The organism is Oceanobacillus sp. M60 (assembly GCF_053839645.1).
Window position 1 is genome coordinate 691,241 of record NZ_JBSSNH010000001.1, and the last position, 115,343, is coordinate 806,583.

General features: G+C 38.2%; 116 protein-coding genes and 2 riboswitches (2 of these 118 running past the window's edge). Of the genes, 33 read left to right on the forward strand and 83 right to left on the reverse strand.

The window, feature by feature from the left end; genetic code table 11:
* Positions 1–366 carry the 3' portion of a MerR family transcriptional regulator gene (locus tag ACW0TQ_RS03370; protein ID WP_193062627.1) on the forward strand. Its footprint begins 357 nt before the window's first position, so 366 of the gene's 723 nt are visible here — the last part of the coding sequence; the start codon falls outside the window, past its left edge; its stop codon occupies positions 364–366.
* Between the two features lie 104 nt (positions 367–470).
* Here the strand turns inward: ACW0TQ_RS03370 and ACW0TQ_RS03375 are convergent, their stop codons facing one another.
* The 17 genes from ACW0TQ_RS03375 to ACW0TQ_RS03455 all read right to left on the reverse strand — a co-directional run bounded on the left by ACW0TQ_RS03375 (position 471) and on the right by ACW0TQ_RS03455 (position 15,830).
* Complete coding sequence (locus ACW0TQ_RS03375) at positions 471–644, reverse strand: type II toxin-antitoxin system RelE/ParE family toxin (protein WP_084612888.1); 174 nt, start codon at positions 642–644, stop codon at positions 471–473.
* Positions 645–817: 173 nt separating this feature from the next.
* Positions 818–1,672, reverse strand: a complete 855-nt coding sequence (locus tag ACW0TQ_RS03380) for a hypothetical protein (RefSeq protein ID WP_193062624.1) — start codon at positions 1,670–1,672, stop codon at positions 818–820.
* Between the two features lie 123 nt (positions 1,673–1,795).
* Complete coding sequence (locus ACW0TQ_RS03385; RefSeq protein WP_413465439.1) at positions 1,796–2,710, reverse strand: superoxide dismutase; 915 nt, start codon at positions 2,708–2,710, stop codon at positions 1,796–1,798.
* A 300-nt stretch (positions 2,711–3,010) separates the two neighbouring features.
* On the reverse strand, positions 3,011–3,691 hold the full coding sequence (locus tag ACW0TQ_RS03390) for a GntR family transcriptional regulator (protein ID WP_226894739.1): 681 nt from the start codon (positions 3,689–3,691) through the stop codon (positions 3,011–3,013).
* Positions 3,692–4,013: 322 nt separating this feature from the next.
* Positions 4,014–4,919, reverse strand: coding sequence for a methylisocitrate lyase (gene prpB, locus ACW0TQ_RS03395; RefSeq protein WP_042531342.1), 906 nt, complete (start codon positions 4,917–4,919; stop codon positions 4,014–4,016).
* Between the two features lie 20 nt (positions 4,920–4,939).
* Positions 4,940–6,082, reverse strand: coding sequence for a PrpF domain-containing protein (locus tag ACW0TQ_RS03400; RefSeq protein ID WP_042531340.1), 1,143 nt, complete (start codon positions 6,080–6,082; stop codon positions 4,940–4,942).
* Between the two features lie 16 nt (positions 6,083–6,098).
* Positions 6,099–6,599, reverse strand: a complete 501-nt coding sequence (locus ACW0TQ_RS03405) for an AbrB family transcriptional regulator (RefSeq protein ID WP_042531338.1) — start codon at positions 6,597–6,599, stop codon at positions 6,099–6,101.
* Entirely contained in the window at positions 6,596–7,099 is a 504-nt protein-coding gene (locus ACW0TQ_RS03410) for an AbrB family transcriptional regulator (RefSeq protein WP_341172438.1), read from the reverse strand. Before ACW0TQ_RS03410 ends, ACW0TQ_RS03405 begins: the two co-directional genes overlap by 4 nt.
* Before the next feature lie 17 nt (positions 7,100–7,116).
* A complete protein-coding gene (locus tag ACW0TQ_RS03415; protein ID WP_042531335.1) occupies positions 7,117–8,616 on the reverse strand; it encodes a tripartite tricarboxylate transporter permease in 1,500 nt (499 codons plus the stop codon).
* A complete protein-coding gene (locus tag ACW0TQ_RS03420) occupies positions 8,617–9,117 on the reverse strand; it encodes a tripartite tricarboxylate transporter TctB family protein (protein ID WP_052484958.1) in 501 nt (166 codons plus the stop codon).
* A 129-nt stretch (positions 9,118–9,246) separates the two neighbouring features.
* Positions 9,247–10,266, reverse strand: coding sequence for a tripartite tricarboxylate transporter substrate binding protein (locus ACW0TQ_RS03425; protein ID WP_455725342.1), 1,020 nt, complete (start codon positions 10,264–10,266; stop codon positions 9,247–9,249).
* 414 nt (positions 10,267–10,680) lie between these two features.
* Entirely contained in the window at positions 10,681–11,013 is a 333-nt protein-coding gene (locus ACW0TQ_RS03430; RefSeq protein WP_455725343.1) for a hypothetical protein, read from the reverse strand.
* Positions 11,014–11,182: 169 nt separating this feature from the next.
* Positions 11,183–11,671 (reverse strand): PTS sugar transporter subunit IIA, encoded by a 489-nt coding sequence (locus ACW0TQ_RS03435; RefSeq protein WP_042531333.1) that lies wholly within the window; start codon positions 11,669–11,671, stop codon positions 11,183–11,185.
* Positions 11,672–11,758: 87 nt separating this feature from the next.
* A complete protein-coding gene (locus ACW0TQ_RS03440; protein WP_042531331.1) occupies positions 11,759–12,154 on the reverse strand; it encodes an NUDIX hydrolase in 396 nt (131 codons plus the stop codon).
* 182 nt (positions 12,155–12,336) lie between these two features.
* Entirely contained in the window at positions 12,337–13,455 is a 1,119-nt protein-coding gene (locus ACW0TQ_RS03445; protein ID WP_341172434.1) for a Ger(x)C family spore germination protein, read from the reverse strand.
* Entirely contained in the window at positions 13,445–14,518 is a 1,074-nt protein-coding gene (locus ACW0TQ_RS03450) for a GerAB/ArcD/ProY family transporter (RefSeq protein ID WP_341172433.1), read from the reverse strand. The genes ACW0TQ_RS03445 and ACW0TQ_RS03450 overlap by 11 nt, the downstream gene beginning before the upstream one ends.
* Entirely contained in the window at positions 14,505–15,830 is a 1,326-nt protein-coding gene (locus ACW0TQ_RS03455; RefSeq protein ID WP_341172432.1) for a spore germination protein, read from the reverse strand. Before ACW0TQ_RS03455 ends, ACW0TQ_RS03450 begins: the two co-directional genes overlap by 14 nt.
* Positions 15,831–16,066: 236 nt before the next feature.
* Between ACW0TQ_RS03455 and ACW0TQ_RS03460 the strand changes: the two genes are divergently transcribed.
* Positions 16,067–16,726 carry a hypothetical protein gene (locus tag ACW0TQ_RS03460; RefSeq protein ID WP_042531323.1) on the forward strand — a complete coding sequence of 220 codons (660 nt, stop codon included), beginning with the start codon at positions 16,067–16,069 and terminating at the stop codon, positions 16,724–16,726.
* Positions 16,727–16,890: 164 nt separating this feature from the next.
* Here the strand turns inward: ACW0TQ_RS03460 and ACW0TQ_RS03465 are convergent, their stop codons facing one another.
* Positions 16,891–17,439 carry a histidine phosphatase family protein gene (locus tag ACW0TQ_RS03465; RefSeq protein ID WP_042531321.1) on the reverse strand — a complete coding sequence of 183 codons (549 nt, stop codon included), beginning with the start codon at positions 17,437–17,439 and terminating at the stop codon, positions 16,891–16,893.
* Positions 17,440–17,573: 134 nt separating this feature from the next.
* Here ACW0TQ_RS03465 and ACW0TQ_RS03470 point away from each other — a divergent pair, with 134 nt between their 5' ends.
* From ACW0TQ_RS03470 to ACW0TQ_RS03485, 4 genes are all read left to right on the forward strand, one after another.
* Positions 17,574–17,792 carry a hypothetical protein gene (locus ACW0TQ_RS03470; protein WP_193062616.1) on the forward strand — a complete coding sequence of 73 codons (219 nt, stop codon included), beginning with the start codon at positions 17,574–17,576 and terminating at the stop codon, positions 17,790–17,792.
* Between the two features lie 163 nt (positions 17,793–17,955).
* The gene (locus ACW0TQ_RS03475) at positions 17,956–18,333 is read left to right on the forward strand and encodes a group-specific protein (RefSeq protein WP_193062614.1); all 378 of its coding nucleotides are present in this window, start codon (positions 17,956–17,958) and stop codon (positions 18,331–18,333) included.
* Positions 18,314–18,853 (forward strand): RNA polymerase sigma factor, encoded by a 540-nt coding sequence (locus ACW0TQ_RS03480; protein WP_379542435.1) that lies wholly within the window; start codon positions 18,314–18,316, stop codon positions 18,851–18,853. The genes ACW0TQ_RS03475 and ACW0TQ_RS03480 overlap by 20 nt, the downstream gene beginning before the upstream one ends.
* Positions 18,840–19,091, forward strand: coding sequence for a hypothetical protein (locus ACW0TQ_RS03485; protein WP_042531315.1), 252 nt, complete (start codon positions 18,840–18,842; stop codon positions 19,089–19,091). Before ACW0TQ_RS03480 ends, ACW0TQ_RS03485 begins: the two co-directional genes overlap by 14 nt.
* Before the next feature lie 858 nt (positions 19,092–19,949).
* Here the strand turns inward: ACW0TQ_RS03485 and ACW0TQ_RS03490 are convergent.
* The 9 genes from ACW0TQ_RS03490 to ACW0TQ_RS03530 form a co-directional block, all read right to left on the reverse strand.
* The gene (locus ACW0TQ_RS03490) at positions 19,950–20,846 is read right to left on the reverse strand and encodes an Rpn family recombination-promoting nuclease/putative transposase (protein ID WP_052484954.1); all 897 of its coding nucleotides are present in this window, start codon (positions 20,844–20,846) and stop codon (positions 19,950–19,952) included.
* A 189-nt stretch (positions 20,847–21,035) separates the two neighbouring features.
* A complete protein-coding gene (locus tag ACW0TQ_RS03495; protein ID WP_139089045.1) occupies positions 21,036–21,239 on the reverse strand; it encodes a hypothetical protein in 204 nt (67 codons plus the stop codon).
* 119 nt (positions 21,240–21,358) lie between these two features.
* Entirely contained in the window at positions 21,359–23,497 is a 2,139-nt protein-coding gene (locus tag ACW0TQ_RS03500; RefSeq protein ID WP_455725344.1) for a DEAD/DEAH box helicase, read from the reverse strand.
* 369 nt (positions 23,498–23,866) lie between these two features.
* Positions 23,867–24,052, reverse strand: coding sequence for a hypothetical protein (locus ACW0TQ_RS03505; RefSeq protein ID WP_042531312.1), 186 nt, complete (start codon positions 24,050–24,052; stop codon positions 23,867–23,869).
* Positions 24,053–24,314: 262 nt separating this feature from the next.
* Positions 24,315–25,592 (reverse strand): MFS transporter, encoded by a 1,278-nt coding sequence (locus tag ACW0TQ_RS03510; RefSeq protein WP_212928570.1) that lies wholly within the window; start codon positions 25,590–25,592, stop codon positions 24,315–24,317.
* Positions 25,593–25,776: 184 nt separating this feature from the next.
* Positions 25,777–26,997: an MFS transporter gene (locus tag ACW0TQ_RS03515; protein ID WP_212928571.1), complete on the reverse strand. Its 1,221-nt coding sequence runs from the start codon at positions 26,995–26,997 to the stop codon at positions 25,777–25,779.
* A gap of 149 nt (positions 26,998–27,146) precedes the next feature.
* Positions 27,147–28,022 carry a shikimate dehydrogenase gene (locus ACW0TQ_RS03520; RefSeq protein ID WP_455725345.1) on the reverse strand — a complete coding sequence of 292 codons (876 nt, stop codon included), beginning with the start codon at positions 28,020–28,022 and terminating at the stop codon, positions 27,147–27,149.
* Positions 28,023–28,190: 168 nt separating this feature from the next.
* Positions 28,191–28,955 carry a type I 3-dehydroquinate dehydratase gene (aroD, locus tag ACW0TQ_RS03525; RefSeq protein WP_193062607.1) on the reverse strand — a complete coding sequence of 255 codons (765 nt, stop codon included), beginning with the start codon at positions 28,953–28,955 and terminating at the stop codon, positions 28,191–28,193.
* Between the two features lie 36 nt (positions 28,956–28,991).
* On the reverse strand, positions 28,992–31,022 hold the full coding sequence (locus ACW0TQ_RS03530) for an oxidoreductase (RefSeq protein ID WP_455725346.1): 2,031 nt from the start codon (positions 31,020–31,022) through the stop codon (positions 28,992–28,994).
* 216 nt (positions 31,023–31,238) lie between these two features.
* Here ACW0TQ_RS03530 and ACW0TQ_RS03535 point away from each other — a divergent pair, with 216 nt between their 5' ends.
* On the forward strand, positions 31,239–32,153 hold the full coding sequence (locus ACW0TQ_RS03535; RefSeq protein ID WP_042531299.1) for a LysR family transcriptional regulator: 915 nt from the start codon (positions 31,239–31,241) through the stop codon (positions 32,151–32,153).
* 72 nt (positions 32,154–32,225) lie between these two features.
* Here ACW0TQ_RS03535 and ACW0TQ_RS03540 read toward each other — a convergent pair whose 3' ends face one another.
* The 6 genes from ACW0TQ_RS03540 to ACW0TQ_RS03565 all read right to left on the reverse strand — a co-directional run bounded on the left by ACW0TQ_RS03540 (position 32,226) and on the right by ACW0TQ_RS03565 (position 38,524).
* A complete protein-coding gene (locus tag ACW0TQ_RS03540) occupies positions 32,226–32,762 on the reverse strand; it encodes a CueP family metal-binding protein (protein WP_042531297.1) in 537 nt (178 codons plus the stop codon).
* A 403-nt stretch (positions 32,763–33,165) separates the two neighbouring features.
* The gene (locus ACW0TQ_RS03545; protein WP_289584687.1) at positions 33,166–33,660 is read right to left on the reverse strand and encodes a phosphoribosylanthranilate isomerase; all 495 of its coding nucleotides are present in this window, start codon (positions 33,658–33,660) and stop codon (positions 33,166–33,168) included.
* A 30-nt stretch (positions 33,661–33,690) separates the two neighbouring features.
* Positions 33,691–34,443 carry an HAD-IIB family hydrolase gene (locus ACW0TQ_RS03550; RefSeq protein ID WP_289584686.1) on the reverse strand — a complete coding sequence of 251 codons (753 nt, stop codon included), beginning with the start codon at positions 34,441–34,443 and terminating at the stop codon, positions 33,691–33,693.
* Between the two features lie 168 nt (positions 34,444–34,611).
* The gene (locus ACW0TQ_RS03555) at positions 34,612–35,901 is read right to left on the reverse strand and encodes a GntP family permease (protein WP_332094562.1); all 1,290 of its coding nucleotides are present in this window, start codon (positions 35,899–35,901) and stop codon (positions 34,612–34,614) included.
* A gap of 152 nt (positions 35,902–36,053) precedes the next feature.
* Positions 36,054–37,562 carry a CoA-acylating methylmalonate-semialdehyde dehydrogenase gene (locus ACW0TQ_RS03560; protein WP_455725347.1) on the reverse strand — a complete coding sequence of 503 codons (1,509 nt, stop codon included), beginning with the start codon at positions 37,560–37,562 and terminating at the stop codon, positions 36,054–36,056.
* Between the two features lie 65 nt (positions 37,563–37,627).
* Positions 37,628–38,524: an NAD(P)-dependent oxidoreductase gene (locus tag ACW0TQ_RS03565; protein WP_042531287.1), complete on the reverse strand. Its 897-nt coding sequence runs from the start codon at positions 38,522–38,524 to the stop codon at positions 37,628–37,630.
* 239 nt (positions 38,525–38,763) lie between these two features.
* Between ACW0TQ_RS03565 and ACW0TQ_RS03570 the strand changes: the two genes are divergently transcribed.
* Positions 38,764–39,369, forward strand: a complete 606-nt coding sequence (locus ACW0TQ_RS03570) for a TetR/AcrR family transcriptional regulator (RefSeq protein WP_042531286.1) — start codon at positions 38,764–38,766, stop codon at positions 39,367–39,369.
* 525 nt (positions 39,370–39,894) lie between these two features.
* The gene (locus tag ACW0TQ_RS03575) at positions 39,895–40,695 is read left to right on the forward strand and encodes a YwqG family protein (protein ID WP_341172426.1); all 801 of its coding nucleotides are present in this window, start codon (positions 39,895–39,897) and stop codon (positions 40,693–40,695) included.
* A 101-nt stretch (positions 40,696–40,796) separates the two neighbouring features.
* On the opposite strand, the gene ACW0TQ_RS03580 is transcribed toward ACW0TQ_RS03575, so the two are convergent.
* Complete coding sequence (locus tag ACW0TQ_RS03580; RefSeq protein WP_455725348.1) at positions 40,797–43,001, reverse strand: Z1 domain-containing protein; 2,205 nt, start codon at positions 42,999–43,001, stop codon at positions 40,797–40,799.
* A 426-nt stretch (positions 43,002–43,427) separates the two neighbouring features.
* On the opposite strand from ACW0TQ_RS03580, the gene ACW0TQ_RS03585 reads away from it, so the two are divergent.
* The 5 genes from ACW0TQ_RS03585 (at position 43,428) to ACW0TQ_RS03605 (ending at position 49,636) form a co-directional block, all read left to right on the forward strand.
* Entirely contained in the window at positions 43,428–44,753 is a 1,326-nt protein-coding gene (locus ACW0TQ_RS03585; protein WP_455725349.1) for a tetratricopeptide repeat protein, read from the forward strand.
* 281 nt (positions 44,754–45,034) lie between these two features.
* Positions 45,035–45,724, forward strand: coding sequence for a GntR family transcriptional regulator (locus tag ACW0TQ_RS03590; RefSeq protein ID WP_256705571.1), 690 nt, complete (start codon positions 45,035–45,037; stop codon positions 45,722–45,724).
* 149 nt (positions 45,725–45,873) lie between these two features.
* Positions 45,874–46,950, forward strand: coding sequence for a tartrate dehydrogenase (locus ACW0TQ_RS03595; RefSeq protein ID WP_193062588.1), 1,077 nt, complete (start codon positions 45,874–45,876; stop codon positions 46,948–46,950).
* Between the two features lie 229 nt (positions 46,951–47,179).
* Positions 47,180–48,307, forward strand: a complete 1,128-nt coding sequence (locus ACW0TQ_RS03600; RefSeq protein WP_368901306.1) for a glycerate kinase — start codon at positions 47,180–47,182, stop codon at positions 48,305–48,307.
* A gap of 54 nt (positions 48,308–48,361) precedes the next feature.
* On the forward strand, positions 48,362–49,636 hold the full coding sequence (locus ACW0TQ_RS03605) for an SLC13 family permease (RefSeq protein ID WP_193062585.1): 1,275 nt from the start codon (positions 48,362–48,364) through the stop codon (positions 49,634–49,636).
* A gap of 213 nt (positions 49,637–49,849) precedes the next feature.
* Here ACW0TQ_RS03605 and ACW0TQ_RS03610 read toward each other — a convergent pair whose 3' ends face one another.
* Together ACW0TQ_RS03610 and ACW0TQ_RS03615 are read right to left on the reverse strand one after the other, a co-directional pair.
* Positions 49,850–51,232, reverse strand: a complete 1,383-nt coding sequence (locus ACW0TQ_RS03610; protein ID WP_455725350.1) for a sodium/glutamate symporter — start codon at positions 51,230–51,232, stop codon at positions 49,850–49,852.
* A gap of 25 nt (positions 51,233–51,257) precedes the next feature.
* Positions 51,258–52,424, reverse strand: coding sequence for an alanine dehydrogenase (locus ACW0TQ_RS03615; RefSeq protein WP_193062583.1), 1,167 nt, complete (start codon positions 52,422–52,424; stop codon positions 51,258–51,260).
* A 212-nt stretch (positions 52,425–52,636) separates the two neighbouring features.
* Between ACW0TQ_RS03615 and ACW0TQ_RS03620 the strand changes: the two genes are divergently transcribed.
* The 4 genes from ACW0TQ_RS03620 (at position 52,637) to ACW0TQ_RS03635 (ending at position 56,223) form a co-directional block, all read left to right on the forward strand.
* Positions 52,637–53,068 carry a MarR family winged helix-turn-helix transcriptional regulator gene (locus ACW0TQ_RS03620; RefSeq protein WP_244882355.1) on the forward strand — a complete coding sequence of 144 codons (432 nt, stop codon included), beginning with the start codon at positions 52,637–52,639 and terminating at the stop codon, positions 53,066–53,068.
* A 3-nt stretch (positions 53,069–53,071) separates the two neighbouring features.
* Positions 53,072–54,094 (forward strand): hypothetical protein, encoded by a 1,023-nt coding sequence (locus ACW0TQ_RS03625; RefSeq protein WP_042531268.1) that lies wholly within the window; start codon positions 53,072–53,074, stop codon positions 54,092–54,094.
* Positions 54,095–54,343: 249 nt separating this feature from the next.
* Positions 54,344–55,198, forward strand: coding sequence for an aldo/keto reductase (locus tag ACW0TQ_RS03630; protein ID WP_042531266.1), 855 nt, complete (start codon positions 54,344–54,346; stop codon positions 55,196–55,198).
* A 341-nt stretch (positions 55,199–55,539) separates the two neighbouring features.
* Entirely contained in the window at positions 55,540–56,223 is a 684-nt protein-coding gene (locus tag ACW0TQ_RS03635) for a YjjG family noncanonical pyrimidine nucleotidase (protein WP_042531264.1), read from the forward strand.
* A gap of 56 nt (positions 56,224–56,279) precedes the next feature.
* On the opposite strand, the gene ACW0TQ_RS03640 is transcribed toward ACW0TQ_RS03635, so the two are convergent.
* From ACW0TQ_RS03640 to ribD, 6 genes are all read right to left on the reverse strand, one after another.
* On the reverse strand, positions 56,280–57,218 hold the full coding sequence (locus ACW0TQ_RS03640; protein WP_042531262.1) for a ring-cleaving dioxygenase: 939 nt from the start codon (positions 57,216–57,218) through the stop codon (positions 56,280–56,282).
* Positions 57,219–57,277: 59 nt separating this feature from the next.
* Entirely contained in the window at positions 57,278–57,715 is a 438-nt protein-coding gene (locus ACW0TQ_RS03645) for a MarR family winged helix-turn-helix transcriptional regulator (RefSeq protein WP_042531260.1), read from the reverse strand.
* A 136-nt stretch (positions 57,716–57,851) separates the two neighbouring features.
* The gene (ribH, locus tag ACW0TQ_RS03650) at positions 57,852–58,319 is read right to left on the reverse strand and encodes a 6,7-dimethyl-8-ribityllumazine synthase (RefSeq protein ID WP_042531258.1); all 468 of its coding nucleotides are present in this window, start codon (positions 58,317–58,319) and stop codon (positions 57,852–57,854) included.
* Between the two features lie 2 nt (positions 58,320–58,321).
* Complete coding sequence (locus ACW0TQ_RS03655) at positions 58,322–59,518, reverse strand: bifunctional 3,4-dihydroxy-2-butanone-4-phosphate synthase/GTP cyclohydrolase II (RefSeq protein WP_042531256.1); 1,197 nt, start codon at positions 59,516–59,518, stop codon at positions 58,322–58,324.
* Positions 59,519–59,531: 13 nt separating this feature from the next.
* The gene (locus ACW0TQ_RS03660; RefSeq protein WP_212928578.1) at positions 59,532–60,158 is read right to left on the reverse strand and encodes a riboflavin synthase; all 627 of its coding nucleotides are present in this window, start codon (positions 60,156–60,158) and stop codon (positions 59,532–59,534) included.
* Positions 60,091–61,218, reverse strand: coding sequence for a bifunctional diaminohydroxyphosphoribosylaminopyrimidine deaminase/5-amino-6-(5-phosphoribosylamino)uracil reductase RibD (gene ribD, locus ACW0TQ_RS03665; protein ID WP_341172420.1), 1,128 nt, complete (start codon positions 61,216–61,218; stop codon positions 60,091–60,093). Before ribD ends, ACW0TQ_RS03660 begins: the two co-directional genes overlap by 68 nt.
* A gap of 138 nt (positions 61,219–61,356) precedes the next feature.
* A riboswitch (FMN riboswitch) is annotated at positions 61,357–61,494 on the reverse strand.
* Between the two features lie 581 nt (positions 61,495–62,075).
* On the opposite strand from ribD, the gene ACW0TQ_RS03670 reads away from it, so the two are divergent.
* A complete protein-coding gene (locus ACW0TQ_RS03670) occupies positions 62,076–63,482 on the forward strand; it encodes a sodium/glutamate symporter (RefSeq protein ID WP_042531249.1) in 1,407 nt (468 codons plus the stop codon).
* Positions 63,483–63,504: 22 nt separating this feature from the next.
* On the opposite strand, the gene ACW0TQ_RS03675 is transcribed toward ACW0TQ_RS03670, so the two are convergent.
* Positions 63,505–63,654: a hypothetical protein gene (locus ACW0TQ_RS03675; protein ID WP_193062554.1), complete on the reverse strand. Its 150-nt coding sequence runs from the start codon at positions 63,652–63,654 to the stop codon at positions 63,505–63,507.
* 389 nt (positions 63,655–64,043) lie between these two features.
* Here ACW0TQ_RS03675 and ACW0TQ_RS03680 point away from each other — a divergent pair, with 389 nt between their 5' ends.
* Together ACW0TQ_RS03680 and ACW0TQ_RS03685 are read left to right on the forward strand one after the other, a co-directional pair.
* Entirely contained in the window at positions 64,044–65,582 is a 1,539-nt protein-coding gene (locus ACW0TQ_RS03680) for a BCCT family transporter (protein ID WP_042531247.1), read from the forward strand.
* 216 nt (positions 65,583–65,798) lie between these two features.
* Entirely contained in the window at positions 65,799–65,957 is a 159-nt protein-coding gene (locus ACW0TQ_RS03685) for a VOC family protein (protein ID WP_379542437.1), read from the forward strand.
* 30 nt (positions 65,958–65,987) lie between these two features.
* Here the strand turns inward: ACW0TQ_RS03685 and aroA are convergent, their stop codons facing one another.
* Entirely contained in the window at positions 65,988–67,325 is a 1,338-nt protein-coding gene (aroA, locus tag ACW0TQ_RS03690; protein WP_455725351.1) for a 3-phosphoshikimate 1-carboxyvinyltransferase, read from the reverse strand.
* A 76-nt stretch (positions 67,326–67,401) separates the two neighbouring features.
* On the opposite strand from aroA, the gene ACW0TQ_RS03695 reads away from it, so the two are divergent.
* On the forward strand, positions 67,402–68,322 hold the full coding sequence (locus tag ACW0TQ_RS03695; RefSeq protein WP_332094569.1) for a LysR family transcriptional regulator: 921 nt from the start codon (positions 67,402–67,404) through the stop codon (positions 68,320–68,322).
* Positions 68,323–68,384: 62 nt separating this feature from the next.
* Here ACW0TQ_RS03695 and ACW0TQ_RS03700 read toward each other — a convergent pair whose 3' ends face one another.
* The 5 genes from ACW0TQ_RS03700 to ACW0TQ_RS03720 all read right to left on the reverse strand — a co-directional run bounded on the left by ACW0TQ_RS03700 (position 68,385) and on the right by ACW0TQ_RS03720 (position 72,146).
* Positions 68,385–69,227 (reverse strand): DUF4037 domain-containing protein, encoded by an 843-nt coding sequence (locus ACW0TQ_RS03700; protein ID WP_193062550.1) that lies wholly within the window; start codon positions 69,225–69,227, stop codon positions 68,385–68,387.
* A gap of 318 nt (positions 69,228–69,545) precedes the next feature.
* Complete coding sequence (locus ACW0TQ_RS03705; RefSeq protein ID WP_455725352.1) at positions 69,546–70,163, reverse strand: hypothetical protein; 618 nt, start codon at positions 70,161–70,163, stop codon at positions 69,546–69,548.
* A 24-nt stretch (positions 70,164–70,187) separates the two neighbouring features.
* The gene (locus ACW0TQ_RS03710; protein ID WP_455725353.1) at positions 70,188–70,598 is read right to left on the reverse strand and encodes a hypothetical protein; all 411 of its coding nucleotides are present in this window, start codon (positions 70,596–70,598) and stop codon (positions 70,188–70,190) included.
* A 31-nt stretch (positions 70,599–70,629) separates the two neighbouring features.
* The gene (locus tag ACW0TQ_RS03715; RefSeq protein WP_368901297.1) at positions 70,630–71,118 is read right to left on the reverse strand and encodes a DinB family protein; all 489 of its coding nucleotides are present in this window, start codon (positions 71,116–71,118) and stop codon (positions 70,630–70,632) included.
* Between the two features lie 83 nt (positions 71,119–71,201).
* A complete protein-coding gene (locus ACW0TQ_RS03720) occupies positions 71,202–72,146 on the reverse strand; it encodes a helix-turn-helix transcriptional regulator (protein WP_455725354.1) in 945 nt (314 codons plus the stop codon).
* A gap of 256 nt (positions 72,147–72,402) precedes the next feature.
* Here ACW0TQ_RS03720 and ACW0TQ_RS03725 point away from each other — a divergent pair, with 256 nt between their 5' ends.
* Both ACW0TQ_RS03725 and ACW0TQ_RS03730 read left to right on the forward strand, forming a co-directional pair.
* Positions 72,403–72,957, forward strand: coding sequence for a nucleotidyltransferase family protein (locus ACW0TQ_RS03725; protein WP_256705559.1), 555 nt, complete (start codon positions 72,403–72,405; stop codon positions 72,955–72,957).
* A gap of 135 nt (positions 72,958–73,092) precedes the next feature.
* Positions 73,093–74,601, forward strand: coding sequence for an alkaline phosphatase (locus ACW0TQ_RS03730; RefSeq protein ID WP_256705558.1), 1,509 nt, complete (start codon positions 73,093–73,095; stop codon positions 74,599–74,601).
* Between the two features lie 125 nt (positions 74,602–74,726).
* Here the strand turns inward: ACW0TQ_RS03730 and ACW0TQ_RS03735 are convergent, their stop codons facing one another.
* The 12 genes from ACW0TQ_RS03735 to wrbA form a co-directional block, all read right to left on the reverse strand.
* On the reverse strand, positions 74,727–75,068 hold the full coding sequence (locus ACW0TQ_RS03735; RefSeq protein ID WP_193062539.1) for a VOC family protein: 342 nt from the start codon (positions 75,066–75,068) through the stop codon (positions 74,727–74,729).
* An 84-nt stretch (positions 75,069–75,152) separates the two neighbouring features.
* Positions 75,153–75,611, reverse strand: coding sequence for a DUF3995 domain-containing protein (locus tag ACW0TQ_RS03740; RefSeq protein WP_226894734.1), 459 nt, complete (start codon positions 75,609–75,611; stop codon positions 75,153–75,155).
* Between the two features lie 106 nt (positions 75,612–75,717).
* Positions 75,718–76,287: a DUF4256 domain-containing protein gene (locus tag ACW0TQ_RS03745; RefSeq protein ID WP_042531235.1), complete on the reverse strand. Its 570-nt coding sequence runs from the start codon at positions 76,285–76,287 to the stop codon at positions 75,718–75,720.
* Positions 76,288–76,413: 126 nt separating this feature from the next.
* On the reverse strand, positions 76,414–76,944 hold the full coding sequence (locus tag ACW0TQ_RS03750; protein ID WP_042531233.1) for a hypothetical protein: 531 nt from the start codon (positions 76,942–76,944) through the stop codon (positions 76,414–76,416).
* A gap of 219 nt (positions 76,945–77,163) precedes the next feature.
* Positions 77,164–78,186, reverse strand: coding sequence for a ThiF family adenylyltransferase (locus ACW0TQ_RS03755; protein WP_455725355.1), 1,023 nt, complete (start codon positions 78,184–78,186; stop codon positions 77,164–77,166).
* The gene (locus ACW0TQ_RS03760; protein WP_042531229.1) at positions 78,176–78,946 is read right to left on the reverse strand and encodes a thiazole synthase; all 771 of its coding nucleotides are present in this window, start codon (positions 78,944–78,946) and stop codon (positions 78,176–78,178) included. Before ACW0TQ_RS03760 ends, ACW0TQ_RS03755 begins: the two co-directional genes overlap by 11 nt.
* Before the next feature lie 4 nt (positions 78,947–78,950).
* The gene (thiS, locus tag ACW0TQ_RS03765) at positions 78,951–79,154 is read right to left on the reverse strand and encodes a sulfur carrier protein ThiS (protein WP_042531226.1); all 204 of its coding nucleotides are present in this window, start codon (positions 79,152–79,154) and stop codon (positions 78,951–78,953) included.
* Positions 79,151–80,287: a glycine oxidase ThiO gene (gene thiO, locus ACW0TQ_RS03770; protein ID WP_042531224.1), complete on the reverse strand. Its 1,137-nt coding sequence runs from the start codon at positions 80,285–80,287 to the stop codon at positions 79,151–79,153. The genes thiS and thiO overlap by 4 nt, the downstream gene beginning before the upstream one ends.
* A gap of 14 nt (positions 80,288–80,301) precedes the next feature.
* Positions 80,302–81,030 carry a thiamine phosphate synthase gene (locus tag ACW0TQ_RS03775; protein ID WP_226894733.1) on the reverse strand — a complete coding sequence of 243 codons (729 nt, stop codon included), beginning with the start codon at positions 81,028–81,030 and terminating at the stop codon, positions 80,302–80,304.
* Positions 81,026–81,121: riboswitch (TPP riboswitch) on the reverse strand. Its footprint overlaps the gene before it by 5 nt.
* 119 nt (positions 81,122–81,240) lie before the next feature.
* Complete coding sequence (locus tag ACW0TQ_RS03780) at positions 81,241–82,302, reverse strand: suppressor of fused domain protein (protein WP_042531222.1); 1,062 nt, start codon at positions 82,300–82,302, stop codon at positions 81,241–81,243.
* Between the two features lie 54 nt (positions 82,303–82,356).
* On the reverse strand, positions 82,357–82,923 hold the full coding sequence (locus tag ACW0TQ_RS03785) for a class I SAM-dependent methyltransferase (RefSeq protein ID WP_244882350.1): 567 nt from the start codon (positions 82,921–82,923) through the stop codon (positions 82,357–82,359).
* A gap of 388 nt (positions 82,924–83,311) precedes the next feature.
* Complete coding sequence (gene wrbA, locus ACW0TQ_RS03790; protein WP_042535902.1) at positions 83,312–83,923, reverse strand: NAD(P)H:quinone oxidoreductase type IV; 612 nt, start codon at positions 83,921–83,923, stop codon at positions 83,312–83,314.
* Between the two features lie 481 nt (positions 83,924–84,404).
* Here wrbA and ACW0TQ_RS03795 point away from each other — a divergent pair, with 481 nt between their 5' ends.
* The gene (locus ACW0TQ_RS03795; RefSeq protein WP_042531220.1) at positions 84,405–84,644 is read left to right on the forward strand and encodes a hypothetical protein; all 240 of its coding nucleotides are present in this window, start codon (positions 84,405–84,407) and stop codon (positions 84,642–84,644) included.
* Between the two features lie 24 nt (positions 84,645–84,668).
* The gene (locus ACW0TQ_RS03800) at positions 84,669–84,821 is read left to right on the forward strand and encodes a small acid-soluble spore protein P (protein WP_040979436.1); all 153 of its coding nucleotides are present in this window, start codon (positions 84,669–84,671) and stop codon (positions 84,819–84,821) included.
* Positions 84,822–85,003: 182 nt separating this feature from the next.
* Here ACW0TQ_RS03800 and ACW0TQ_RS03805 read toward each other — a convergent pair whose 3' ends face one another.
* From ACW0TQ_RS03805 to ACW0TQ_RS03825, 5 genes are all read right to left on the reverse strand, one after another.
* A complete protein-coding gene (locus ACW0TQ_RS03805) occupies positions 85,004–85,957 on the reverse strand; it encodes an SDR family oxidoreductase (protein WP_042531218.1) in 954 nt (317 codons plus the stop codon).
* 409 nt (positions 85,958–86,366) lie between these two features.
* Complete coding sequence (locus ACW0TQ_RS03810) at positions 86,367–86,885, reverse strand: TetR/AcrR family transcriptional regulator (RefSeq protein WP_455725365.1); 519 nt, start codon at positions 86,883–86,885, stop codon at positions 86,367–86,369.
* 303 nt (positions 86,886–87,188) lie between these two features.
* Entirely contained in the window at positions 87,189–87,908 is a 720-nt protein-coding gene (locus ACW0TQ_RS03815) for an EcsC family protein (protein WP_455725356.1), read from the reverse strand.
* Positions 87,909–88,080: 172 nt separating this feature from the next.
* The gene (locus ACW0TQ_RS03820; protein ID WP_341172410.1) at positions 88,081–88,626 is read right to left on the reverse strand and encodes a GNAT family N-acetyltransferase; all 546 of its coding nucleotides are present in this window, start codon (positions 88,624–88,626) and stop codon (positions 88,081–88,083) included.
* Between the two features lie 28 nt (positions 88,627–88,654).
* On the reverse strand, positions 88,655–89,167 hold the full coding sequence (locus ACW0TQ_RS03825) for a GNAT family N-acetyltransferase (protein ID WP_193062531.1): 513 nt from the start codon (positions 89,165–89,167) through the stop codon (positions 88,655–88,657).
* 235 nt (positions 89,168–89,402) lie between these two features.
* Between ACW0TQ_RS03825 and ACW0TQ_RS03830 the strand changes: the two genes are divergently transcribed.
* Positions 89,403–89,849 (forward strand): SRPBCC family protein, encoded by a 447-nt coding sequence (locus ACW0TQ_RS03830; protein WP_289584670.1) that lies wholly within the window; start codon positions 89,403–89,405, stop codon positions 89,847–89,849.
* Between the two features lie 93 nt (positions 89,850–89,942).
* Here the strand turns inward: ACW0TQ_RS03830 and ACW0TQ_RS03835 are convergent, their stop codons facing one another.
* The 3 genes from ACW0TQ_RS03835 to ACW0TQ_RS03845 form a co-directional block, all read right to left on the reverse strand.
* A complete protein-coding gene (locus ACW0TQ_RS03835; protein ID WP_042531205.1) occupies positions 89,943–90,275 on the reverse strand; it encodes an ArsR/SmtB family transcription factor in 333 nt (110 codons plus the stop codon).
* Entirely contained in the window at positions 90,276–90,695 is a 420-nt protein-coding gene (locus ACW0TQ_RS03840) for an SRPBCC family protein (RefSeq protein WP_042531203.1), read from the reverse strand. It lies immediately after the preceding gene.
* Positions 90,696–90,920: 225 nt separating this feature from the next.
* On the reverse strand, positions 90,921–91,340 hold the full coding sequence (locus tag ACW0TQ_RS03845; protein WP_042531201.1) for a nucleoside 2-deoxyribosyltransferase: 420 nt from the start codon (positions 91,338–91,340) through the stop codon (positions 90,921–90,923).
* A gap of 230 nt (positions 91,341–91,570) precedes the next feature.
* Here ACW0TQ_RS03845 and ACW0TQ_RS03850 point away from each other — a divergent pair, with 230 nt between their 5' ends.
* Positions 91,571–92,359: a class I SAM-dependent methyltransferase gene (locus ACW0TQ_RS03850; RefSeq protein WP_042531199.1), complete on the forward strand. Its 789-nt coding sequence runs from the start codon at positions 91,571–91,573 to the stop codon at positions 92,357–92,359.
* An 88-nt stretch (positions 92,360–92,447) separates the two neighbouring features.
* On the opposite strand, the gene ACW0TQ_RS03855 is transcribed toward ACW0TQ_RS03850, so the two are convergent.
* The 3 genes from ACW0TQ_RS03855 to ACW0TQ_RS03865 all read right to left on the reverse strand — a co-directional run bounded on the left by ACW0TQ_RS03855 (position 92,448) and on the right by ACW0TQ_RS03865 (position 97,159).
* Positions 92,448–93,731 (reverse strand): histidine--tRNA ligase, encoded by a 1,284-nt coding sequence (locus tag ACW0TQ_RS03855; protein ID WP_289584668.1) that lies wholly within the window; start codon positions 93,729–93,731, stop codon positions 92,448–92,450.
* 287 nt (positions 93,732–94,018) lie between these two features.
* Positions 94,019–94,885, reverse strand: coding sequence for a DMT family transporter (locus ACW0TQ_RS03860; protein WP_042531196.1), 867 nt, complete (start codon positions 94,883–94,885; stop codon positions 94,019–94,021).
* Between the two features lie 792 nt (positions 94,886–95,677).
* Positions 95,678–97,159 (reverse strand): peptide MFS transporter, encoded by a 1,482-nt coding sequence (locus tag ACW0TQ_RS03865; protein WP_193062501.1) that lies wholly within the window; start codon positions 97,157–97,159, stop codon positions 95,678–95,680.
* A 646-nt stretch (positions 97,160–97,805) separates the two neighbouring features.
* Here ACW0TQ_RS03865 and ACW0TQ_RS03870 point away from each other — a divergent pair.
* Positions 97,806–99,026: an RNA polymerase factor sigma-54 gene (locus ACW0TQ_RS03870; protein ID WP_289584664.1), complete on the forward strand. Its 1,221-nt coding sequence runs from the start codon at positions 97,806–97,808 to the stop codon at positions 99,024–99,026.
* A 24-nt stretch (positions 99,027–99,050) separates the two neighbouring features.
* Here ACW0TQ_RS03870 and ACW0TQ_RS03875 read toward each other — a convergent pair whose 3' ends face one another.
* The 5 genes from ACW0TQ_RS03875 to ACW0TQ_RS03895 are packed head-to-tail and all read right to left on the reverse strand — an operon-like array spanning position 99,051 to position 104,285.
* Positions 99,051–99,932, reverse strand: coding sequence for a dihydrodipicolinate synthase family protein (locus ACW0TQ_RS03875; RefSeq protein ID WP_042531189.1), 882 nt, complete (start codon positions 99,930–99,932; stop codon positions 99,051–99,053).
* Entirely contained in the window at positions 99,916–101,337 is a 1,422-nt protein-coding gene (gene nhaC / locus ACW0TQ_RS03880; protein ID WP_042531187.1) for a Na+/H+ antiporter NhaC, read from the reverse strand. The genes ACW0TQ_RS03875 and nhaC overlap by 17 nt, the downstream gene beginning before the upstream one ends.
* Positions 101,338–101,355: 18 nt before the next feature.
* Positions 101,356–102,093 (reverse strand): hypothetical protein, encoded by a 738-nt coding sequence (locus ACW0TQ_RS03885; RefSeq protein WP_193062485.1) that lies wholly within the window; start codon positions 102,091–102,093, stop codon positions 101,356–101,358.
* Between the two features lie 12 nt (positions 102,094–102,105).
* On the reverse strand, positions 102,106–103,110 hold the full coding sequence (locus ACW0TQ_RS03890) for a proline racemase family protein (protein WP_193062483.1): 1,005 nt from the start codon (positions 103,108–103,110) through the stop codon (positions 102,106–102,108).
* Complete coding sequence (locus tag ACW0TQ_RS03895) at positions 103,107–104,285, reverse strand: NAD(P)/FAD-dependent oxidoreductase (protein ID WP_332094606.1); 1,179 nt, start codon at positions 104,283–104,285, stop codon at positions 103,107–103,109. The genes ACW0TQ_RS03890 and ACW0TQ_RS03895 overlap by 4 nt, the downstream gene beginning before the upstream one ends.
* 141 nt (positions 104,286–104,426) lie before the next feature.
* Between ACW0TQ_RS03895 and ACW0TQ_RS03900 the strand changes: the two genes are divergently transcribed.
* The 3 genes from ACW0TQ_RS03900 (at position 104,427) to ACW0TQ_RS03910 (ending at position 107,622) form a co-directional block, all read left to right on the forward strand.
* On the forward strand, positions 104,427–105,794 hold the full coding sequence (locus ACW0TQ_RS03900; RefSeq protein ID WP_193062479.1) for a sigma-54 interaction domain-containing protein: 1,368 nt from the start codon (positions 104,427–104,429) through the stop codon (positions 105,792–105,794).
* Positions 105,795–106,118: 324 nt separating this feature from the next.
* Positions 106,119–106,457, forward strand: a complete 339-nt coding sequence (locus ACW0TQ_RS03905) for a (2Fe-2S)-binding protein (RefSeq protein WP_042531174.1) — start codon at positions 106,119–106,121, stop codon at positions 106,455–106,457.
* A complete protein-coding gene (locus ACW0TQ_RS03910) occupies positions 106,444–107,622 on the forward strand; it encodes an NAD(P)/FAD-dependent oxidoreductase (RefSeq protein ID WP_455725357.1) in 1,179 nt (392 codons plus the stop codon). The genes ACW0TQ_RS03905 and ACW0TQ_RS03910 overlap by 14 nt, the downstream gene beginning before the upstream one ends.
* Before the next feature lie 36 nt (positions 107,623–107,658).
* On the opposite strand, the gene ACW0TQ_RS03915 is transcribed toward ACW0TQ_RS03910, so the two are convergent.
* A complete protein-coding gene (locus ACW0TQ_RS03915) occupies positions 107,659–108,186 on the reverse strand; it encodes a helix-turn-helix domain-containing protein (protein ID WP_042531170.1) in 528 nt (175 codons plus the stop codon).
* Positions 108,187–108,205: 19 nt separating this feature from the next.
* Positions 108,206–109,690: an aldehyde dehydrogenase family protein gene (locus ACW0TQ_RS03920; protein WP_256705544.1), complete on the reverse strand. Its 1,485-nt coding sequence runs from the start codon at positions 109,688–109,690 to the stop codon at positions 108,206–108,208.
* A 490-nt stretch (positions 109,691–110,180) separates the two neighbouring features.
* On the opposite strand from ACW0TQ_RS03920, the gene ACW0TQ_RS03925 reads away from it, so the two are divergent.
* Positions 110,181–111,287, forward strand: coding sequence for a M24 family metallopeptidase (locus ACW0TQ_RS03925; protein ID WP_042531166.1), 1,107 nt, complete (start codon positions 110,181–110,183; stop codon positions 111,285–111,287).
* Between the two features lie 161 nt (positions 111,288–111,448).
* Here the strand turns inward: ACW0TQ_RS03925 and ACW0TQ_RS03930 are convergent, their stop codons facing one another.
* The 4 genes from ACW0TQ_RS03930 to ACW0TQ_RS03945 all read right to left on the reverse strand — a co-directional run.
* Entirely contained in the window at positions 111,449–112,786 is a 1,338-nt protein-coding gene (locus tag ACW0TQ_RS03930) for a purine-cytosine permease family protein (protein WP_244882349.1), read from the reverse strand.
* A 138-nt stretch (positions 112,787–112,924) separates the two neighbouring features.
* Entirely contained in the window at positions 112,925–113,242 is a 318-nt protein-coding gene (locus ACW0TQ_RS03935) for a cupin domain-containing protein (protein WP_052484951.1), read from the reverse strand.
* 22 nt (positions 113,243–113,264) lie between these two features.
* Positions 113,265–114,998: a hydantoinase B/oxoprolinase family protein gene (locus tag ACW0TQ_RS03940; protein ID WP_455725358.1), complete on the reverse strand. Its 1,734-nt coding sequence runs from the start codon at positions 114,996–114,998 to the stop codon at positions 113,265–113,267.
* On the reverse strand, positions 114,999–115,343 hold the 3' portion of the coding sequence (locus tag ACW0TQ_RS03945) for a hydantoinase/oxoprolinase family protein (RefSeq protein WP_256705543.1). It continues 1,701 nt past the right edge of the window; 345 of the gene's 2,046 nt are visible here — the last part of the coding sequence; its start codon lies beyond the right edge, outside the window; it ends in the stop codon at positions 114,999–115,001.

A 115,343-nucleotide genomic window follows, 5' to 3' on the forward strand; every position in this document is an offset into this window, starting at 1 on the left:
GAGCTGACCTCCCTTTTTGAATTGATTCGATTAAATCGTTCCGACTATTTTACAAATAAACAGCTTGATAAAATGAGAGAACACTATCTTCATACAGGAAAAAAAGCATACAAACAAGGGGAAAAACGCTTTAAAGAACTGCTTGGAGCGTTAAAAGACAAGCATGAAGATGGCGTATCTCCACAGGATCCATCCGTTCAGAGCTTGGCAGAGGAATGGCAAGAATTGATGGATACTTTTTCAGGAGGAAATAAGGACTTGATAGAGAGCGCCGAAAAGTTTTACGCTAAAAACCCACAGCCTGCTTTGCATTTTGGCTTGGACAGTGTGTTGTATAGATATATTCAAGCTGCTTTGGAGGAATAGCGAAAAGATGCACGACAGTAACTATCTGTATGCCAGAAAAGGCTGATACCAAACCAAGAAAAAAATGACTTGTATCAGCCTTTATTTTCTATGATTAATTAAAATCATTTTACTAAATCATCGTATTTCTGAGCGCCAAATAAAACGCGCATAATCAATACATTTTTGTTCTTAATCAAGTAGAAAACAATATAATTCTCAACAATAGGTTTACGATAACCTCGTCCCCTTATTATTTTATCTTTTGCCAGTTCACAAGAGAATGGAAATAGGTTCAATCACTTAATTCCCGATTCTATTTTATTCATTAATTTATTCTTTTTACTTTAACCCAACAAACTATTCCTTTAATGCTTCGGAAGATGAAATATTTTTTTTCGCACCAAAAAAACGACTCCTTTGCAACGAAGCCGTTTTTTCCTTGTTAATATATAGAAGCAAATCATACATCTTATGCTTCATTATCCTCCGTCTCTTCGTCTTCCAATTGCTCTTCCATATGTTCATCAGGGGCTACCTGTTCAACCTTGATCTCATCATCCAATACGTCCTCTAACTGGAAAAAACCTTCATCGTAATCAAAGTCTAGTGCATAATCCTCTAATTCCATACTTGTTGTAACCTCACCATCATTTGAGCTCATCTCCATCTGGACGATGACAAAGGTTTCGGTATCAAAATAATAGTCGATTTCCTCCTCTCCATCTGTGAATACGAAGTGATGCGCATCATATTCATTAACAGCAGTCTCACCTTCATAGGTAATGTTGTGCGTATCCATCATCTCGCGAATCTGATCTTCTTCCATTTGGATTTCTGCTGGATTTGCTTCCACATCTAACATTTCGATTTCGTATGCCGTATCATCACCCTCTGTATAATTGATGGAAGTTTCACTATCATCAGAGGCGCTATATTCTACTGGGCCGCCATCTGTCTCTATTTCCGTACGTTCACTGACCGTTCCATCTTCATTATTCATTTGCCATGAGTACATATGCATCGTAGTAGAAGATTCTGTTTCAGCGTTCTCTTCTCCTCCCAGTTCTTCCTCCAGCTCCTCATCTAAGGACATCTCCATGGTAATCGTTGCTTCTTCATAACGCTGATCAATTCCAGACAAAGCATCTAGGGCTCCCTCCAGAAGCTCTTCTTCCTCATTTACCTCTCCCTCTTCTGTTTGATCAACTTCTGGTGTATCTGTTCCATTGCCATTGTCTTCTGCGTCATTTTCCCCTGTATCATTACATGCCGCTAATATTAGTAAAAAAGATACCATGACTGCCAAAATATAATGCTTCTTCACACAACTTTTGTCCTCCCTCATTTTTACATCTACAGGAGGATTTCCCTTCAAAATGAGTGCTAAAACTTTCATTTTAAAAGAAAATTTGGTATTTGCTTAAATTTAAACATTTTATAACGCCTATTAAAAAGGCTGCCATTTCAATTGTTTTGCCTTATTAAATCGGTTCTCCACTTCCGTCCAATTGACAATATTCCACCAATTATCTACGTAATCCTCTTTCACATTCTCATATTGCAGATAATAGGCATGCTCCCACACATCAAGGACGAGAAGAGGTACCACATCCCATTGACTTAAATTTTGATGCTTTTCCGCCTGAAGAATCTCCAGACGTCTTGCCCGCGGAGACCATACTAAAATAGCCCAGCCACCTCCTTCAACATGATTTGCTGCTTCTGTAAAATGTGCTTTAAACTGGTCATAGCTGCCAAAGGATTGCTCGATTTCATGCAGTAAATCTCCAGTAGGCTCCCCGCCCCCATCCGGGCTCATCACCTTCCAAAATATCGTGTGTAGATAATGTCCTGCACCGTTAAACGCTGCTTCTCTTTCCCAATGCTTAATCAGGTCATAATTATTATCCCAACGCGCCTGCTGCATTTCCAGTTCCGCTTTATTTAAACCGTCCACATAGCTCTGATGATGCTTATCATGATGCAGCTCCATAATCCGGCGTTCGATATAAGGCTCTAAAGCATCATAGCTGTACGGAAGCGGCGGAAGCGTATGGCCGCCGATTGGAACCACTCTTTCACGATTCCCTTCTGCTCGCATTTCCTCCGTGTACTGTTCTATATACTGGTTAAATGTTGTGTACAAATGATTCGCTTGGTTATAAGCCTCCTGTTCTTCTATAGCTTGATGATTTGCAAGCTCCTTTTGAAATTGATTGAATTCCTTTTCCCATTCAGCTAATGCATCTCTACGGACATCCTCTTGAAAAGATTCCCTTGCTTCCCGATATGTTTGCGCCATCTCTTTACACCATAATTCTATTGAATGAAGATATTCTGACAATGAAAAAGCCTCCCTCAAATTAGTCGTTAATACTATATGCAAAAGCGGGCTGGGCTGATAATTAATAAAATAATATGTGTAAGTTCAATTAAGTATTTAATACATTAGCACCTATACTGATTGAAAAAACAGCAAACAAATTCTTTTACGCTTTATAAAGAAGTAAAAATTACAAAGGACATTGAAAAGTTTTATTGCTTAAGAATGTTAATGACTCCACGGCATAACAAAAGCACCTCCTTTAACTTAAATTCCCACAAAAAGAAGGTGCTGGTTTACTAATATATTATTTGAATATTAAGCTGCTTTACTTACTTTTTATAAAGACAGATAAGACAACCCATGTATCGTATTTTTCAAGCTACGTTTAATATGTGCACGCATTGCTGCTTCAGCTGCATGTTCACTTTTAGCTTTCATATGTTTCAATACTTCTTCATGTTCTTCGACTGGTAAAGTACGTGGATATTCAGGATCCTTATAAACACCTAATCGTCTATACCTAGATACCCGGTTATTTATCTGTTCTAGTAAATTTACTGCCGTGGCATTGTTACTGTACTCACCTAATAAACTATGAAAATCACTTCCATAAGATACTACATCCATTTTACGTTCATTTTCTGCAGAATTTCGCATTAAAAATGTAATGTCTTCAAACTTATTAATGATTCCATCAAAATCATTAGATTGAGCAATGTTCAGTGTAGCCTCTCTGGCAATGAGTCCTTCCATTACCTCTCTAACCATAAAAAGTTCTTTCGCTTCTTTCATAGACATTGGAGCAACAGCCATTCTCCCATTAGCTTTTTTTACTATTAAACCTTCCAATTCTAATCGATATAATGCTTGACGCAATGGAGTTCTGCTTATCTCCATTTTTTTAGCTAACGAATCTTCAACTAAACGGCCATTGGGTTCATAAGTAAACTCGATAATATCTTTTTTTATTTGTTCATAAATATAATCAGTTGTTGATAATCTTTTTGTTTTATCCAATATAGATCCATCCTTAATATAGTATTAAGTTAGATGTCACCTAATTAATTCTTTTCTCCATGGGATTTTAGAAATACCTTATATAAAAGAATATCATATAATTAGGAAGCGTGACAGTTAAAAAGCATGTATATGGTTCAAACTCAATTAATATACTTTATTTTTTACGAATTATTTAATTATAATATTTCAAATATAATTAAACCATTAAAATATTAATAAGTAATTACTTATTAAATGTAGAAAAAAACACAGAAACTACTGTAATTCAGCATTTCTGTGGTTTTTTATATCAAGAAGATATTGCAATAAATAAAACTAATTACTTAATCAATTCCTCCATATTTGTTTTCGCAATACTTTCATCTAATAATTCATACTTTTCATATAAAAGAACATCATATAATTCTTGCCTTGTCTGCATCTTGTTTAATAAATTACTTTGTGTACCTGTCTCAGCTATTTCTTTATACATAAGCTCTACCGCTTTACTTGCTATACGCAAAGATGTAACTGGATATATTACGATTTTATACCCCATCTCTTCAAATTGTTCTGCTGTAAACATCGGCGTTCGTCCAAATTCTGTCATGTTAGCTAAAAGCGGAAAATCAACTCTTCTAGCAAATCGTTCAAAGTCTTCTTTACTTTGCAATGCTTCTGGAAAGATAATATCTGCCCCAGCACCAAAATATGCTTTTGCACGATCAACAGCATTTTCTAACCCTTCTTGGGCGAAAGAATCTGTTCTTGCTATAATAACGATATCAGGATCTGCTTCTCTAGCTGCTCGAATTTTTCTCACCATTTCTTCTTTGGTTACTAGTACTTTTCCGTTTAAATGGCCACATTTTTTAGGAAGTTCTTGATCTTCTAATTGAATGGCTGCAGCCCCGGCGTCTATCATTTCAAATACAGTTCTTGTTACATTTAATATACTTCCATAACCCGTATCAATATCAACAAGGAGCGGCATTCCTGTAGCACGAACAATTTCTCTTGTACGATTTGTTAATTCTGTTAATGTGAGCACCCCTAAATCTGGTATGCCTAAACTTGCGGTTAAAGCTGCTCCAGATAAATATATAGTTGAAAATCCAGCTTTTTGGGCTAGCAAAGCTGCCATTGCGTCGTGTGCACCTGGCATTTTAATAATTCCTTTGGTATTTAATTCTCTCCTCATCACTTTAATCGGATGTTCATAATTATTTCGTACTAACCAGCTCATTTTAACACTCCTAATTCAACTTAATTTTGCGGTATATATAATTTACCAGACATAATTCTACGTGCTGTTCTTTCCAAACCAACATAATTAATTCTTTCTTCTAATTGACTTTTTTGAACTCTAATAGAAATTATTCCTTCTGGATGTCCAATCCTTACCATTTGTCCATTTTCCAATGGCTTTATCTTAGAAACTTGGTTAGGAATCGTGCCATCTAAAAGACATGCTCCTGCTAAGTTTAGTAAGCCACTTACTGCAAAGGTCCGATGCATCTTCTTCATAGATACCATACGAGCTAGAATATCATAATCATTCTTTTTTATTCGCTTCCCAGTAGACGTTAAATAATCTATAGGTCTACTGACAAAAGAAACCTTTGGTAAAGCAAGATATTTTTCTTCTGCTTCTATCAAACTGGGAGTTAACCCACTTTTAACGGCTATATGTCCTCTCATATCTTCTAATGTTTTCATAATAAGTGGGTCTTTCATAATTTCTTCATTTTGCTCAGCACCTGTTAGAGAAAGGGATTCTGCATCTAGATATACAAATGGATTAACAATATCGCAAAATGAGTAAGCATATTTTTTTTTGCTAATAGTCAGTATAGACTTTGCAGACAACGGTAATGTCTTCTTTGTTTTTGCTCCGCCAGGATCTTTAATATCAACAAGGAATTTAGCGCCAGGGTCTTTAACACCTGGTATTTCAAAACTGCCATCTACCTTTGCCTTTCCATTTTCCAGTGGAACTGTTATCTTAAGATATTTTTTAATATTAACGTTCCAAACCGTAACAAGGGTGGATTCCATGTCTTTTGATACGTTTATCATCCCCTCATCCACTGCAAAAGCTCCCGTTGCAGCCATAAGATTCCCACAAGTTCCTTCGTAATCTATTACTTCACTTCCAATTCCTAATTGAACAAAAGTGTAGTCTATATCTGCATCTTTTTTTACGCTTTTATTAATGATTACAACTTTACTAGTATGAGAGGTTCCTCCTCCAAGGCCATTTACATGAGATACATCTTCCGCTCCAATACCTTTTAAAAATATTTTTTCTCTTAATTCTTTTTCTTTAGGTAAATCTTTTTCGTGGAAAAATAATCCTCTGCTTGTACCGCCTCTATAAACAACACATGGCACCGTTAATTGTTCCATTTTCTCACTCCTATCCTCACAACAGTAATAATTTGATTATTACGGGTAATATTAAAATTAAAAGAGATATACGAAACAAATGCATTAACATTACTACTTCCACATCAACATCTATTTCATCGGCTACAATCGAGATTTCACTCATTCCCGCAGGTAAACTTCCACTTAACGCAGTTAACCATTTAAAACGGAACAGCTTAGTAAATATATAGGCAATTAAGAATGCAAATAAAAGATGAAAAACGGTTGCTATAAGACCAGGAACTATATGATTAAAAAATAACGATACGATATCCGGCTGTAAATTCAATCCTATTAATCCACCAACTAGCATTTGTATCATCTGCTTATACTTTTTCTTTAATGGAGGTACTTTCAAACCACTAATTTTCGCGATTGCTACAGTAATAAAACTCCCCATTAAAATGCCAATTGGCAAATTTAAAATATGCCCAATATATCCTCCTACGCTTGCTATGCTGACTACAATCACAAATTTCTTTAAAGATTGATTCATGTCTTTTCACCTTGTTTATTAAACGTTTTAAGAATCCATCTTAAAAGTAGCATTAATGTTACAAACCGAATTAAATGCATTATTGCTACAACTTGTGTATCCGTATGTATAGAATCTGCCAAAATCAGCATTTCAGCAATTCCACCTGGTGAAACAGATACTAAAGTCATAACAAATGGAGTCATTCCCATTCCTTTAAGAATCATAGCAACAACAACAGCTGATATTACACTTCCAAAACCAAGTATTATAAAACTGATTAATTTTTTAAATGGGAGATAAAGTATATTTTTAGTAAACATTAAGCCTATCATTGTTCCTAAAGCAACTTTAGATAAATTCCGAATCAAAGGCGGTATCTCCTGGGAGTCAATCATGCCGACAATGCTAAAAACCCCGACCATTAACATAGACCCTAAAAGTGCACCAGCAGGTATTTTTAATTTAACGCCAATTATGCCTCCTAAATATGCAAGAAATAAAAAAACAATAGCATTCATTTTATTATCCCTATTTATTAGGAAACTTTACTCTTTTTGTTTAATTTATCAAGAATAATTGGCAAGAATACACCTAAGATAGTAATGATAATTAGAATGATACTTACAGGGCGAGTTAAAAAGGCATTAATCGTTTCACTACCATGAAGCTGTACACTTTTCAATAATTCTGAATCCGCAATTGGACCAAGAATCAAGCCAAGTACGACCGCAATGACAGGATATTTATTCCTTCGTAAATACCAACCAATAATTCCAAAAATAAATACTAAAAAGGCATCAAATAATAAATTTCGTGTAGCAAATGCACCAATTAAAGCAAATACTATGATGATGGGAATAAGAATTCTAGTAGGAATATTTATAACACGGCCTGCCCCTAAAGATACTGCTCCTCCAACAAAAATCAAAAAGAACAAACCTACAACCATTGAAAAAATAACACCATATAATATTGTACTTTGTTCAATAAATAATCTTGGTCCCGGAACCCATCCTTGCATAATAATAGCTCCAAGCAACATTGCCGTTGATGCGCTTCCTGGAATACCTAAAACAAGCATCGTAGCAAGTGCCCCTCCCTCAGAAGCGTTATTAGCGGATTCCGCTGCTACAATTCCTTCTTCATTCCCTTTACCAAATTTATCTTTAGACTTGGAAAATCGTTTCGCCTCATTATAGCTCAGTAAACTGGCAATCGTAGAACCTGCTGCTGGCAAGGCACCAACAAAAACTCCAATCGCACTTGATCTGATTAAATTAAACGGATATCTAAAGATTGATTTGATACCTTTTAACATTTGAGAAGTTAAATTTTGATTTGCTGATTGCTTAGACACAAATTGTTTATCTGCAAGAAAAAAGAGTTCAGATACTGCAAATAAACCGATTAATGCAGGAATCATTGGGATTCCATCCAATAAATAAACATTGTCAAAAGTACCTCGTACCGCTCCAGTATCTGTCATGCCGATAGTACCTAATAAAACACCGAACAACCCTCCAAAAATTGATTTAACAAAGCCTCCTTCTTGTATTGAAGATATAATTGTTAAACCAAATACTGCTACAAGAAACATTTCCGTGGGACCAAACTTTAATGCAAAGGAGGCAAGAGGTTGAATAATTAATAGGAGCACAAATCCTCCAATCATTCCCCCTATAGCAGAGGACCCTACCGCTAGACCTAGAGCTTTTCCTGGCTGACCCTGCTTTGTCATTGGATAACCGTCTAAGGTAGTTGCGACTGCTGCTGGTGATCCAGGAGTGTTAATCAAAACCGCTGTTATTGCTCCCCCAAACAAACCTCCTGTATAGATTGCAATTAAAAACACAAGTCCGGATAATGGTTCCATCGTAAATGTAACTGGAAGCATCAACGCAATACCCAATGATCCTGTGAGACCTGGTATAGCCCCGAGTATAACCCCTAAAAGTAGCCCTAATATAATTAAAAGGAAATTAAACCAGTTCATAAACATGACTATTCCATCCATTAGTGACTGCCATTCAATCATCTACAATACCCCCTCTAATAGTATTCCTGATGGAATAGGTATTCCCAAAAGGTTATTAAATAGATAGAAAAGAAGCAGTGTAAATACTATTGGCAAAATAACTAGAACTTTTTTCGAACTTGTTCCTAATATTCTCATCAAGATTGGCATATAAATAATTGTCATTATTAAAAAACCGAGATAATTCATTAATACTAAATAAATTAATGTTGACAGCATAAACAAAAATACTTTTTTGCTTAATCTAGCAGATGATTCATCTGCTTCATCGGAATCTTTTTCATCTGTGTTAGTGGATTGTTTTACTTCTTTCCATTCTTTCCATATGATTAGTGGATAAAGTAGAATGATAATCCAAATAATCGGATTGACCATAAGTTTATCCTGTGCGCTGTTTAGTGAACTAATATCTACTAAATATACTACTGAAAAAATAAGGATACCTGTGGCTACAATAACGCGATGGACAAATGTATTAAAAAATTTTCCTAATCCTCCCACATTACCCCTCCTTATAATAAAATTTAGAAAAAAATAAAGTCATGAATTTTAAATAAAAGGTTCATGACTAATAAAATATTCGAGTGGAACCAATATAGTTTTTCTAGTTTAATTTCTTCTAATGTTGTATTATTCTTCTTTAAGTTTGTCTTTATATTCATCTAATAAGTCATGTAGAGAGTGATTTAATTCATCACTTTCCTCAGGGCCACGAAATTCACTTACTTCCTCTGCGTTGTTATCTTTGATGTAACCTTGATATTCTTCACTTTCGAATACATTTTGATATGCTTCTGTAAGTAATTCAAACAATTCTGGATTATTTTCTTTAAAAGAATCATGTGTAGCTAAGAACCGAACAGACCCTACTAAAGGGACTTCTACATCATAATTTGCTAATACATCATTTATAGGTTCTGCATCTGGCCATAAATCCATTTTTTCTTCTGAAGCTACAGATAGAACTTTAATGTTGTCTTCCATTGCGCTATCCCCCAAAGCATTACCAATCATGAAATCAACGTGCTCTCCTAAAAGAGCGTTACGCATTTCCCCTCCGCCATCATAAAAAACTGGTTTAAATTCAATTCCTAACTCTTCTTCCAACAGTACTCCGGTAAGATGTAATGGCCCACCGCTTACCGTAGAATAGCTAAGCTCTCCAGGATTTTCTTCTGCATACTCAATTAACTCTTCAAATGTTTCAAAAGGCGAATTTTTATGCACAGTTATTGTGATTGGATCAAATTGTTCAATATTTACCATTGAAAAATCATCAATGTCATAATCTGCATCTTGTAGCAGAATACTAGCACTTAAGTATAATTGCGTACCACCAAATATAACAGATCCATCATCTTTCCCATTCTGAAAAACGGTAGTTCCAACCTGTGTAGCTGCCCCAGGACGATTATCAATTTGTATTTTTGTATCTAATTCCTCTTCTAACTGCTGAGCAATAACTCGCATCATACTATCCAAGCTCCCTCCGGCATCAAACGGAAGAATAAGCGTCGTAGTATTATGTGGCCATTCTACATCTCCTTCTGAGTTTGCCTCGTTATTCGCCCCATCGTTAGAACATCCTACTAAAGTAATCCCTAAAATTAATAGTGCAATAAGTAGTTTTGCTATTTGAAACTTCTTCATTTTTTCCCTCCTCTTATTTTAAAAAGAAACCGCTTGCAAAATTATTTATTCCCCCTTTTCTGAATTATATAAATTAAAACTTTTCGATATCATATCATAGTTTCGTATAATTGTATACAATTATACGAAAAATTTTCGACAATATTTTTTAATTCAACAAAAAAAGACAAATTAATTTATAACAGCTAGATGATGGACGAGGGAGAAGACTATCCTGTACTTTTTATTTTAGTTTATATTTTTAGAATTTTGATTAGTTTAATATTAGCTGTACATGTAAAAACTTCATTTAAAGGTAATTTTCTTTGTACAGGATAAATCTGTGTTATTTATTCTCTTCGAAAAATGTCATATTGTAACCAATAAAAAATACCGATTAGAAACCGGCATTTTTATCTTGATTTATTGTATTTTTTAATAAAAAGTCCCAGGCTGTTGAAGAGTTTGCGGTCTCCACCAAGACTCTACCATTTGCCACGCTGAATGAAAATCCTGTCCCTGCCCCATCAAATATGCAATTGCTATGGCCTCTCTTAATGCATGCGGATAACCGAGATGTTGCGCTTCCCGCATCCCATGGTTGTTTACTGGAGACATCGCAGACAACACCTGCTGCTCCATCGAATGTTGTCCCATATTCGGCTGCTGCTGAAAATTCCGAGGTTGTTGCTGATTAAAAAACGCCATATGCTGATTTGGATTATATGGATTAGACATATTAGCCGCCTCACTTATAAATGGAATCATTTTAGGTAAATTCCCTACTGTGCAGCCTATGCATTTATTATTTTAAATGTTCCCTTTGAATACTTCATACAGAAGCAATGTTATTCACGCCTGTACTCAACGAAGTTTTTAAATAAAAAGTGATTTCCCGCCATAAAGCGAAAAACCACCAATTTAATTCTTTACCACATTATTTAACAGTAATCACAACGTCTTCACTTGCACGTACTTGGTTCACATCTTGTTTATTTAATGCTTCGATATCACTCATATTCGTAATAAGCATTGGTGTGACCGTATCTGCAGCTTTTTCACTTACCACATCTAGATCCACATCAACAAGGGCATCGCCTTTTTTCACTTTATCTCCTTCTTTTACATGGATGGTAAATCCTTCTCCATCCAAGGAAACCGTTTCTAATCCAATATGAATTAGAATTTCGGCACCATTGTCAGCTTTAATCCCTACAGCATGCTTTGTCGGGAATGCTTGTACAATATCTCCGTCAACAGGTGATACGACTTTACCGTTAGATGGTTTAATCGCAATTCCGTCCCCCATCATTTTTTCAGCAAATACCGGATCAGGTACTTCTTCCAAAGGAATTACATCCCCGTCAACAGGGGCGAATAATTCAATTTCCTGTTTTTCTTTCTTTTTAAAAAGCTTCCCAAACATAGCTATCCCTCCAAAATTGATATACATTGATTTTATCATATGTTCCGAAGAATTACTTTAATAAGCCTGCTAGAGCCCAACATGTAATCAACTTTGCTTATCTATCAGCTTCTCCACGATTTCTCCTGGCCGAACATCCAAATAAATAAGCTCATCCAGTCCTATCCACACTGGCTGGTAAGTCCCCCTATTTCTACTAGAATTCGTATACTCCTCTCCAAGTCCTGTCGCAAATTCACCACTTATTATCTCTGCGGCAAAATAATATTGTTTACCATCAAAATTTATGGTATCAAAAAGTTTGATGATTCTTACATGAACACCGAGTTCTTCATATACTTCCCGAACAGCTGCTTGTTCTGGATTTTCTCCGTCTTCTATGCCGCCTCCTGGAAATACATAATACCTTCTTTGTTCACGAGTTCTTTTTATCAGCGCAACTTTCCGGTTTTCGATAATCACTGCAGCACTTCTTCTTCTCATTTATACACCTCTCTTCTTTATAATAAATGAAGCCATTTCATCTGTATACTTACTTTCTCCCCCTATTTACCACTATTAGCCCTGCCTGATAGATAAAAACAATAAATTGGTTTAAATGGCTTCAAAATGTAATAAAAAACTCCAGATACCATATTTACGATACCTGGAGTCCTTTTCTCCAACTAATCCTGTTTTTGTTTATCCCAGTCTTCAAAATCATCATTATTTAAATTTCGTATTTTACCATTATTCTCGATAACCGCTTCTACTTCTACCTTTACATTTATATTCGGATACGTTTCATTGAGAAAGTTTTTCAGTTCATTATGGGTATAGTTTTTCCTGATTCGGTTACTGATTCCAAGAACATCTGCATGTTTATCCTGCAGCTTTTTAACGAGCTGAAGTGTATCCTTTTCCACTTTTTCTTCAAACTTCTTCTGAATATCTTCATCGTTTAAATGATCTTCTGCTTCAGCAACAATCATGACAAATTCCAGCTTGATGGTCAGGTCGATTTGATCGCCATTGTATTTATAATCGTACTCTACATCTCTTTCAACAAGCTCTACATCAGTTGTCTCATCAATGGTTATAAACGTTTTGATAACATTCTCATCATTATTTAATAAATTCATCAGCAGCACTTCTAAAGAATCTAATGTTTCAACGATTTTTCCATTCTTTAGCACGGATGCACCAAAGTAATCCATTTCCAAATTTTCATTGGAGCTAATAATTGGAATAGCAATATCTGAGGTATACGAATGAATGCCTCTGTATACCTGCCACAGACTTACTTCCGGATTATAAATTTCCCAGCCAGCCTGCTTTTCTAAAAATCCAAATATAGGTACACCTACTTTTTGAAATGTTTCAATCATCTGATCGATATAGGAATCCATATCTTCTTGGGTAAATGCCACAGTTGGTGTTGCCGGCATATCTCTCATTCGTATGAAGGTATTAATGATTTTTCCAATTCCCTCCCTTCCCAGTTCTTCACCTAACACAACAAAACCAATATGTTCTAAATCAATGGTTGTTTCAATTTTTTTCTTAATTTGTTCAATGGCGTCAACAATCGTAGCACCTTTGCCGTCCACCTTCGCCAAATTCCTCTGCTCAGATACCACAGAGACCGGTATGATTAAATACACATGATACAAATCTTCATCCTTTGTTACCCCCATTAAAATAGGCGTGGAACGGTAATTAATGTCTCTGGAATCCCAGCATCCACTTAATAAAGCCAGCAATACGAAAGAAATGATTATCTTTATCCAATAATTACGTTTCATGTTTATCCCTTCTTCCTATCCAAAAAATGAAGATCAGCAGACTGATGAAGGTGTAAAAACGAAGCGGCACAATCCAAATGATATGGGATTGTACTTGCTCCCACGTAGAAATCATATTTGCTACAGCTGTAATGAAGATAACTATAATAACCATTGCAATCGATGCATGAAGCTTACTCGTCTGGAAGATGCTTTGATATAACGTCCGCAAAATATGCAATAGCATCCCTAAAAATAACGTTGCGTAGATAAGAAGACTTAGACCAAAGAGGCTTGTCAATGTTTCAAAGATAGACCAGTCAATATCAACCGTAGCTAGCATTTCGATATATGGAAAAGTGAAATTCCGTGCTATTTCATTTCCAAATACCAGCATGGGTGAGTAAGCAGCCATAAATATAAATAGAATCAAAAGCCACGAAAACCAGAAAACCGTTTTATAATTGAATTTTTTTCCTTTTGGTAAAAAAGCGATAAATAAAAAGGTTGGAGATAATATGAAAAAACCTGTAATAAAAGGCATCTCCAATAAAAAATCGAAGTTACTTACCTTCGCCGGAAAGAAGTTATACCATTCCGCATTGAAAAAGGATAATATGAAAATAACGACTATGACATAGGAAGAAGTAGCTGCTATTAAAAAGGTTGTCCGGAAGATACTTTCCATCGAACCAAGACCAATATAACCAGCCGTTGTAATGAAGATGACCATCACATAAAACATGGGTGTCTGATTCAAGAATAATACTGTAGTAAACTCTGCATAAGTACGGATGGCAACAATCACTGTTCCAATAATAAAAAGGCTGATGGGCACAAGTAAAGTAAGGGATACAGCCCAACGTTTTTTGGGCAAATTTTTTAAAATATTAGGTTCCTTTAACTTGGATACACCAAATAACAGCAGACCAAAAAGAGCGATATGTGAAAATCCATGTATAAGAACAATTAGCCAATGTCCATTATCTACTGTATCCAGGATAAGGCTAGGATACAGCAGAAACATCACTCCGATATTTGTGACTAAAAAAAAGATTATAATCAATAAATTATTGATTTTCACTTTGAATCCCTTCCTTTTTCCATCGGACATATGGAACTCCAAAACTCGTGATTCGGGCAATATAGGAGCATAAAACCAGCAGACCGATGACATGTCCCAGAATTCCAAACATAGCGGAGAAAACGACAATAATATATTTCATCAAGCGCAGCGTAATCCCATTTTCAAAGTTAACGATAATTCCATTTGCAATTGTCGTCGCAGCAATGATAATAATCAATACCCCACTCACAAGGCTGGCTTCCACAATCGCCTGTCCCAAAATAATACCGCCTACTACTCCAATCGTATTGGATATCGAGAGAGGCAGCCGAACGGCAGCTTCCGTAATCAATTCAATCAAAAGAAGCATAATGATGATCTCAATAAAGGCAGGATAAGGCACAAATTGACGGCTCTCCGTTATCGACAAGGCCAGCTGGACTTTTAACATTTCCGGATTTATTGTAATCAGCGCGACATATAAGCCGGGCAGCAATACAGCAATCATAATTCCAACAATACGCAGAAGATATAAAGAATACACAAATGCACTCAGATAGTTACTGTCACTTGGCTGTTTGAACACATCAAAAACCGTATTAAACAATACCAGTGCAAACGGATAACCATCCATAAAGAATACAATCTTCCCCTGCTCTATGTATTCCATGGCGTTTTCAGGTAGCTCTGTAGAATTTACTCTGGTAATTAATGAAAATTTAGAAAAACCAAATGCAACATGAATGTCTTTGACTTGTTTGATTTCATTTGGATAATCCTCGATTTTCTTTTTAATCATCTCTACCATGTGTTCCTCTGTCGTCCCTTTTAAAATAAGAAAAGAAAAGCGGCGGTTTCTTTTTCCATGCTGTGTTGTGATTACTTCCACATCTTTTGATTGATATTTACTTCGCAACAGCCCTATATTTTGTTGACTATTCTCTGTAAATGCATCCTTTGCCCCGTAAATAGTGGTTTCATTGACAGGAACTTCAATACTTCTGTATAGAGGTTGTGAAACAGGATCAATAATTAATGACATTTCTTTCTCACGATTCCAAATAATTACTTTTCCTTCATAGAGTGTTTTGATTTGTTTATTAAATTCCATTTTCTTCCAAGATATTTCTTTAGAATGAAGGCTGTTTGGCTCTGATGATTTTTCTTCTTCGTGCCGAACTAATGTCTCCACCATTTCCCACGTAGCCGAAAAATCCACCAAACTTTCAAACCCAACCACATCGTAAGGAATACCTTTAATAATGACGGACTTCATTTGCAAATCTTTATTCTTCTGTTTCAAATCTTCTATCTGATTGATGAAATCCATTGTCCGCATCCTTTCTCTTATCTTATCTTTTAGTTATGAGCAAGGAAGCACTTTTTCATACAAAAAATCCGCAGCTCTGTTCTTTCTAATTTTTTAAACAGGTGGTTCTACACCGAAACTTTATTCACCCGGAAGTTTACAGAGGGTTTACCGTACTAATGTGTAAATTATAAGAAACCTTTTCCCCCTTTTCTCGTATTATCTATTAAAAGAACACGATTCGGAGGCAGGATAGCATGTTTCGTTTTAAAAGCAAGCGCAGAGAAAGAGCAGCAAAAAAAGTAAAGAGTGGGGATGGACATGCGTTAAAACCCTTTCGTTTTTATGAAATATTTTATCGTTCCCTTTTTTATATAAACCTTCATGAAGATGATAAAGAAAAGCATACTTATGCAGTCCATATTAATTACTTTGATGAAAATGAGTCCATCGATTTATACCGTGATGGAAAGCACCATGCAAAAGCCTCTACTCCAGCTGTCTTTCCGGTTCCTGGAGGGGTTATTGAAGCTGCAGCAACGACATATGGTTTAAAACGAATTCATTATATTACGGAAGATGAACGCGAGTTTGTACTCTCCCCAGATCGCCGTTCAGCGGAAGGGCTGCGCATGCGTTTCGATGCCAAATTCCCTGAAATCAGCGCCATTATCGGAAAGTTTGCCATTTTTATTCTGCTGGTTTCTTTAATACTAGGACTTCCGCAGCTGGCTTCGCTTATTTCGGAGATTCCCTTTATTGCAGAGCGGTTTGGTTCCTTTGATTCGCCAATCATTCTTCCTTCTTGGCTAAATACGACACTTCTCATCGCCGGGGGCATCGCAGCTATTGAACGTGCTTTGACATTAAAAAATCATTGGCTGATTGATATGGAAACAAGCTGGTGGGATGACTAATTTTTGAAGTGAATGGAAAAGGAAATACGAAGTTTATCAGCAAGTATTTAAAAATGCAGCAACCGCCAGTTGAATGACAGTTGCTGCATTTTTAAATACGTTTTTCGGCGATTCATGACCTGTTAAACTGATTATTGGATAATTAATTGCATATCTTTCGTTCTTTACGCTTCTAACCATATCCGCTCAAGCTGGTGATGATCTTCTGAAATCTGCAGCTTATAAATATCGGGATTACTAAGTTTTCTCCACGCCTCAAATCCCGTACTTTTATCGTAATAATGCAAAAGCAGAGAGATGATTCCTCCATGGGCCACCATTATGCTGCTCTTCGCATCGCTTTCTCGCAAATCATTCACTACATGCATTATTCTCCTGGTTGCTTCCTTACTGCTTTCGCCGCCTTCATATTTTAAATCGAAATCCGTATACGTTGCTTCAAGTTTATCCATCCAATCTGGCATTGAAACCGTACTGAGCACCCTCTCTTTCAAACGGCTATCTGTCTCTATTTTTAAATTGTTCTTTTCAGCAAAAGGCTCTACCGTTAGTATCGCGCGTAGAAACGGGCTGGAAATGATACGATCAACTTTTTTGCCGGAAAGGAATACAGCCAGCTTCTTCGCCTGCTCTTTTCCTTTTTCCGTCAAGGAGGCATCAGGAGCTTGACCTGTTGCTTCACAATGCCGGATGATGTAAATTATTTTATTCATCTTCTTCAATAATCCTCTCTTTTTGAAAAATTTAATTTATTCTCTTTATCCTAACAGAGTTTATGATATTTCTTTTATTTTTTATGAACTTTTTGCTTTGTTTGTTTGTATAGTCAGTAAACAAGGGGGAGGGAATGAAAATCAATGCATATCAAAAACGAACCATTTATATTACAACTGGTGTACTTATTTTCTTCGCAATCATTTCTTTCATCACAAATGATTGGAGATTCTTTTTAGGAAGCTTATACCCTGTATTCATTAATATCATGTTTGCATTTACCGCTAAAAACAATAAGCATATACAAAAATTTAATCAGAAACATGCTGAAAAAAAGAAACTTGTAAAATAAAATATAAAATCCAATGTTTTTACTTCTTTGATATAATGCCTGTACAGTAACTCTTATTGACGAGATATAGTTCAAACCTTATCCATGTCCGTTTATTTGGCTGGCCATCATGTCATACTCGGAATTTGATCAAAGAAAATATATAATAGATAGGAAGGGAATTATGGGGAAAGGATATATTATTTCTTTAATTGTGGCAGGGGTATTATCAATATTGATTCCTGCTATCATCAGATCATTTAATCATAAATATGTTGTTAAAGAAAATGGAAAAATAAATTATAAAAAAACAACGATTTATTTAAGGTGGAACGTGTTTGATACAGTCACGTTATGCCTTGCCATTTATGTCATTCTCTGTGCACAAGCCTTATTTTTCTTCATTGCAGCTGGAAAAACCGTTGAAAATGCATGGGTGCAATTTCTATCCAATCAAACGCAAACTTGGGTTATTGTTATTGTGAGTTATTTTGTTTCCCGTATTTCGATGACATTAAAATCCATCAAAGCCCACCTAGGGGATAAAGAAGATGAAGCGTAACGAAGAGTGGATGGAAATTTACAAAAATGGGGACAAAGCAGGCTTCACACAATTATATGAACGCCTGTACGAACCGCTTTACTGTTTTCTCTACCGTTACACGCAAGAAGAACAGCTCAGTATCGATATTGTTCATGATACGTTTGAAATCCTGCAGAAGAAAAAGCAGGCATTCAATCCTGCGAAAGGAACAGTCAAAGCTTATTTATTTCAAATTGCTTACCGCTTACTAATAAATAAATTAAATCGAAGAAAGAAATGGCGCTCTCTGCTGCCTTTTTTAGCACCACAGTCTAATCACTCGATAAGCATGGATGAAAAATTATGGGTTCAGCAGGCCATTGCCGACTTGCCTGATAAGCAGCGGGCGATTATTTTACTGGTTTATTATGAAGACCTGCCGCAAAATGAAATTGCATCGATATTAGATATTCCGATAGGTACCGTTAAATCGAGGCTACATACGGCAATGAATACATTAAAAAACAACCTGGAGGAGGATTTTCATGCTGAAAGATGAATTTAATGAAGAAGATAAACTAAAGGAAGAGCTGGACCGATTTCAGGTAATCGTCCCTGAACAGAAACGCAGGCAAAAACAAACAGCCTGGCAGCGATTTATCCATTATTTAGCTTCCCCTGCCAAAGATCCTTTAGAAAAAGCAACCGTCACCTTAACCGGGTTGAATTTAACAAGAATGGTTCCTTTAGCTTTAGGGGTTGGGATGAGTGTAATTCAATTATGGATTCATATGTAAACAATAAAATGCGAGTAAAGCAACTTTCTATTACTAAATTCTGCCCAACTTCCTTAACTACAGTTTTACAGATTCTAGATTAGGAGATGGTTTTATAACCTGGAATAATGGGAGGTTCGTAAATTCATGCAGGTAGTATCTTGACTTATCTTTGGATACCTTCTCCTTCTCTTACATGTATGGTTTCATGAGCTGGGGCATTACCTTGCCGGCCGTTTTATTGTAGAAATCCATAAAGACAATATCCAGATAAAACTTTTGAATACCCCTTCATGTTGCGTTGAAAGGGAAAGATGAGCAATGGGTGGCGCCGAATGACAAAGACGGAAATTATATAGAGAGCTATTTAAAATATGATCCGCAGGGTAAATGGTCTTTTTTATACATAATGGCGGGTTTTATTTTTCAAACAGTTATTTTTTTCAGCCTGGCAGCGAGCATCTTTTTTATTTTTCAATGCTGTATATATTTTCGGAGATGCTTTATTTTCTATTTGGAAACAAACTCCCTTTGGTGACACGAGCGCTGCTTTTCTTTTTGCCAGGTGGCAAACGATTCTATTTGTTAGCATTCTTTTACTAATTTATGTTTTCTTCTATATGTTTATTTGGATTCAATCGTAACTTCCACATGACAAGGGGCAGGTTTCATAACCGCTCCCTTTTAGGCTACTGATATAAAATTACTTTTCCCACAACATCATTTACCGGCAAGTTTTCCATTTTCTCCATCATTTGCGCTTACTCCTCTTTATTTAGTTTTAAATAAGTTTTGCTTCATATAAACAAAGTGAGCCAATTTACAATGAAACCAGCTCACTTTGTTTGTTTATAGAAACAGATAATCTATTTTATTTATTTACTCACTAGCAAGCCTTTTAATTTCTGCTTCACTTAAGTCTGTGATCTCTGCAATGTCACTGATTGACATATCTCTTGCTATCAGTTTCAAAGCTAATTCCTGGTTCCGCTTTTTTATCCCTTCTTCTATTCCTTCTTGCTTTCCTCTCTCAAAATAAGAATTCGGCAGCTGCATGACTATTTCTTTTTCCTCTTCCGGCAAGTTTTCCATTTTCTCCATCATCTGTTCTTCCTCCTCTTTATTTAGTTTTAAATAAGTTTCGAAATAACCATAAAGAAACTCCATTTGCGCCGGATTGATTTTCATCCGGGTAATCATACGCAGAAATTCCAACTTTACTTGGACACGCTCATGTTCTTCATAGCCCATCTGACTAAGCAATGCGGCTGCGGCCGGGTTGTCTGATTGAATATATTCTTTCCAGTTTTTCTTTCTTAATTGTAATTGTAAAAAGTTAAATTGAAGTACTTCTTGGGTAGGTGTATCGACTTTGAATTTCGTGGGTTCTTCTTGTTTCCTATTATAACTCAAAACGGCGATAGGTTGAATTGGTTTGCGGTGTTTAGCGTAAAGATAACTGAAGTAGAGAAACATTCTTTCGGGGAAATCTGCCTCATGAGTGGATTGTGCTTCGGTGTGGATATGGAGAATTTTATCCTCGTGATGCAACTTTACTTCGACGAGCACGTCAATTTCCTTTTTGGAGCCTTCAAGATAATCCAGGTAGACTTCCTGTTCAAGAAATGTGACGTTGGAGAAATCAATGTAGGGATGAAGGTCGGGGAAGAAGCCTTCGATAAATTCCTCGAAAAACTCTTGTATCAGCTTTTTCGTCAGCCGATCATGTTTCATGTAATCTGCTTTTTCTTCTAGTATAACGGGGACTGTAAACAATAGAGCACTTCCTTTCTTTTAAATTATATTTATTTTAGCAATTATTCTGAAATAAAACAATTATAGTTTTTTCATTCCTGCTTCGAAAAAACTAATACTACTTCCCTATAAGAAAAGAGCATCGTCACAGACCATGCTCTCCTCTCCCTTATAAGAACTGCTAAACTAATCTTTTTCATTATTCTCCCCTTAAACTTGCGGCTTCTTTCCTTTAAATGAAACGAAAAATACAATTAAACTCACAATAAAAGCTGCTAAGGCCAACCATGAAACTGCATTGGATACCGAAATGACATCTAAAAATCCAAGTACAGCAATGATAGGCATGACAAGAATAGCTCCCAGAACCTTTTTAAAACGTGCATATCTGGCTCTTTCTTTAAATGATGTCATGGCATCCTCCTTTTTCGTTATAGAAGGTTTTCCCGGCTTTCTTGCAGGTGAAACATGCTCCATAATACATCACATAAGAAATATGATAATTCTTCCGTGTATGCAATTCAAAAAGTCTTTTAACGCACAGTCTCCATAAACCGCTCTTTCTCCAGCTTCAATACTTTTTTCTGAATAGAAGCTTCTTCTTCTTCCAGCTCCTGCTCATCTAAAATGCGTGATGCTGTGTCAGATTCTTTTACAAACAGGTTAAAAAGATTCGCTTTTTCTCCTAATACGTCAAGCATTGTCACATCAATACTCTCTTCCGTTAATAAGCGATAAACGACAACGTTTCGAGATTGTCCCATTCGATAAGCACGGCTGATCGCCTGTTCTTCCATTGTCGGCTTCCATTGCGGTTCGCATAAAACAACCACATTGGCAGCCTGAATATTCACCCCGACACCGCCGGCAGTAATCTGGCTGACCAGAACGGAACCAGCTTCATCCGCTGTGAAGGCATCAATGATTTCCTGTCTTTTATGATTCGAAACATCCCCAGTAATGACGCGATGTGCCTCGTTTTCTAAATTACTGCTGATTGTCTGGATAACATCTTTAAAATAAGAAAATACCAGCACTTTATGCCCGTTTTCTTTTGCATTTTCACAGATTTCAAGCAGCTTCTCAAGCTTCGGTGACTTACTCTGAGATCCGCCCTGCCAGCCTGCACGGCGCATGGCCATGACCTGTTCCTCTTTCACTGCCTGCTGATAGAACTTCTTCTCTTCTTCACCAAACGGAACCCATTCTGGAATAATCTCCAAATCCGGAAGCTCATGTAATACGTCCTTCCGATTCCTCCTTAAATAAACTGGAGCAATGGCTTCACGGAATGCTTGCGGATTACGCAACAGCATCTCTTCTGATAAGTCATCCGCAATTCCCGGCTGCAGGACAGAGACCAATTGCATCATTTCCTCTACCGTGTTCTCGAGTGGAGTTCCGCTCATAAATAAGACATACTCCGCTTCGTCTGCCAAATGATAAACATTTTGCGAGCGCTTTGTATTCGGATTCTTCACATAATGCGCCTCATCAACAACCAACGCATCAAAATGATGACTGCCTTCCAATGGCAGAGTTCCCGCCAATTCAAAAGTGGTTATTAAAATACCCGTACCTTCTTGCCAGGCCTGAAATTGTTCTTCACGATTGCTGCCGTGAAAGATAAATGCCTGTAAAGCAGACCGCTGTTCCATCTCTCTTTTCCAGTGGGCGATTACGCTTAGTGGACAAACAATGACAGCATGTCCCTGATGGTTTTGCCTGAGATGATTGAGAATAGCAAGCGCTTGAACCGTCTTTCCTAAGCCCATCTCATCCCCCAGCAGCGTCTTTTTATAAAGCAAAGCATACTTCGCACCAAAAATTTGATAATTTCTTAAGGTAATATGCAGTCCATTCGTATCAAGCGGATGGTTATTTACTGCTCCTACCACTTCTTCTGGCAGACTTTCGGAAATATTCTTCGAGTCAAAGTCCGTTGCTTTTTCAATTTCTGTATAGTAAAAGGCATTTTCTCTTTCAAAATGCTTTTTGAGCTCTTCTTTACTCACTTCAAAATCAAGCATATAATCTAATCTTTTCTTTATCTGTTTTAATTCCTTTTGATGCTTGTTTTTATTTAGATTGGCAAAAGCAGACCGTATTTTTTCCTTCTCCTCTTTCGGCTGAAACAAACCGCCAAAAAATCCTTTCTGTTTCTTGGCCATTTCAATATCAGATATCGTTTCATCATAATACTCCTGAAATTTCTCCTGCATCTCTTCAAGAATGTTTAACAAATGCCATTTTTTATAAATCGATTCCAGCAAATGAACATCTTCATCAGAAATATCATCCGGATTCACACGCGGCGTTGCCTGTTTATATACTGCTTCTTTTATTTTAGAAACTGCCTGATAAATGTGCTCTGCCGTTTTTTCATCCATCCCATCCAGCTGCGCCAGGTCCTGAGCTGGTTTATCCGCTATATCTTTCATTGTTTTCAGCCCATTATGCTTCAAAGTGTTTACAGGGAGCTCTTTATTCACTGTTAACATTGTATCTAAAGGCATCGTCTTTAATTGTTCATTTCCTGAGCTTGTTTTCAGCCTCTGCCATATTCCTTTGATTCGATTGTTAAATAACTCCTCCGAGTTCATATCGATGCTGTCGTATATCCGGTTCAGATCCGCTTCTAACCGTTCTACGTCCTGTTTCGTCCGTACCATGATTTCTCCTCCTGCTGCTCTATATCAAACATGTAAAATTGTCTTTTTTATCGATCACAGACAGCAATTTTTTTTACCAGCTGCCTCATCTCTATTCAAAATTACATTCCGCTTCAGCAGAATGTATGACATTATATTATTGTAGCATTGTTTCCCGCACGATAAAAAGAGAAGATGTCTTTATCGTTACGTATTTACCCTTTATCGATAACGCAAACGCATTTCCTGTTTTCAAATGTAGATTAAAACCGTTCTTAACCATCATAAAAAACCGCTTGATATCTAAGTATACCAAACGGTTAGAACAATGTTGAAGCTGATCTATCACGAAAAAATGAATTTTCGTTTTATATTTGCATCAAGCAAATTCTATGTAATATCAAAATAATTCGCCCGATGAACCTTCTGAAAAAAATGCTGGTGAGATTTATTTTTTCGGCTTCCCTTAAAAAGATGATGATTTCTGCTTAATAATTCCTTATAATACTGAGCAAATCCCGCATGTGATAATCGCAAATTAGCCATTCTTTTCATTGGCTCATCAGTTTTATCCATCTTATCATCCTCCTTGCTTTAGCGTATGTACAAGGTGAGTCAATTATGAAAGCTGGAAGGAATTTAATTACAAATTAAAGATGATTGCAACATACTGTCAGTTCCACGGTGAAAACTTCTTTTTTCGATGCTATTTTCCCACCGTCTAAAAGCCTGCTTACAAGGAATCTCAGTCTCCTGAGAGAAAGCAGACAAACTCCGCTCAATATACTGTTTTTATAATTACACTAATATCCTTGTACGTGATTTTTAGAAAAGCATTTCACTGCATACTTTCCCCAATCTCTTTCTTCATAACAATCTCCATTTTTCTCCTGCTCCGAAACGCCCCGACTGTCAACACAGCCATCAGCACACAGATAATGATTCCTAACATGAAAGCTGGTTCATAGCTGTTGGAAAGGTCATACATATAACCGAAGACCGCAAATCCGAAAGACTTTACTAACGCCTGTCCCATCGTTACATAAGAGAAAATTTCAACAAAATGTTTCTTTCCAAATAATTCTTTTGTAATCAATGGCAGCCCGACGATAATAACCGATGCATGAATACCGTACAGAAGGGAAGCAGTAAACACGGTAGCATAGGTTCCATGAGATATGAAAAATAGACTGAAGCCAAATGCAATCAACAGCACACTGACAATCAACGTCATTTTCACACCAAATTTATCACTGGCTGCTCCAAAGAGAAATTTGGTAAGCAGGTTCGATATCATCGAAGCCGAAACTAATGTGGCAGCGGCTGTAGTGGTTAATCCGACAGTATCACCGTAGGAGGTTAACAGCTGGTTTAATCCGCTGATCAACCCGGAAAATGAAGCAATGATAATTACACAGAAAAAAGCTAAACTCGTTATCGCAACTTTCACAGGTACGCCCTTTTCATTTTCTTTTTTAAAGGTTTCTTGATCTTCTAAGGTTTCTGCATAGCCATATGGTTTGTACCCTTTATCCTCCGGTTTAAAGCGTAAAACAAAAATGGTGAAAGGCAGGACAATCACTCCGATAATAATCGCGGTGATCACATATGCAGTTCTCCAGCCAAAGCTGTCGATGAAAGAAGCAATCACCGGATTCATAATTGCTCCTCCAATACCTGTAAAAGCACCGATGATTCCCAAAGCCATTCCCGTTTTTTTGTGAAACCAATTTTGAACAATAACCGGAATAGGAATATAAAAAATAAATGCTCCGACAAATCCGATAACGATACCAGAAAGGTACCATTGCCATATTTCTGTATATAACGACATGGCAGCAATAGCCGAAAGAGCTACCACAAAGGCAACAGATAATGTAATGCGGACATCGATTTTAGGTAATAATTTTGCCACTAAAGGAGAAGCCACAAACATTGCCAAGCATAGAAAAGTCATGTATAAAGACATATCTCCTGTGCCAATCCCCAATTCCTTTGTAACAGAAGGAAAGAATATACCCGATGTGTTGAAAATTGTACCTAAGCCGGCAAAATTGATCATACAGCAGACAATTAAGACCACCCAAGCGTAATGGAATTTTTTCTTCTCTTTCATTTTGCATCACCTTTTTCAGCTAGTATCCATTCATTCACCATCAAAGTAATTATCCCCTCTGGAACAACCCTGGGGGTCTGTCATTTTACCAACGGGAGAGACTGCCCTCTCCCACTGTATGGTGCTTCCTATGCCATTCCATTCGATTTGAAATAGAACCGTGCTTAAATCACTGTAACACGCTTTACGCGGCTTCTACCATACCTTCATTCTCTTTCTTATATCTTTTATTAACGTAAATTGCAAGCAACACACCTATAGCTGTTATGGCAAAGTTAAACAATAAAACATATTTTGGTCCGTCTACACCGCCAACTCTTGTAATCACACCAGCTGCACTTAAAATAATATAGTTAGCCAGACTGGATGAAATCATAACAATGGACGTGATTTTTCCTTTATGCTTTGGAAACAGTTCATTTGCTGTGGATGTTACTAACTGTAATACTCCGCCAGCTGCAGCGAATCCGAGAATAAACCCGCCAATCAGTAAAATAGCCGGCGTTTCTATAAAGTAAATAATAAGCAGCATAACCGCTGATATCGCTGGATATAAAATAAGCACTTGAACTGGTTTGAGCCATTTTTTATTGATGAAAACAGCCGTTAATAATACAGCAACAATAGATCCGATGGCATAATAGGACTGAATGGTGCTTGGATTTTCCATACCATATAATGTTCCTAATTCCTGGTTGGCATTCAGCCAGAGCTGGAATGTAGAAGTACATGTAAATGCAATAAGAATAATGACCACGCTTGTCGCTGTGAATTTCATTTTTTCTTTCTTCTGGTTCTTATCAGTCTTTTGGGTACTGCTATTTGGCGGTAATGGCACAAAAGCCAGCAACACACCGTCTATAGCGAGCAGAATCGCTACAAAGTAAAAAACGGTTTGGAATGACATTTGGCTGGCAGCCACAAACCCTATCATAAAAGGTAATGCAAACTGTCCGATAGATATAGAGAACTTAGTGAACATATTCGCTATACTGCCCTTTTTACCGAAAATCTCCATAAGGGATGGAATAACCCCGGTATCCAAAAAGGAATTGGCAGCTCCTCCTAATAAGGCAAAGACAAAAGCAACATAGAAATTCGGAGCAAAAATGATTCCAACAAAGAATAATACATATAAACCGACACCAATCAGACTGGAAACTCTTCTGCCAAATTTATCGGAAACAGGTCCTGAGATTGGCAGCGTAATCAGACGCCCCAGCCCTAATGCAGCAATAACGGTAAAAACGATACTTACATCCAACGCGCCATTGGGCAAGGTTGCTGCTCCCCACAGCTCTGCCAGCTCATCTTTATATTGTGCCAGAATAGATACTCCAATACCATGGATAATAAAAGTAATATAGAGTGCCAATGCAGCTGGATAATATCTTTTCGTATTCATGATTTTTTTCTCCTCTCATTTGAAGGACTTTTTATTTTCTACTGGATATAAAATGATTCATCATTCTGTGGGAGTTTACGCTCTCCTCCCACAGAATAGGATTAATACGGCATTTTGATGACTTACCCTTCCAAATCAGTACAGCGTAATCAAAACATCTGATTTTTCACATATTCCACCGGCATTTCCTGACCTGTCCACAATTCGAATGCGGCAGCGCCCTGCCAAAGCATCATCCCAAGACCATTGATTGCCTGGCAGCCAACGGTCGCTGCCATCCCCAACAGCTTTGTTTTTCTAGGGATATAGACCACATCGGAAACAATCAATTCCGGACGCAGCCAAGAAGGGTCGGGAACTAAGGCTTGCCCTTCAAGGGGTTTCATTCCAACACCTGTTGCATTTGTTAAAATATCGCTTGCTGCAATTTCTTCTTTCAACGTTTTTTTATCTTCTAACCGATACACATTTGCTATACAGTCCCCTTCCATTTTTTCATTGATAATCACCGTATTATTTTCCGCCCGGTTAAAATATTCATCGTCTCGATTAAAAATGGAAATTTCTTTTACTCCTTCCAGAGCTGCCTGGATAGCAATTGCCGTTGCCGCCCCACCGGCTCCCAAAAGGGTGATTTTCTTTCCTTTTACATCGATATGATTTTCTTTCAAGCTGCGAAAATAGCCAATTCCATCTGTGTTATAGCCTATTAATCGCCCATTATCGTTTAATACGGTATTCACAGCACCTGCAAAACGCGCTCCATCTGTTAATTCATCCAATAATGGAAGTATTTTTGTTTTGTTCGGCATGGAAACATTAAATCCGCGCAGGTTTAAGGCCCGGAACCCGGTGACAACATCCTCCAGCTGCTTGTTATCTACCTCAAATGCCATATAGACATAATTTAGTCCCAGTTCCCGAAATGACATATTATGCATTGCCGGAGATAAAGAATGTCCAATAGGTGTTGCTGTCAGTCCAATCAATTTTGTTCTTCCGTCGATTCTGCCTTGATCTGTCATGTTAATTCCCTCCTGAATTTTTGATAACATATCATTGATTTTTTCTATTTTACCTATACACTACACTCTAATGCCCCACTACATTTGTGAAATATTTCACATGAATAACTGCAATAATCCCATTTTTTTATTAGGAAGCATCTTATCCTGGTTAACTGGGTTTTTATTTTATAAACTCTGATGCAGCAGATGCAACGTCTGTTTTAATTCCGCCGCTGCAACCTGTCCGGGCGCTGATGCTTTATTTGCCGCACCAAATGTTAATGCAGAGCCAAATACTTCCCCAGCGAGACGGCTAATGACTCCCTTTCCTGCCATCGACATTGTAATAATCGGCCTGTCAGCAAATTTCTCCTTCATTTCTCTCGTAGCATCCAATAATGTCAGTACGTCTGCCGTTGTTTCCGGCATAACAGCAATCTTCGGTAAATCGCCGTCCAGCTCTTGAGCCCGGCAAAGTCTGGTTATGATTTCTTTCTTATCTGGCGTCTTGTTAAAATCATGGTTTGATATGATAACAAATACACCATGTTCATGCGCGGTTTCGATGATTTGTTTTACATCTTCGGGTTGATTGAAAAGTTCGACATCAACGATATCAACCTGCCCTGTTGCGGATATTTCACGGTTCAGTTGTAAATAATAATTAACAGAAACCTCTTTTTCTCCTCCTTCATTGAAGCTGCGGAAAGTAAATATCAGAGGCATCTCCGGAAGCACCTTGCGTATCTCCGTAAGGGCTTCTTTTACTTTTTCGATATCCTCAACCTGTTCAAAAAAATCAACACGCCATTCGACTACATCACATTCCAGGCTTTTTAGAAAATCTGCTTCTTCTATCAACTGGTCAACCGTTTTGCCAACCATCGGGATGCAAATCTTTGGCATCCCTTCACCGATACGAATATTTTTTACTTCCACGGCTTTGATCATTTTTTCTCCTCCTTGGGATGAATAATTAGGAATCCTTTAAAAAGGAATCGCTTCTTTCTTCTCTGGTTCTTCAAAGGCACCTATTTTCTCTAATGTTGTAAGAATATTTCTTCCTTCACGTGTGCCGTCCATAATTTTTCTGGCGCCCCAGCTGTCTCCGATATTTACGACTTCCACATGGTTTGCCTGGAAATATTGCTGTAATTCTGGAACTTCTTTATTTTTAGGACGCATTCCCAGACAGATAAATCCATAATCAAATGCCATTTGTTCTTCTTCGTCTTGATGTTTGATTTGGAAAGAATTGTCTTCTACTTTCGTCAATGCTGTTTCGGTTCGAACATCGACCTCATAATCCTTCAGCATGGTCATCATTGAAATTTTTGTAATATGGTCTAAGCCTGCGCCAACTGCCGGCATCATTTCTATCATGCTGACATCGCTGCCACGTTTGCTGAAGAATTCTACCACATCCAGACCGACAGCACCGCCGCCTACTACAGCGATTTTCTTTCCTTCTAAATACTGCGCTTCAAATTCATCAATCTGCTGAAGCAGTTTAGCAATAGAATAAATACTGCTGTTTTCCTTATCAATACGATCATGGAGACCTTCAATCGGCGGCAACAACGGCTTAGACCCTGTAGCATTAACAATAATATCGGGGTTTAGGCTTTCCACTAACGCAATGGTTGCTCTTGAATTTGTTAAAATTGTCAAATTATCTAATTGCTCTGCTCTTTTTTCCAGATATACAGGAAAATCTAAAATCCGCTTCTTATCAGGAAGCTTCGAAATCTCTCTGGCTAAACCGCCTAGTTCTGCTTTTTCTTCGATAAGAAATGTCTTACATCCCACTTCCGCTGCTGTACATGCTGCTTCCAGCCCCGTTGTTCCGCCGCCAATCACAACAACCGTTACGTCCTTCTTCACTTTTCTATCCTTATACGCATCGCCGCCAAATAAATCCGAGTTCACCGTACATCTTATTGGACGGTTCAGAGCGATACGATGACCGGCACAGCCGATATTACATGAAATACATTTTCGAAGCATATCTTCCTGGCTATCTCTTACTTTATTGACCCAGTTCGGATCTGCAATCAAGCCGCGTCCCATTCCAATTAAATCTGCATCGCCTTCTGCCAGAATTTTTTCTGCTGTCAGCGGCTGACGGACATTTCCTGTTGTAATCGTCGTTTTATGGAATTTTTCCCGCACTGCTTTTGCCATATAAGAACGCCAGCCATCCGCTAAATTCATTTCGTCGATTTGATATTGGATGGTATCATTTACTGCAGCTGATACGTTAAAGATATCTACTTCATCATCTAAATATTCCAGGATATGCAGGATATCTTCTAATGTATTGCCGCCCTCTACAAATTCATCGGCACTTACCCGGAGACTGATTGGAAAATGCGGACCGACCTCCTGACGAATACGGTCGATGACCATCCGCGGGAATCGTGCTCTATTTTCATAGCTTCCTCCAAATTCATCGGTCCGTTTATTATAGATTGGTGATAAGAATTGATTCAGAAGATAGGAATGTCCGGCATGGATTTCAATTGCATCAAATTCGGCAGCAACCACACGTTTAGCTGATTTACCATAGTCTTCAACAATTTCAAGGATTTCTTCTTTTTCCAACGGTCTTGGAACAGCCCCTCCCGCTTTCGAAGGAACATTGGAAGCAGATACCGGCTGATGTCCAATTCTTTCCGGCACAGCAGATGCTCCTGCATGATTGATTTGAATAGCTGCTTGTGTCCCGTGTTTATGCAGCTTTTCTGTTAATTTATATAACCTGGGAATAAATTGGTCATGGTCAATACGAAGCTGTGTTGTTCCGTTCGATCCCATTGGAAAAGATACACAAGCATTTTCGACTATAATTAATCCAGTCCCTCCCTTTGCTCTCTGCTCGTAATACATTATATGCTCATCATTCATCGATCCGTCTACTTCGGCGAAATTTGTTCCCATAGGCGGCATAATGATTCGGTTGGGTATCGTCATCCTTCTGACAGTTAACGGTTGGAAAATATGTTCATATACACTCATTATAATACCTCCACTTTATTATTTCGTGAAATATTTCACAATTAGTTTTAAAAAAATTTGAAGCTGCTTTTTATTCCTTAATTTCCTTTACACCTTTATTATATTTGATACTGATTCATAAATCTAATAGGTTTTTTCAACAAATCAATAGATTTTATCTATGAATCATAGCATAATAAATATATAGAACGCTCCGAAACGAATGGAGGAATGAAAATGAATTTGAAACAGCTTCACTATTTCAGAGAACTGGCGCACAGTGAACACCTTACCAACACAGCGAATAAGCTTTCCATTTCTCAGCCGACATTAAGTTACGCCATTACAGAGCTGGAAAAGTATCTTGGTGTCTATTTATTTGAAAAGCAAGGCAGAAATATTCGTTTAACAAAATACGGTCATTTTTTTCTTGAATATGTAGAAAGGTCACTGGCTGAACTGGAAAGAGGAGAAAAAAAGCTGCGTGAACTGACAAGTCCGTCTCATGGAGTCATTGATCTGGCGTTTATTTATACGCTGGGGCCTTATTTCATTCCAGAATTGATTAAGAACTTCTCGGAACAAGGTGCCTATAAAAATATCTCTTTTTCTTTTTATCAGGGAACCACCAAAAATATAATTCAAAATCTAAAAGAAAATATGTACGATATTGCCTTCTGTTCGATGAAATACAATGAGCCTGACATTGAATTTACACCCGTTGCAGAGCAGGAGCTTGTATTAATTGTTGCAGAAAATCATCCTTTAGCAGGCAGAGAAAGTATTGATTTAGAGGAGACAGCCAGCTATCCCTATGTTTATTTCAACCAAAACAGCGGGCTGCGTCCCATCGTTGATGAATTATTTCATAAAGTAAATTTAACTCCTGAAATTATTTGTGAAGTGGAAGAAGATAATGCCATGGCCGGGCTGGTCGCAGCCAATTATGGAATTGCCGTGATTCCGAATATTGGGGCGCTTTCTCATTTTCCGGTTAAAGTCATTAACATAAAAAAACCTGTTTATCACCGGTTTATCTATATGGCTGCCAGAAAAAACGATTATCTATCCCCGGCAACCAGCGCATTTCGCAGCTTTGTCATCAGCTATTGTCAAAAACATTATTTAAAAACAAAAAATAAAGTAGAATAACCTGCAAACTCATTTTGCCTTGGCATCAAAACAGGCTGCCTGGATACTCCAGACAGCCTTCATCTCAATAACTTATATTAATTGCATCGTTGTGATACAGGTGAAATCATCCTGAAATGTACTGATTTCTGATGTTACTTCTTTTCCATCCTGTTTGATTTCCACCGTATAGGTTTCATCTCGAGGAAGCCATAGATCAATAAAGCCATTTTCTTCTGTCTGCATGGGTTCATCTATAACCACATCGCCCGCTGCGTTTTCAATATAAACCTCGAATTCTTCCTGAACCATTTCTCCCTGACACCCTGTTAAACTATGAATTTCACAAGGATGCGTCTGCTGTTCAAAGGGAGCTATCGAAACAAAAAATTCATCCTCCGGCAAATCATATACTGCTTCCTCCTCTCCCTCATCATTTGTTACAATCAGCTGCTCGGAAGTAATCGATGCATTCTCGTCAACAATTTCTTCTGTACTATAATGATGGACTAATTCCTTGATATCCCCGGTTTCGTCCAGTGTATTTTCTTCGGGGTTATCCTCTTCTCCACTGCAGGCAGTTAATAAAACCAACAATCCAAACAAGACCAGGATTATTTTTTTCTTCATGAAATTCACGCTCCAAATAGGATTTCTTGTCTTGTATTATACGGGACGGCGATGCTTTTTCCTATATTCACATGATAACTGACACAATATAGTTAACTTTATAGGAAGAGGAAGGGCTATTATGAACAGAACGTTCATAAATGTATGTAAAAGTGTTTAAAGATACACATCTCCTAATCTTTCCATTTTTATATTTATAGCGTATTCTTAAAATATAAATGAATATACGTCCGGTGCTGGTACACCGAACGGTTTTTACAATAGACTACTTCATCATAATGAGTAGCGCTGAGTTATTGAATAATCCCTCAAACGCCCGCTAAAGCATACGAGGGATTATTTTTTGTGGCCCTAGAATATAGTTAGGGATAGAGCTATATTTTAATAGAAACAGCAATCCTCTTCAAATCAAGTCACGCAGATAAGCTATTTTCTTTTTATCTTTCTGGTTATTTTTGTTCGCACGATAGCTGTCCTTAAAGGAAGCCTCATACACTTTCAAATATTGCTCAGATGTTAAAAGATAATACGTCGCATCTCCCTGCTGATGGAGTTCTAATTCCTCAAGCGATATCCCCGCAAAGTCCGGCAATGTGTCCATAATACCGAATCCGACAGCCAGCCCATCCTTTTCAAATTCATGCTCATGCAAATCAACAAAGCTGTATCCCAGAGATAGCATGGCCTTCATAATGTCGTCCCAATCATAGATAGCTTGTTCTGGCGGAATCTCCCATCCTCTTTTATCACCGGGAACATGTATATCCAGATCCTGTGTATCCCAGTTCTTCCCTGTAACTATTTCTAAACCTACAGACCCCATTAATAGAGGAGTAATTTCTTTCTGATTAAGCTGTTTTGCAATGGTTAAAAAAATAGAAAATTTTTCATTTTGCATTTAGACATCTCCCTTTGTTCAGAGACTTAGTTAAATATATACTCCTTGCATTTCTTGATTCCCATACATATGCAATGCTTTGGTTATCATTGCTGCTACCTTTTCCTTCTCTACCGATATAGATGCATATTGTTCTACTTCATGTTCACCAACACAGACACTGTACAAGGCATTTTCGAACAAGCATTGATCATTACTGTCATTTCCAAATGCAATAAACTCCTGAACATGCAAGCTATGTAATCCTCTTACTTTATTAATTCCAAGCGGGCTGATATCTATCGCATTTTCCCCTTTATAATAGGTTATATTTACAGGCAATTCGGCGAGCTCATCTATCACACGTTGCGGCGGCTGAAACAAAACCAGCTTGCACAGCTTAGGCAGACTTCTTAACTCTCTGTTCTGTGCGGAAGACTGATTAATATTCTTATAAATAGGATGTGTCTTCTCTCCAGTAAACGCATAATCCCAGTCACTATCTGCTAAATAAGTTATTTGATGATCTTCTACCAGCATAATCAGTTTTGTAAGCAGGCTATCTTGAAAATGGATAACATCCATCTTCTTCCCGTTTGAAGTATATGCTCCATTCCCTCCAACCAGTTTTTCTTGCTGCAAAGATTTCGGCAAGACTGGCAATAAATCACGGATTGGTCTTGCCGACGCAAAAATCACTTGATGCCCTGCTGCCTTTATTTCTTCCAGCGCTTGTATAATGGAGGAATCAATTGTTTTCCCATCAAAGCAAATCGTTCCGTCTATATCAAAAACAAAATTCATGTGAATCACCTCTTTTTCAAGTATACTAATGATAATAAAATTAATCCTGCATTTTGAACAGTGGATAGGATAGGATAGTACATGGTTATCCACTGTTCAAAATGCAGGATTATAAATTCATCACTTAAAAATCTAGTAACGATCATCAGGCTTTGCTATCTATAAACCTTAGTAAATACCCACACTTGCTAGTAAAATAGCTGGTATAAGTGATAATATCGGGAAAACAATTGCTACTACTGCAATATCTTTGTATGACTCTTTATGTGTTAGTCCTGTTACAATCAATATTGTTATTACCGCTCCATTGTGTGGCAGCGCATCTAAACCGCCTGAAGCGATGGATGCGATACGATGAAATGCTTCTGGTGCAATACCAGATGTCGCAGCGATTTCATTATATTTCTGACCTAAAGCCTCCATCGTAATACCTAAGCCTCCTGAAGCTGAACCAGTCGCTCCAGACATCAAATTGGATGCAACAGCCATTGAAATAAGTGGATTTGCCTCAATCCCCAAGATATAATCACTTAATTTTTGGAATCCTGGCACCACTCCTACCACCGTTCCAAATCCAACCGCTGCTGAAGTATTAATCATCGCCATTACCGAATCCGTAGCTCCTTGATTTAATGAAGGAATCAGACCTTTAATTTGGTTTAATGAGAATAAAATAATTAATAAGATACCAACTAATAAACAAACAACAATATCCCAATTTAAAATATTAAGCGTAATGATTACTGACACTAGAGGCAGTAAAGACAAAAGAATGTGTGGCGGTTTATCAATTAACTTTCCTTTTGCTTCAGAATCTTTTTCTAATTCATGGAATCCGTAGCCAGCCTTTTTTAAATTCTTTTCTCTTTTCTTTAAATAGAAATAAGCGACTCCGCCCATAACTAATGAAGCAGCAAGCCCCATAACAGGTGCAGCTGCCGCTGTTGTATTAAAATAAGCAGTTGGAATCAAATTCTGAATTTGCGGCGTCCCGGGAAGTGCCGTCATAGCAAATGTCATCATCCCAGTTATAATTGTAGCTGGCATCAGCTTTCTAGGAATATCCGCTTGCCTAAACATACTTACCGCAAGTGGATAGACAGCAAACACAACAACGAACACACTAATACCACCATATGCCAAAACTGCTGAAGCCATAATTACACCAATAATTGCTTGCTTTTCACCAAAAACTTTAATTATACCTTCCGCCACCGACTGAGCCATGCCACTGAATTCCATTAACTTACCGAAGATTGCACCTAACATAAACACAGGAAACCAATTCTTCGTAAAGTCGACGAATCCTTGCATATATGTATTTGTATATGCATCAAGCAAGTCAAGCCCACCAAATACCGCCACAACTCCAGCACAAATCGGTGCGATCCAGATAATTGACCACCCGCGATAGGCTAGGACAATTAACAAGACTAAGCCTAATAATATCCCTACCATTTGATCCCCATCCTTTTGTAAGGGTTTACATTTTACTGTTCGTATAAAGTTGATGAAAGTACTAATCTATCTGTCAGGAAACTTAATACAGATTAGAGACTCTGTGCTTTCTTGTTAAAAAGATTAGGGGCCAGTTTTAATGGCCCCTTCAATTAACTGCTAGGAAAATCAAAATTAGTTTCATCCGAGGCGGATTGGTCAAACCATCTTTCGGAGACCGTTTTAGTTTTAGTGAAGAATCGAGCAGTATCTGGACCAAACATTTGCCCTTCCCCAAATCGTGAATCTTTCCACCCTCCAAAATTATGATAACCTACAGGAATTGGAATCGGTACATTTACGCCAACCATTCCCACTTCAATTTCTTGAGTAAATTCACGAGCATCACGGCCACTATCGGTGAATACGGTCACACCATTACCATATTGATGATTATTGATTAACTGTATGGCTTCATCAATTGAATCGACTGCAGTGATTGTACGTACCGGACCAAATACTTCTTCTTTGTATATATTCATATCAGAAGTAACATTATCTAATAACGTAGCATCGAGATAAAATCCTTCCTTGTTCTCCACATCAGGGTTCCTTCCATCTACAACAATATTAGCTCCTTCTTTTACTGCTTCATCAATAGCACTTAAAATGCTTTGTTTTGCTTCGGCGCTTATTACTGCACCAAAGTCAGCTGTCTCATCATCATAAGATCCAGCTTTCAGCTTCTCCACTTTTTCTTTTAGCTTCCCTGTAAATACTTCTGCCGTCTTTCGCCCTACTGGCATCGCTACGGATATGGCCATACAGCGTTGCGATGCTGAACCGTAAGCAGCACCTAGAAAGGAATCGACTGCTTTATCAATATCGGCATCTGGCATAATAACCATATGGTTTTTCCCACCGCCAAAAGCATTGACACGTTTATGGTGCTTCGTACCTGTTTCATAAATAAATTCAGCTACTTTTGTAGACCCTACAAAGCTTATCGCCTGAATATCTTGATGTGTAATAATGGCATTGACCGTATTTTTATCCCCATTTACAACATTCCAAACACCAGCAGGTAAACCAGCCTTTTCCCATAGCTCCGAGAGTAATATAGCAGAGTATGGAACTTTTTCGGATGGTTTTAATATCATTGCATTTCCTACTGCTACCGCCATCACGCTCATTGCAAGCGGTACCATAACTGGGAAATTAAAAGGAGAAATACATGTTACAACGCCAAGCGGCTGTTTCATGGAATAAGCATTTATTTCCCCGCCAACATTAACAGAATATTCCCCTTTAAGTATTTGCGGCGCTCCAATTGCCAGGTCAACTGACTCTATCCCCCTGCTTATCTCTCCTTTTGCATCAGAAATTGTTTTTCCGTTTTCTTTCCCTATTAACTGTGCTAATTCCTCTGTATTTTCAACTAATAATTGACGGAACTTAAAAAGAACTTCAACTCTTTTACCCACAGAAACTTTTGCCCATTTTGCCGCAGCCTTTTTGGCTAATTGTATCGTCTCATCTACTTCTTCATCGGAAGCATAAGGAACAGCAGCTATTTTCTGACCAGTTGACGGGGTGTATACATAACCAAACTTATCATTCTGTCCTTTCACTTTCTCTCCATTGATATAATGTGTTACTGTATCTAACGTTACCGTAGCCATATCGTCAATTCCTCCCATTTAGTATTTTTTCATAAAATCAATAGTATCTTATTAATTATTAAAAACTACTTAGCAGGTTCAACCTTTTGTTCTGTTAACATGAGATATGCTGTCGACATATCTTTATCTTCGTAACCTTTTATATTAGATTCAAAGTAGTCTACTAACGCTTCACCTAAAGGCAATTTTGTTTTAAATGAATTGGAAACATAATTTGCCAGCCTTAAATCTTTTAATAGTAGCTCCGTAGTGAATGCTCCTTTATAATACTCATCTTTAGCTATAAAATTTTTATAGTTTCGTCTAAATACATCACTTTGTCCTGAGCTTACATTTACGATTTCATAAACGATATTATGATCTAACCCTGCTGCATCTGCGATAGATAGAGCTTCTGCAACGGCCTGTGTATGAATACCAGCCATTAAATTATTAATTAATTTAACAACAGTTCCCACTCCATGGTCTTCTCCTACATGAAAGATGTTTTTGCCGATTGCTTTTAGGTATGGTAATGCGAAATCATATGTTTCTTTGTTACCTCCAACCATCACACTTAAGCTGGCTGCTTCTGCGCCAGTTACACTTCCACTTACTGGTGCGCCTAAGTATTGAGTCCCGTTTTGTAAGGCAGCTTTTGCAATCGTTTTATTTAATTCTGGAGAAACTGTGCTTAGGTCAACCAATGTTAATGATGTTTTTCCATTCTCTACAAGGCCCTCGTTACCTAAATAAACACTTTCTACAATGGGTGGCGTTGGCAAGCTAGTAAATATAAGATTTACTTCACTTGGCAGTGTGGCGGATGTGAATCCAATATTTCCACCAATTTCAGCGAACCTCTTTTCATTCATTTTGTTTACATCTACTCCATAAACGGTATAACCCGCTTTTAGTAAATTGCTTGCCATTGGATAACCCATATTCCCTAACCCAATAAAACCAACTTTCTTTGTGTCCATCAAACCCCTCCTTCAAATAATTTTCACGAATGGAAACGCTGTCATTTTACTGTTTGATAATTGTTAAACCTCCATTCTTCTTCTATATTTATATTTCACATACTAAAGTCAAATACCGCGGTCACCGAAATGCATTAACAACATAATAAATGTAAAATTAAAAATAGTCAAGACTTTTCAAAAGATTGATTCTACATTTCAAAAATATTATGCTATTCTAAATGAAAGGGGGCTATATTATGACACATATAACAGCAAGAAAGCTAAAAGCCCTAGAGACCAAAAAAGCACTCTTGGAAACTGGGCTAGAACTTTTTGATAAAAAAGGGTTTGATAATGTAACGGTGGATGAAATTGTAAAAACCTGTAATGTATCTAAAGGGGCTTTTTATGTGCATTTCAATAGTAAATATGATATTTTCAATGAAAAATTTAAAGATATTGATAATTTCTATTCGGAATTTCAGAAAGGAATATCAAATGACATTAAAGCAAGTGAAAAAATTCTTATATTTTTTGAAGCCCAAATGATTTATTTACGTGACGAGTTAGGGAAAGATTTAATCAGAACTGTATACATGAATGCAATGTCGCTAACCATTAACAAAAATCATTATTTATCTGACCCAAACAGGAATCTTTATCAAGTAATTAACTCTTTTGTTCAGGAAGGAATTAAGAATAAAGAATTTAAGGAAGGATTAACGACGGAAGAAGTATCTGTATTAATTACGAGGTGTATGCGAGGCACCATCTATGATTGGATTATTTTCGGAGAACAATTTGATATCGTGGAGGAAATGAATAAATTCACCTCTACTGTTCTGGATGGGTTAAAAAGGTAGTAAGTATATCATTTTGGGCGAGGATTTCTTACATTAATAAATTAGGAATTACTTTCCCTGCTCTAATTTGTCTCTAAAATGAAGAACGATTTGGGAGAGATCCCGATAAAATTCACTATGCTATATATATCGGTAAATGCTTAACGATAATTTTGTGTATTACAAATAAAGTGACATACATACTGTTTATAATGTAGTAGACGGCTGATTAAAGAAAAAATATCTGATTTACGAAGTTAGCTTTCCTGATATTCGGAAGATACAGGACGGTTAACTTTTTTTTGGATATGCATGATAATTGCAGTTACCTTTTAAAATGATCTATAATCTCTCTAAAAATATGTCAATATATTCTACTCTAATCACTGAAATCCCCAGTAATATATTTCGCTCATCAACAAGTTTCTCTACTACAACCCTGAGTACCTTCAATATATGAATTATTTGCTCTCATATTTTCTTTGATTATCCTGATTTGCTATAGTAACTACTATACAGAATAAACTGAATTTCAGGAGGTTTATTATGCCAGACAAAACATCATTACAATTACCTGAAGCATTCGAGCAATACCGCTCTCTCATTCAAGACACACTGATACCAATTGTAAAGGTTTCTACTACGGAGCGTAAAACTTCATTATTCGAAAGCAAATTTGCAGGTGACCCTTACTTCCCTGCTTCTATGGAATACCCTAAAAATGAAGAGGGAATTCCTCTAAAACTATTGGCGCAAATTAATTTTGAAAACGTTCCTGTTCATTTACCGCATTTTCCCCATAAAGGGATTTTGCAATTTTATATTGATGGCAATGATGATTTGCTGGGAGTAGATTTTGATGATGGACAAAATCAATCTGGGTTTCGAGTAATCTATCATGAAAAAGTAATTCAGGATGAATCCCAATTAATCCAAGACTTTTCTTTTGTAAAAATGCCAGATGATGAGCTGTTTTTCCCTGTCGAGCAGGAAATGGGATTAACTTTTGAGACAGACTTGGAAGCTCTCACAGGAGGCGATTATCGCAGTGATGAAATGTATGCAGCTATATTCGATGAAATAAACCATGATGAAAAGCTAGAGGAAGAATTCTTCCAGCTATTTAACGGGACAGGCCATAAGCTTGGCGGCTATCCCTTCTTTACGCAGGAAGACCCGCGCGCCTATGGAGATTATCAAGATGCAGATATATTGCTGCTGCAAATAGACAGTGCCGACGAAAAGATTGTATGGGGGGATTCCGGTGTCGGGAATTTCTTTATCTCTGAAGAGGATTTGAAAAACAAAGATTTTAGTAAAGTACTTTTTAATTGGGATTGTTATTAAAATATTGCCTGTGCTGTTTTATATTTTGAACAGCACAGGATATTTTATACCCAATCTACTAAACATAAAATATACTCACCTTGCTATTTTTTCCCTTCTTTTTACCTCTCCTTAACCCCTCTCCCGGCAAACACCGTTGTTTTCGTCTCCTCCGGTGTAACCAGCACAGGCCAATAAAAAGCTCCACCGCGCCACCCCTGCTCCTCTGCACCATTTTGTCTTATCAAGATCAGTGATGGAATAATTCGCGCTAAGTTTCGTGCTATTTTCAGTTCATCCTGTTTGGTATCCGGTGCATCTTCAAACCTGCCAGTGCTTTTTCGAATACGCGCCATATTACGGTTCTGACGCAAAACGACCCAGACATGCCCTTTTCGATTCGTGTCCGTGTCCTCGGATAAATAATTCATCACAGCACCATACGTTTCTAAATCCCACTCATAGCCCTCTTTGAATACGTAGGTTTGATAAATCATTTCTAATAGCTCTTGGACTTTTTCCTTTTCAACCAAAAAGCAGCGGTCATCTTTGGGATGTATTGCTTTTGCTGTCTGCTTCATTGTCGCCACATGCTTATCTATCTTTTTCATTTCCCTCTCCAGGTAGCTTTTCGCAATCGTTTGAAAACCAGATGGCAGCATCCGTTTTCCCGGCTTTAACATCTGTACGCTTGATAATAGAATTTTATTTGGATTGCATGGCAATATCGTATTATCGCTATCCTTTTGAATAAAAGTAACTTCCCCGCTGTTTGCTCCAGATTCAAAAGCCCGGCGCAGCTCTGTATCAAATTCATGCATCTGCTCCATAACATCATAAATTCGTCTGGTCGTATAAAAGCGGGTAACTGCCATGTCAGCAAGCGGACGTGCTCCATACATTCGCGAATGCTGTAAGACCGTGTCCTGCTGGAATTTCTGCGGATTTCTTCCATAGTAGAAGCCAATTAAATTTTTTATTGTAATCCCCCGGTCAAGGATTTGCCCGCCGATAAAGAAGTTAAGCGGCGTCCGTAATTTTAGCTCTCCTGATTTATCTAATAAATGATCGACATCCTGCTCTGAGTTTACAATTTCAATTAACAGCTCTTCCTCTATCAAAGCATCACGCACATCGGAAAGCACTTCATCAAAAGCAGGAAAATACATATCCTTCCTTTGTGAGCGCGCAAAATCCTGATAAGCTGTACGAATTAACTGATCAAAGATAGGGTCTTCTTTCTCCATTGCATCGCGGAGCTGTTCTTCCATATGAAGCATGACTTCTTCTTGCCACTGATGCGCTGCTTTTGTCGTGATCGTGTGCATGATAAAAGCATACTTTTCAAGGCGCTCTCCTTCTTTTTGCTGTTGTATATTGCGGATTTTACTGCCGACAATAAAATGAATCAGCGCGCTGCGAATCCCTTCATACCGTTCGCTATGAAGCAGATGGTTCACCTTTACCTTCCGCTTATCACTTTTCCTTAAGATTTCAAGCTCTTCCTCTTGAATTTCATGGTAGAGGTAACTCGCCATGTGCGCCTCTTCCTTAGATTTTTCAAAGTACATTTCCCCGCCGACATATTTATCATGCACCGGCACTAATTCGGTAAACGCCGGCCGCTTCGGCTGAAAGGCTTTATGCTCATGAATATTCATATCATCGGGCTGAAGATATAAGGAATATGGAGTCGCCGTTACCTGCAGATAAGCAGCATTCTCTAATCGAGCGCGAATCTGATCAATTTGTCCGGCAATCACTTTGAGATCAATTATATTTTTATCTTTGACATTGTCATACGCGACAGAAGCAAAATCTGCTTCATCATCAATAAATAACATTTTCCTAGCAGTCAAAACCGGGTACATGTCAAATAGCAGTCTTTCTAAACGCTGTATATTTTTCTTTTCTTTTTTCAGAACAATCACAAGCTTTTTCTTCAATTCAAATTTACGCAGCTTTACGGGTATTTTCATAATATCGTAAATAGCTAATTCATCTTCTTCAATACACCCCGTAAATTCACTCTCCACCCTTTCAAAGGTTTGTTTGACAAGGGCATTCGAATTTTTGGTCAGAATAATCACCACTTCAAAGCCATTATCAAAGCCTAGCCCCATCGATCCGAGAAAGGAGCGTGTTTTCCCTGATTGGATATGTCCTAAAAGCATGCCCGGCTTTTTTGATGTGGTAGAAGTGTCCAATAGCTTTGAAACAGTGTTCTGCATCACCTGTATTTCTTCGGTTTTATAATTATTTTTCTGAATTAATGGGGGGAAGAATGTCCCGTTTGTTTTTAACGATGTTACACCAGCTGTGTGCATATGTACTTCCTTACTTTCTTTAACTATTAAAAAGTGACTTGTTCAGCCACTTTCCGCTTTTTGTTTTATTTAAATGCTTACTTAAATATACCATTTTTAAATAAGGTACTCAAACCTTGCAGAAACCCGGCATCCTGCAGTCAAGGGCATCTTCATGAGATTAAAGAAACTTTCCAGCTTTTGTATTTCTATTTATTCCTGCCTCTTAATTTCGCCCTTTCCTTGCGAGATTCGAAAAGAAAAGCTACAATAAAAAACGGAATATAACAAGATTCAGGCTGGCATTATTATTATGTTCCGCCTATTTAAATAAAACAACAAGCTCCTTCTATCATGAATAGAAGGATTTTATTAGTCTATATAACGACAAGGATAGAGCCAGAAACTTTATCCTTTTTCGACCGTAAATAATGAGGAGTTATCACTATGAGTAAAATAAAGAATGAAAGCTATTATAAGATTCTTGGCACCACTGCTAATATTGGTCAAGCAAGAATCGAAGAAAAATATCTGCAGGCTTTGGAAAAACATCCGCAGGAAACAGACCCAGAAGGCTATGCCAAAGTACAGGAAGCTTTTGAGGTTTTAAGAGATCCTGAGAAAAGAGCAGCTTACGATAATAATCGTAAACACGGCAAGAAAAAAACAGACGCTGCTTCAACCGGGAAGGCTGACCAACAGCATACACCCGAAGAAAATACAAAAGCAGAAGAAGTCAAACCGCTTGATGAAGCAGAACAATTAATTGCTGATGCAAAAAAAGCCATGGACAGTGGAGATAACCAAAAAGCCTTTGAAATCTATAAAAAATTAAATCAGCTCGTACCAGATAGCGGCGAAATTAAATTTAAGCTATTAAAACTAGCTAGTTTTAATGACGATGTTGATGAGATGGAAAAGATATTTTCAGAAATCATCCCACTGACGACAAGCAACGAAGAGTTGCAGGTCATCTATACGTTAAAGGCTGATATCTACCAAGATAATGGCTATCCTGACAAGGCTATCGAAACCTACGAGGATTTATTGGAGAGGTTCCCAGAGCAAACATCCATGTTTGCCCCAGCGCTTGCACATCTTCACACTCAGATAAATCAGTTTGATAAATCCATGCAAGTCATGGAACAATCTCAACCAGCAGAAGATGAAGATACCAAAACAACTACCGCATTCTATCTATCCTGGATTAATATTATCATTACGACAGAAAATTGGTCTATGCTATCTAAAATCATCTCCAAATTTAAAAAGCATCTAAAGCATGTTTCGGAAACGGATGATGTAAAAGAGCTGCAGAATGAACTGATGGAACAATATATGTATTTTCATAAAGCAGCACTATTTCAAGAGGCTGAGATTTACATCGGTTTAGCAGATGCTATTACCCGGAATAATAGTGACATAAAAAAAGCACATAATGAAACCAAAAAGCAGGCACGTTTGCAAAAAGAAATCAGCAGATTGTCTCGTGATATGCATGCTCATGCGCTGCTTTACTACAAAGCATATGAATGGTTCTACACCGGCAAAGTATCTGCTGCAAAAATGATTGCGGTAATGAATGAATTACCTGTCTACCAGAAACAGCAACTGGAAAATGACAACCAAAGCTATGCGGCAGGAATTCTGCAGTTGAAGAAAAAATATCCGCTTATTTATAAATCATTTCAGAATCAATGGGATACTTTATTTGAACAGTTAACTGTCGGACTTAGCCGGGAAGAGAAAAGGAATTTGCGAAAGAAGAAATAATTCATTTAAAAAAGAAATAGCTGACACTTTCACATTTTATTTGGCGAAGGTGCCAGTTTTCTTTTTAATATGAGCACCAGACTTAATCTGTTAGTTATTTCTCCACATAATTAAGCTTATGAGAAATCAATAAAACATTAAAGGAAATTCCGAGAATATACTCTTACTTCTGTTTATTTCAACATCTTTAGTATAATATGAATAGATCACGAAAAACATCTATGCTTCACAAATGCAACTGCCATTTATTTTATCAGATATTTAAGAAGGAGCGGTTTTTTATGGATTTTCCATTACATAAAATAAAAGAAAACATTGATCACATTGAAGATTATAAGTTACCTCAACAAGCTTATTTGATACTTAAATCTGCCGTTCGCGAACTAATTTTATCGCCAGGAAGTATGTTTTTAGAACGTGAAATAACAGCATTTCTAGAAATGAGCAGAACACCCGTAAGAGAAGCATTTGTACGCCTGGAAACGGAAGGTTTAATTCGTTTAGTTCCTCGTAAAGGGTTTGTTGTAGAACCGATACGTCCAGAAGATTTAAAAGAAATTTATAGTGTTATCGTGGCACTTGATGGAATTGCCGCAGAAGCAGCTACTCAGAACGCCTCAGATAAAGATATTCAACAACTGCAAAACATGATTGATGAACAACTAGAGGCATTAGGAAATGAAGATTTAGAACGATGGTCCAAGCTGGATGATTTATTCCACCGCCAAATTTTAGATTTAGCTGATAATCATCGTTTATCAAATACTTATGAAACATTTGATGATCAGTGTCATCGAGCAAGACTCTTTACGATTCACGAAAGGCCCTTACCAAAACAATCCATTCAAGAACACAAAGCTATCATCGCCTGTATGATTGCTAAAAATGAGCAAGCTGCAAAGTATGTTATGCAAGAGCATCGAAACAGATCTCATACCGAAATTTTAAATGTTCTACGCAAGGAAAACTAGCAGACAAGATCTTAAAATCTTATCTGCTAGTTTTTTAATGAATACATTAAAAGGGTTGAATGAACAAAAAATAAATAAATAAAATAAATATTGACTTTAACGTATACGTTGTTTAAGATATAAATAACTTAATAAAGGGAGGAAGCGTTATGACAAAAGCGTTTAAACTTGCAGTAATTCCAGGAGACGGTATCGGAAAAGAAGTAATTGCAGCCGGTATGAAAGTATTAACTTACTTGGAGGAACAATCAGACGGTAAATTTAAATTTGAAAGCGATTACTTCAATTGGGGAAGTGATTATTACTTAGAGCACGGAAGTATGATTCCCAAAAATGGTGTAGAAACTTTGAAAGATTATGATGCCATTTATTTCGGAGCTGTGGGTGATCCTCGCGTACCCGACCATGTCAGCTTATGGGGACTTCGTATAGCAATTTGCCAAGGGCTAGATCAGTGGGCAAATATCAGACCTGTGGAGTTTCTTCCTGGTATCAATCATCGTATCGCTCATCCAGATCCAGAAAGCTTAAATTGGATATTGGTACGTGAAAATTCAGAAGGAGAATACTCTGGAATTGGCGGAAGAAACTTTAGCGCTCGTCCAGATGAAAGAGAAGTAGCCATTCAATCTTCTATTTTTACAGAACATGGCTGTGAACGTATTATCCGTTTTGCGTTTGACCTTGCACGTACTCGAAAAAGAAAGAAGGTAACTAGTGTTACAAAAAGTAATGCACAACAATACGGAATGGTTTTATGGGATGAAGTATTTGAACGTGTCAGCAAAGAATATCCAGACGTAGAAACAGACCAATGGTTAGTAGATGCTATGGCTGCCCAATTTGTACTTAATCCAGATGATTTAGAGGTAGTGGTTGCATCTAACTTATTTGCTGATATTTTATCTGATTTAGGAAGCGCCCTTGCTGGCAGCCTTGGTATTGCTTCTAGCGCTAATTTACAAATCGACAAGCGGTTTCCTAGTATGTTCGAATCTGTCCATGGATCTGCTCCAGACATTGCTGGTAAAGGAGTCGCAAATCCAATTGGCACGATTGCCAGTGCTGCATTAATGCTAGAAGACCTCGGACTGCAGGAAGAAGCCAATAAAGTACATGAGGCTATCCGCCGAACAACTGCACAAGGTATTATCACTCGTGATATTGGGGGAACTAGTAATACAGAAGAAATTACAAATGCAATTATCAAAAATCTAACACTTTAACGCACCCTTTATTTTCACATTTTTCTAATATTTAAAGAAAACTTGGCAAGGCAAACCTGAAAGGCGCGGATTTCCTTAGTTGGGACTGGTACCGCGATTACCAGCCCTACCAAAACCGCGCGCTTATACTTTATTCCTGAAAGTTCTTTATGCTCTTTTAAAGTGCAATGATAAAAGGTACTGAGATAGGCTTATCTGAGTACCTTACTTTTTCATAAGGAGGAGACAAATGAAGATATTAGCTGCTGTAGACTCATTTAAAGGAAGTATCAGTTCTTCAGAAATTAATGGCATTATAGCTAAAGAATTAGAGATTAAAAATTTAGAAGTTATTCAAAAACCTTTAGCTGATGGTGGTGAAGGAACAATTGATGCATTGATTGATTCGGGTGTTGCGAAAAAAATAGATTGTATGGTTATTGGCAGTCTGGGAGAAAAAATACAAAGCTATTATGCTCTGATGAATAATGGCACGGCGGTAATTGAAATTGCTCAAATTTGTGGCTTGCCAATGATTCCTGAAAATAAAAGGAATCCGTTGCATACGACTACATATGGTGTAGGCGAAGCGATTATGCATGCAATAAACCATGGGGCAGATAATGTGGTCATTACGCTTGGCGGAAGTGCTACAAATGATTTGGGAATAGGGATGCTTCAAGCCCTTGGCGTAACAATTACAGACGAATCTGATCAACCTGTTCCTTTGGGAGCTGCTGCTTTAAAAGACATTACACATATAGATTTTTCAACATGCTTTACAGCGATTAAAAATATTACATTATCTGTTATAACAGATGTGCAAAATCCGCTTTTTGGTCAGAATGGCGCTACATTTATTTTCGGCCCGCAAAAAGGAATCACACCAGAAGACGCTGTTGAAATCGAGGAACAAATACAGCGCTTATGTACCATTACCCCTATTTTAGAAAAGTATCAAGATACTCCAGGGGCAGGTGCAGCAGGTGGTTTAGGTGCTGCATGCTTAGCACTTGATGCTCAAATATTTGATGGTGCTGACTGGTTTATGGAAACGCTTCAAGTAAAAGAAGTCATTCATCAAGTGGATGTTGTTATTACAGGGGAAGGAAAATTAGATTCTCAAACATTGTCAGGTAAAGCTCCTATTAGTATTGCAAATTACGCACGCAGCTTAAATAAACCCGTAATTGCTATCGCCGGCAGTATCGACAGTTCTTTATTAACACGTTTTTACGAAAGCGGTATCAACGTTTGCTTATCCGTTATTCCCGGCGTTCAAACACTAGAACAAGCAATGGAGAGGTCACAAGTTCAGAATAATATAAGCTATATATCACAGCAAATAGCCACTTTTCTATCATGGCCAAAAAAGTAGTTTAGCAGTCTTTGTGTTTTAGCTTTTAAACGTTATAACTTTAGGGGGAATAAAATGAGTCCTGAAATAATTACGTTACTATTTTTAATATTTGCTATCATAATGTTCGCTTGGGAAAAAATCCCTTTATCTATTACAGCAATGATAGTTGCTGTGGGATTAATTTTAACAGGAGTATTAGAACCCGGCGAAGCTTTCGATGGGTTCGTCAATACGAATGTCTTATTATTTATCGCCATGTTTATTGTTGGTGGAGCATTTTTTGAGACAGGTATGGCACAAAACTTTGGGAGTATCATAACCAAATTTGCAAAAACGGAGCGGATGTTAATTGCCGTTATCATGGTAATTACTGGCCTTATGTCAGGTCTATTATCAAACACAGGCACAGCAGCTGTATTCATACCTGTTATCATTGGCATAGCAGCTAAATCCGGGTTTTCCAGATCCAGATTACTTCTCCCTCTAATTTTCGCAGCGGCGATGGGAGGAAATTTGAGTCTGATTGGCGCCCCAGGGAATATGATTGCCCAATCAGCTTTACAAGATATAGGTTTATCTTTTGGTTTTTTTGAGTATGCAAAAGTTGGATTACCTATATTAATTATTGGTATCTTATATTTTTGTTTTTTCGGATACCGATTTTTACCAAATAATAAAGAACAAGCATTGAATGAAGACTCCATTTTCAATCAACAAATAGATTATTCAAATGTTCCCAAATGGAAACAATATTTATCTCTTATTGTTCTAATATTAACTGTAGCGGCGATGATTCTCGAAGATGTCATAGGTGTACCGCTGCATGTTTCCGCTTGGACTGGGGCATTAATTTTAGTAGCAACAAGAGTTATCTCAGAAAAAGACGCAATGAAATCGATTGATATGAATACCATCCTTTTATTTGTCGGTTCTTTAGCAATGGCAAAAGCTATTGATGTTACCGGAGCGGGAGCATTAATTGCACATTCTATTGTAGACTTTTTGGGAGATACACCATCACCTTATTTATTATTATTTGTGATTTTAGCACTCTCTGCTGTGATGACAAATTTCATGTCCAACACAGCAACCACTGCTCTATTAGTACCGATAAGTTTATCCATTGCAACTTCTATTGGAGCAGATCCAAGAGCTGTACTGATGGCAACAGTAATCGGAGGCTCTTTAGCATTTGCTACGCCAATTGGCATGCCTGCAAATACAATGGTTTACAGTGTAGGCGGCTATAAATTCATGGATTACGTTAAGGCTGGCTCTCCAATGATTTTAGTCGGCATCATTGTTTCCATGTTATTGCTCCCTATTTTCTTCCCATTTTATCCCTAGGAAACTAGGTTAGAAATTACATTATTTCAATTAGCAGCGTGCTGTCTCATAAGAAAAGTTGAGAGCACCATTATGATAAATGTTTATTTAGCAGAATTGCTTTTAAATTTTATTTTTTAACACGAAATAAAATAGGTATAAGCAATTAAAGAAGAAGACCGGAATCTTTCACGAAGCCAGTCTTCTTCTCTTATTACTCTATTTCAGAACACATCATTCCTCCCTATCCAAAGGAACAGCCGGCCTTTCTCCCAACGGAATCTTCCAATACCACCATTTAAATATCCTCGCAATAACAAAACATGCTATCGAAATAGCTACATAAATACCAACAAACGTCCAATGCTGTCCGGTCATCAGCATAATCGGACCCGCCGACCAGGCAAATAGCTCCAACGGCGTATTTAACGGTCCAACGATCGCAGTATCAGTTAATGTTTTTGACTTATTGTTTGGATCAATAACTCGTAGCAGTGTTAGCCCAATAGCAAAAACACCGGTGGAATAGCCATATACAAAGATAGATCGTTCAAACCAGCTTTCGTAGTTCATACCAGGCCCGATTACGACGAGGGTCAATACAACGACAACCAGTCCTGAAAGCATTAGTAACGTCAACGGCAGCCAGTACTCTCTCACAACCGGAAGCTGAATCGATGCCACGCCAAAAAATACAAGATAATCTGTTGCAGAGCTTCCGATTCTATCTACTATTTTACTGTCTACATATTTATAAATCCCTTTTTTACCTCTTCCCAAAACAAGATACATCAATAACGCAATAATAAATGCAATCGTAAATGTCGGAAATTCTAAATTCCAGGTCTCTGCAATATAGTTATTTAATAAATATCCTAATCCGGCAGGAACCACCAATAACGCGACATGAAAAGCCAATGGGTCAAGTGCGATAGGCGATACGGTATCCTTCCCCATCGAGGTGCGGTTTTCAGGCTTTACTAATCCTGTTTTTAAATCCTCCGAAATTTCAGAGAAATCCTTTACATATTGCGTATAGCCTTTTCGTGTTGCCCATTTGATAAAAATGAGCCCGCCCAAAATACCAATAAGCATCCCGCCGGTGGCCGCTGTCATGCCTAAATCCGTTGCATTTTCCCAGCCTAGGTTCTCAAAGGTTATTCCGATTGCTGCAGCTGTTCCATGACCTCCATAGAACCCGGCTGCTAATAGTAATCCAAACCCGTAATTGATCTCTGGAATAAATTTTGAAATAACGATAATGGCAAAAACAATTGGGATAACGATTTGCAGAGCAATCCCCAAAATCTTATAAATCGCATAGGCGCCCATCCGGTTAAGATCCTTTTTCATATTGCCCGGTGAAAAGGAAAAACCATTAATCCCTACTGCCGCAAATACTAATATCGTAATAACGCCCGCATAAGAACCAATATGTTCGGAAAGCGGCAAAATATTTAAAAAACTGGGTCCCAATGCCAGACCCAGAAATCCCGCCAGCAAACTTGCAGGAATAAAACTTCGTTGAATAAATTTCAATTTTGCGCGCAGAAACATTCCTAATAAAATAAGAATACTTGCACAAGCAAAATCTACTAATAATGTGTTTATCGTCATCTAGTCTCCCCTTTTCTTGGTTGTATTAAATCTTTAAAAAGTTAGTTGATCTTGTCCGCGTTGCCGGCGGCGCAAAGTCTATTTCTTCCTCCTGCAGCTGGAGTACATCTTCCGGACGTGCCCATGGCCGATTTTGAATAGCACTTGTTTCTTCATGTGTTAAGTAGCCTTTATAGGCTGTTAAGCTTCTTCTCAAAAAGCCGTCACGAATGCAGGCCTCCTTCACGCCATGGTTTAAAATAGAACGAATATGCGGAAGCACGGAAGCTGCATAAGCTACTGAGGTAGAATTCGCAATCGCTCCCGGAATATTACTTACACAATAATGCACCACACCATTTTCAACATACATCGGATCTTCATGTGTTGTTTCGCGGAAGGATTCAATGGCACCATCTTCATCATTACTAATATCTACAATAACAGAACCCTTTTCCATTAAGTGAAGCATCTCCCGGTCAATTAAATAATCTTTATTTTCTTTCGGCCACTTCACACAGTTAATCACCATATCAATTTCTGGGAGCAGTTTTTTAATATTCTGCTTTGTGGATAGTTGCGTATTTACCTTTTCGTTATATGTCCTGCCGATATCTCTAAGTACCCCGTAATTTACATCCATCACTGTACACCAGGCGCCTAAAGATTGCAGAACCTGCAGGGAAGACCTTCCAACTAGTCCGCCTCCCAGGATAAGTACCTTCATGCCGGGAGCGCCAGCTAGACCGCTGACAAATTTTCCTTTTCCGCCATTGATTGTCAGCATCGCATTTAACCCCATCAACGCACCCTGCTTTCCAGCTGCTTCACAATTGACGGAGCCAAAACGATGGGAATCCTCTGCAGTAAACGCAACACTCTTGCTGTCGAGAATAGCCTGTACTTGCTCCGGATGCGCCGCCGGATGAATACATGTATAAACAATCTGGTTTTCTCTTAATAATCCATACTCACTTTCTTCTATTTCTTTTACTTTGGCAAGAAAATCACAGCGCTTGTACATTTCTTCTATTGTATCTACCATCTCCGCACCTTCTTGCTCATACTGTTCATTCGTAAAGCCGGCTGAAAAACCAGCATCCTTTTGAACTAAAACGGTATGTCCATCTTCTTTAATGGCAGCCGCCTCAACAGGAGTTAACACCACACGGTATTCTCCTATTTTATTATCCTTTAACACACCAAAAATCATTTCTATTCCTCCAATATCTTTGTGAAGCATTTCTAACATATATATTAATCTAATTAGTATTCTACACATTTAGTCACTTAACAAAGTATAGAATATATTACATGAAATTTCAAAATTATTTTCATTACACATGAGCCCTTAAATTAAAAATACTTTTTATTTAAATTGCTTTATAGTTAAGATAACTTAATTATAAAGCGAGGTGTTTTATAGTGGACTCAAAAATAAAGCTTATTCAAAAAATCAATGCTTCACAAAATCAGCTGAATATCCAACTCGCCAGCAGATATGAGCATGAACTCGATAACCAGCTTACCGCAAAACAAGTGTTACTATTAGAATTGATTCAAAACGGAATTGCTTCCACCAAAGATTTATCCCAGCATTTAAACACTTCTATGAGCGCCGTTAGCCAGCTGCTGAATAAATTGGAAGCGAAGGAATATATCACGCGTCATATTAATAAAGAGAACCGTCGTGAAATCATTTTAAATTTGGCACCGAAGGCAGAATTGTATTTTGATAAACTGCAAGAGCTTAACGATGACATCAATTATCATGTTTATGGGCAGCTTCCTTTAGAGGATTTGCAACATTTAGATCGAATACTTAGCCATTTAAATACCATTGTAGAAGAGGTGTAGTTGATGAATGTGATTCAAAAAGGTAAGTATCTGTGGCTGCTGATACTCAGTCTCATTTTGGTCAGTAATTATATGCTGTATCAAACAGCGGTCGGAGCTGAGGTTTTACCGCCGGAGACTAATCCGGTTGTTTTAGGCTCGTTAATTGATTTAGTTATTATCGGGCCACTATTTTTCATGCTGTATAGAAAGAAATTCTCTATCAAGACAGCTGTTTTATTCGCAGCAGCAGGCTGTATAATAGCAAGACTTCTTATTCCCTCTCACTTGTTAGGCCCTTATGCAACAATTACTTGGGTCGGGATAGGTGCAGAAGCAGCATTGGTGCTTTTTGAGCTTTTATTTGTTATCGCTTTTTTCCGATACCTTCCTAACATCATACAAAAAGTGAAAACAAGCGCATTGCCAGTTATTTTTTCATTCCCAAAAGCAGTGGACCATTATGTAAAGAATAACCCGATTATCCATGTGATTTGCTCGGAGTTTTTGGTTTTTTACTATGCGCTTTTCACTTGGAAAAAGACACCGCCAAACGGGATAACACTCCATAAAAAATCAAACTTTATCGCCTTTCAGATTATGATGATTCATGCAATTATTGTGGAAACGCTCGCTATTCATTGGTGGCTTCACGAAAAGTCTATTGTTATTTCTATAATTTTATTGATTCTTAATATCTATTCGGTGATTTTTTTGATAGCGAGTATTCAATCCATCCGCCTGAATCCAATATATACAGATGAAAAGGCTCTCTATGTATCATTCGGAATATTAAAACGGGTCAAAATTAATTTTCAGGATATTGAGAGCATAGTAGAGGATCCTGTTGTTTTGAAAAGTAAATTAGAAAAGGATACCATTGATTTTATCGCAAAGGATTTTGAGCAGGTTTATCCAGATATGATTTTAAAAATGAAAAATCCAGTTAAAGCAACTTTATTTATGGGGATTCAAAAGGAATATTCCAAGATCGCCATTAAGTCAGATGATCCGGAAAAACTGAAGGCTGTTATTTTTGCTAAGTGACAATAATGATTGATTACGAAGATCTCCTCATTCCAACAATCTGTACCGAATTAGTGTAGGATTTTTTTAAATTGGGTATAGTAATTATGGACATCCTAGCAAGAGATGTAAACATGAAATACGGGTAATGTGACCTGAGTTTGATGATTGACCGGAAGCTCTGTTGCTGAAGGCAGCTTGTTGTTTTCATAATGGCAGACATCTATCATTCTCAGCTTACATTACAAAGTTTGTAAAGGAGATGAGATTGTGACTGTTAGTCATAACGGTTTTATTCTAAATGATGGTTCCGTACTTCCCTTCGTAGGACTAGGCACGATTGGTATTGACGGGGATCAGGGTACATTTGAAATTTTAAACGCCTTGAACCTGGGATACCGTTTAATCGATACTTCTACAAACTATAACAATGAAGGTATTGTCGGGGAAGCCGTGCGTCGATCTGCACTCCCAAGAGAAGAAATTTTAATCAGTGCGAAATTGCCCGGCTCGCACCATGAATACGATAAGGCATTTATCTTTATTCAGGAATCTCTGCGCCGCATGGGTCTAGAATATTTTGACAAGTATTTAATTCATTGGCCGAACCCTAAAGACGGCAAATATGTAGACGCTTGGAAGGCTTTAGTCGATGCTCAGAAACAAGGATTAATCAGAACCATCGGTGTTTCTAACTTTGAACCCGAACATTTAGATAACATTATCGAAGAAACAGGTGTGACGCCTGCTACAAATCAGGTAGAACGTCATCCGTATTTTCATAATAACCGCATGGTTGAAGAAAATGAAAAACGGGGCATTCTTACGGAAGCCTGGAGTCCTTTTGGCCGGGGTTATCTGAATGACGTGCTGGAAAATGCCACAATAAAAGAAATTGCGGATAGATACGATAAAACTCCGGCACAAATTATTGTGAATTGGAACTATCAGGCTGGCGTATTTACTATTCCAAAATCAAGCAATCCAATGCATCAAAAAGATAATATCAATAGCACCAACTTTGAATTATCTCCTGAGGATATGAAAACAATTGATTCGTTGGATAAAGGGGAAGACGGCCGTGTAGAAGGACAGGATCCCAACGAATATCACGAATATGTATAGACCGGCCATTTTTTGGCATTACAGCCTTTTAAATGAAGGGAAATTTCCTTTAGCGGGCATTTTTTGACGCATAAACATTTTCGATGGAGCGAGGAATCGTCCTATCGAAAAACGTTGTCTCAGACGTCTTGAGGACCTGTGTTCTGCAGGGGCAATCCAAACAGAGCCATTACCAATGAAAAAACTTTAAAAAACAGCCGTGCTTCCTTTTAACATGTAGGAGGCACGGCTGTTTTTGTTTCTTTTTAATTTCCGCTCCTGTTCTCGCCAAACTCTGTAACTTTTCTCCATAATTGCTATAATGAACAAGTAAGATGCTTAAAAGGGAGAGGAACAAAGCAATGAAATACGATGTAATATTTTTTGATTTGGATGATACATTATTTGACTTTGGCAAATCAGAGAAAGGGGCTTTACAAAAAACATTTGAAGCCTTTGGATTGCCGAATGGACTTATAGACTATCGGAGCAGCTACCGGGAAATCAGCAATGTGCTCTGGGGCGAATTGGAGCAAGGAAAGCTGTCGATAACAAAATTAGGGACAGAACGCTTTAGAAGATTATTTGAAAAGCATGGTCTTTCTTTGGATGGAACAGCATTTAACCATGCTTACCTTGAAAATTTAAGCAAAGAAATATACCTGGTGGATGGTGCTGACATCTTATTTGATTCGCTTCCTGAACAGCGTTCCGCGATTATCACGAACGGGTTTAAGCATGTGCAATTACCTAAGATTGGAAACTCACCGCTTCATAACACGTTTGAAGCGGTAATTATTTCAGAGGAAACAGGTTTTCAAAAACCGGATTATCGCATATTTGATTATGCTTTTTCCAAGCTTGGACTTACCGATAAAGCAAACGCATTAATGGTCGGAGATTCCTTAACCTCTGATATGCAGGGCGGTATAAACTATGGAATTGATACATGCTGGTTTAATCCCGACCATAAGGGAAACTTGACAGGAATGGAGCCTACATATGAAATCAATCATTTAACAGAGCTTATTCCGATTGCTAAATGATGGATAGCCAAAGAAGGAAGGTTCCGTATGAAACCTTCCTTCTTTGCTGTTTTTTTCTATTCAATCGGAGCTAGATTTGCTTCAATTTCAGCACGCTTTTCTTCTAAGAATGGCGGTAAATCAAGTTTTTCCCCCAAATGCTCCACATCCCCATCAACAGTGAATCCTGGACCATCTGTCGCGATTTCAAATAAAATACCATTGGATTCGCGGAAATATAAGCTTTTAAAGTAGAAACGGTCCACGATGCCCGATGAACGGAATCCGCGTTCCTTGACTTGTTCTTCCCAATATTGAAGCTCTTCATGGCTTTTTACACGAATCGCTACATGATGAACGCTGCCGCGACCTGGTCTTTCCGTAGGACCGTCTAAATATTTCACAACGATTTCTCCAAAAGCCTGGCCCGGAACAGATTGAAAAATAGCTTCCCGCTCGCTGCGGCTGACCTCTGTATAACCAAACATATCTGTCAATGTGGACGCCAGCTTATCCAGTCTTTTTACGGTTATCTCCACGGATCCCATACCTTGGATTTGATGTTCAGCAGGTACTTCTGATTTTTCCCAGGTTTCCCAATGGTCTGCTTTTTCTCCATTGGCAACAAGCAATACCATCTGCAGTCCTTCCGGGTCTTCGAATTTCATTGCAGTTCGATTGGCATAGGTTGTTATCCCGCCGTGTAAAACATTGTACGTATCAAAGCGTTCTTCCCAATAACGCAGACTCTCTTCCGATGGAACTAAGAGACCAATCCGAGTAATAGCATTCGTCCCCCGATGTGTGTGTCCAACCATCGGGATTTCGAAAAAGGTTAACTCCGTGCCTGGACTGCCTGTTTTATCCCCATAAAATAAGTGATACATGGAAGGATCATCTTGGTTCACTGTCATTTTCACACGACGTAAACCTAATACATCACGATAAAAACGATTATTTTCATTTGCATTTTTTGTAACCATCGAAATATGATGGTGTCCTGGAATGGTATACATAACCAATTCCTCCTTTATCAGTTTACTAGTCAAGTTATAATAAAAAAATAATAGACGTATTATTTTTTTAATTTGCTTTCTGTATGCTTTTGCAGTTTCGACATCAGCGTATATAATGTTCGCTGTTCTTCTTCTGTTAAACAGTCATCCACTACAGATGTTTGAAAAGCCAGCTGATTTTCAAAAACTTCCTCTATCTTGGTTTCTCCCTTTGACGTCAAACTTATCCATTTTGTTTTCCAATCCTGCTTACGCTGAATGTATCCTTCCTGCTCCAGCCGGGCAAGCATACGTGAAATGCCTCCCTCTGACACGGTCACTCGGGCAGCAAGCTCACTCTGCGTAAGAGGTTGATAAGACCAGACTTGGTTTAATACATCAAATTGGGCAACGGTAATATCAAATTGCTTTAGAAAGTCATTGGACAGCTGATTGCTCTGATGCATGAAGCGGACAATCCGAAGCCAAATCAAGGAACCAAGGGTATTCTTTTTCATTCGCCTCATATCCTTTCTATATCTTCATTTTACTACTCAAGTGATAATAATGCAACAAAAATATATTTAATTAAAGATATTTTTTCGTATTAAAAGAAGGCTACCCTTGATATGGATAACCTTCCTTTCATGTACATTAAGCATGAATCCGTTTATTCAACGAAACCATTTCCAATAAACCTAACGCTGCTTCTCCACCCTTATTCCCTGCTTTTGTACCAGCTCTCTCCAATGCCTGCTCAATCGTTTCTGTTGTCAGCACACCAAACATTACTGGAATTTCTGCGTTCAATCCGATTTGCGCGATGCCTTTGGCTACTTCATTACTGACAAGTTCATAATGTGTGGTTGCGCCGCGAATAACTGCTCCCAGTGTAATAATTCCATCGTACTTTTTTGTCTTTTCCACCTGCTTTGTCACATATGGAAGCTCAAAAGCACCCGGCACCCAGAAAATATCGATATCTTCTTCGCTTACCCCATGCCTTTTCAAAATATCCTTGGCACCTTCCAATAATTTAGATGTAATCAACTCATTAAACCTGGAAACCGTGATAGCTACTTTTAATTGCTCTCCTTGAAACATTCCTTCATATACAGTCATAATCATTCTCCTTCTACAGATAATAAATGGTGAAATTTATCTTTTTTTATTTTTAAATAGTGTTTATTTTCATGATAAACAGTTGTTTCTAATGGCACCCTTTGAGCCACCTCAATACCGTATTGCTGTAATTCCTTTACTTTATCCGGATTATTCGTCAGCAAACGGATTTTTGATATCCCTTCCTTTTTCAAGAGCCATGCGGCGATATCATAATGGCGCTCATCCGGAAGAAAGCCGAGAGAAACATTCGCTTCATAGGTGTCTGCACCCTGCTCCTGTAATTCATATGTCTTTAATTTATTGAGCAGTCCAATTCCTCTTCCTTCCTGCCTTAGGTATAGAATGGCACCGCGCCCTGCATCGGCAATCATTTGCATGGCTCTTTCCAGCTGTTCCCCGCAATCACAGCGATGGGAACCGAAAATATCTCCGGTTAAGCACTCTGAATGCACTCTGACTAAGATCGGCTCCTCAGTGTCCTTGATTTCTCCCATCGATAAGACGAGCTGATCTTTGCCTTCTTTGTCCTGATAAAGGGACAAGTCAAAGTCTCCATGCTTGGTCGGAAGCTTCACTTTAGCATTTGCCTGGATATTGGAATAAGCCAAATAAGTTGCAAGCTCTTCGATGGTTACCAGCGGCATACCCCACTCTGCCGCAAGCTGTTTTAAATCCTGCAGCCGGGCCATCTCTCCGTCTTCCTTTAAAATCTCGCAAATATAGGCTGCTTCGCTGTCTCCTGCCAGTTTTGCTAAATCGACCGCAGCCTCTGTATGTCCCCTGCGTTCCAGTACTCCGCCGTTCTTTGCTATTAACGGAAAAATATGACCTGGTCTGTTGAAATCAGCCGCTTGGCTACTTCTATTTGCCAATTCCTGAATTGTCTTTGCCCGTTCAAATGCAGATATCCCTGTGGTTGTTTCTTTATGGTCCACGCTGATAGTAAATGCTGTTTGATACTCGTCTGTATTTTCACTGGTCATTTCCCATAAATTTAAGTTCTTGGCAATGTTTTCGGAAACTGGCGCACAAATCAATCCCCGGGCATGCTTTGTCATAAAATTGATTGTTTCCGCAGTTGCTTTGCTGGAAAGCCCAACTAAATCACCCTCTGATTCCCGCTCCTCATCATCCGCAACAATAATCAGCCGTCCTTGTTTCAATGCAGTAACTGCAGCTTCGATATGGTTTATCATCTTTATTTCCCCTCTATTCTCCAGCGTATTTACTTAACATTTGATTCTTTCCTGTGCCTATCATGGCTTTGATATATTTTCCGAGTATGTCCGTCTCTACATTCACGAATTCACCTTGTTTTAACTGTCCCAGATTGGTGTGATTCATTGAATAAGGAATGAGTGAAATACTAAATGATCCTGGTGTGACAGCTGACACGGTCAAGCTTGTCCCATTAACCGCAACCGAACCTTGGGCCACGATTTCTCCTTGTATTTCCGGTGGATAATAGAACGTGAGAACAATGGAATTCTCCTTTTTTACTTTTTTAATCAATCGTGTGGTGATATCTGCATGACCTGAAACAATATGCCCCTCTAAGCGTCCATTCGCAGGCATCGCCCGTTCCAGATTCACCGCCGCATGTACATGCACATCAGAGAATGTTGTTTTATGAAATGTTTCCGGCATAATGTCTACGGTAAAATCTGAATCGGTCACTTCGATGGCAGTTAAGCACACTCCATTGATTGCCATACTGTCTCCAATTTGATAATCCTGTAGAAGTTCGCTGGAGGCCGTGCATGTCAATTCAATATGCCGGCTTGCTTTTCTGATTTTCTTGACTGTCCCTACTTCCTGAATCAACCCTGTAAACATCCTTCTTCCCCCTCCTGCTTACGATTCGTATATCTTCACCAACGGCTTCCACACTCTGTAAAGCTAAAGGCATTACTGACGAAACCTTTCTATCACTGTAAAAAGCGGGCACTCCATTGCCGCCAATCAGCTTAGGCGAGATGTACGTAATCACTTCTTCAAATTTATTTTCTGCCAGGAATGCATCATGAATTTTGCTTCCGCCTTCCACATAAACCGATTGAATCCCCTCTTTCTGCAGGTAATCAACTACTTTTGGGATGGTCCAGTACTGGTCTGGTATTAACCGGACATGCTCCGGCGTATTCGCGATGGAATCGTTTTTTGTAAACACCCAGACTGGAACAGCTTCTTGATAAATCTGGTACTTTTCAAAATCCAGTGCTTGTCCTCTCCGGTCTAAAATAATGCGAACTGGCGGAAAATCAGTGATTACATTTGGTAATAGCTTGGGATCATCCGCTAAAATGGTTCGGCTCCCTGTCAAAATAGCCTGGTAATATTGCCGCTCTTCACGTACTTTTTTATAGGTTTCCTCTCCAGTGAGATACGTCCGCTGAGACGGATCAATAGAGAGCTTCCCATCCAGGCTGACAGCTTGCTTTAATACAATATACGGCCGCTTTCTCCTATGAAAATAGTTATAATGCTTGTTTAACGCTTCCGCCTTTTCCTGCAATATACCGGAAACGACTTGTATCCCTTGTGATTCTAAATAAGCTTTTCCTTTGCCTGCTACCACAGGGTTGGGGTCAAGCTGTGCAATCACAACCTTGGAAATACCGCTGTCTATAATCATTTGGGTACAAGGGGGCTGTTTTCCGGTATGATTACAGGGCTCCAGCGTCACATATATCGTTGCATCAATCATCTCTTCGGGCGATTCACATTGGTCGACAGCCATTTTTTCTGCATGCTTGTCACCGTATTTCGAATGATAGCCGGTCGCTAAAATGACACCGTCTTTCACGATTACTGCACCGACTAATGGATTAGTATATGTCTTTCCTCTTCCTAAACCAGCAAGCTCTATGGCTTGCTCCATGTACCGTTCGTCCATGCGTTCCCTCCTTTCTTAAACACGAAAAAGCCCCGTGAAAAAATCACGGGGCGTCCTTAAATAAACTATATCCAATACACCTGAACAGTTTTTATGTACGCAAAAAAGAGTACACTACACCCATTCATGTGTTGACTTACTTTTCTTCTCCCATCCAGACTATTACTGTCGGCTCTAGAATCTCACTAGATCCACCGCTAAACGCGGGTCACGGACTTCAAACTCGATATGTTTGTCACCGCCGGTCGGGAATTACACCCTGCCCCGAAGAATAATATTAAATTTTGTTATTAGCTTTTGTTACCTTTAATGCTCTCACATAGCTTGTTATATGGCTTATCACTATATTAATTAAATTTCCAATATCCTGTTATATCCTTAAAAACCTACCAAAATCCTACCAAGAATCTTAATTCAAATTCTGACATGTTAAAAATGATAATATCAGTTAAAAGTGTAAAATGCAAGACATTATTTTTATCACGAGTTAATGTTCATTGAAAACAAAGACGATTCTTTATTATTGTTTATTTCACTCTTTAAATTTCCAAAAAATAATTAATAAACCATCCTAATTCACCACCTATAATAAGCCCTCACACCGGTTACCCTCCCCATATAAGCCCTATCCCGCCTAAGAACACGGCACACCAAAAGTAAAATTAAAAAGCAATATAATACGAGATAAAGCAGTCATTTCAAGTTCTATTCCAGAGATACTTATGTAACATTGACGTACGCTAAAGAGAATATGACATGTTTTTCATAGTATTATGACGGGTATAGTGAAGTTCAATATTTTTTATTTCATTTCTACTTGGAAATCCTCTTAAAATTTTATGAAAAGGAGTTTATCTATGTCCTTACAAATTGTCGGTTTTGCTGTTATTATACTAGCCGCTCTGCTCGTAATCGGGAAGCTTATCCGATTGAAAATCCCCATCCTTCAAAAACTCTTCTTACCTACGTCTTTGATAGGTGGTTTCTTAGCACTCTTATTGGGGCCGGAAGTATTAGGCCGGCTAACTACAGATGGTTTTCTTGATGCTGGCTTCTTTACTGAAGATATGGTAGAAGTTTGGGCGGGTTTACCTGAGCTATTGATTAATATTGTTTTTGCATGTTTATTTATTGGATTTATCTTACCAAAGCCAAGAAAGATGTGGAGGGTTGGCGGACCGCAAATAGCCTTAGGCTACACAATATCCTGGGCTCAATACGTAGTAGGTATATTACTAACGCTTACCGTATTAACCCCCTTTTTTGGACTTAGTCCTGCAGCAGGAGCACTGATTGAAATTAGCTTTGTTGGCGGCCATGGCACTGCTGCCGGCTTACAAAGTACATTTGAAGAACTCGGATTCTCTGAAGGTTATGACCTTGCTATTGGTTTAGCAACGGTAGGAATACTGTCCGGCGTAGTAATTGGTATGATTATGGTGAATTGGGCTGCACGAAAAGGGAAATCGCAGACGTTACGTCATCCCGATGAAATTTCTTTTGAACAACGAACGGGCATTATCAATAAAGAACACCGTAAATCGGCAGGTACGAAAACTACCTCTCCGCTATCAATTGAACCATTTGCATTTCACTTAGGTCTAATTGGTATTTCTATATTCATTGGTTATGTACTATTAGAAGCGTTTGTTTGGTTAGAAGATGCAACGTATGGAAGCGCACTGGATATTTATTTATTTGAATATGTTCCTTTGTTTCCATTTGCAATGATTGGCGGGATAATTGTCCAAATCTTTCTATCCCGCTTTGATTATCATGAACTAGTTGATCGGGATACGATTAACACAATACAAGGAGTAGCACTGGATTTTCTAATCATTAGTGCCATGGCTTCACTAAGCTTGCAAGTAATTGGAGCTAATATCATTCCATTTATTTTACTTTCCATTGTCGGTATAGCTCTTAATATCTTCCTCTTCCTATATCTCGGACCTAAGATGATTCCGAGTTACTGGTTTGAACGAGGAATTGGAGATTTTGGTCAAAGTACCGGAGTTGCAGCGACAGGAATAATGCTTATGCGTATTGTGGATCCAGAGAATAAATCGCCTGCACTCAATGCGTTTGGTTATAAACAAATATTATTTGAACCAATGGTTGGTGGCGGCCTTGTAACTGCTGCTTCCGTACCATTTATCATCCAATTTGGAGCAATTCCTGTATTAATAGCAGTGATTTTATTAACCACTGCATTTTGGTTATTAGGTACCCTATACTTTGGAAAAAGGAAAGAATTCGATTAGCATATGAGCAACAGCATGAGTACTATTTCATGTTGTTGCTTTTTAACTCTGAAGCACCAGAAAATAATACCCCTAACGAGAATAACCAAGATACTGCAACATTTGCTGAATCTGGGGCTTCTTTTAATAATCCATCAATAGACAAAGCGTCAGGCTGATAGGCCGTAGTCATTGTACTTGAAGTACCAGCTCCTGCAATTATTTCACCAGTTGCAATAACTTTTATCGTTGACTTGTTTCTAATGTTATTTCTTCTACATCTTCTTTAACCAATAATTATTTTGCAAAAAAAGAGATAATTTCAAATAAGGATGTATGATTGACAATCTGATTAAAGTGATTTAGGGTATAGAACGGTGGAATTATACTTCCGTTGCTGGAGTATGATTCCACTTTTTATTTTTCTGCGTTTCTGTTGCCTATTTCATGATAATAAAAGAACATGTCGGGGCTTTTTCGCATTTCCCCTCGTAAAAAAAGTATATACTCATTAAATAGAAATTGGGATTCGGAGGAAGAATAAATGGATAGAATAATTAACAAACTGGAGGAAAAGAAGTAATGCAAGCTTCAAATAAAAAGAAGAACTCTTTAGATTTACCTACATTTCTGATAAGTGGCGGTGCGCTTATCCTATTTGTCATAGCCGCGCTGGTTAACGCAGACTTTGTTGCAAATATGGTGGACACTTTATTTGGCTGGTCAGCTACTTATTTTGGAATCATTTATCAGATCGTTATACTTGGAACGTTTTTTATAGCTTTAATATTAGCCTTTTCGAAATATGGAAAAATCCGTTTGGGGAATATTGATAAACCGGAAATGAGTACATTTAAATGGATTTCTATAATTATGTGTACTTTATTAGCTGGAGGCGGTGTGTTTTGGGCAGCCGCAGAACCTTTGAGTCATTTTCTGGAGGTTCCTCCTCATTTTTCAGGAATTGAAAATGCATCACCGGAGGCCGTTGTACCTGCGCTTGCAATGAGCTTTGTTGATTGGGGATTCCTCTCATGGGCGATTTTAGGGACACTTGGCACGATTGTGTTGATGTATTCCCATTATCATAAAGGAATGCCATTAAAGCCAAGATCCCTTCTCTATCCAATCTTTGGAGAAAAAGTTATTTATAAAAGTGCATTTGGAACCATTGTCGATTCCTTTGCAATTATTTCTGTTGCAGCTGGAACGATTGGTCCGATTGGATTTTTAGGATTGCAGGCGGGCTACGGATTGAGCGCCATTACAAACATTCCGGACACACTCGCCGTTCATATTACCATTATTATTTTACTCGTTGTCGCCGCAGCTATTTCTGCTGTATCCGGCCTTCATCGGGGAATTCAACTTTTAAGCAGCTTTAATGTTATTTTGGCGGTAGCATTAATTATTGGCGTATTGATACTTGGCCCAGGATATTTTATTTTCAATCATTATCTTGAAGCGTTCGGGCTCTATGTGAACGAACTTATTCCATTCAGCACTTATCGCGGTGATGAGGGATGGCTCAACTTATGGACTGTATTTTTCTTTGCATGGTTTATCGGCTACGGTCCAATGATGGCTGTTTTTTCTGCCCGCATTTCGCGTGGACGGACCATTCGCGAGCTTATTGTAGCTGTTGCAATTATAGCTCCTGTCGTTTCGACTATCTGGTTTGCTGTTATCGGCGGCACTGGAATTTTCCAGGAATTAGAACTTCCAGGATCGATATCGACCGCCTTGAATGAATCCGGGCAACCTGCTGCCATGATGGCGATTACGGAACAATTACCGCTAGGTACCATTTTCAGTTTCTTGTTTCTATTAGCCACAATCATCTTTGTATTAACAACAACAGATTCTATGTCACTAACAATATCCATGGCTATCTCCGGTAACGGGCATCCGCCAAGATGGTTAAGAGCCTTCTTTGCGATGGTTATGGGCTTAGTAGCTATTGTCCTTGTATCCGTTGGTGAAAACAGTGTCAATTCATTACAGTCGTTTATCGTTGTTACTGCTGTCCCAGTTGTGTTCTTATTGCTGACTACCTTCTGGACAGCTCCGAAAGCATGTAAAGACTTGTATGAGAATCATAAAAAAGAGACGTTATCATAATCCTTCCTTCATTTCTTGAAGTGGAGGTCTTATAGCCAGCTATACTGTGCTGAATCATATCGGAACCAGCCTTTCTCTAATTTTGAAGGAAGGCTGGTTTTTATATAGGCTAAACATACATTATTAGACAATCCATTATAACATAATATTCCCAATATTATGTTATAATGGATTTCGGATGCAGGACCAACTGGTGCAACAAAAGAAATCACACCGCTGCCGTACCCTCTATTTAATTTTCATACAGATAATATTGATCAGGCTTATCAGCATATTAAAAAATTACAATATGAGATCGTATCGGAAATCGTAGAATTTGTTGATTTTGCTTATTTTAATATAAGCGACCCTGATGGCAATATAATTATGATATGAACTGGATAAGCAGCAGCCGCTTTGTAATTATCAAGCTTGATGCTTTGTTATCCTCACACCTAAATCCTCCAATAACGCAAAATATGGTGGAAATGTTTTAGAAACACAGCCGGGATCGTTTAACTCGATTCCTTCTGCTCTTGCTCCGATCAAGGCCAATGCCATCGCAACCCGGTGATCATCATAGGTGTTTAATAAGGCTGGTTTCGGCTTGCCAGGATAAACTTTTAACCCGTCGTTAAATTCTTCTGTTATGATCCCCAGCTGGGTTAATGCTTTACAGATAACACTTATCCGGTCAGATTCGTGATGGCGGATATGTGCAACACCTTTAATCGTTATTGGACCATCTGCGAAAGGCGCGATTGCCGCTAAAGTCAATGCCTGATCAGACATCTCTTTCATGGATATCTCAAAATCGCCTTTTAGTTTCATTGTGCCCTCTAATTCAATAAAATCAGCGCCCTTCGTAACCCGACAGCCCATTTGTTCAAAGACCTCCAGCATCTGAATATCCGGCTGTTTGGTTTTCTCTGTCAAACCATTTATCCGTATCCTTCCGTTTGTCACCGCCGCCAGCGCCAAAAAGTAGCAGGCCGCAGAGGCATCTGGCTCCAGTTGGATATCTTTCGCTTTGTACCCTTGAGGATTTATAACGATTTGCTGGAGCGCATGATCATCTTGTACATCTGCACCATACTCCTTCATTAAATCCAGGGTTAAATAAACATAGGCATGCTGCACAATTTCGTCCTTGATGGTTACTGTCGTGGTTTCATTGAAACACGGTGCAGCAATCAATATCCCGCTGATAAATTGACTGGATATTGCACCTGAAAGGCTGACTTCTCCACCTTTCATTTCAGTTCCTTTAATCCGCAATGGATAATAATCTTTCGCAGCTAAATAATCGATTTCAGCACCAAGCTCTTTTAAAGCGTCAATAAGCGGTGCAACCGGTCTTTTACGCATGCTTTGACTCGCCTCCAGCTCCCACTCTCCTTCATGACACGCAGCCAAGACTCCTGGCAGAAATCTTGCAATGGTTCCAGCTGAACCTATATATAAATCAGCAGAATTCCACCAACCTCTGTTTCCATTGACATACGCTGTATTACCCTGAAGCTTGATATTCACTCCTAATTTTTTTAATGCCTCGATACACCAATAGAAATCATCACTTTTTAAGATGCCGCTTATTTGGGATTTACCGTCTGCTAAAGCGCTCATGATAAGCGCTCTGTTTGTCAGACTTTTACTTCCTGGAATAGTAATAGAATCCTCTATTCTATGCTTCCCAGGCGAAACAGTTATCCTTTCAATCCCTTGCAAAGAGGTCCAGGGACTTCTGGCTTTGCTGTCAAACATAAGATTTTCCTCCATCTTTATCTCCCCTTCTAACCGATGCTGTTTGTTCTTCATTATAATTTGGATTATGATATAAATGAAATTGTTATTTTTAATAAGAGCTATAGGTGGTGTCTATATCATAAATACAGACTTATATCGTGTATTTTACATAACAGCTATTGAAAAGAACTTTAGTAAAGCCGCACATCGTCTTTTTATTACGCAGCCAAGTGTGAGTCATTCCATTAAACAGCTGGAGAACGAACTGGGTATGCAGCTATTCACCAGAACATCAAAGGGAGTTCTGCTGACAAAGGAAGGGGACGTGTTATTTGATTATCTCAAACAAGCGTTTGATTTAATTCATCATGCAGAACAAAAAATGACAGAAATGAAAAATCTACAAAACGGGTCTGTTACCGTTGGAGGGAGTGATTCCACATGCAAGCATTATCTTCTTCCCTATATACAAACCTTTCAAGAGTTATATCCCGACATCCAAATCAGGTTACAGCATGGCTCGACACCACAGATTCTAGAAAAACTGGAAAATGGACTGATTGATATTGGCATTGTTCATCTGCCAGTGCATCAAAATAATATTTCTATAACGGAGTTTTTAAGTCTTCACACTACATTTGTTGCCGGGAAGAAGTTTCAGCACTTATCGAAAGAAAGACTTTCTCTGTCAGCAATCCAAGAATATCCGCTTATTTCTTTTTCCGAAGCAAGCAGCTCCAGGAAATTTCTAAATCAGCTTTTTCTTACACGAGAATTGGAAGTGCAGTCTGATATAGAAGTTGGCAGCGTGGAATTATTAATCGAATGTGCAAAAATTGGTATGGGTATTGCGTTTGTTGCGAAAGAGCTTGTATCAAAGGAGTTAGCTGGTAAGGAACTATTTGAAGTGAGCATCGATGAAGATATTGAAAAAAGACAAATTGGATTGGCCACGAAGAAAAATGCTTCCTTGTCTTTGGCAGCTGACACTTTTTTAAATCATTTGTTAAGCTGACTGAATTTTATGGAATATGGAACACGAATAAGAAAAGGGCATCAGCAGCTCTCCGCCGTATCCTATGCCCTCCCATCCTGCTCAGGCCGCAAAAATAACGACTTATCGATAACTGGTGAGATGTCTATTTGCGGGTATTCGCGCTGTATAAGCTGGTAAACCTCCTGCACGATTTTTTCTAATTCCTTTAGAGAATCTGTGGGATTATCCAAGAAAACAGACGCTAGACGGCTGTATATATTTTCAGGGACAATTGTCATTAATTCCAATGTCTGCCTTTGCCATTTAAAAGCAGGATGATGGACATACTGTTTATTTAAGCCAGACAGCATGCCCATGAGGTGTGTTTGAACATCTGTCATTACTTTATATAGCATCAGCCAGTCTTTCCGATGTAGCAATGCAGCTCGGTTTGTCCAGCTATTACTTAAAAACATATATTCTTTTATCATGGCGATACTCAATTCATCCGGATAGGAATGTACCTTTTCCTTCAAATCCTGTATAAGCGACTTCCCGCTTAACGCAGCACCATCATATACAGCCGCTGCAATACATTGTTTATATACATCGGGGTTAAAAAACACAATGACATCCTCTATGATCTCTGCAATCGTTTGTGTTAGAAAATTACTTATTTCTAATTTTATTCCCTCTGTAATAAAGCTTTCTGACCATTCCTCTTCTTCATAAGGGTGAAAATCAATGATATTTCCTGCCAGCTTTGTAATTGGCTTTTTTCTATCCTCCTCTGTCGGCGACTCTTTCCAGAAAATAAACAGTTCAATATCGGAATAGGAATCATGCCAGTTTCTGGATACTGAACCGCCTAATAAAACAGCTTCTACTTTGGGATTAGCTTGATACATTTTTGAAGCTTTGGATGCTAATTTATTTAAGTCCATGATACCGTGCACCTCCTTACGCCACTTAAAAGTACTCTATTCATCACTTTTTTAATTATTCTCCGTCTATGAATTTCCCCATTAGCATAGATTGTTCGTACTTTCCGCATCATTTTTGATGATATGTTTAAACCCCGCTTCATCAATATAGGCTTCTCCTCTTTCCCTATCCATATATTCTGTTTCTCCATCTATTGGCAGTCTGATATTCGAAAATCTTTTGGCATCTTTTTCTTTAGCAGTTCTTATCAGATATTCAGCGCTGCGGGCATGAATTTTTTCTGGTTAGCTATCATAATCTCTTTTCATCTTTTCTCCTTATAGCTGGTCTCCATTAAAACACACAATACGGGTTGTTTCCTCTGGATATCCTGCTCTGACAGCAGAAATGATTTCATCTTTCCTTTTTTCCGCCTCTTTCTCTTCCAAGCAGAGCACAACATCCTCTACATCATGCGGACCAATCCGCCAATGTCCAAGCACTGCTCCTTTCCATTCGCCATCAATTAAAAGATACTGAAGAACTTCACTTCCTTTAAACCGGTCTTTCAGTTCATCCAAATCTGCTCTGGCTAAATAATCTGATTTATCCAGCATAAATACAGATTGTGGCATCTCGTTATCCGTTAAATCTAAATCCTTCTTCTGAACGAACCCTTCCCCAAGTCCATCCACTTCTAACTTTACAATCGCTTCTCTTTCCATTAACACGGTTAAAGCGCCTTGGATTGTTTTCAGCTTTAATTGGGTCCAGCCTTTAATTTGATCTAAGGTGGCAAATACCATTACATCAAAAAAACGTAACAGCATCTGGGCTGCTGCTGAAGTACTATCTAGCTCCCATTCTATCTCCGGCCACTCTGTTTTAAAATCGAACCAGCCTGTATTCCAATCCGTATCTATTTGTAACTCATAAACTAAAAAAGCTTCCTGCAATCTTTTTAAGGCAGCAGTAATTTCTCATGCTTTAAAAGGCAGTTCCTCTTTCAGCTGATTCTTTGATATACCGCCAGATTGTTGAATCATGGATAAAATCTCTTTTTGGAGCCCCGTCATTTTGGGGATAGGTTTTCGGAAAATAGTGCTATAAAGACTCAAATCATCTTCTAGTACGTATCCGATACGCCCGCCTTGAAAACGACCTTTTACTAACTGATGTTTTTTACGTATGCTTTCTGACAAAAAGGCATCATTAAAAGCTATCCTATGCACCAGCTGTGGCGGTTCGCCTGGACGGCTATTAAAAACCGGCGCTACAGGCTGTAATTTCTGAAATAGCTGTTTATAGGCTTTGATATCTTGCCTATCTTCAAGCGGCTTTGTTAATCTTTGCCTTTGTAAGCGTTCGCAAATAATTGTTTTCTTATTCAAATCAGATGCACCCCCACCTATTTCTTCTCTATTAAACATAAAGGTCAAACATATTAATATCGTAACCAAGCTGCTTTAAATAGTTAAAGAATTGCCCCCGATGATGAAATAGGTGAGAAACTTCTTCCACGAGCCAATGCGCCTGTGTTTCCCCTTTTTCCAGGTAAAAGGGTTTCGTCTTTTTCGTTAAAAAATCGTCAACTGACAAGGAAAGCATATAATTTTTGTACAATTGTAAGCCTTGATTCATCGCTTCAATCAGTTCCTCAGAAGATTCCAGCTTCTCATATTTTGATTCTAACTGTTGAATGGTCTCCTGATCCTTTTCCTGCCAAAGATTCAAGTCTACTTCTGGTATCGATACGATGTGTTGCGCCAACTCCCTGAGGCTGCGCATATTTTCTGCCGGCCGGTAATTCCAATCCTTCTCCTCCACCTTTTTTAACAATCCTTCCATAGACTGGATACCAAGATCCAACTCTGCTAATAACTCGTCTCTTAAAATAGCTGCAGCATTCATTACGCTCATCCTTTCAATGTTTTTTCTACCCTATCATGGAATCATGACAAGTCCTGTCATCATTGATAAAAATAGTTGAAAAATTAATGGTATCTCTCCAGCAAATCTTTTAACTTTCTTTTCATAAGGGCTATTGCTTCTTCTGGTTCTATAATTTGCGCTTCCCTGCCAAAATTCCAGACCAGATCAACAAAGTATGTCAGCTCGGTCTTTGGTATGTTCATTTTCACCCAGCCAGCTCCATCCTGCCGCTTCTGAACATGCCTTTCTAAATCCATTTCTGACATCGCCCGCCGTACTCCTTCTTGTGTTAACTCCACTGTAAACGGAATCGGGTCAGAAACCTCAGATTCTGATAGCTCAATCCAGTCCATCACGGATGAATAAGGCAATTCCTGCCCTTTTTCATTAGTAAGCTCCGCTTTTTTTATTCGATCTGCACGAAATAAACGAATATCCTCACGCAGAAAACAATAGGCCGGACAATACCAGAAACCATTATGACTGTACAAGCCGATGGGCTGAATCATTCTCTCTTTTATTTCCTTTTGACTGTCATATTGAATCGTAAGCATAGATTGATCTACCGCTGCATTTAATAATATATCCAGTTCATTTGCGGTCTGTACACGACTTGGATTCCAAAAAACAATCCGGTCCTTCATCGTATCGATACGCATTCTCGCATCATTTGGCAGGTAGCTATATAATTTCTTTAAAACATAGCCTGTTTCTGTTTCAAATGGTAAAGCCCCGATAAATTGCAAAGATTGAAAAGCAAAATAAAGGGCAATGGCTTCTGACTCTTTTAATAAAACTGGAGGAAGCATCCGCTCGTTCAATACATAATAGCCGCCATCCGCGCCAACTTCTGAATAAAGCGGCACCCCCAGCTCACTTAATTCATCCAAATCTCTGAGAATCGTCCGGTAGGAAACATTAAATTCCTCTGCCAGCTCTCTCGCTGTGAATTTGCGTTTTGCATTTACTGTCATCATTAGCTCAATTAAACGTTTGGTTTTCGACATGGCATTTCCTCCATTCGCATGCAAGGCAGGGGCTAGGTATATGAGTTACATGAGAACACTTTCAAATTTCCTTTTGTCTTTATTGCACTGTTAACTTCATATTCTCTTTATTTTATCACGAAAAACCGTCCGTAAAACTCCCATTGAGTGAAGTTTCGTTTTATATTCAGATATTTCTATAAAATAATTTGTGCAGCATTTCATTCAGTCTGATTATGCTATACAATATAGACAGATAAAAAAGGGCGTGGTACATATGATAGAGTTCGAAGACAGATTAATAGCGATTCTCCAGCAAGACAGCTATATCCTATCGATTTTACAAACAGTAGACAGATTACAACTGAATGATTGTTGGGTTGCTGCGGGATTAATCAGAAGTAAAGTTTGGGATATCTTATATGATTATCATACAAAAATAAATGATATTGATGTTATTTATTTTGACCAAACGGATCTTTTCGAAGTTACAGAGAAAAAACTAGAAGCGAAATTAGAAAAATGGATGCCTGGACAGCCATGGTCTGTGAAAAATCAAGCGAGGATGCATTTAAAGAATAACAACCTCCCTTATACCTCTTCATTTGATGGTGTTTCTCACTTTCCTGAGACACCCACTGCCGTTGCTGCGCAGATGTCTCACCATGAAATTAAAATAATGGCTCCTCATGGTTTACAAGATTTATTTCAAGGCATTGTCAAACCAACGCCGGATTATGTAAAAGGTACAAGGCTCCATTCTATTTATAGAGAACGGATGCATAATAAAAAATGGGATTCAGTCTGGAAAAATTTAATTATAGAATATTAATGCGATACATGAAAACTTATCCTTATCTTATTAATAAAAAACAGAACATTACATATTATTTACATTCTATTCATCCTCAGTTAAAGTCTGCCACCTACAATGAAGTTAGATTCAATTTCGAAGGAGGATAATGGTATGTTAAAAAAGCTTGGAGTGACAGCGTTAAGTGCCGGAATTATTTTTTCAGGAGTAAGTACCACAGCAGCGAGCGCAGACGGAAACAGCCAATTGAATAATAGCGGAGAAAATGGAGAGAAGGCGGAAAATATCATTTATATGATACCCGATGGTTTTAACGCTGACTACGCAACCAATTATCGGCATTATAAAGGGGAGCCTGCCGTATGGGATAACCATTTGCAAGGAATGTATACTACATATTCCGCTGATTCCAATATTACCGACTCCGCTGCAGCAGGTACAGCTATGGCAACAGGTGTCAAAACGAATAATGGCGTTATTGGGTTGGACCCTGAAGGTAACCCGCAGCAGACGATTTTAGAAGCATCACAGAACAAAGATATGTCTACGGGACTAGTTGCTACTTCCACGATTACACATGCCACTCCAGCGGCATTTGGTGCTCATGTGGATGACCGGAACAAGGAAACTGAGATTGCCAGACAATTAATAGATAATGAGATTGATGTCTTACTTGGTGGCGGAAAAAATAATTTCCTTCCAGAATCAGCAGGCGGAAATCAAGAAGAAACGAACGTGCTTCAGCAAGCAGAAGAGCAAGGATATCAGCTTATTGAAAATCGCAATCAATTATTGGAAGCAGATATTGATTTAGAAAATGAGAATTTACTGGGACTATTCGCAGATGATGCCATGTCACCGGAATTGCATCGTGATACGGAGGAAGAGCCTAGTCTTGCAGAAATGACGCAAACTGCCATTGATACCCTAAACAAAGATGAAGACGGCTTTTTTCTGATGGTAGAAGGAAGCCAGATTGACTGGGCAGGTCATGACAATGATGCAGCATGGGCAATGACAGATGTAGGCGCTTTTGAAGAAGCAGTTCAAGAAGCAATGGATTTCGCTGAAAAGGATGGCAATACACTGGTTGTTGTTGGAGGAGATCATGAAACAGGCGGCATGACCGCAGGGGCTAACGGTTCAGGAACAGCAAATCCAGAGTTGCTTCATAGTGTAACGGCAACTGGTGAGAATATTGCTGCAGATCTAAATGAGGATCGCTCCAACACGAAAGAAGTGGTTGGTAACTATACGGATATGGAATTATCAGAAGAAGAAATTCAATCCATTCAAGAAGCAGAAGACCCTAAGATGGCTATTAACGCAGTCATCAGTGCAAAGGCCAATGTCGGATGGACAAGTACCAATCACACAGGGGTGGATATTCCCGTCTACGCATATGGACCAGGAGCTGATCAATTTTCAGGATCACTCGATAATACAGATTTACCAAAAATCATCGCTGATGCGGCAGAAATGGAACTAGGCGGAGAAATCAGCCAAAATCATTCTGAAGAAGAAGCCTATACGGTTAAACCTGGAGACACCTTATTTGAAATTGGCCTAAAATATAATTATTTATGGACAACATTGCAGGAAATCAATCAATTTCCAAATCCGCATTTGATTTATCCAGGCGACGAAGTGTATTTTAAATAAGTGTCTAGACAAAATTTAGATGCAGCTTATTAGACTTCTTTGAAAATCCCTGTGAATACGAGTTTATTACGTACTCGGTGATTCACAGGGATTTTTGAATACCTTAAATAAATGAATTTTTAATTTTACTCAGACAAAATCTCAACAGTAAATCCGCCCGGAGCCTCCACATAAAACGTATATCCATGAGATTCAATGGGTGAATCTACTTCATAACCATCCTCTTTCAACAGTTTATTTATTTGATTTACTTTCTCTCTGCTTTCTTGCGGGAATCCAATATGAAAGGTTTTCGGATATTGAACACCTTTTCCTTTCATCAGCGTCAAAACGAATTGATTATCGTCAAACATAGCTGCAAAACCTTTGCCACGACTATTCACACATGTCATTTCAAGGTATTTCTCCAGAAATTCCCGCGAAGCTTCCACGTCGTTTACTGTTAGGTTTAAATGTTTTAATTGCATACGATCCCCTCCTTACAATGAATAAAATTTCCAGCATTGAAATAATAGCTGTTTGACAAATATACCTGAAGCAAGCGTACAACCTTAAACAGAGCGATATTTTTTCACAGAGAAAAAATAACAAATTCCGCCTATCATCCAAAACGGCTCCCAAAAAACCAATCTCCAAAAGGTTGCATGGGCTTCTAAATCCATATCCAACATAGCAAATGCACTCATTGAAATCGTGATAAAATTTAAGAATCCATACATAAATAAGAATACGCCTGCAAGCTTTGCTAGGTAATAAAGCGCCTTGGCGATAACCGCATTTTTCCATGAAACGAGCAGCAGCAATAGCAATAATGCGCCTAATAATTTCACAAAGCCCGTCAGCCATACAATGCGAACAAAGGAAGGTTCCGGATCAAGCGACATTTCGTAGATTGCTCCGCCCAGAGATCTGACACCAAGCATTCCGCCCATCGCCCAATAAAAGCTCATACCGGCAAAAAGAACCGTCCAAATAATGCCTAAAATAAGCCATCCTCGATTGACCAGCAAATAAATGCTCCTCTCTGCTCTGTTATTCTTTGTACAAATAAAAAAGAATCAAGAATTGTCGGTTTACATCCATTCCTGATTCTCCATATCCTTCTCCTGCTTACTGCTACACTCGTAACATCCCCCGGAACCCACGGGAACCATAATAGGATTCCGCGCCATTATGATATACGAAAACATGCCCAAAACGGAAATCACAAAAAAGTGCTCCGCCTCGTTCTCTAATATCCGTCGGTGTCTTTACCCAGGTTGATGTTTTCGCATCAAAAGTTCCAAGCTTTTGGAGTTCGCGGTATTGGTCTTCTGTTAACATTTCAATGCCCATATCCGTTGCCATATCTATCGCACTATTTTCCGGTTTGTGCTTCTTTCTTGATTCTAATGCAGCCCGGTCATAGCACACACTTCTGCGTCCTTTAGGACTTTCTTTCGAGCAGTCTACAAAGATATATTCTTCCCTTTCCTCATCATATCCAATTACATCCGGCTCGCCTTCCGTTCTCTCCATTTCAAATAAGGAGATTAATTTTTCGGAATTCCCCTCCAGCTTGGCTTGAATCGGTTCCCATTCCAGACCCTGATGACGCTCCGTATTCTTTTCAAAACGCGTCTTTAATTTCCCCAGTAATTCTTCCTGTTCCGCTTGAGAAAGCTCTTTTTTATTTTCTGCTGTCATATTTAGTCTCCTTACGTTTTAGATTATTTCATCTAATCTTATTATATCCATTTAGGAAGGTTATTTCATTTTTTATCCTGAATTTTATTTCCCCGAACAATGATTTAGTTTAGATTACACAAGAAATTAAGAATCAGGATTCATTTTATAAATATGCTCTCTTAATTGCTTCTCCCACAGCTCCCGATTTTCCCTTTCTGCCAAATTATGTACATAATCAACTATTTCTATAAATCCCGCTTCATTCGGGTTCAGTCCGCCGACTCTAGTCGTGGAATCTGTTAAATGGACGTCGACATAATAAAAGCTCCCATCAACGGAGTCATCATCTGATACATCTTCGGGAAGCTGCCAGAAGTTATCTTCTATCAGACTTTTAATCTTTTCCACTTCTTCTTCAGAAACACTTGTTTCATATACTGGAGCATCTTCACCTATTTTTATATCACCTGTCTGTTCTGTATGCAGTGTCAGCTTCCCGTTTTCATAAACAGCATAGTTTACCGGGTAAAAATGTCTGTATTCATCTGGCCCGGTGGAAATAGAAGTTACTGTGATAAAAGGGCCGTCTGTTTCATAGTCTCTTTTTTCATTGCAGCCAGTTAGAATAATGAGGTAAACCAGGATGCTCAGAGTAAGATATATACCTTTCTTCATTTTTTCTTCACCACTTTTATACAGAATAATTTTAATTCATATTCGTTTTTCTAAGTATAAAACAAAACTTCATTCAGCGGAAATTTTTCTTTTCTCCCGCTGAATGAGCCTGATTGAGTCAAGGAGTCAGTTCACCTGATTTCCTATCTAAATTAATATATTTTCCTTTTTTATACAGGGTGTGGAATTTTATGGGCGTTTCCCTGTGATAAAAGTTAATTATCCCAAATAGCGGTGATAGATATTTTTTGCTTCCATCTGGTCCATCGTCCCATGAACCAATGCTCTCCCGTCCTGAAACAGCACAATACGGAAGGAGTCCACTTCAAACGAAAGCAGATAAGGATTTTGAAACAGCTTGATCTGGTTATTCTTCTGCAGCTCTTTGGCTACTTCATTCAAATCTGTTTGTTTACGCTGCGGACGGAGTTGGACGGTATTTCTGCCGCATAACACAGCGGTTTTCAAATGAGAATCGTAAGCAAGGTTTGGATAGCTTCTTTTCTCTGAGCATGATGGACAATCCGCTTTGCGTAAGGAAGCTACCTCTATTTCCACATGCTCATTGTTCCAAAGATCAAAGGAAATGATTTTTCCTGATAAAGCCGCTTCGTTACCCGTCAATAGCTTTAACGCTTCTGTTATCTGCTGGGAGACCACCTTTTGCACAACCGGCTGAATAACGCCGACGCTGTCACAGGTAGCGCCATTAACTGGAATGTATTCCTGCAAGCATTGTAGACAGGGAGTTTTTTTAGGAACCACCGTGAAAGTAACTCCATAGCTTGCTACAATCGCTCCATAAATCCATGGTTTCTGATACTTTTGCGCCATATCATTCAGCAAAAGTCTTGTCTCAAAATTATCCGTCGCGTCGATGATAAGATCTGCTTCAGGCACTATTTTCCGCAATATATCCGCCTCAGCATCTCCAACAATCGCATCTATTTTGACATGACTATTCACTTCAGAAAGCCGTTGTCTGGCAGCAATTGCCTTGGGCATTTTCTGTTCCATATCCCTTTCACTAAACAGCTGCTGCCGCTGCAGATTACTTTCTTCTACATAATCCCGGTCTATTAATGTTATGTGGCCAATGCCCGCACGCGTTAAAGCTTCCGCACTGCTCGACCCCAGAGCGCCTGCACCGATAATCAGCACATGGCTTTGGCTCAGCTTCTCCTGGCCAGACTCGCCGATTGGCGCAAATAATATCTGACGATGATAACGATTAGTTTCCAACGCTGATCCCTTCCTCCGGGCTGCTGGCTACAGCATAATCTTTCATCGCAATCCTTCCCGCTTCATACCCCAGTCTCCCTGCTTCTATTGCATATTTCATTGCCTCTGCCATTTTTACAGGGTCATGTGCTCCGGAAACAGCTGTATTCAGTAAAACACCTTCTGCGCCCAATTCCATGGCATACGCTGCATCAGCAGGCGATCCAATCCCTGCGTCGACAATGACAGGCACTTTTGACTGCTCGATAATAAAAGAAAGATTTAATGGATTGATGATTCCTTGCCCGCTTCCAATGGGAGAAGCTCCAGGCATCACGGCGTGGGCTCCTGCTTCCTCCAGTTTTTTTGCTAATACCACATCATCTGAGGTGTAAGGAAGCACTGTAAAACCTTCTGCCACCAGTTCTTCTGTTGCTTTCAATGTCTCTACCGGATCAGGCAGCAACGTTTTATCACAGCCAATGATTTCCACCTTGACCATATCACATCGTCCTGAAGCGGCCGCTAATTTAGCAATTCGCACCGCTTCCTTCGCATCCTTTGCCCCTGCTGTATTTGGTAAAAACGTATAGCGGTCCACATCGATTTTTTCTAAAAAATTGGGCAGGGAAGGATCATAAATATTCATCCTTCTGACAGAAAAAGTGAGTACCTCTGTCTCTGATTTATCTACCGCCTGTTTTTGAATATCAAAATCCGGATATTTACCTGTCCCTAAGAATAAACGTGATTTAAATTGATAGTTTCCAACTGTAAGCATTTGCTTAACCTCCTCCAACAAAATGAACGATTTCTACCTTGTCTCCATTTTCCAACACCGCTTTTTCATGCTCTTCCTTCTGTAATATCTGCTGATTATGCTCGATAATCAAAGGTTTATCTTCCAATCCCAGAAAGTCGATTAAGCCTTTGACATGCTTTACCTCTTCCTGCACTTCTAATCCGTTGCCATTCACTGTGATTTTCATGTTGATTCACCTGCCTTTTCCAATTTTTTATTTTGACGGTCCGCATGAAAGCAATCATAATAAAGCGGGGAAACCGGCTTATTTTCTATTAAATCTGCCATATAAATTCCCGTGATAGGCGATAGTAAGATGCCATTTCGATAATGTCCCTTTGCCGCATATAGGCCTGGGATTCCCGGAATCTCGCCCAAGTATGGCAGTTCGTCAGCTGTAGATGGTCTGATGCCTGCCCACATTTTTCTTATCCTCGCCTCTGCCAGCTCCGGAACCATTTTCTGCGCTCGTGACAGCAGTCTCTGGACGCTTGCGGCATGGACATGCTTATCCATTTTTCCTGGTATGGAGGAGGCTCCAACAATCACCTTTTTTCCCTGCTTCGGAACAAGGTAACAGCCATCCATCCAAAGTGTTGATTGAAATAGCTTCTGGTCCAGTTCTAACAGCAGACATTCGCCCTTCACCGGAATCGCAGCATAATCTGCAGGCAGCAATTCATCTCCGAAAGCTCCTGTTGCAACAATAACCTGGACCGCTTCATAGATTGCCTCTGTTGTCCGGACACCATAAACCGTTTCATTTTCTATCAACAGCTCATTAACGCTTTCCTGCTCATGCAACACCGCACCATAATGAGACGCAGCCAGAGAGAAGGCTTTGGTCAGATGACGGGCGGAAACCTGACCATCATCCGGCAAATACAGGACAGCACGAAGATTCTCCGTCAGGCTTGGCTCCATTTTTTTCGCTTCTTCTACTGACAGTAAATACGCAGGGTTCCCCGCTTCCCGCTGGAAGGACGCGACGCTTTGCAGCTTGCTGTATTGCTGCTGATGAAAAGCAAGCTTCATGATTCCTTTATGAATATATTGAATATCTACTCCTGACGCTTCCTTCAGTTCCTCGGATAAATTTTTGAATAGCGCTCTGCTCTCATGTGCAAACCGAAAAAGCGGACTGTCTTCTGTAAACTCTCCTTGAGCGCCTAACATACCTGCTGCGGCACTGGAAGCCTCGCAGCCGATTTGATTCCTTTCAATGACCAGCACCCGATTGCCTCTTTTGGCCAGCTGATAAGCAATAGAGCAGCCAATAACTCCGCCGCCTACAATAATTTGATCAAACTGTTTATTCATCTTCTCCCTCCTTTTCATATATTCAACGCTTGCCGGTAAGCTCTGACAGTTTGGACCGGATCCTCTGCCTGCCAAATACCAGACATGACCGCGATGCCGGCTGCTCCTGCGGCAGTTACTTCTTTCGCCCGCTCAGGAGTAATCCCGCCAATAGCATATACCGGCACAGACAGCGCGTTAGTCATTTCCTGTAGTTCCGTTAATCCTCTGGGCTGCTGATTGGCTTTGGACTTGCTGGAATAAATATGGCCATACAGCACATAATCAGCTCCCTCCTGCTGCGCCTGCTCTGCCTCAGCTAAAGAATGAACAGACTTTCCTGCCTTCAATTCAGGGAAGCTTTCTTTTACAAGTGGAATGGAAGGACTGTGAAACGCCAGCTGAATACCTGCGCACTGCTTTATCACAGCAATATCTACTCTGTCATTCACTATTATTTTCTCTAATGGCAATCCGATATTTTCTAATGCACCGATGATTTCCAGAATGTCCTTCGCTGTCTTGTTCTTCTCTCTGATATGCAAATAACCAATCTCAGCCTGAATCCGCTTCACTATTTGCAAATGCTGCTCGGAAAAACTGCCATCACTGATCAAGTGCAGATGCCTGTCCATCTTCTTCTCCCCTTTCTTCCATTTTCTTGCTTCAGGATTGGCAGAAGAACGAAAAAGACCACTTATCCAGCTGAGGGATAAGTGGTCTTGATTATATACAAATTCATTGTTCGAATGATATATCGTCATGTTCCTGCCACTTCCCTACGCTAGTGTTAACCAGATCAGGTTCAAAGGGTCCGAGTATTCGTCTCAGCCAAAGGCTCCCCTAGTGTTGCTTATTTAATTTTCAGATTACAAATAAAGAATAACATATAATTTTTTATTTTCAAAGATATTCTTTCAAAAGTGTTTAGCGATTTATCAAGGAAATGTTATTTTACTTTCAAATGAGTTCTCTTACCCAATTACCTGAACAACATTTCCTTCATTATCTTTGATGTATGTTTTAACAATTTTTACAGCCAGCTGTTCAAACGAGAATAGTTCCGCCACACCTTCTTTAGGAATCAGCTTCTCACTCAACTCGATTGTACTCTGTTCATCTAAAATTAGACGCACCTTATCCTTCTCCATTGCATATTCTGACTTTTCCCCGGGCTCTATAGCAATGACAATATCAGGACCTGCCAATGTCAGAGCCTTTCCTTTCAAGAGACGCCCTCGCAGCACTTTACTTATGGTTTCGGTTTGTTTTGCCCCCAGAGTCAGCATTGCTGGTTTTTTTCTGAATAAGCCCTTTTTTTCTGGAGTCCACGATAAATTATCGTTAAATAGAAATCCTGTATTGGATCCTTCCCGTTCTCTTCCTTCATCAACTTTTTGGGAGACATCTGCATGATTTAGTAAAGAATCTCTTTTTAAATCGGTAATAAACGCGGGCATATATGGGGAACTGGCAGAGAGAACACCTCGTGTATTCCACGTCTGCATTGCTTCGAGCTCATCATTTGTGATACCAACCATCTGCAGAAATTGCACTTGACCATTTTCTGTTTCTATTGTACCAAGCTCAGAATCCGTAATAAATGCCAATGCAGTTAATGCCGTATCTGATTCCAAACAGATAGGACCATTTGCATCCATATAGTCTCCATTTTTAAAAACATTACCGCTGTTAAAAACATATCTTCCCAAATTCTGAAGCAGATTAAGCGCCCAGGCTGGCGGTTCCTCTTCCCCTTCTTCTTTTTTCAATCTGAACGTTAATTCAAACCCAAAACCGCTTACTTCTGGATTATCGGTTTCTTTTTCGTAAATCTCTGAAAATCCATATGTAACTATATGCCAGTGCAAGCCTGGCGTTTCTGATTGATAAGCGCTGATTCCATCTAATGGATCCGGTCCGCCCAGCGAATAAGAGATCACTGTTCCATAATGCTTCGGTTCCTGCTTCCCATAAATTGCTTCCATTGCATTATCAATTGCATCCCAGCCGGCTGCTTTTACTTCTTCACTCATTAAATTCCTCCTCTGTTTCCCTTTCCAAAAAGACGATTTTTTCTTTCTAAAACACTACCCCTTTGTCGAAATACAAAACATCTCTGCAAAATCAGTGACGATGGTTTTTTTAGGATTACGCTTCACATCATATCTCATTTTCTCTAACCCTTCTTGGTAATCCTGATCATCAATCAACGTTAATATGGATATGTCTCTATTCTCTGCATACCCCAGATAATCCGACACCCTGATTTTTTCTAATCGATATGTCATCTGCAGTTCTGTGTTAAACCCTCTTATTGAAAGCTCATCAAAAATAACTTCCTTTTCCCAAAACCTTTTTACGTCCTCTTCATATGCTGTTGGAAAATAATGATATACCCACCATTTTCTCATATCATGGATAGCAATATTATGCAGCTTGTATACACCGTTTTTCTTCAAGACACGATATATTTCATCAAGCGCTGCTTCCTTCTTTAAAAAATGATGAAAAGCATAATTATTGGAGATATAATCAAACTTTTCATTCTCGTAGGGCATATCTTCAGCTAAACCATGCACGAGTGAGACATTTTTTAATTTGTTCTTCGCCTTTTTCAACATATCCTCTGAAGCATCAAGCCCGTACCAGCTCATGTTTCGACTATCAAAACAGGTTTATTTGAGTATTAAGATAAATACCTGTCCCGCATGCTAAATCTAACACGTGATACATTGGTTTAGGGTATCTATATTGATACTCCTTTAAATCCTTATCAAATTGCATTTCATCTAATCGATATGTATTGCTCTCATATTTATCAGCAATTTGCGAGTAATCAGTTATTTTCACATTGTTTTTCTTTGCCTTTTAATTATTAGGAGGAATTTAAATGCGGTATAAAGCCATTATACTTGTTTTCTCTATGTTTTTAAAAACTTACTATCCCCCTGATTCATGAAGCAGCGTCTCACTGCTTTCCGGATATACAAAAAAGACAGCACCATTCCAAATGAAAGGTGCCATCTTTTCTAATAGCATGAATTATTGATTTCCTTTTTTAACCCATTCAGCAGCTGTCACTGTACGTTGTGCCTGATGCTTAACTGTCGCTTCCACATCTTCCACCATTTTTCCGTCTTGATCAACAGTGACACTTGTACCATAAGGATTTCCGCCAGCTGCAAATACAGATTCATCCGAGTAGCCTGGAGGTACAATGATAGCTCCCCAGTGCATCATGCTCGTGTACAACGACAGGATCGTCGCTTCCTGACCGCCATGCGGATTCTGTGCAGAAGACATCGCACTGACTACTTTGTTCACTGTTTTTCCGCTAGCCCAAAGTCCGCCTTGGATATCTAAGAATTGCTTCATTTGAGAAGGCACATTACCAAAACGCGTTGGCGTGCTGAAGATAAGTGCATCTGCCCATTCAATATCTTCTGAAGATGCAACAGGAACATCCTTGGTTGCTTCTACGGTTGCTTTCCATGCCGGATTTCCTTCAATAGCAGATTCTGGAGCTAATTCCTGCACTTTCAATACTCTTACTTCTGCGCCATTTGCTTCCGCCGCTTCTGCTGCCCATTTTGCCATTTGGTAGTTCGTACCGCCCATACTATAAAAAATAACTGCTACTTTTGTTTTTGTCATCGTTTCTATCTCCTTTGATTCATTTGATTTTCCAAATAATTTATTTAAAAATCCCATTTCTTACACCTCTTTAAAATAGCTCTCTTTTTCTTCGCCAGAACCATCTCCTTTATTGGAGCGCTGCATCCCAATATCTAACTGTTCTTTTTATGCCTCATTTCAGCTTTTTTATACTTAGTGAAAAAATAACCGCTTTTTGAGACCATTCTGCTTCCAACTGTGTTTCATTTAGTTACCTATCATCACCCTTCTTTCTGAATTTATATTTAATCAAACTATAATTAATTCATTTATTTTTAATTCAATATAAATTATATGATGTACTTTTTATTTTGTCAACACATTATTTAAATCATTAGATAAACGATTAAAAAATAGGAAATGAATCAACAGATGAAAATACCGGTATAATTTCATAGAAATCAGAGAAAATACCAATAAGATACCTTAAATAACAATAAAGTAATCGGGGGTGCTCTAGATGAGCCAGCCATATCAATGTCCCAGATGTAAAACAAACCGGTCGCGTTTCAATGTCATTGAACAAGTAGCGAATCCGGTCAAATTAGATGCCAGCACAGGAGAAGTATTAAATGATTACACGCAGGAGCCGCTGGAAGTATTTCACATCGCCTATAATGGGCCTGAGAGAAGAATACAGTGCGGAGCATGCGGCTTAATCGAGGATGAAAATACGTTTGTAAATACAAAAGCACAATAACTACACGACGGAGGTTGAATATAAATGACGAAAAACCGAAAAGGACCAAAACAGCAGGAACAACCTAATTTGCCGCAAAGTCCAAAGCAGCCTTATGGCGAACCATTGGCAGGTTCTCATAAAGTGAAGAATAAAAATCATTCCAGACAAAAAAATAATGCATCGCATGATATGTGACGCATGAATGGTTTATACCATATACAAAACAAACATTGTAAAGACTGTAAGGGTCAATTGCTTTGTATATGGTAGAGAACTTTCATATCTTTGCCTCTTTAACTTTACATTGACCCCATTATTTACTTCATTATCTTACTTTATCACCATTAGCTTTTGTTACCCCTGTTAACTTTATAACATTAATTTTTATTGCCTATTAAAGATAGTAATGTTTCTTCCAGCCCATTTTGAAAAGGAGTTGCTGGAATGGGGCCAATCCGTCTTTCATATTTATCTCCACTCAAAATAAATCCTTCTTTGGTAAGGTACATGATTTCAACAATTTCTCTCATAAATGCATCAAACAAACCCATACACCGGATAACATTTTTAGTCAGAGGAATAACCACCTTCTGATTTCCTGTTACTTTCCGAGCAATTCGAATAATCTCTTTACCTGAAATCAATCCAGCACCTGGTATGTTCCAATTCTCTCCATAGGAATCGTCTTTATCTGCTATATTCACAATCATCTTAGCAGCATCTGGCAAATAAACATATTCACGGGGCGTTTGTAAATTACCAATAAAAATGGACATTTTACCTGCAGCCATTCCATCAAGTGTAGGCTGCAAGTAAGAATTTTGTGAAGTTGGGCCATAATAATCTGGCAACCTGACAATTAAAGCTTTTGCTCTTTTCCATTTTCCGCTGAATATCAATTGTTCGAAAGCTACTCTAAGTTTACCTTTTTTTGTATGTGGATGTTGAGGATGGTTTTCATCTCCTTTCGCAACTTGGTGTCCATATACATAAATGCCATCAACAATCACGATTCTTTTTCCCAAAATATCTGCTGCTTTCATCACACTTTCTCCCAGCGGCATCAATTTTTCCGCCATTTCCTGATATGGAATATTAGCACACTGAAAGATAACATCTGCATCTTTAGCAGCTTCCACAATCGTTTGACAATCAAATATGTCTCCCAGCTGATAGGTAAGATTCAAATGATGATTGTGTTCTGCCATTAATGCTTCCAATTTATTTTGAGAGCGTCCGAAGGCAATGACCTCTCTTCCTCTGTCTAATAGTTCTGAAACCATAACTTGACCAGTACCCCCGGTTGCGCCTAATACAATTGCTTTTTTCATTTTCAATACTCCCTTCTTTTGGTTATTGATTAATCAATAACTAAAAAACAAAAATAATTTCCATGTTACATCTTTTACGCCTATTAAGGTATTACCTTCAATATAAGCTTGATAAATAAAAGAATTAATCCCAATATGTGAACAATACAATCACAGCGACAGCAATGCCTAATCCGACAGATAAAGTGGAAACAGCATGTTCCTTTTTATTTTTCACCATCATTTTTTCAACCACCTTTTAATTATTGATTAGCAACTAATTAATCCAACCAGCTGATGAGACAAACAGCAATAATTCCAATAAAAACATAATCTACCTTACGTAATTTCACATTCTCACCCCCTAAATTATTTATTGATTAATCAATCACTTCTTTGCAAAAATAAATAATCAACTTTCATTGATTATTTATTTTGTTTTCTCATCAATAAGCTCGGGAAGGTCTAAGAAATAAGAAATATTACATAGCATTCCTCTTGCTAAAAACGTACTGGCTTCCCTTTCTGCATCCTTTATTCCGGCAGACTTGAATCTTTCTAAAGTATAGCTTCTGATGTCAGATAATCCTTTTTTTGCAGTACGCTGTATCGATTTTTCTGTTACGGAAATTCCTATTACCTGCAAAGCAATCTCATTAGGATACAATTCGGACAGTTCTTCATAGGCTTCAATCATTTTTTCAACGAGCTGTTCCGGGCTTGCTTCCACATTTTTAAACGTTTGCAGAATCCTTTCAAATGCCCGATCTAAGGCAGCAATGAATAACTCTTCCTTTGTTTTATAGAATCGAAAAACATACGGCTGAGAGATAGCAGCTTTTTCTGCAACATGAGCGGTAGTTGCATTATAATAGCCTTTCTTTGCAAATACTTCTAATCCAGCCTCTAGAATTTCTTCTTTCCGATTTTCCTTCTTTAATTTTACCATCATAGTGCACCTGCCCAAAAATTAAGTGATTAATCAATTACAAATAAATCCTAACGTTATTTTTAGATTCATGCAAGTACTTTGTAATAATTTTTAATGAAAAATGTTAAAACCATCCCCTCTCCCATTACTCATTTTCTATTCCAGCAGGCGTTTTTTTTCAGATAGCTCATTTATATTTTTATAATCAAGTTCATTGGGAAACGGGCAGCAATATTATTTACGCCCTTTTGAGCTTCCCGATTGAAGCTTCATTCACCTAAAATACTGCAGCATCTTCCTCAGAGACCTCATAGGAACCTTTCACTTCTCCGCTTGCAGCTCAAAATGGCGCATCCTGTATGCATTCATTGCTGTTTCTCCAAGCGTGTCCATCAGATTATGATTTGCATATGCACCTACAATTGCACCAACCCCCGGAACGAGCTGTAGCATTTTCACCAAATCAATATAATCGCGATACTCCTGCTGGAAAACATGCCAATCCATATCAGCCAGCTGCTCCTTCTCCTGCTCCCAATTTTCGATTATATAAAACGTATCCTTCCGTTTTTCATCGCTGGAAAATGCAAGTTGGAAAACATGGAGGATAAATAGCCGTTCCTCATATTCATTTGCATCATAGCCATAGACTGCTGCCAATTCAAACAAAAATTTCATCTTGATTGACAGCAGCAGCGGAAAATCTGCAAATCCAAGGAAAATACCTCCTGCCCCTGTTCCAGCTCCTTCAACTACTGCTGTTTTACGATAAGAAACTAGCTTTTCTTTGGCTATTTGATCCCTTTCAAACAAGGAAAGTTCGGTTGGTTCAGGTTTCTTCGTTGTCATATTGGATCCGGCCAATGTCGCTTTCACCATATTTTTAATGCTGCCTGTAATGATCTGGTGCGCCTTCTCAGGAATCATGCTATTTATTTTCTTTTGCGCTTTTTTCGATAACTGATTAAAAAGACTGGATTTTTTCAAAACTTTATTACGCCAAACTCGAAGCTCTTCATACACGATTGTTTCATAATCCATATTCAAAAACCTGCCTTTTCTTTTCTATACTTTATTCATACGTTTTAATCAGAAAAGAGTTTCATTTATGGGTTGAATGAAGATTTTAACCAGCAAAGATGCAATAAAATATCACTGAATTACATGATTCAGCCTGAAGGAAAGAATAAAAAAAATCTTAATTCGTCATGAATTAAGATTTTCGTCTGTCATTTTTTTCTGCCCACTCACCAGCTAATATCTCCATCTCAATCTGCGTCCAATATTCATCTCCCATTTTTGCCACATCCTGCAAGATTCTTTCTCTCCGGAATCCCGCTGCTTCATAGCATTTAATGGCTGATACATTAAAATCAAACACACCCAAAGTAACCTTATGTAAGTTCAATTTTTCAAATGCAAATGTTAATGCTGCATGTATAATCTGAGCTCCATACCCTTTTCCTCTGCTGTCAGCAGCACCAACTAATACCTTGCCGATCCTTGCTGAATGATTATTTCTATCCACTTTCCCCAGCGAAACATGTCCTACGACTTCATTCGTCCCATTATCAATCACTTTAAATATGTATTTAGAAGCCTCTGGTTCATTCGCTCCTTCCAAATACGTTGCAAGCTGCTCGTTCGTCAAAGGATAACGGAATGTCGGACCGCTCCACTGTACAATAAAGGAAGCATCAGGCACCCAATCAATTAATTGCTGGAAATCTTCTTTTGAAAAGTATTCTAATCGAATCAAGGCAAAAGCTCCCTTTCATATCATTAATCTATTCTTCCACAGGGTTTTCCGGTCCGTTAAGCTCTAATTGATAAAACGCTAAATCTCTCCATTGCTTAAATTTAAAGCCAGCTTTTTTTATCGTGCCCGCATGTTCAAAACCAAATTTCTCATGCAAAGCAATACTTTTCTCATTCGCAGCATCAATGCCGGCAATCATTGTCATATATTCTCTTTCCCGGGCGACAGCGATAATTTCTTGCATCAATAAGCTGGCAATTCCTTTTTTCCGATAGCTCTTGTCCACATACACAGAATGTTCAACGGAATATTTATAAGCCGGCCAATCTCTGAAAGGCCCGAATGTAGCAAATCCCGCCACGTTTCCATCCTGTTCACAAACAAATATGGGATAACCCGCATCCTTTTTCTGCTTAAACCATACTTCTCTGTTCTCCAATGTTTGCGGTTTATAAGAATAAACAGCGGCAGTATGCACGATGGCGTCATTATAAATCTCTAAAATGGCTGATAAATCATTTGTCGTTGCTTCTCTTATCATTTTATTCTTCCTTTCAAAGCAGTTTTCTCAGCAGCACTACGCATTTTATTAAAAATGTGTTCATGTAAGCTGCCAATGAAGGTTAAGTAATTTCTTTTCAATATAATATTCACTTGATAACTACTAATCTTATCACATATCATCTAAATACAAATAGCAATAAAAAAGAAACCTTGCTGTATGTAAAGTGGTATTCTAAATACAAATGAACTTTAAATCACAAGGAGGTTTTGTAATGCAGAGAGAGAAGCCGGAAATGATAACCGTGGAGACAACCGTTCATGCACCTGTTGATAACGTATGGACTTATTGGACAGAGCCAGAGCATATCACAAAGTGGTATGTTGCTTCTAAAGAGTGGCATGCACCAAAGGCAGAGAATGATTTAAGAGCCGGCGGTAAATTCATTACTCGAATGGAAGCAAAGGATGGGAGTTTTGGATTTGATTTTGGCGGTATATATGACGAGGTAATCCTCCATGATACCATTGCTTATAAACTGGATGATGGAAGAAAGGTGACAATTGCTTTCACGTCTCAAGGCAACACAACAAAGATCACAGAGGTCTTTGAAGGGGAATTTGAAAACTCCATCGAGATGCAAAGAAATGGCTGGCAGGCGATATTAGACAATTTTAAAACGTATAGTGAACAGGCAGATCAGGGTATAACCTTAGTATAAAACGAAACTGCATTCAGCGGGAATGTTACAGGCATTTCTTCATGTTGAAGCCGCTTAAAGTGATAATAAGCGGCTCTTTTTCTTTGTCGTTTTTTACGCTTTATCCTCTTCCTCATTCTCTACCAAATACTTCAGCATAGACAATTTATTATCCCAGAATCGTTCAAAATAGGAAAGCCAATCTTTTATTTCTGTCAGCGGCTCTGCATGCAAGTAATAGATTTTCTCTCTGCCAACCTTTTCTCCTGAAACAAGCTTCGCCTCAGAAAGTATAGTAAGGTGCTTTACTACTGCTGTTCGGGTAATAGAAAAATGGGAAGTGATTTCTGAGATAGCTAGCCTTTGATCTGACAGTAAATATAGAATTTCCCTTCTGGTCGGATCCGCAATGGCTTGGAAAACATCATGTTTCTTTACAGCTGTCATTTAAACTTCAACAACCTTTCTCAGTCTTTCCCTCACAATATTCTCCCATCCTTTATTCATTCTCTCTCTGATAACAGAGCTCTTCTCATTCGGTTTGGTAATTACTGCTTCTGCTTCTTTCCAGCCTCCATGGATAAGTGTGAATTCTGTACGATTTCCTAAATCCTTCAAAATGAAGGAAACAACCCATCCATCTGTATCCCACGCAAAAGATATTTTATTGGGTTTGTCTACTTCTAATACCTTGCAAGGTGATGGCCCAAATGGTGATTGGATGGTAAATTCATGCCCTGCTTCCGCTTCAAAATCATTTGGCATAAACCAAGCGGCTATTCCTTCTGAGGTGGACACCTTTTCCCAGACCTTTTCAATTGGAGCATTAAAAATAATTGTCTGTTCAATATCTTTAAGTTTTTCCATATTCATCTAGCCTCTTTTCCCACTTCATATAACACCTTTTGGTTTTGTTTTCATTATAACACCAAAAGGTTTCATGTCAATAATTTTTAATGTTATAATCCACTTCTTTACTTGGTTAACCGATTTCTGCAATAAAAAATCCTGTAATCACAGGATTTTCATCGAACTGTTTCATTGATAGGTGAACTGTTTCATCCATCAAAAGGTATTCCCTGCTGTACTTAATCAGAACATTTCCCCCTGATAAAAGGAGCTTGGCATTGCTTCAAAATCATATTCTCGCAGCTCTTCCAAGGTGACATTGGCATGAGCTCCTTCATGCACCATCAAGTTACTGTCCTCGCCTACATGAACTGCAATAAACGGTTTATTCGTTCCATAGGCGTAACCTAATTCAAATGCTGTTCCGCTATCTGAATAATTCCCATGATAAACGCCAACAACGATTTCCGCCCAATCAATAAACTTTTTATCATTGGTAAATGTTGCAATCGACCAATGCCGGCTCCCTTCCTCCAAATGATCCATTTGGTTTTTCCGCGGTGAAAAAACATCCAATCCTTTTGCTTCTAAAATTTGTTCCGCTTCTTTTAAAGGCTCCATCTCTTTTTCATTAAAGAATGGGCTTGCTAAATAGACTCTCATATTTTGACCTCCATATGTATAATAAATACCATTCAGTTAAAAACGGCATGCATGTTTAAGTATATCCTTATTATCCGGCTTACTCAAAATTGGATGCTGTTATCCTTCCATCGGTGACTTGAGAATGAACATTTATTAAACAATTTAGTTTGCAAGCTGAGATACATCCCATATAATACAACTAATACGCACAGATTTAATCAACAGATTCTACATGAGGAGGAAGCATCATGGAACAATATGTAAAAGATAGCTGGAATGCAGATTTATACGATGGGAATCATTCCTTTGTATCATCATTTGGAAATCATTTATTAGAGCTTTTATCTCCCGTAGAAGGTGAACAGATTCTTGATGTCGGATGTGGCACAGGAGATTTAGCCCATCAAATCAATCAGCATGGCGCCGCTGTAACCGGCGTAGATAAATCAGAAAATATGGTGCACAAGGCAAACGATAAATATCCCGATATAATGTTTATGCCAAAAGATGTTTTAGAACTCGAATACAACAATGATTTTGATGCCGTTTTCTCTAATGCAACACTTCATTGGGTAAAGCAGCCCAAAGAAGCACTTCAGCACATCTATAACAGCTTGAAACCCGGCGGTAGATTTGTTGCAGAGTTTGGCGGTAAAAGCAATGTTCAAACGATTACAAATGAAATCATCCATCAGGTTAAAAAAGCTGGAATTCCCTATACACCGGAACAGTTCCCATGGTACTTCCCAAGCATAGGAGAGTATGCAGCATTAATGGAGGAAACGGGATTTAACGTAACCTTTGCCCAGCATTTCAATCGGCCGACACCCTTAGAGGGAGACAACGGGCTGAGAAATTGGATGGAAATGTTCTGCGGAAATATCTTTGAAAATCATCCGGAAGCTATCAAAGAGCGTGTGATGATACAGGTAGAAAATAACTTAAAGGATGCCCTGTACCAAGAAGGGCAGTGGATTGCAGATTATAAACGACTTCGTGTCGTCGGAATAAAGCAAGGCGGCATACCTGCTAAATAAGTTTTGATTAAATAGACAGAACAGGAATCTATAAAAAGAGGGCCATATAGATTCCTGCCTCCCCTTATACTTCTCACCAATCCTCTATTCAACGAAACGAAAATGATTCTATCGTCTCTTTTCCCGAAAGCATATCCTTCACGTTAAACTGATTCTTCCTGACTTCCTCATCGCCAATGATAATCACGTTTCGTATGTTTTCTTTATTCGCCCTGTCAAGCGCCTTACCGACCTTTTTATTGCCTAATTCCACATCTACGTTATATCCTTTATCCCGGAAATATGTTGACACAGACAATGATTCTTTTTGTCTTCCCAGAGGAATAATATAATAATCCACCTCTCTTCCAGCAGGTTCGATTCCTCCCGCAGCAGCCATCGCTGTATAAATCACATCCAGCCCAAAAGAGATTCCAACGGTAGAGAAAATTTCATCTGTTCCTATCAGTCCGCCGATTGCATTATCATATCTTCCGCCGCTTCCAATGCTTGACTTCATCGAATCATCCGCTAAAAACATTTCATAAACGGTACCTGTATATATTTCTAGCCCCCGTGCCAGAAACGGATTAAATATACATTGGTCGCTAATATCCAAATAATCAAGATACGATTTGAGCTCTTTTAGTTCCTGCAATCCCTGTCTGACTTGTTCATTTTGATTAGATAATGATTCAAAGCGGATAAAGTCCGTATGATCGTCATCTGTCAAAAATTGTTTAATGGAGCGGGCCGCATCATCTGACACCCCTAGTTCAGCAAGCTCGGCTATAACTGCGTCCACCCCTATCTTCTCCAGCTTATCCAAAATCAGCACCACTTTATTGATTTTCGCATCCGCTACACCAAACACTTCCAATGCTCCGGTTAATAATTTCCTATTATTATATTGAATATTCACCTGCATTCCGAGCTTGTCAAAGCCATCCAGCGCCATCATCATTAATTCCGCTTCAGCTATTTGTGAATCTGCGCCGACAATATCCACATCACACTGGGTAAATTCACGCAATCTTCCTGTTTTTATTGGCCCATCCCGAAATACTTTACCAATTTCATACCGCTTAAATGGCAGCTTCAATGTCGGATTCATTGCAGCCACCTTGGCAAAAGGTATCGTAAGGTCATAGCGCAGAGCTAAATCCCTTTCTCCTCTATCTGTTAAAGTGTACATCTCCTCTAATATTTCCGCACCGCCGCCATATTTAGAAGCAAGCAATTCCGTATAATTTAAGATAGGTGTTTCCAGCGGCTGACATCCATATTGGATAAATACATCCTCTAATGTTCTCCGGATATTTCTCCGTACGCTTTCTGACTCCGGTAAATAATCTTGTGTTCCTTTTACATTTTGATAATCTATCTTCTTCATTTTCCTTACCTCCTGTTTTTGAATACAAAAAAAATCGCACTCTGAGTTAAGTGATTTACTTAATTCGGGATGCGATTTCATGAATAATAGCCTTCCTCATTCGATTTTTTAAAAGTTAAATCGATAAAGCAAGGCTAGTTGATATGATGAGGGAATTGTGAGAAGGAATCATTTATTTTAACGAAAACCATTTTGCTCACCTCTGATTTTGGATCAGTTTATCATAGCCGTTTGGTAATTTCAAAGGAAAAAACCTGTACCCATTCAAGCGCAGGTTTTTCAATGCGCTATTCTTTAACCTCTTTCAAATCCCGATTATTTCGCAGGAACATATAGAAGGATGCACCGAATATGGCCAGATAGCCAAGGATACTCCATATGTCTGGGATTTGGCCAAAGAGCGCAATACTGATAATACCGGAATATACAACGGTCGAGTAGAAAAAGATGGATATTTCTTTTGCTGGAGCAAATTTGTAAGCAACGGTAATCCCAAACTGTCCCACCGTAGCGAACACTCCTGCTGCAAGTAAGTACAACCACTGCAGCCCGCTCATCGGCTGATAAAACAAGATAACAGGCGGTAATAAAATCACAGTGGAAAAGAACGAGAAGTAAAATACAACCGTATAAAATTGTTCTTTATTCCCAAGCACCCGTAAAACGGTGTACGCTCCTCCTGCAAAAACTGCGGATAAAATCCCTGCTGCATATGGAACCATATCTAGATTGAAGACCGGTTTGATAATAAATAACGTTCCAAGAAATGCGATAATAACAGAGACCACCTGAAACCGCATCACGTATTCCTTTAAGAAAACCGCAGCAAAAATAATGGTTATAAATGGACTCATTTTATTCAGCATATCCGCATCGGAAAGCACTAGATGATCGATGGCATAGAAATTAAGCAATACCCCAGTCATCCCCAGAGCAGAGCGCAGAAGTAAATATTTTTGATTTTCCTTTTTCCCAAAAAGCCGTTCTCTATGATAAAGAACAAAACCCAACGCAATAACCATTGAGATTCCATTGCGAAATAATGTTTTTTGTATTGTAGGCACATCTCCTGACAGCTTTACAAACATGGCCATCAAAGAAAATCCTAACGCTGATAATAATAACAATAAAATGCCTTTATTTCTGTCACTCATGAAATGTTTACTTCCTCCTCTTTGATTGTTCCTTTATTTTTAATAAAACATTTAAAAATGCTGCTTCCTTCGTTAATAACATAGTTGTACTACCGCAGTGCGGTACTGATAAGCTTACGATTATTATTTTCTAAAACAAAGCAATCATACTATGAAAAAGCCAGATAACCCATGAAAAGAACCCATATTTGAAAATATCATAATGGGTTCTTTTCTACAAGTTGCTATTATAAGGACAGAAAATACTTTATGGAATGTAAAATTTATGACCAGCAAACTTCGTCAATCTCATAATCATTCGAGGAATCCGTGTCTCCCGTTAAACAGGTGAAACAGCTATTGATAAACAAGTGCACTTCCAATTGCTCATATACTTTCTCTGCAAGTCACTTCAGTTTTCTTATCTTGAACTGCCTGTTTTAACCTCTTTCTAATTTGCTGCCGGGTTATTTTTACAATAGTCTATTATAAACTGCTCCATTTTAATAGGTACCATTTCAAATCCTCTTTCTATATAATTTCTATTTCTATCTTAAATGAAAAGGGTTGGTACATCTAATTTTTGCTGCGTATCTATGAAACGCACCTTTTTATACGAATATTTTTCGGACGATTTCCAATGATAAATCCGGATGTCAATACTCTATAAACACAAATTCACCATGACCCAATAAAGTGGGTTATCAACGTGTATCATTAAAATAACCACCCCTCTGCCCTGGTAAGCAGTTGGGTGGCAATAAAAAAATTTGTATGGTTAATCACATGCGTGCAAAGTTCTATTCCATCCAATTACACTCTCTTTTTATAAAAAGAAGAGAAAAAGAACAATACTACACCTAGCAACACAGCAATCCCGCCAATAATTCCAAAGTAGAGAATCTCGGTTTCCGGGCTGTATAGTTTAACAATTTGCGCATTAATTGCCTGTGCCGATGCATTAGACAAGAACCAAAGACTCATTGTTTGGGCAGAGAATGCAGCAGGAGCCATTCTTGTTGTAGCTGCTAAACCGACTGGTGATAAACATAGCTCACCAAATACTACAATCAGAAAGCTGAGCACAAGCCATATTGGACTTACCAGCGTATCAGGACCTGCGTAAATTGCTGGAATGATCATGATCAAGAAAGATAGACCAGCAAAAACCAGACCTAGTGAGAATTTTTTATGCGTAGATGGCTGTCTTTTGCCAAGCTTCATCCAAAGTGCTGCAAATACCGGCGCTAACAGAACAATAAATAATGGATTGAATGATTGGAACCAAGATGATTGTAAGGAAAAACCGGCAAATGATAATCTTGTCCGCTCATCGGCATATTGTGCCAAAATAACCGCTCCTTGTTCTTGGATCGCCCAGAACACCATTGCTGCAAGGAACAGCGGAATATAAGCAAGTAAACTCTTTTGCTCCTGACTGGTTGTTTTCTTACTGAAATACATGACTAAAAAGTAAATAATCGGAATAATTATCCCTAATATACTGACTAACATGATAAATCCATCAATGGTTAAAATACCGTTAGAAATCAGAATAGCGCCTGCGATGATAACCACAATCGCGCTGATTCCCATTTTTAAAAATACAGATTTCTTTTCCTCCGGTGATAGAGGATTTGGTACATAAGAGCCAGCAAGACCTAAATATTTCTTTCTTGTAGCCAAGAAAATAATCAGCCCGACTAACATACCAAGAGCTGCTACTCCAAATCCTAAATGGAAATTATATTTTTGCCCGAGTGTTCCGACAATAAATGGTGCAATTAAACCACCAAGGTTAATCCCCATATAGAATATACTAAATCCGGCATCAGTACGCGGATCTTCTTTATCATATAAATCCCCGACGATATTAGATACATTCGGTTTTAACAGCCCTGTTCCAATAACAATTAAGCCCATTGATACGAATAGAGCTGTAACTCCTCCCGGAAAGGATAAGGCAATATGACCTGCCATAATCAATATGCCGCCATAAAAGACGGTGCGTTTCGTACCAAGCAAACGGTCAGCAATCCAGCCGCCGATAATCCCTGACATATAAACAAGCGAGCCATAAATAGCCATGATGGAAGCAGCGGTTCCTTTATCCAGATTCAGTCCGCCATCTTTAATCGCATAATACATATAGTAAAGTAAGATTGCTCTCATACCATAGTATGAAAATCTCTCCCAAAACTCTGTGAAAAATAATGTAAACAACCCTTTAGGATGTCCGAAAAAACCTTTTTGCGGAATACTCTTAAGGATCTCTTGTGGGTTCTTCGATGTCATAAGCTTTCTGTCCCTTTCTATTTATATTAATTTGTTTTTGCCATATATAGGCTTCCATATATTACGGAGCATCCATTCCAGCTAAATTGCTGCTCTTACGTAAATATTCAAACAATTAAAAAATACCCCGCCGTTTGGGTTCTAGATTACTGGAATCGTAAAACCGCCAAACAGAAGAGGTACCTGTAATTGATGAGCCTATAAGCAAATGCTGCATGAAATCAACTCAACTTTAAAAGAAATAAACGGATAAACCATTCATGTCATGCAAGTATGACAAGGTCTTTCTTGCATTGCTTCGCTGTTATTTTCAAATATACCGCTAATCACTGTTTTGAAAATAAAGCCGTTTTTATACTTATTTTGGGTTCGTCAGGGTACTACTTCTTTTGTTTATTCCCGTGTATAAAAGTTGAATACTATATATCATACCACTCTGGAAGTTCGATGTAAATAAACTGGTAAATGGTTATTTTTACAATTTTTCTTCAAGCATGCATATAGCGCGAAAAAATTTCTATAAAAAGTATCAAATTACATCTACTTTTCTCTGTTTGACTTGTATTTTTAGAAAGGATAAAATTATCTTAATTAACAAATGTTCTTAATTTTTGTTTTCTTTAATCATATACAAGGGAGGGCTTACATGATTTCCATACAAAACAATGTAAACGCTGACATAAGTATCTCTTTAAACCATTACATCATTAACTCCATCCATCTCTTTAAATATAATCAATCTGATCTTTACAATTATATACAGAATAAATACAATGAAAATCCGTTGATTTGCATATATGAAGACAAAATCCCAATGTCCTATATCTCTAAAAAGCAGACTGATTCTCAACATATAATCGATGACATTCTAACCCATTTCCGCTGTATTCTTTATGCACAGGATCAGTTAACGATGGAGTTCATTCTTCATTCTCTCAATACCAAAGGTTTCTTAGAAGAAGACCCATATAAAATTTCTATTTATACTAAAACGCCAATAAATAGAGTGAAACAGTTGATTAACCAATTACAAACTTATGAAAATAAAGGCATCGGAACGCGGAATATGATAGATTTTATAAAATTCCAGTTAAAAAATAAGGATTTTTATAACGAAAAGCTATTTGATCTATTCTCAACTAACCTGGAGGAAATCCATCAAAATTCATTTAGTTTTCTAAAAGGTTCGCATGTGGAAGAAACTGAATTCAAAAAATACATAGATTTAATTACTGCTCATTGTAATTTAACCCCTTTAGATGCTGAAGAAACATTAAATATTTCTCCTGATGCTTCCATTGTATATGGAAAGAATGGATTACAGGTTATCATTCATGATTATCTTACTGGAGGCATTTCTTATGAACCGATATTAATCGACTGTAATAACCATCCATTCAACGCTGAGTTGGAAAAGTTTAAAACGGAATACGAAGAACTTATTTCTATTTTGAATGCAAGGAAAATATACTTAACTCAAGTAATTTCTATCATTGCAAATGTCCAATACGATTATTTAACTGGGAGAAGTGACTTTTTGAATGCTTTAGATCAAACAGATTTAGTTGAACAGACCAAACTGAGCCCCGCTACCATCAGCAGGTTACTCTGTAATAAATATATTGCTACACCTAGAGGAATCTTTTCAGTAAAAGCATTGTTGTCTAAAAAGAGTTATAAGAACCTATCTGTTAGTTATATAAAATACGTAATTCAAAATATAGATGGCTTTGAAACACTTTCAGATAATAAAATCTCGAGATGTTTAGCTGAGATGGGGATCTTTATTTCCAGAAGAACCGTAAACAAATATAAAAATCAAATACTGGGAAATATTAAAAGGACTAGTCCAAAACGTAAGGACTAATCCTTTTTAATTTGTTGGATAATTTTAATCGAGTTTCTCCATAAGCTCTTTCAGCTTTGTGATCTCTTCCTCAGTAAGTCCTAATCTGGGCTTTCTTGATGGCCCGCCATTTAACCCTTTCAACTCCATCGCCTTCTTCACTATTTGAACATACTTCCCGGAGTCCTCCAGAAATTCACATAGCGGCAATAAATCCTTATAAAGCTCCTTTGCCCCGTCATAATTCTTCGCTTTCACCAGCTCATACAGTCTTCCTGCACTATTCGGTACGATATTAGCTGCCACTGAAATCCAGCCAGTCGCTCCAAGGACAAATGATTCTAATGCAAGATCATCAGCACCGCAGAACAGAACAAGATCTGTATTGTCGGCCACCGCTCTAACCTTTCTTATATCTCCGCTCGACTCTTTAATATACTGCACGTTATCCAGTTCTTTATCAATTTTATAAATCGTTTCATTTTCCAAATTCACATTAGCCGTAAATGGATTGTTGTACATCATAATCGGTGTGGAAACTTGATCGTTCACTTCTTTAAATTGTTCAAATGCCTCTTCTTCTGTCGGTGTCATGTAGTATGAGTTGATTAGTAACAGTCCATCTGCATGGTTTGCCTCGGCATGTTTTGCATATTCTAACACTTTGTCTGTGCGTTCATCGGCGATACCGACCAATAAATCTGTCTCTGTATCTTTTACTACTTCACCAGCAATTTTGACAATTTCCTTCTTTTCTGCTTCATCCAATGATGCAAATTCTCCTGTACTTCCAACTACCACTATTCCAGGGACTTTTTGATCCAAATAGTACTGGATATTTTCTTTTAACCCTTCATAGTTCACGCTGTAATCCTCATTCATTGGTGTAATTAATACTGGAAATGCTCCTTCAAATTGTTTTTTCATGCTCCTCATCCCTTTCTTTTTCATAATCATCTTTATCTAAAATAAACAATCCAAAATAACCATAAATTAAGTTAATGATAATAACTAAAAATCCATACCAGAAGAATGGCAAATATGCGAGTGTTGAGACACCCAGCGTTGTTGCCATAAAAACCCCTCCATCTGACCATGGAACCATCGGCGTTGTAATCGTACCGCCTGCCTCTACATTTCTTGATAACAAGGATCTGCTTATTTTTTTCCTGTCATAATTAGCTTCCGTAATTTTCGTGCCTGTTAACATTGAAACGTAAGCTGCTCCGCCAAAAAATATTCCAAAGAATGCTGCGATCATAGTCGTTAATGTCAGATTACCTGTATTCGTTGCCCATTTAGCAAAAAGCTCCCCGATTACCGTAAAGGCACCAATGGACTGTAACAATCCGCCGACACCTAAAGCTAGAAGAATCAATAAAATAACCTCAAGCATGAAAGTAATACCACCACGATCTAAAAGGTTATCAATGAAATCAATTCCTGTAGTAACTCCACTTCCTGAATACAATGTCTCAATCGCTTCAATAAATCCATATCCTTGGAACCAAACTGCCCACACGCTTCCTAGTAATGCTCCAAATATAATTACCGGTATGGATGGTAGTTTAAATGCCAGCATGACGACAACCACTACTGCCGGAATCAGCATGACCCAGGATATATGAAATGTATCCTGCAGGCTGGCCATTGTATTCTCTGCAATTGACAGATCACCGCTGCCATCTTGCATGATTAAACCTACAATCCAATAAGCAATTGCCGCAATCACGAAAGCCGGTAAAGATACATATGACATCGATCTTATATGTCTGAATAAATCAACTCTTGACAAGGAAGCTGTCATAACTGTTGTATCAGATAATGGCGACATTTTATCTCCAACGTAACACCCTGAAATAACTGCCCCAGCAACCAAATATGTTGGCAGCCCAAAGCTCTCCCCGATACCCATCATCGCTATGCCGGCTGTGCCTGCTGAACCAAATGATGTTCCTGTTGAAATAGATGTAATCGCACAGATAATCATTGCTGCCATCAAAAAGATACTCGGGCTAATGATACTCAAACCATAATAGATCATCGTCGGTACAATACCTCCAGCAATCCAAGAGCCGATAAGTGCACCTACAGCGATTAAAACAAGCGTCGCTCCTAAACCTTCATAAATTCCTTTTAAAAGTCCTTTTTCCATTTCTATATACGTATTACCTAAATATAATCCAAACCCCATAATTACAAACCAGATTGCGAGCAAAGCTAATTGGATAGGCAGTTCTAAAATAACAATAAAACCAAACATTATTACTACAAACAAAACCAAAATGAGCAATAATACTGGTATACTTGGCAGTTTCTTTTCTCTAACCATATATTTCCGCCCCTTGTTTTATTTAATGATAAATCCTTTAGCGTAGATGTCGCTATGCTCAATATAAAATTGTGAATTAGATATCAAATAATAATTGAGTTGCATATCTTCAGCATGTATTTTTAATCCTGTGAAAGAGGTGATAATTTCCTGAGAGAACTCCTTTGCACATACAGCAACGACTTCAATAATTGGATAAGCTAAGATATCTCCTTTTTTATTTGCAACGACTTGTTTTTCTCCCTGTTTAAGCACCAGATAATCACTATTTCCATCTTGCTTAGAGTGAATATACGCTTTAATAGCTGTTATATTTTTAATTTCTAATTCCATGTCAACTTCATAGACTTTTATCTTCTTATCGTTGACTAAATACATATTTTGTTTTTTCTCTACTTCTGGTAATTTTTCTGTCGTCAGACATCCATGCTGAAATTCATACATTTGGCCATTATTTCTTACTAAATAGCTTTCTTTTGAGTTTATTCTCCCACGATCCACAAGAGAGGAAATGCACCCTTTTAATAAAATACGAATATTGTCAACGCTTTCATTTGGGTGTAATTCTACATCTAAAACATCATCACTCCATTGAAAGATAAGTAAACGAACATATTTGCTCCCTCTCGGCTCATTCCGCATTAATGCCTTATTCTCATAGTCTTGTAATACCGTCTCCAGCTCGTTTTTCTCAATAATTCGTAATTGTTGTCCATTTATATGAATATCATAACTGTTTATTACTTTTGAAATCATAAAATCACCTCCTTATATTTCTGGAATCAATAGATATCCCTGATTTAAAGGATCATCGGGATCAAAATAAAAATCATGTCTCCCCATAATCCATGCTGTTCCTGTAATAGCAACCCTATTATAAATTATATTTCCTTTCACACTCGCGTGGATTACCTGGGCTTTAAATTGAGATCCTGTGATACTCTCGTGGATAAAGACTTCATTTAGATCAAGGTCGCCTTCTTTATAAAGTGTTGATACTTTTGCGCATGTCCCTGTACCACATGGCGATCTGTCAATGCCTCCCGGAGGTACAATTACTGTGTTTTTAACAACATCACCTGTTTCATAGAATTCCATATGGGTCAGCTTATTAATAAATGGATAATCAGGATGTTTCACCTCATGCTGACGATTAATTTCATCTCTGATTGCCATGGCAATTTCGACGATTTCTTCTGACCTCGATACATGAAGGGATAAACCTAAATCTCCCGCTTTCATAATCCCATAGAAATTCCCACCATATGCTATATCGCACTTTATATTCTTGAAATCTTTATAATCGATATAAACCGTCTTTAGATGAAAGGAATCGGTACTAATAAATGTTACTTCTTGCACTTTGCCCTCTTTCACTTTGCAGCTGGCTTCTACCACACCAGCTGGGGTATCTAGGACTACCGAAGTATAAGGCTCTTTGACTTCGACATAACCGAGTTCTACTAATGCTGTACATGTACCAATAGTGTCATGTCCGCACATCGGCAGATACCCACCGGTCTCTATAAAAATCACACTAAAATCTGCTTCTTCTTTTAAAGGCGGCAGTAGTATCGTGCCGCTCATTACATCATGTCCCCTGGGTGGAAAAACTAGAAATTTTCGAATGTAATCATGGTTTTCCTTCATATCCAGCATTTTTTCTTGAATCGTTTCTCCTTTTAATTTAGGCATACCGGATAAAACCGTTCTTGTCGGGTTTCCCCCAGTGTGTGTATCCACAGTAACAAGTAGTTTTGAATTTATCTTCATATTGCCTCCTCCTGAAATCTTTCCATACTTAGCGGACTAATGTCATCCTCGAGTGTATCTGTCACCATCTGAGCCATCCAATAACCTGTTACCGCAGACAATCCAATTCCATCTCCCTCATGACCAGCGGCTACATAATAATTAGGAACAGTAGTCTCTGAAATAATTGGCAAGTGATCCGGCGTCCACGGCCGGAGACCTGCATAACTACGAATAATATTCATATCCTTCATTTTTGGGAAAAATTCTATCGCCCTTTTGGCAATCAGTTGAACAACTTGATGATTGACGGTTGTGTCAAAACCAATAAATTCCCGGCTGCTTCCTATCAGGAAATTTTGACTCTCTGTCGGTTCATGCACCAATGCAATTCCATAATCATTCATGATTTTATCTGCTTTTCTCTCTTTGCCAAACTTCGTCATCAAGTATCCAAACTCTTGAATTTTCCTTGTGCCCATCAATTCTGCACGTGATGAAACCAGGATATGACCTTTTCTTGGTTTAATTGGTAAAGGTACACCGAGATGTTTACTCACTTCCGGTGCAAAAACACCAGCTGCATTAATTACTTTATTGGCTTTAAATACACGATCATGAGAATGTACTTTAAATCCTTTTGTTCTATGTTCCTCCATAAATGTTACGGGCGTTTTTTCGAAAAGCTCAAAATCATTCTTTTTCGCTGCGTGAATGAACGAAAATGTTAACATGTACGGGTTTACCGTCGAATCATTTGTGCATTCAATGCCGCCAACCAAATGATCAGCAAAATATTTGGAATCATTTTTCAAATCTTCTTTGGTTAATTTATTAAAAAATTGATATTCGCCATTTGCCCTGTTATGCTGATCGACCCAGTCATATGCCTGCTCCAATTCTTCTTCATTTGCACAAAGGAAAATACTTCCCGGATGCCTGTATTCAAATTTCATTTCTAATTCTTTTGATAAGCTTTTGATTAATGCCTGGCTCTTTATCGCCATATTGCTATCAAATCCCGGCTCTTTATCAATCAATAAAACATTGCCATCACATTTTGAGCTTGTACCAGAAGCAACTGTATCCCTTTCCAACATCCCTACTTTTAAACCTTTTTCAGAAGTAAAATAAGCAATGCTCGCACCGATAATACCTCCACCAATTATCAATACATCATAAGATGGCGTTGTCAAAATTGCTCCCTCCTTCCTTTATAAAATACTAAGAAAAAAACGTGCCAACTTCACCTATCGTAAAATCAATAAAATTTGAAATAATGTGTAAAGAAAAATATAATTATTATTATAAATTTAACACTAAAGGGGATTATACATATGTTAGAACATTCTATTATTGAAGAGCTGATTAATTTTTATAACCATTCTTTTACGATTATTGATAAACACGAAAAAGTCATTTACTGGAGCGACAGAGCTTCAGAAATATTTAACATGGAGAAAAGCGAGGTGATTGGAAAGGATATTAAAGAAATTTTCGCAGAAGACAAATTGGCGATTTTACAAACATTACGAAACAATGAAGTCATTGAGAAGAAGCAGCACATGGCTACGAAAAGTATTTATGTGAATCTCAAATCTGTTCCGATTATTATTGAAGGCAAAGTTGAAGGTGCCATTGTTTCAGAAATTGATGTGACAGAACAAAAACGCCAGGAGGAAGAAATCGAACAACTCAAAAATCAGGTAAGCTTCCTTACCGATAATGTCAAACAATTGAAGAATGAGGAACATTTTAAAAATATTATTTTTAAAAGCTCGATCATGGAAAATTTAAAAAACCAGATAAAACGGGCTGCAAAGACAAATGCCAATATTTTAATTACTGGAGAAACTGGTGTAGGTAAAGAACTATTTGCACAATCTATTCATAACAGCAGTGAAACTTCCGGTGAATTTATTCCTATTAACTGTGGTGCAATTCCGAAGCATTTATTTGAGGCAGAATTATTTGGTTACGAAAAAGGAGCTTTTACAGGAGCAAATAAAGAAGGAAACAAGGGGAAGCTCGAACTTGCCAGAGACGGCACACTTTTTCTTGATGAAATCGGGGATATGCCGTTGGACATGCAAGTGAAATTTCTGCGGGTATTACAAGAAAGAAAATACTTCAGATTAGGCGGTAAAAAAGAAGTTTCCACCCATTTCCGGTTGGTTTCAGCTACAAACAAATCAATTTCTGAGTTACTGAATTCTGATGATTTCCGTTCCGATTTGCTGTACCGGATTAATGTCCTTAATATCCACATACCTCCTTTAAGAGAACGGCCGGATGACATTGAATCCTTATTCTATTATTATCTTTATCACTTATCGAAGAAATACCAGACAGAGCTCCGTTATGCAGATCATTCACTTTTAAACAACCTAAGAAGCTATCACTGGCCTGGAAATGTTAGAGAATTAATCAATGTTGCTGAACGATTAGTTATTTTTTCTAATGAGGATCAATTAAATAATAATATCTTTGACCAGTATTTGGTGGAAGTAGGGCAGTCAGATAAGACCCTGTCTGTACCAAATCTATCAGAGAATTTAAATCTGAAAGACTATATCCATAAGGTGGAAGCAGAATATATTAAATATATCGTCGATCAAAATGATCATAACATTGAAAAATCCAGTCATGATCTCGGTATCAGCAGACCTACGTTATATTCAAAAATGCGTAAATTCCAATTCTAAATTGGCACACTTTTTTCTTGTTTATAAACAAATATCCTTTGAGGTGATTCGAATGAAAAAACAAGATGATTTTATAGTATGTCGCTGTGAAAATATATACTACTCCGAAATGCTTGAAATATTAGAGAAAGGAGCAGCAAACTCGAGAGAATTAAAACTGAAATCCCGAGCTGGTATGGGCTTTTGTAACTCCAGGACATGCGGACATTTTTTAGATCAGCTGACTCAGGATAAAAATACACAGACTCCTTCTTATATCAACCTGAAATCCCAGTCTCCTATTCGGACTGTTTCGTTTGAGGAAATTTCAGGGGGTGTGGAATCGTGACAGGAAGAATTACAGATCATAAAATCTTAGAAAAAAAAGAGCAGACACTAATTCCTTTTCAATGGAACGGTCAAACGTATTATGGAGCTGAGGGGGAAAGTATCACAGCAGCGCTTCTCGCTAATAATATCAGAACGCTCAGATACCATGAAAAAGATGGCAAACCACGGGGACTGTACTGTAATATCGGACACTGCTCCGAATGCAGGGTAATTGTGGAAGGGAAACGTAATCAACGGGCCTGCCTCACTCCAATCCATAAAGATATGGTGATTGAACAGCAGAAGGAATTGCCTCACCTGGTCAAAGGAGGGCATTCCCATGAATCACTTTGATACTATTATTATCGGTGCCGGCCCTGCCGGATTAACGGCTGCCCAAGTCCTGCAAGAAAAGCAAAATGTACTCCTTATCGATGAATATTATCATTATGGCGGCAGATTGCTTGGGCAGCTATATGAGGAAACAAAAGGAGAATGGTGGAATGGAATGGAAGTTGCCCGGAAACTTTATAATGAAGTCTCTGAAAAGGTGAACTTTAAGCTTGGAACATCAGTGTATAACTTAGAACATAGTAATCAAGGCTTCGATATCTATACAACGTCCGGCCATTTCCAATCAGAGCACCTGATTGTTGCGACCGGCGGAAAAGAAAAATCGACTCCGCTCCCAGGCTGGGATTTGCCAGGAGTAATGACGGTAGGTGCTGCTCAGGTGCTGACAAACTTCCAGCGTGTGAAACCGGGAAATAAGGGAGTTATTATCGGTATTAATCCATTGTCCATGGTCATCGCGCTAGAGCTTGGTTACGCATATGTTGATGTTGCTAAAATTTGTCTTCCTCCAGTTAATCTAATCAACAAAGCAACACCAAAGGAAGCATTGGAAACGCTGATATCTTTAGGAAATTCTGCTCCATCTACATTCTTTTCAACAGGTTCAAAAATAGCTGGAAAAGTGACTCCACTCCAGCAGCTGGCATTACAATTTTTCCCTAAAAAAGGAGTCCATGCGCTTGGATTACCTATCTCCATCAAAGAAAGGGTAATAAGAATAAACGGGCAGCATGAAGTGGAATCCGTAACCATTCAAAAAACGAATGCCTCGGGTGTGCTTATAGAGGGGACAGAAAAAGAAATAGCATGTGATTTTGTATGCATCTCTGACGGTTTATCGCCAGTCAATGAAGTAACATCCTTATTGAATCTGAAACATATTTATATGGAGTCGTTAGGCGGATATGTACCTCTGCATAACGAAACGATGGAAACAGAAATAGAGAATTTGTATGTTGCCGGTAATATTACTGGCATTGAGAATGCTAAAATTGCCATGCTGCAGGGAAAAATGGCTGCAAATCAGATTATAAAAGACACTATTTCATCTAAAAAAACATTGGAAGCCATAACATACGAAAGGCAGCATGCAAAAGTAACCTTCCATAAAGATTTGCACCAAGGGAGAAAAAACTTACAGCGCTTGTGGACACAATATGTATAAAAAACGCTCTTCTCAAAATTTGAGAAGAGCGTTTTTTCATTTAGTGGATGAGACGAGAAGCAGCTTCGTCGTCTCATCTGTAGCATTATACCAATGATGTGCCATACTAGAATCTATATGGATAGACTCATTGCTATACAGCGTTTCTTTGACACCTTCAATTTCAACTTCTAACTGGCCGGATAATACATATACAAATTCTTGTCCGCTATGCGTATAAGGGATTTGTTGATATTCCCCTGCTTCCAAGTCAATCCGTGCAGGAATGAAATCCGGATGTTTCATTTTTCCAACTAAGCTTTTATAGGAAAAGTTACCAGTATTTTTATACGAGGTTTTCTCTTTTTTTACAAAGCTGGAATCTCCATTATCGAAAAAGAAATTCACATTGACATCTAATGCCTCACAGATTTTTTTAAGGGATGTAAATGTAAGTGTCCGCAGTCCTCTTTCTATCTGGGATAAAAAGCTCACAGACAGACCACTTCGGTCACTCAATTGTTGTAAGGTCAGCTGCCTGCTCTTACGTACTTTTTTTAGTTCACTGCCTAATAACTCATCCATCCACGTCACCTCTTAGTTATTATTGCTTCATATTAACAAAGATACTTTTCACTTCTACATAGTTGGAGATGCCGTAATCTCCACCCATCTCTCGGCCTATACCGGAATGTTTGTAACCGCCAAACGGCATGGTTTCCAATTCAAGACCAAAATCATTCACCCAGACAGTTCCTGATTCTAACTTAGAAGCAATATAATGCCCTTTTTTAATATTTTCCGTCCATACACTTGCAGCTAAACCATACTCACTATCATTAGCCCGCTGGATCACTTCTTCCACTTCATCGAAGACAAATACTGACATAACAGGGCCAAATATTTCTTCTCTTGCAATCGACATATGATCTTGTACGTCCGCAAAGATAGTCGGTTCTACAAAATATCCTTGATCCCCTGTACGCTTACCGCCAGTAATAAGCCGCGCACCTTCTTCCTTTCCTTTTTCAATATACCCTAAAACAGTATTCATTTGTTTTTCAGATACAAGCGGCCCCATATCCGTAGCACTGTCTAACCCAGGGCCAACGACCGTTTCTTCAGCTTTTTTCTTGAGCTTATCCAGTACTTCATCATACAAACTTCGATGCACAAAAATACGGGTAGTTGCACTGCAATTTTGACCGTGATTATACATCGTACCATCAAAAACACCATCTAATGTTGTTTCTAAATCAGCATCCTCTAAAACAATAGCTGGAGATTTCCCTCCAAGTTCTAAAGTGACCGCCTTCACATCATCTGCTGCTTTTCTCATAATTTCCTTACCAGTTTCTGTGGAGCCGGTGAACGCAACTTTGTTCACTTGAGGATGTGTTACCAAAGCATTTCCAACAACACTCCCCGGCCCGGAAACAATATTGACTACACCATCCGGAAAACCAGCTTCTTTAAATAACTTCGCTGCATATAAAATGGATAATGGTGTATCTTCTGCAGGTTTTAAAACAACCGTACACCCTGCTGCAAGTGCTGAACCCAGCTTCCAAGCAGCCATTAGCAAAGGATAGTTCCATGGAATAATCTGCCCTACTACACCAACAGGCTCGTGAACTGTATACGTAGCATATTCCGGTGAAACGTTTGTTGTCTTTCCAAAGATTTTTGTTGCCCAACCTGCATAATATCTAAAATGCTCAATCGTCCCTTCTATATCATCTTCCAAAGCTTGCTGATAAGGCTTGCCGTTATCAAGAGACTCTAATTGGGCAAGTTCTTCTTTATGCTCCTCTAATAAGTCTGCAAATTTATAAATTATACGGGAACGCTCGGCAGCCTCCATCTTGGTCCATTGCCCTTCATCAAAAGCTTTACGAGCTGCTTGAACAGCCAAATCAAGATCGGATTCATCTGCTTGGCTTACTTTTGCAATCACTTCCTCCGTTGCCGGGTTCAAAACGTCAAATGTTTGACCGTTCTGTGCTGTAACATATTGACCATTAATATAGAACCCATTCACCTCTTCTAAAAACGCTTTCACTTTTGGTTTCAACGTATCTAGTGACATACACAAACATCTCCCTTAATATAGATTTATTTAACCTCAAAATATAGCAATCTCCAGATTAAATATTCTGTTAATTAACAGGATAGTCTATGAATACATAAAAAGCAATCATTTTTTCACTCACCGTGAAAAAATGATTGCGCTTTTACCTATTATGCAGATAAATACCATACATTATTTTATAAAATTTCAGGCTCTCCATTTTATTTCAAACCAAACAAAAGGTGACTCAAAAGGAATTTAACAAGAATTATTCTGTGTCCTTTTCAAAATATCAAAATCAAAATAATTATATCCTCTATAAAACCGAATTAATTTTCAAAATACTAACATAATGCTATAGTAAAAAATAGATTGTGTCATTACAATATCATAACTTTGATAAATTTTACCTCTTCGGGAATTTACGATACCTTTTTTCAAATATCCCAATGGATTATTTGATCATAAACACATGCAATATAATATAACAAAAATGGAGGTTTAAAAGATGATTATTGACTATCAAACAAGATTACAAACTTTACTGGAACACTTAAACGAAAAGAACATTGATATCGCTTTGATCACTTCACCAGCAAATGTTTTCTATTTCACTGGGTTCAATTCCGATCCGCATGAACGTTTTATGGCATTAATTATTGATTGCCGCAACAACAAATTCACTTTGTTTGTTCCCGCATTAGACAAAGAGATAGCTGGTGCAGAATCCTTTGTGAAAAATATCATTCCAATTTCTGATGAAGAGAGTCCCTTTTCCAAACTTAAAAGCAAGCTCAGTTCAAATGTGAAATGTATTGGTTTAGAGATGAAAGTGGTCAGCATGTTTCAACATAATCAATTACAAGCTGCCTTCACAGATGCTTCGTATATTGATATTCAATCCGATATCAATAAGCAACGACTTATAAAATCAAGAAACGAAATTATATATTTACAACAAGCTGTTGATATTATTGAGAAAGTACTATCTGAAGGGATTAAAAAAGTGCACGTCGGCATGACAGAATTAGAACTAGCCGCAGAACTAGAGTATTTAATGAAGAGTTTTGGTGCAGTTGGTCCATCTTTTCCAACAATTGTTCTAGCCGGTGAAAGGGCCGCATTACCCCACGGGACTCCTGGTGAACGTGAATTTAAAAAGGGGGATTTCTTATTAATTGATTTTGGTGTCTTAACAAAAGCGGGATATTGTTCAGATATTACCAGGACTTTTATTATTGAAGAGGCTTCAGACAAACAGAAAGACATCTATAACATTGTTCTCCAATCTAATCAGGCCGGTGTAAATGCTGTAAAAAGTGGAGTCCCATTAAAAACATTTGATATGGAAGCAAGGGATGTCATAAAAGAAAATGGTTATGGAGACTATTTTAACAATCGTGTAGGGCACGGCCTTGGTATCGAATTACATGAAGAACCATCTATCCATGAAAATAATAATCAAATAGCAGCAAATGGCTTACTATTTACAATCGAGCCTGGAATATACATACCTGATTATGGTGGAGTTCGTATTGAAGATGAAGTTTATATAAATGAGGTTGGTGACGCTGAATTATTAACTTCGTTTCCTAGAGAGCTTCAGGTACTATAGAGTAAATAACCTTCTGTACAAATAAATATAAGAAACCCAAATAAAATAAACAAGCAGGCTATAAAGACGAAAATCCTATATTAATGCTAAAACCATTATTAATATAGGATTTTATATTGTAATTGGCATTACATGTCTTATGCTTTAAAAGCATTATTAATTTACTTAACGTCTGCTTCCAATTCATAATCATTTGCTGCTGTACCAGTAAATTGATCTGGTGCTATCTTTGCTTTTATTTTCATCGCTGCATAGTATACAACACCGGAAGCAATTAATGATTGAACTGCAGGAAGTCCAAAAGTTACAACATATTGTGTTACATAACCCAGCGCCGTACCAGCCGCTAAGGCAATTGTTGCCATCCAGTTCCATCCGCTATTGTCCTGCCATGTACGTTTTCTAATGAGGAAAAAATCGACCATCATAATGCCCGCTACGGCTGGATAAATCAATGCTGTTAAATATAAAAAATCCATAAAGTAATCTAGTATTCCTGCTAATGCTACAATAATAGCAATAAAAGTTCCAGCTAATGTTAGCAGCGCTCTTCCTTTATTTGAATTGACATTTAACATATTAGATAACGCCAACCCCATGCTGTAATTGTTTACTAGTTGACTCGTCCATGTTGCAAACCATAATATAAAAAATCCCCAAACCGGAAAACCTAAATTCATCATTACATTAACGATGTCAGCATCCCCTACACCTACAGACATAACAGCTCCAACAATAAATAAAGGAAAACCTACTAGAACAATACCTGCTGGAATTAGTACATTGTCTTTAATAGTTGGTTTTGCATATCTGGTATAATCTGAAGCAATAACCCACTGGGATACATTAGCACCAATAATAAGACTGATTGCTGCTAAAATTCCCATGGATGGTTCCGGGCTCCAATTCGCAATTGTTTCCCACCCAGTATTTTTTAATGCAAAATAAATACCTCCCCCAATTAGAAGTAAACCAGCCGGAACTGCAATGTAATCGGTCCACTTCATTGAGTTATAACCGATAATGGAAGGGATTGCAAAAAGTAATCCTGCTACTACAGTTATTATTGCCCACAATCCCCATTGTTGGGTATAATCTATTCCTAACATTACAGAAATTGCATTTCCAGCAACCGAAGTTTGTACAGCCCACCAGCCAAGCGAAACAACAAAAATAGTCAATCCAACGATAAAACGTGCTTGCATAGCTCCAAAACTAGTACGAGCAATCACAGATGAAGAGCGGCCAGTCTTCGCACCCATATAACCTTGCAATGTATTACCAATCCATTGGATACCGAACAAAGCAATGATTAAGAGCAAAAAGATTTTACCAAGACCAAAACTCCCCGCTAATGTTGCCCCGACCATTAGTACAGGTATCGTAAACTCTAGTCCTCCAAAAATCATCGCGGGGGTAATCCAATGTTGTCGCTGGTTATTTGGAACTGGCTGAAGTGCTTCATCTTTTTCAATACTTTTTTCGTTTTTCCCACTCATACTTATACACACTTCCTTCATAATTTAGGATTCTTTACATTGATTTTGAATGGCATTACCGCTGTTATATTTAAAATATTCAGATAAATAAAAATGTAGTGGTAGCAGAAATTATTCTTTTCTACTACCTTTTTTCATTTACTTTTCCTTCACAAGTGCCCACACTATTTCGCATGGTTCTTTACCTGAATTAATAGCCCAGTGTTCTTCTCCAGCAGGAATTAAAGTGGCATTAGAATCAGAAACTGCGAAGGGGATACCTCCACATTCACCTTCGATTTCACCTTTAATAATAATGGAATATTCGTTTTCCTCGTGTAATGATAAACCTTCTTTGGGAACTCTTTCACCAGGAGAAATTGTTACTGTTCCAAATTTAACCTCTATATTATCCGTTTTTTCTTCAAACAATGTTAATAAACCTGTTTCATCAAAACCGCGTTCTTTTACTTTCATATCCATTGTCCTCCTCATTAAGTTATTTTCTGACATCTAGCTCTTGATAATTAAATGTAGCTGGATCAATCTCAACACCAAATAAATCTTTTGCTTCTTCCGTTGTGTAATATTCATTTTTCACATCTTTCACAACTTGTTCTGCTGGTCTATTTAATGGATTCCCATAACCGCCACCAGTTGCAGTCATTAATTTTAAAACATCATTTTTTTGTAATGCATAACGTGGATAAACACCATAAGGACCATCAACTTTTCCACTTGCTTTATGAATATAAAATTCATTCACAGATCCTTCAAAACCGCCATTTGTACCCCATAAGCGGTATTGATTTCTACCATAGGTGATAGTAGCAGCTTGTTCATCTGTTAATGCTCGATATGATCTAATTACTCCTTTACCGCCAATATACTCACCTGCTCCCGTACCATCTATTCGTAAACTATACTCGTCAAGCATTACACCATATCGTGTTTCTGCTACTTCAACAGGAACATTGTATGTCTCTCCATCTAAAATACAAAATTGTCCACTTGCTCCATCTTGTCCATCAGCTCCACCCCATCCACCAACAGAAGGTTCCACAATAAGAAACGGTTCGTTCGTATCTTGATGCAAACCAGATAATGTAACCGAACAAACAGATAACAGATGGGCAGCAGCGAGTCTATGAGGTATATGTGGCGCCAATGCTTTCCAAATTAAATCTGCACATCCTAACATTGTTTCAAAGTAATTCGATGTTGGAGCAGGTCTTTCAGCTGACATAATTGATCTTTCATCCACTATTATTTCTAATGGTCTAAATACACCATCATTAACATTTTGATCTGGATTGGTTATTGCAAGGAAAATAGTTCGAACCGCAGATGCAAGACCAGTGAAAGAACAATTTACAGGTCCAGGAACTTGGGAACTGCTTCCTCTAAAATCACATGTGAATTTATCATCATCAATTGTAACTTCCACTTGTATAGGAAACGGCCCATTTCCAAGTCCGTCCGTTTCAACATAGCCATCTGCTGTAAACGTACCTTTTGGTAATTTTGTAAGTTCTTGCTTTGATATCGTTTCCCCATGATCCAACTGGTCATTTATAGCTGCAAGTATCATCTCTTTCCCATGTTTTTCACAAATTTCCTTTACTCTTCTTTCACCTGTTTTAAGTGCAGCTACTTGCGCCCACATATCACCAAGAGATAAATCAGGAAAACGGACGTTTGCACGGATAATTTCAACAAGTCCCTTATTTAATTTTCCAGCGTCATATAACTTAACAGAAGGAAATTGCAAACCTTCTTGAAAAATATCTCTTGAATCATTCGTAAATGAACCAGGGTCTTTTCCGCCTACCTCTGTCCAATGGGCTTTGTTTGCAGAAAATGCAATTAACTCATCTTCGTAAAAAATAGGCATTACTAATCCAACATCTGATAAGTGAGAACCTCCTCCACCATATGGATCATTAATGATAATGATATCGCCTGGGTTAAGTTCATCTTTTTCACCGTATTTTTTAATTGTTTGCTTAACCATAAATGAAAGCATTCCAATAAAACCTGTAACTCCATTACCTTGTGTCAACAATTGTCCCTTCGCATCTGTAAGTCCACTGGCATAGTCCAATACCTCATATATAATCGGACTCATTGATGTTTTTGCTAAAGCAATAAACATTTCATCTCCAGTAGCAAGTAGCGAATCCTTTACAATTTCCAATGTAAATGGATCAATTTTTGTTTCATTTATCTCCATTTATTCCGCCCCCGTTTCGATTATTAAGTTCCCATAATCATCTACCATAAGTGTTTGCCCTTTATAGATTACTGTAACTGCTGCTTTTTCTTCGACAATTACCGGACCTTGAACTATTGTGTTCACAGGTAACCATTCACGTTGATATACATCCGTTTGGACCCATCCCTTAGGATTTTCAAAATACACATTTCTTGTTTCAATTTTTGCATCTTCTAATGTTGTATTTCTATCTATCTTTTGAATGACAGGCTTTTCAACTTTTCCAAATGCTGTTACATGTATATTGACAATTTCTGTTCCAGAGTCGTCAAGTCTGAATGTATAGTTTTGTTCATGTAGCTG

Excerpts from the sequence above, each read along its gene's own strand:
- prpB (WP_042531342.1), bottom strand. The coding sequence starts at position 4,919 with ATGAGCTGGTTAGTACGAAATAATTATGAACATCCGATTAAAGTGATG.
- ACW0TQ_RS03400 (WP_042531340.1), bottom strand. The coding sequence starts at position 6,082 with ATGGAACAATTAACGGTGCCATGTGTTGTTTATAGAGGCGGTACAAGC.
- ACW0TQ_RS03405 (WP_042531338.1), bottom strand. The coding sequence starts at position 6,599 with ATGAATCAATCTTTAAAGAAATTTGTGATTGTAGTCAGCATAGCAAGC.
- ACW0TQ_RS03410 (WP_341172438.1), bottom strand. The coding sequence starts at position 7,099 with ATGAATGCTATTGTTTTTTTATTTCTTGCATATTTAGGAGGCATAATT.
- ACW0TQ_RS03415 (WP_042531335.1), bottom strand. The coding sequence starts at position 8,616 with ATGATTGAATGGCAGTCACTAATGGATGGAATAGTCATGTTTATGAAC.
- ACW0TQ_RS03425 (WP_455725342.1), bottom strand. The coding sequence starts at position 10,266 with ATGAAGAAGTTTCAAATAGCAAAACTACTTATTGCACTATTAATTTTA.
- ACW0TQ_RS03430 (WP_455725343.1), bottom strand. The coding sequence starts at position 11,013 with ATGATTCCATTTATAAGTGAGGCGGCTAATATGTCTAATCCATATAAT.
- ACW0TQ_RS03435 (WP_042531333.1), bottom strand. The coding sequence starts at position 11,671 with ATGTTTGGGAAGCTTTTTAAAAAGAAAGAAAAACAGGAAATTGAATTA.
- ACW0TQ_RS03440 (WP_042531331.1), bottom strand. The coding sequence starts at position 12,154 with ATGAGAAGAAGAAGTGCTGCAGTGATTATCGAAAACCGGAAAGTTGCG.
- ACW0TQ_RS03445 (WP_341172434.1), bottom strand. The coding sequence starts at position 13,455 with ATGAAACGTAATTATTGGATAAAGATAATCATTTCTTTCGTATTGCTG.
- ACW0TQ_RS03455 (WP_341172432.1), bottom strand. The coding sequence starts at position 15,830 with ATGGATTTCATCAATCAGATAGAAGATTTGAAACAGAAGAATAAAGAT.
- ACW0TQ_RS03460 (WP_042531323.1), top strand. The coding sequence starts at position 16,067 with ATGTTTCGTTTTAAAAGCAAGCGCAGAGAAAGAGCAGCAAAAAAAGTA.
- ACW0TQ_RS03465 (WP_042531321.1), bottom strand. The coding sequence starts at position 17,439 with ATGAATAAAATAATTTACATCATCCGGCATTGTGAAGCAACAGGTCAA.
- ACW0TQ_RS03470 (WP_193062616.1), top strand. The coding sequence starts at position 17,574 with ATGAAAATCAATGCATATCAAAAACGAACCATTTATATTACAACTGGT.
- ACW0TQ_RS03475 (WP_193062614.1), top strand. The coding sequence starts at position 17,956 with ATGGGGAAAGGATATATTATTTCTTTAATTGTGGCAGGGGTATTATCA.
- ACW0TQ_RS03485 (WP_042531315.1), top strand. The coding sequence starts at position 18,840 with ATGCTGAAAGATGAATTTAATGAAGAAGATAAACTAAAGGAAGAGCTG.
- ACW0TQ_RS03495 (WP_139089045.1), bottom strand. The coding sequence starts at position 21,239 with ATGACATCATTTAAAGAAAGAGCCAGATATGCACGTTTTAAAAAGGTT.
- ACW0TQ_RS03500 (WP_455725344.1), bottom strand. The coding sequence starts at position 23,497 with ATGGTACGGACGAAACAGGACGTAGAACGGTTAGAAGCGGATCTGAAC.
- ACW0TQ_RS03505 (WP_042531312.1), bottom strand. The coding sequence starts at position 24,052 with ATGGATAAAACTGATGAGCCAATGAAAAGAATGGCTAATTTGCGATTA.
- ACW0TQ_RS03510 (WP_212928570.1), bottom strand. The coding sequence starts at position 25,592 with ATGAAAGAGAAGAAAAAATTCCATTACGCTTGGGTGGTCTTAATTGTC.
- ACW0TQ_RS03515 (WP_212928571.1), bottom strand. The coding sequence starts at position 26,997 with ATGAATACGAAAAGATATTATCCAGCTGCATTGGCACTCTATATTACT.
- ACW0TQ_RS03520 (WP_455725345.1), bottom strand. The coding sequence starts at position 28,022 with ATGACAGATCAAGGCAGAATCGACGGAAGAACAAAATTGATTGGACTG.
- aroD (WP_193062607.1), bottom strand. The coding sequence starts at position 28,955 with ATGATCAAAGCCGTGGAAGTAAAAAATATTCGTATCGGTGAAGGGATG.
- ACW0TQ_RS03530 (WP_455725346.1), bottom strand. The coding sequence starts at position 31,022 with ATGAGTGTATATGAACATATTTTCCAACCGTTAACTGTCAGAAGGATG.
- ACW0TQ_RS03535 (WP_042531299.1), top strand. The coding sequence starts at position 31,239 with ATGAATTTGAAACAGCTTCACTATTTCAGAGAACTGGCGCACAGTGAA.
- ACW0TQ_RS03540 (WP_042531297.1), bottom strand. The coding sequence starts at position 32,762 with ATGAAGAAAAAAATAATCCTGGTCTTGTTTGGATTGTTGGTTTTATTA.
- ACW0TQ_RS03545 (WP_289584687.1), bottom strand. The coding sequence starts at position 33,660 with ATGCAAAATGAAAAATTTTCTATTTTTTTAACCATTGCAAAACAGCTT.
- ACW0TQ_RS03550 (WP_289584686.1), bottom strand. The coding sequence starts at position 34,443 with ATGAATTTTGTTTTTGATATAGACGGAACGATTTGCTTTGATGGGAAA.
- ACW0TQ_RS03555 (WP_332094562.1), bottom strand. The coding sequence starts at position 35,901 with ATGGTAGGGATATTATTAGGCTTAGTCTTGTTAATTGTCCTAGCCTAT.
- ACW0TQ_RS03560 (WP_455725347.1), bottom strand. The coding sequence starts at position 37,562 with ATGGCTACGGTAACGTTAGATACAGTAACACATTATATCAATGGAGAG.
- ACW0TQ_RS03565 (WP_042531287.1), bottom strand. The coding sequence starts at position 38,524 with ATGGACACAAAGAAAGTTGGTTTTATTGGGTTAGGGAATATGGGTTAT.
- ACW0TQ_RS03570 (WP_042531286.1), top strand. The coding sequence starts at position 38,764 with ATGACACATATAACAGCAAGAAAGCTAAAAGCCCTAGAGACCAAAAAA.
- ACW0TQ_RS03575 (WP_341172426.1), top strand. The coding sequence starts at position 39,895 with ATGCCAGACAAAACATCATTACAATTACCTGAAGCATTCGAGCAATAC.
- ACW0TQ_RS03580 (WP_455725348.1), bottom strand. The coding sequence starts at position 43,001 with ATGCACACAGCTGGTGTAACATCGTTAAAAACAAACGGGACATTCTTC.
- ACW0TQ_RS03585 (WP_455725349.1), top strand. The coding sequence starts at position 43,428 with ATGAGTAAAATAAAGAATGAAAGCTATTATAAGATTCTTGGCACCACT.
- ACW0TQ_RS03590 (WP_256705571.1), top strand. The coding sequence starts at position 45,035 with ATGGATTTTCCATTACATAAAATAAAAGAAAACATTGATCACATTGAA.
- ACW0TQ_RS03595 (WP_193062588.1), top strand. The coding sequence starts at position 45,874 with ATGACAAAAGCGTTTAAACTTGCAGTAATTCCAGGAGACGGTATCGGA.
- ACW0TQ_RS03600 (WP_368901306.1), top strand. The coding sequence starts at position 47,180 with ATGAAGATATTAGCTGCTGTAGACTCATTTAAAGGAAGTATCAGTTCT.
- ACW0TQ_RS03605 (WP_193062585.1), top strand. The coding sequence starts at position 48,362 with ATGAGTCCTGAAATAATTACGTTACTATTTTTAATATTTGCTATCATA.
- ACW0TQ_RS03610 (WP_455725350.1), bottom strand. The coding sequence starts at position 51,232 with ATGACGATAAACACATTATTAGTAGATTTTGCTTGTGCAAGTATTCTT.
- ACW0TQ_RS03615 (WP_193062583.1), bottom strand. The coding sequence starts at position 52,424 with ATGATTTTTGGTGTGTTAAAGGATAATAAAATAGGAGAATACCGTGTG.
- ACW0TQ_RS03625 (WP_042531268.1), top strand. The coding sequence starts at position 53,072 with ATGAATGTGATTCAAAAAGGTAAGTATCTGTGGCTGCTGATACTCAGT.
- ACW0TQ_RS03635 (WP_042531264.1), top strand. The coding sequence starts at position 55,540 with ATGAAATACGATGTAATATTTTTTGATTTGGATGATACATTATTTGAC.
- ACW0TQ_RS03640 (WP_042531262.1), bottom strand. The coding sequence starts at position 57,218 with ATGTATACCATTCCAGGACACCATCATATTTCGATGGTTACAAAAAAT.
- ACW0TQ_RS03645 (WP_042531260.1), bottom strand. The coding sequence starts at position 57,715 with ATGAAAAAGAATACCCTTGGTTCCTTGATTTGGCTTCGGATTGTCCGC.
- ribH (WP_042531258.1), bottom strand. The coding sequence starts at position 58,319 with ATGACTGTATATGAAGGAATGTTTCAAGGAGAGCAATTAAAAGTAGCT.
- ACW0TQ_RS03655 (WP_042531256.1), bottom strand. The coding sequence starts at position 59,518 with ATGATAAACCATATCGAAGCTGCAGTTACTGCATTGAAACAAGGACGG.
- ACW0TQ_RS03660 (WP_212928578.1), bottom strand. The coding sequence starts at position 60,158 with ATGTTTACAGGGTTGATTCAGGAAGTAGGGACAGTCAAGAAAATCAGA.
- ribD (WP_341172420.1), bottom strand. The coding sequence starts at position 61,218 with ATGGACGAACGGTACATGGAGCAAGCCATAGAGCTTGCTGGTTTAGGA.
- ACW0TQ_RS03670 (WP_042531249.1), top strand. The coding sequence starts at position 62,076 with ATGTCCTTACAAATTGTCGGTTTTGCTGTTATTATACTAGCCGCTCTG.
- ACW0TQ_RS03675 (WP_193062554.1), bottom strand. The coding sequence starts at position 63,654 with ATGACTACGGCCTATCAGCCTGACGCTTTGTCTATTGATGGATTATTA.
- ACW0TQ_RS03680 (WP_042531247.1), top strand. The coding sequence starts at position 64,044 with ATGCAAGCTTCAAATAAAAAGAAGAACTCTTTAGATTTACCTACATTT.
- aroA (WP_455725351.1), bottom strand. The coding sequence starts at position 67,325 with ATGTTTGACAGCAAAGCCAGAAGTCCCTGGACCTCTTTGCAAGGGATT.
- ACW0TQ_RS03695 (WP_332094569.1), top strand. The coding sequence starts at position 67,402 with ATGAAATTGTTATTTTTAATAAGAGCTATAGGTGGTGTCTATATCATA.
- ACW0TQ_RS03700 (WP_193062550.1), bottom strand. The coding sequence starts at position 69,227 with ATGGACTTAAATAAATTAGCATCCAAAGCTTCAAAAATGTATCAAGCT.
- ACW0TQ_RS03715 (WP_368901297.1), bottom strand. The coding sequence starts at position 71,118 with ATGAATGCTGCAGCTATTTTAAGAGACGAGTTATTAGCAGAGTTGGAT.
- ACW0TQ_RS03720 (WP_455725354.1), bottom strand. The coding sequence starts at position 72,146 with ATGTCGAAAACCAAACGTTTAATTGAGCTAATGATGACAGTAAATGCA.
- ACW0TQ_RS03725 (WP_256705559.1), top strand. The coding sequence starts at position 72,403 with ATGATAGAGTTCGAAGACAGATTAATAGCGATTCTCCAGCAAGACAGC.
- ACW0TQ_RS03730 (WP_256705558.1), top strand. The coding sequence starts at position 73,093 with ATGTTAAAAAAGCTTGGAGTGACAGCGTTAAGTGCCGGAATTATTTTT.
- ACW0TQ_RS03735 (WP_193062539.1), bottom strand. The coding sequence starts at position 75,068 with ATGCAATTAAAACATTTAAACCTAACAGTAAACGACGTGGAAGCTTCG.
- ACW0TQ_RS03745 (WP_042531235.1), bottom strand. The coding sequence starts at position 76,287 with ATGACAGCAGAAAATAAAAAAGAGCTTTCTCAAGCGGAACAGGAAGAA.
- ACW0TQ_RS03750 (WP_042531233.1), bottom strand. The coding sequence starts at position 76,944 with ATGAAGAAAGGTATATATCTTACTCTGAGCATCCTGGTTTACCTCATT.
- ACW0TQ_RS03760 (WP_042531229.1), bottom strand. The coding sequence starts at position 78,946 with ATGCTTACAGTTGGAAACTATCAATTTAAATCACGTTTATTCTTAGGG.
- thiS (WP_042531226.1), bottom strand. The coding sequence starts at position 79,154 with ATGAAAATCACAGTGAATGGCAACGGATTAGAAGTGCAGGAAGAGGTA.
- thiO (WP_042531224.1), bottom strand. The coding sequence starts at position 80,287 with ATGAATAAACAGTTTGATCAAATTATTGTAGGCGGCGGAGTTATTGGC.
- ACW0TQ_RS03775 (WP_226894733.1), bottom strand. The coding sequence starts at position 81,030 with ATGACGATATATCATTCGAACAATGAATTTGTATATAATCAAGACCAC.
- ACW0TQ_RS03780 (WP_042531222.1), bottom strand. The coding sequence starts at position 82,302 with ATGAGTGAAGAAGTAAAAGCAGCCGGCTGGGATGCAATTGATAATGCA.
- ACW0TQ_RS03785 (WP_244882350.1), bottom strand. The coding sequence starts at position 82,923 with ATGAGCTGGTACGGGCTTGATGCTTCAGAGGATATGTTGAAAAAGGCG.
- wrbA (WP_042535902.1), bottom strand. The coding sequence starts at position 83,923 with ATGACAAAAACAAAAGTAGCAGTTATTTTTTATAGTATGGGCGGTACG.
- ACW0TQ_RS03795 (WP_042531220.1), top strand. The coding sequence starts at position 84,405 with ATGAGCCAGCCATATCAATGTCCCAGATGTAAAACAAACCGGTCGCGT.
- ACW0TQ_RS03800 (WP_040979436.1), top strand. The coding sequence starts at position 84,669 with ATGACGAAAAACCGAAAAGGACCAAAACAGCAGGAACAACCTAATTTG.
- ACW0TQ_RS03805 (WP_042531218.1), bottom strand. The coding sequence starts at position 85,957 with ATGAAAAAAGCAATTGTATTAGGCGCAACCGGGGGTACTGGTCAAGTT.
- ACW0TQ_RS03810 (WP_455725365.1), bottom strand. The coding sequence starts at position 86,885 with ATGGTAAAATTAAAGAAGGAAAATCGGAAAGAAGAAATTCTAGAGGCT.
- ACW0TQ_RS03815 (WP_455725356.1), bottom strand. The coding sequence starts at position 87,908 with ATGGATTATGAAACAATCGTGTATGAAGAGCTTCGAGTTTGGCGTAAT.
- ACW0TQ_RS03825 (WP_193062531.1), bottom strand. The coding sequence starts at position 89,167 with ATGATAAGAGAAGCAACGACAAATGATTTATCAGCCATTTTAGAGATT.
- ACW0TQ_RS03830 (WP_289584670.1), top strand. The coding sequence starts at position 89,403 with ATGCAGAGAGAGAAGCCGGAAATGATAACCGTGGAGACAACCGTTCAT.
- ACW0TQ_RS03835 (WP_042531205.1), bottom strand. The coding sequence starts at position 90,275 with ATGACAGCTGTAAAGAAACATGATGTTTTCCAAGCCATTGCGGATCCG.
- ACW0TQ_RS03840 (WP_042531203.1), bottom strand. The coding sequence starts at position 90,695 with ATGGAAAAACTTAAAGATATTGAACAGACAATTATTTTTAATGCTCCA.
- ACW0TQ_RS03845 (WP_042531201.1), bottom strand. The coding sequence starts at position 91,340 with ATGAGAGTCTATTTAGCAAGCCCATTCTTTAATGAAAAAGAGATGGAG.
- ACW0TQ_RS03850 (WP_042531199.1), top strand. The coding sequence starts at position 91,571 with ATGGAACAATATGTAAAAGATAGCTGGAATGCAGATTTATACGATGGG.
- ACW0TQ_RS03855 (WP_289584668.1), bottom strand. The coding sequence starts at position 93,731 with ATGAAGAAGATAGATTATCAAAATGTAAAAGGAACACAAGATTATTTA.
- ACW0TQ_RS03860 (WP_042531196.1), bottom strand. The coding sequence starts at position 94,885 with ATGAGTGACAGAAATAAAGGCATTTTATTGTTATTATTATCAGCGTTA.
- ACW0TQ_RS03865 (WP_193062501.1), bottom strand. The coding sequence starts at position 97,159 with ATGACATCGAAGAACCCACAAGAGATCCTTAAGAGTATTCCGCAAAAA.
- ACW0TQ_RS03870 (WP_289584664.1), top strand. The coding sequence starts at position 97,806 with ATGATTTCCATACAAAACAATGTAAACGCTGACATAAGTATCTCTTTA.
- ACW0TQ_RS03875 (WP_042531189.1), bottom strand. The coding sequence starts at position 99,932 with ATGAAAAAACAATTTGAAGGAGCATTTCCAGTATTAATTACACCAATG.
- nhaC (WP_042531187.1), bottom strand. The coding sequence starts at position 101,337 with ATGGTTAGAGAAAAGAAACTGCCAAGTATACCAGTATTATTGCTCATT.
- ACW0TQ_RS03885 (WP_193062485.1), bottom strand. The coding sequence starts at position 102,093 with ATGATTTCAAAAGTAATAAACAGTTATGATATTCATATAAATGGACAA.
- ACW0TQ_RS03890 (WP_193062483.1), bottom strand. The coding sequence starts at position 103,110 with ATGAAGATAAATTCAAAACTACTTGTTACTGTGGATACACACACTGGG.
- ACW0TQ_RS03900 (WP_193062479.1), top strand. The coding sequence starts at position 104,427 with ATGTTAGAACATTCTATTATTGAAGAGCTGATTAATTTTTATAACCAT.
- ACW0TQ_RS03910 (WP_455725357.1), top strand. The coding sequence starts at position 106,444 with ATGAATCACTTTGATACTATTATTATCGGTGCCGGCCCTGCCGGATTA.
- ACW0TQ_RS03915 (WP_042531170.1), bottom strand. The coding sequence starts at position 108,186 with ATGGATGAGTTATTAGGCAGTGAACTAAAAAAAGTACGTAAGAGCAGG.
- ACW0TQ_RS03920 (WP_256705544.1), bottom strand. The coding sequence starts at position 109,690 with ATGTCACTAGATACGTTGAAACCAAAAGTGAAAGCGTTTTTAGAAGAG.
- ACW0TQ_RS03925 (WP_042531166.1), top strand. The coding sequence starts at position 110,181 with ATGATTATTGACTATCAAACAAGATTACAAACTTTACTGGAACACTTA.
- ACW0TQ_RS03930 (WP_244882349.1), bottom strand. The coding sequence starts at position 112,786 with ATGAGTGGGAAAAACGAAAAAAGTATTGAAAAAGATGAAGCACTTCAG.
- ACW0TQ_RS03935 (WP_052484951.1), bottom strand. The coding sequence starts at position 113,242 with ATGAAAGTAAAAGAACGCGGTTTTGATGAAACAGGTTTATTAACATTG.
- ACW0TQ_RS03940 (WP_455725358.1), bottom strand. The coding sequence starts at position 114,998 with ATGGAGATAAATGAAACAAAAATTGATCCATTTACATTGGAAATTGTA.